Below are 114,232 nucleotides of genomic sequence, written 5' to 3' on the forward strand. Positions count from 1 at the left end.
ACGCCCTGGGTCCGCGCGAATTCCTGTTCGGCCCATGTCGCGCTCATCTGCGCGGCACCGCGCCGGTACGCGAGCGTGACGTGTTCCGCGCCGAGCTTGCGGCTTTGCACGGCGGCGTCGATGGCCGTGTTGCCGCCGCCGATCACCACGACGCGGCGGCCCACGGGCAGCGCCGCGAGATCGCGCGACTCGCGCAGATCGGCGATGAAATCCACTGCGTCGCGCACGCCGTCGAGCCCTTCGCCTTCGATCTTCAGCGCCTGCGTGCCGCCCAGCCCGATGCCGACGAACACGGCGTCGAAGTCCGCGCGCAGCGTATCGAGCGCGATCTCGCGGCCCAGACGCTGCCCTTGCTTCAACTCGATGCCGCCGATCGAGAGCAGCCACTCGACTTCACGCTGCGCGAAATCGTCGACGGTCTTATAGGCGGCGATGCCGTATTCGTTGAGGCCGCCAGGCTTCTCGCGCGCATCGAACACGCTCACCGTGTGACCCGCGAGCGCGAGCGTATGGGCGCACGCAAGCCCCGCCGGACCCGCGCCGATCACGGCCACCTTGCGGCCCGTTCCGGTCGTGCGCTTGAAGAGCGGCGGTGCGCCTTCGCGTTCGCGCGCCATCTGGAAGTCGGTGGCGTGGCGTTGCAGCGCGCCGATGCTGACGGGTTCGCCGTCCTGATGATTTCGCACGCACGCGCCTTCGCACAGAATCTCGGTCGGGCAGACGCGCGAACACATGCCGCCGAGCGGATTGGCGCTCAGGATGTCGCGCGCGGCGCCCTTGAGATTGCCGTTGCCGATCTTGCGGATAAAGCTGGGAATGTCGATGCCGGTGGGGCAGGCCGTGACGCAGGGCGCGTCGTAGCAGTAGTGGCAGCGGTCGGCGGCGACGATGGCCGCATTGGCGGAAAGCGGCGGCGCGACATCGGCGAACTGGCAGCCGAGTTCCGCTGCGCTGAGTCGTCCTGCGGCGATGCCGGGCGTGGCACGCACGTTGTTCTTCGTGGTGTGGGACATCCGGATGCTCCTTGCGAGGCAAAACACGGGTCCGCCGGCCGCGTGCGCGAGGCAGCGCGGCCGGTACGTGGGGACAAAGCGGAATCACTGTGCGGCTCTGTGGCCGCTGGCATTCAGTCGACGATCAAGCTATGAACAAGCGATGTTCAAGCGCGAGCGGCTAGCCCGGCTCGTTCGCGCGTTCGAGCATCGCGTGCAGCAACACGTTCGCGCCGGCCTCGATCCACTCGGGCGTCGCGTCCTCGATTTCGTTATGGCTGATGCCGTCGATGCACGGCACGAACACCATCGACGTGGGCGCGACGGTCGCGAGATAGCACGCGTCGTGGCCCGCGCCCGAGACGATGTCGCGATTCGAATAGCCGAAACGCTCGGCCGCCGCGCGCACCGACTTCACGCAGGCCGCGTCGAACGGCACCGGCGCGTAGTAGAAAATCTGCTCGACTTCGGCTTCGAGCTTGCCTTGTTCCGCGATCTTCGCGATGCCTTCGCGCAGCTCGGCGTCCATCTTCGCGAGCACGGCGTCTTCAGGGTGACGGAAGTCGATCGTGAAGAACACGCGGCCCGGAATCACGTTGCGCGAGTTCGGATGCACCTGCATCATGCCGACCGTCGCGCACGCGAGCGGCGCATGACGCAGGCCGATCTCGTTGACGAGCTGCACCACGCGCGACGCGCCGAGCAACGCATCGCGGCGGCGCGGCATCGGCGTGGGGCCGGCGTGCGCTTCCTGGCCCGTGAGCACGACTTCGTACCAGCGCTGACCTTGCGCGTCGGTCACCACGCCGATGGTTTTCTCCTCCGCTTCGAGAATCGGCCCTTGTTCGATGTGCAATTCGAACGCCGCGTGAATCTTGCGTCCGCCCACCGGCAGGTCGCCCGCGTAACCGATGCGCGCGAGTTCCTCGCCGATCGTCTTGCCGTCGACATCCTTGCGCGAGAGGCCGTAGTCGAGCGTGAACACGCCCGCGAACACGCCCGAGGCCACCATCGCAGGCGCGAAGCGCGAGCCTTCCTCGTTGGTCCAGATCACCGTTTCGATCGGATGCTCGGTCTCGATGCCGTGGTCGTTGAGCGCGCGAATCACTTCGAGTCCGCCGAGCACGCCGTAGATGCCGTCGAAGCGGCCGCCGGTCGGCTGCGAGTCGGCGTGCGAGCCGGTCATCACGGGCGGCAGATCGTTGTTGCGGCCCGCGCGGCGCATGAAGACGTTGCCCATGCGGTCGACGCTGATCGTGCAGCCCGCTTCCTTCGCCCACTTCACGATCAGATCGCGGCCCTGCTTGTCGAGGTCGGTGAGCGCGAGGCGGCACACCCCGCCCTTCGCGGTCGCGCCGATCTTCGCCATCTCCATCAGGCTGTCCCAGAGGCGCTGGCCGTTCACGTGAATGGCGGTGGTCAGCGCGGCGTCGCTTACGGTGTTCATGCGGGGCTCTCCTTATCATGGGGCGGTGCGGCGCGCTCGCGTCGTTTGCATCGCTTTCGTCATGCGAATCGCGCGATGCGTGCGCGCCGGTCGTGCATTCGTGCCATCGTCTGGGGCGCGTTGCGCAACGGCGGTGCATGCGCGCGACGTCCATTCGACCCGGCGATTCCTCGCTTGCCGAATCCTGTCCGATTGGACAGGTTGTAGACGATAAACTTTGCGAATTCAATGCGGTGTTGCGAGCGAAAAGCGTGCCATCCATGTTGCAGTGCGCGAAAACGCATGCATTTGCGCAGGCGAAAGCGAGCGGCATGTGAGTGTTTATCCTGGGTGCGCGCGGTGGACGCGATGCAGTGCTACGCGTCGTTCACGCGCGCTGACTACAATGAAGCCGGCATCGTGCAGTATCACGCTGCAGTGGGCCTTTGAGCGCCTGCTGCTGCGAGGCGATGCCTTTCTCACTCGACCGGACCGATCACCATGCGCGACGACGACACGACCACGCCAGCCGCGAATCTCGCGATGCGTCAGGCAGGCGCCGACGCTGATGCAGCGCACAAGCCGCGACGCAAGGCATCGATTCGCGCATCGAACGAAACGCACCTGCTTGCCTGCGCGGAAGCCGTGTTCGCCGAGCGCGGTTTCGAGGGCGCGAGCACGGCGCAGATCGCCGAGCGCGCCGGCCTGCCGAAGGCGAATCTGCATTACTACTTCCCGACCAAGCTCGCGCTCTACTGGCGCGTGCTCGACGACGTGTTCGAGGAATGGAACGCCGCCGCCGACACCTTCGACGCGAGCGACGACCCTGTCGAAGCCATCGGCGGCTACGTGCGCGCGAAGATGGCGCTGTCGCGGCGCAGGCCGCTCGGCTCGAAGGTGTGGGCGAACGAGATCATCAGCGGCGCGACGCATATGCAGGACATTCTGCTCAAGCGCGTGAAGCCGTGGATGGAGTCGCGCGTGACGCTGATCGAGCGCTGGATCGCGGAAGGCGTGCTCGCGCCGGTGGAGCCGCGCACGCTGCTCTACATGATCTGGGCGACCACGCAGCATTACGCGGATTTCGAAGCGCAGATTCGCGCGCTCTCGGGCAAGCGCGCGCTGAGCGCCGCGAGTTTCGACGCGACCACGGACGAAGTCGTGCGGATGATTCTGCGCGCGAGCGGCGCACGTTCGCCGGATTCACGCGATCGGTCCGCGTGAATTTCGTCAATTGATACGGATGCCGAGCTAATTGGCGGAGGCGTGCATCACACCTGCATCGACGCCACGTCTTTCATGCAGCGCAGCGCGAACATCGAGCGGCTGTGACGGATGCTCGAAATGCGATAGAGCTTTTCGCGCAGGAAGCGCTCGTAGCCCGCCGTGCCGTCCACGGCCACCTTGATCCAGTAGTCGTATTCGCCCGACACCAGATACGCCTCCAGCACTTCGGGCAGTGCGGCCAGCTCCGCGCCGAAGCGCGCGAGCGCGTCGTCTTCGTGGCGGTCGAGCGTGACTTCGAGAATCACGATATCGGCGAAACCGAGCTTGCGCTGGTTCACGAGCGCCACGTAACCGTCGATATAGCCGTCGGTTTCCAGCTGGCGCGTGCGGTTCCAGCACGCCGTGGTCGACATGCCGACCTGTTCGGCGAGTTCGGCGTTCGAGAGGCGCGCGTTCTGCTGGAGCGCGCGCAGGATCTTCAGATCCTGGTTGTCGAGCGTTTTGGGCGGGCGTTCGCGAGCGATCATGGCAGAAAAGAATCTTGTACAGGGAAATTCGATTTTAGCGGAAGGAGATTCCGGTCGCAGGCGGTATTTGCCGGAAAACAGGAAGCCTATCCTGCGGCTTCGGCGGGATAATTTACCCATGCCTTCTTGACCGGCACGACTCACGCGGCCACCTCCCCGCGTCGAGGCGCGCCGCCGCAGCCACAAGCTACGGTGGACCGTCAGGGCCGATTCTCCGTTGCACCCTGCGGCGGCCAACCGGACGTTACGTGCGTTTATCGCGCAGCAGCGACGTCCGATCGGGCAAGAAGGCTAATAAAAACCGCGCACGATCTGCGCGGTTTTTTGTTGCCCGGGCGTTGCGCTTATCCGCGCGCCGCCCCCGTCGCTCACCCCTTCTCGCCGTCGAATTTCGCAACATGTCGCTTCAGCTGTATCTATCGTTTCTGGCCGCCGCGCTCGTCCTCGTCTACACGCCCGGCCCCGTCAACGTGCTCACGATGAGCCAGGCCATTCACGCGGGATGGCGGCGCGCGCTGCCCTGCGTCTGGGGCGGCACGCTCGCCGTGCTGCTGCAACTCGTGCTGACGGCGTTTTGCCTGAATTCGCTGCTGCTCATCAGTGAGCATTCACTTACGGTGCTGCGCTGGGTCGGCGCGGCGTATCTCGTCTGGCTGGGCTGCAAGCAGTGGCGCAGCCGCTCGCTCGGCGGTGCGCAGCCGCAGGCGCTGGATCAAGCGCAGACGGCGGATCAAGCGCAGACGGCGGAGCCGGCGCTCGTTTCACATCGCGATCTGTTCTGGCGCGGGTTTGCGACGTCGGGGCTCAATCCGAAGACCTTGCTGTTCTTTCCGTCGTTTTTTCCGCAGTTCATCAGCGCCGATGCGGCGTGGAGCGCCAATCGCCAGTATCTGGTGCTGGCCGCGACATTCGCGCTGCTGTTCGCGGGCGGCGTGGCGTCGATGGCGCTGTTTTCGCACCGTCTGCGAAACGTGCTGCAACGGCCGCGCCGACTCCGCGCGGTGAACCGGCTGATGGGCGGCCTGCTGGTGGGAATGGGGGCGATGATGGCCGGGCTGCGCTAGGCGCGCGGTCGGCCCGATGCGGAAACCGGCGGGCGTTGCGCGCCGCCGGTCTTGTGAACCGCGCTCAGGGCGCGGAGCTGACGGCGACGCCGGATGCGCCCGATGTGCCTTGCGCGCCGTTGCCCGCCGTGGCGAACGCGGCGATGGCGTCGATCGCGCCGTTCTGCGACGCCGTCGTGGCGTCCAGCGACGAATGGTTCGAGCTGCCGTTGTTGTTCGGCGACGATGCCGCCGTGGGCGCAGCCGGCGCGCTCGCGGCGGAAGCGGCCGCTGCCGCAGCCGTTGCAGCCCCGCTGGCCGCCGACGCGCCGCTCGCGACCTTGGCCGTCGATGCCGTCGCGCTTGCAGCCGCTGTTGCCGCCGACGCAGCCGCAGGCGCCACCGGCGCCAGCAGCGTTTGCGCCGCCGCCGTCGTGGCAGCCGTGGCGCCCGGCACAGGCGCGGTATTCGTGACGACACCGGCCGCCGCCGCCGCATTCGCCGCGGCGTTGGCCGTCGCGCCGGCCACTGCGGCCTTCGGGCCCAGCACCGGCGTCGCGGGCAGCGCGGCGCTGTGCAGCGCCGCCGCACCGGTCGCCGCCGCCGCGACGGCTGCCGCGGGCGCGGCGGAACCGGCCGGAGCGGTTTCGCTCGTCGCCGCCGTCGCAGTGGTCGGCAGGATCTCGGGCGGCAGCGGCGTGACCTGGATCGCGCCGCTGGCCGGAATCGGCTCGCTCTTGGCGACCGTGCTCAGGTAATGGCTGACCAGATCGAAGAAGCGCGTGTAGAACGTGCCCGACTGGATGGTTTCGCTCGAAATCTTGACCATCTCGTCGCTGTTCGAGCGGATCGGCAGCGAAACCGACCCCAGAATCGACAGCCCGACGCTCGCCGACGTATCGCTCTTTTTCAGCGCATAGCCGTTCTGCACGGCGTTCACGTAGACCATGCTCGAATTGCTGGCGTCGCCGGAGGTGCAGACCACGTGCACTTCCACGACGATGTGCTGGTCGCTCGTCGGCTGGAAATTCTTGGTCGCGTCGACGGTGTCGCTCTTGGCCATCGTCGTCATGTAGCCCTGGCTCAGCAGGGCGCGGCGCGACGCCTCGCAGGCGTCGGCGCTGCCGTAGGCGAAGTTGCGCGAGAACGGGCTGGGGGCGCTGCTCCACAGCTGGTCGTCCTGGAATTTAGGCTTCGCGGACGAGCACGCGCCCAGCGCGGCGGCTAGCGGAATCAGCAGAAACGGGGCAACTCGGGAAAAACGGGACATATTCGAGGGAAGCGAGACGGCAGACGTCGGACGGCAATTGTAGTTCGGTTCGGGTTTCTACGACCGAACGGTCGTATCGGGGGCGCGATCGGCAAGGCCGAAAACGGGCGAAAACGCGCGCTGGCGCCCGCCTCGACCGAGACAAAATCACGCACAAACCGAAAGTGAGCACCTACTCACTCTGCCATTCTGCGCCATCCGGACGGCAAGCGCGTGGCGAAAAAAATGGCCAAAAAAAACGGGCTTCCGCGCGTGGCGAAAGCCCGTGTCAACCCGACGCGCGTCCCGGCAGACGGAGAAGTGTGATCCGCCGCTGGCGCGCCGCAGCCGGGTACCGCCGGCTGTTCCCCTGGACCGTGCGACGCCGGGCCGCCCCGAGGAGCGGCGCGAGGTCGCGCGCAACGATGCGTTACTTCGTGCCGACCGTGGTGAGCGGTTGCCACTGACCGTTCACGACCTTGTAGACGGTCACGCCGCCGTACTTCAGGTCGCCGTACTGGTCGTAGGCGAGTTCGTTGGTCGTCACGCCCTTCATGCTGGTCGCCTTGAGCGCGGCGAGGAACACGTGCGGATCGGTCGAGTTGGCCTTCTTCATCGCGGCGATCACGGCGCGCGTGCCGTCGTAGGCGTACGGCGAGTACAGTTCGACCGGCTTGTTGAAGCGCTTCGTGTAGCGCTCGACATAGTCCTTGCCGCCCGGCATCTGTTCGAGCGGGCTGCCGCCCGACGAGGCCAGCGCGCCTTCGGCCGCCGGACCGGCGATCTTGATCAGCTCGGCCGAGTGGACCATGTCGGGCCCGATCAGCGTGGCCTTCATGGCGAGCGACTTCATCTGCTTGAGCATCGGCGCGGCCTGGGTGTCGGCGCCGCCGTAGAAGATCGCGTCGACGTCGGCCGACTTGATGTGCGTGAGGATCGAGCGGAAGTCGACGGCCTTGTCGTTGGTGAACTCCTGCGCGACCACGGTGCCGCCCGCCGCCTTCACGGCTTTCGCGAATTCCTCGGCCACGCCCTGGCCGTAGGCCGTGCGGTCGTCCACCACGGCGAAGCGCTTGAACTTCAGATCCTTCACGACGTAGGCGCCCAGCACGCTGCCCTGCTGCGCGTCGGACGTCACGAGACGAAAGGTCGTCGGCAGGCCCTGACGCGTGTAGGCGGGCGCCGTCGCCGTGGCGATTTCGGGGATGCCGGCCTTCGCGTAGATCGGCGCGGCCGGGATGCTGGTGCCCGAATTGAAGTGGCCGATGACGGCGGACACGCCGTCGTCGACGAGCTTCTGCGCGACCGTCGTGCCCGTGCGCGGGTCGGCCTGATCGTCGTAGGCGTCGATCACGAAATGCACCGGTTTGCCGCCGATGGTCGGGTTGGTGGCGTTTTCGTCCTCGATCGCCATCTGCACGCCGCTCTTGAAGTCGGCGCCGTAGTGGGCCTGGCCGCCGGTCAGCGGGGCGGCGAAGCCGATCTTGACGTCGGTGGCCTGGGCGAGCGCGCCGGCGCTCCAGAGGCCCGCGAGCGCGGCGATCATGACGGGTGCGCGCAGGCGCAGGCTCGGGGTGGTGTGGCGTGTCATCCTGGTTCTCTCCTCAGCGTTCTACGTTTTCATGGGCGCAGGCGGGCCCGCGCCGCGCACGGGAATGCGCGGCGTGCCGTTCTGCATAGGGGTGAATCGGTCAGCGCCCGAGCCGTCCGCAATCCGTTGCGCTCGCAACGGCTTCGGGGCGGTTCGGCGGATACGCTAAAATTGTTTGTTTTTCAGATGCTTACAACATCCCACAGGGTCTCCGGACAAGGACGCGGCAACGGCAAATCGATGGATTGACGGATACACTTGGCGGATACATTCAGCCTCATAAAGTATCCATCTTTGCTTGGATTGTATCCAATTCTGGCAGGCAAAAAAAACGACGACAACTTTTTTTCGTCGGCCTTCGTTCGGCCGGCGCAAACGCACACGAACACATGACGACAGTGCAGGGCAAGGAAGACCAGCGATCGCTGCCTCAAACCATCCGCGACCAGTTGCGCGATGAGATCCTGCGCGGCGTGCTGCCGCCGGGTGCGCAACTGCGCCAGGAAAGCCTCGCGGAGCGCTTCGGCGCGAGCCGCATTCCGGTGCGCGAGGCGCTGCGCCAGCTCGAGGCCGAAGGGCTCGTGAGCTACCAGCTCAACCGCGGCGCGGTGGTGATGGCGATGTCGACGCGCGAGATCTGCGAGCTGCTCGACATTCGCGCCGCGCTGGAGACGTACGCGGCGAAGCTGGCGGTGCCGAACATGGTGGCCGCCGACATCGACGTGATGAAGCGCATCCTCGCCGCCTACGACGCCTCCACCTCGCCCGCCGACTGGGCCGAGTACAACCGCCAGTTCCACCTCGCGCTGTGCGCGCCGGCGAACAACGCGCGGCTGCGCAAGATGATCGAGGAATACTGTTTGTCGACGACGAATCGCTATCCGCATCTGCGTATGTCGCTCGATACGGAAAAGGGCGACGTGCAGCGCGATCACTACGAGATCGTCGATGCCTGCAAACGGCGCGCCGTCGACGACGTGGTCGAGCTGATCGAGCGGCACATTCTCGATACGAAGCGCGAGGTGATGGCCGCCGCGCGGATGGCGGGCTTGACCGATCAGTGAGCTGATCGAGTGTCATTCGTTGCGAATGCAACGAAAAACGGCGAGCGCCCCTGCGGGCGGCTCGCCGTTTTTTTACTTCAGCGCGTGGGGAACGCGCTGTATTTCGAGGCTTGTTTCGACGCTTAAACCGCCATTTCCGGCGGCGCGCGGCGGAAGCAGCGCGTGATCCAGCCGAGGTAGGCGAGGCCGAGCACGAACCAGATCACGCCGAGCACGATCGCGGTTTTTTCCAGGCTGCAGAGCAGCCAGAGGTCGGTGACCGCGCCGATCAGCGGGAACACCAGGCCGCCGAGCACGCCGAAGCCGCGCGTGCCGGCCGCGCCGCTGAAGTACTGGCGGATCACGCAGAGGTTCACCGACGTGAACGCGAGGAACGCGCCGAAGTTGATGAACGACGTCGACGTGGCCACGTCCAGCTTCAGCGCGATCAGGCCGACGATGCCGGCGATCGCGATGTTGATGGCGGGCGTGCGGAAACGCGGGTGAATGTAGCCGAAGATCGACTTCGGCAGCACTTCGTCGCGGCCCATCGCATAGAGCAGGCGGCCGACGCTCGCCTGCGCCGAGATGCCCGAGGCGAACTGCGCGAGGATCAGGCCGGCGAGGAAGATCGTCACGAAGATGTCGCCGCCGACCTTGCGCGCGATTTCGAACGCGGCCGAGTCCGGGTCCTTGAACACGGCGCCCGGATGCGCGAGCTGCAGCGTGTACGCGGCGATCACGAAGATCGCGCCGCCCACCAGCGCGATCAGCACGATGGCGCGCGGAATGGTCTTCTCGGGCTCGATGGTTTCTTCGGTGAGCGTCGAGACGGCGTCGAAGCCGAGGTACGAATACGCGGCGATCGCGGCGCCGGCCATCGTCGCCGAAAGCGGCACGTGCGGCTGGAAGAACGGCTGCGCGGTCAGCAGTCCGCCCGGACCCGCGGCGGCGGAGGCGTAGTGGCAGCACAGCACGACGAACACGGCGGCGATGCCGAGCTGCACGACCATCAGCACGATGTTGAAGCGCGCGGCTAGTTCGATGCCGAGCACGTTCAGGCCGCTCGTCAGCACGATGAACGCGACGATCCACACCCACGCCGGAATGCTCGGGAACGCCGCGCCCAGATAGGCCGCGCCGATCAGCCAGATCACCATCGGCAGGAAGAAGTAGTCGAGCAGCGTGGCCCAGCCGATCATGAAGCCCAGATGCGCGTTGAAGCTCTTGCGCGTGTACGTGTAGGCGGAGCCCGCGACCGGGAACAGACGGGCGAGCTTGCCGTAGCTGAGCGCCGTAAACACGATCGCGACGAGCGCGATCAGGTACGCGAGCGCGGCCGTGTCCTGGCTTGCGCCGGCGAGCACGCCGTAGGTGCCGTAGACGATCAGCGGCGCCATGTAGGCGAGGCCGAACAGCAGCACCGACGGCAGGCCGAGCGTGCGCTTGAGGTGCGGCTCTCTTGCGCTGTGTGCGCTTTGGGCGGGTGGCGAGGATGGCTTCATGATGCAGGTGTCTCCGAAATGCTGCGGGTGGGTTGCAAGGATCTGCGAGTGAAGTCCAGCCGATCTCTGCGCATGCGTGAGTGAAGCGTCCGGCTTGACGCCGCACGCATTGATTCGGGGTGCGAATCAGTGCGTGTCGCGCGCCTGACGTTGCGATGGCCGGTGTTCGGGCCACGCGTCGTTGCTTTATTTTTGGTGGTCGGCGCGGCGCGCGTGAGAATTACGCAGCCGTGCCGGAAAACGGTTTTCAGCGGTTTTTTACCGCGTCCGCGCGCGGATATTGAGCGAGCGGCGGCCCTGCGCGTCGTTTTCGTCGACGAGATTGAGCGCGATGCGCGCGTCGTGCAGATAGCTGTAGTGCTCGCGGCTTTGTGCGAGCAGCGCGCGATCGACGGTGACCGGCAGCACGGCGTCTTCGTGCTTGAGTTCGGCCAGCACGTCGCCGAACGGGCTGATGAGCGCCGACTCGCCGGGGAATGTGAGGTTGTCGTCGCCGTCGCCGATACGGTTCACGAGCGCCGCGAACATCTGGTTTTCCATCGCGCGCGCCACGATCGCGCGGCGGTGCACGGGCCCGAACGGATCCATGTTGCCGTTGGTGACGACCAGCATTTCGGCGCCGAGCGTGCCGACCGCGCGCGCGGTCTCGGGAAACTCGATGTCGTAGCAGATCAGCAGGCCGACGGTCATGCCCTTGAATTCGCAGACTTCGTAGCGGTCGCCGGGCGTGAACACGCCCACGTCGGTGGCCCACAGATGCGTCTTGCGGTATTGCAGGGCGATCTCGCCGCGCTCGTCGATCAGGACGGTGGTGTTGTAGAAGCGCTCGCCGTCACGTTCGGCGAGGCCCACGGCGACGGCCACATTGGCGTCGCGCGCGGCGTCGCGCACGCGGGTCAGCGACGGGCCGGACAGCGTCTCGGCGATGTCGCGCACGTTCTCGCGCGTGGGAAAACCGGTGAGCGTGGCTTCGGGGAACACCATGAGGTCGGTACCCGCGCGGCGCTTGCCGATGGCGTCCAGCGTGCGTTCGAGGTTGGGCGCGACGGCGCCGTCCACGAGGGGAATCTGCGCGAGTTCGAGTTGCATGTCTGTCTCCAAATTTGCCTCTGACAACGGGCTCGCGAGGCATTGAGCTTATAAAATGGCCGCGCGAACATCAGGAGCGGCTATTATCACCACGTTATTTTTGTCCAGGAATTACCCAGCAGGGGTACCCTGATCGGAGGACTCATGGAACCCGACTGGCAGGACCGCGCGTTCCATCATCACATCGCGACGCTGATCGACGCCCTCGACGGCCCCGATTTCTGGACCCGCGCGACTCGCGTGATCGAGCGCTTCGTCGCCTTCGACAACTGGGTGGCGCTCGTCTTCGTGCGCGATCGCGCGCCGCTCGTCTGCGCCGAGTCGCCGATGCCCGACGGCACCGTGGATCTCTTGTTCCGCGCGTATCTGGAGGGGATGTACCAGCTCGATCCGTTCTATATCAACGCATGCGAAAGGCCGCGCGCGGGGCTGATCACGCTCGCCGAAGTCGCGCCGGACAATTTCCGCATGACGGATTACTACCAGCGCTATTTCAAGAGCAACATCATCGGCGACGAAGTGCAGTTCAACGTGCCGCTCGATGCGCGGCGCACGCTGATTTTTTCGCTGGGTGCAAAGCACCATTACACGGAACGCGATGTGGCGCAGTTCGCGATGTTCGCGCCGTGGGTGATTGCGTTGATGCGCCAGCGCCTCGCGTACGAGCCGGGCGTGGCCGCCGACGAGGCCGCGGGCGCGCCACAATCCGACGCCGTGGCGGAGCGCGCGGCGGCGGAGGTGCTCGAACTCGATTACGCCCGCCGCTTCGAAGCGGTCACGCAACAAAGCGGACGCACGCCGCTGACCGCTCGCGAAGTCGAAGTGGTGCGGCAGAGCCTGTCGGGATTTTCGACGCGCGCGATCGCGGAGCGGCTCGAAATCTCCTTCGAAACCGTGCGGGCGCACAAGAAGCATATTTACGCGAAGCTCGGCGTCAGCTCGCAGTCGGAGCTGTTCGCGCTGTTTTACGAGCCGAACGGGCGCGAGGGCGGGTGAGCGCGCGTCGCTGCGCTGCGTGCGTCCGCGTGCTTGTTCCGACCCGCGCGCGCCCGAGCGCGTTGCGAAACCCCGCGCGCCGATGAGCGCGGGGCGCGTGCGTCAGAACTCGATGAGCGCGAAGTCTTCCTTGCCCACGTCGCAGAGCGGGCAGCGCCAGTCGTCGGGCACGTCGGCCCAGCGCGTGCCGGGCGCGAGGCCGTCGTCGGGCGCGCCGAGCGCTTCGTCGTAGACCCAGCCGCAGATCACGCAGACCCATTGCTTGAAGCCGTCGTCGGCCGCCTGTGCGGCTTTGGGCGCGTTCGTGTCTTGCGCGGCCTCGGCCTGTGCGTCCACACGCGGCGTGTCGAGCGCGACGACGAGCGGCGCCGACGTGCTCTCGCGATTCGCGAGCCGGGTTTGCAGGGTCTCGAGCAATGCGGCGGCTTCTTCAGCCGTGAAGTCGATCCAGTAGGGATCGCCGGCGCCGTCGTTCAGACGGTCGGGGGAGAACTGGATTTCGAGGGCGACGCCTTTCTTGTACATAAGCGAAAACGGATTCCTGGGCGTCCCGTGCGGCGCGCCGCGCTTAGACGAACAGACGGACCAGAAGCGAGCCGGCGATGCCGCCAAAGGCGATCAGCGCGAGCATCTGCAGCAGAGAAATGGTCTTGCGCGGCGAAGCGTTCGGGGCGGGATGACGGGTCGTGGTGTTCATGGATGTGCGATGGTCGTGCGACGCGCGCAGCCGGTTGGCGACGCGGCGCGAAAGGTGACGAAATCAGTGTCGAATCTCATGCGCCCGCATTGGCGCGGCCCGGAGTTTCGCACGATTTCGCGTTCGCGGGGGCAATTGCACAGCGACCGCGCGCAGCGGCCGCACGGGCGTTGACGTCGGCGCAGGCCCATCGGCACGACGCTGCTGATTATCGCCGCTAATCGGCTGAGGATTGAGCAGCGAACGGAGATGCATTATTTCGCGAGGGTTGAGAGCGCGGGCGGATTCTTTCTTTGAGCCCCGCTTTTTCGCCTCGGCTTCGTCTGCCTTGCATGCCTTCAAACATGCAGCCACTTGCGCTCCACGAGCGAAAACACCCAGCAGACCGGCACCGCGCAGGCCATGCCGATGGCCACTTCCGCGACCCGGAACAGCGCCACGTCCCACACGGGGCCGTGCGTGGGGACCAGCAGCACGATGGTGGTGGTGATTGCGCCAAGGCGCGCCGCCGTGCTCACCCGCAGACACCAGCACGCGATGATGACCACGGCCACCGCCACGAGATACGCGGTGAGGTTTTCCGGTCCGAGCGTGGCCGCCGCGAAGCCCACCACGCCGCCCGCGATGGCGCCGATGAACTGGTCGCGCGACTGCGCGAGCGTGTCCGCATAGTCATGCTGGGTGACGGCGATGGCCGTGATCGCGGCCCAAAACGCCTGTTCGGTGTGCAGCGCATGGCCGATGGCGTACGCGAGCCCCGCGCCGCAGACGGCGCGCAATGCCATCAGCGTGCCTTGCGCCGCGCGGCTCTTGAGCGGCAGACGCTTGAGCGCGCCGAGCGCCGATTGCTGGAGCGACGAGAGATAGGCGAACAGATTGTCTTGCGGGTCGAGCATTGCGTGATGAGAAAGTCGGTCTGAAATCGTTGACAACGGTGAGCGTGAAACGGTGCACGTGAAGCGGCGAGCGCGCAAGCCGGAACGCGCCGCCGCGAGCCGGCGAAGCATAGCAACTCACCCATGCGGCCGCCTTACGCCGCGCAGAGTTCCCCAAGGCAGGCGTCGAAGGCCGCGAGCAGACGATCGACGTCGGCTGCCGTCGTCTCCGGACACACCAGCATCATGTTGTGGAACGGCGTAATCAGCACGCCGCGATTGAGCAGATAGAGATGGATCACGTGTTCGAGTTCGTCGTCCATGGCGGCGCGCGCTTCGCTGCCATTGCGCGGCGGCGTCGCGCAGAACTGGAATTCGCTGCGTGCGCCCACGCGCGTCACGCACCACGGCAGCGCGTGTTTGTCGATGAGCGCGGCGAGTCCCGCAGCGAGCCGTTCCGAGAGCGCGAACATCAGCGCATAGGCGGCTTCGGTCATCACTTCGTCGAGCGTTGCGCGCATCGCGCTCATGGAGAGCGCGTTGGCCGTGAGCGTCGTGCCGATGCCCGAGTGGCCCGGCGGCGCGTCGAGTTTGGCTTTTTGCGCGCGGCCTGCGAGATCGGCGCTGAAGCCGTACACCGCGCAGGGCACGCCGCCGCCCACCGGTTTGCCGAGCACGAACAGGTCGGGCTCGATGCCGTGTTCGCGTGCATAACCGCGCGGGCCGCTGCTGATGGTGTGGGTTTCGTCGATCAGCAGCAGCGCGCCGTGACGCCGGATGAGCGCCTGCGCTTCGCGCCAGAAGCCAGGCTCGGGGAGCACCATGCCGACGTTGGTCATCGCCGGTTCGGCGAGCACGCACGCGACGTCGTTGCCCGCGAGCGCCTGTTCGAGCGCCGCGAGGTCGTTGAATTCGACCACGCGCGTATGCGGCAGCAGGTCGTGCACCTGGCCGAGCAGGCTGGCGCGCTGGGTGGGCGCGCCGTCGATCAGGTCGACGAAGACGTCGTCGACGGTGCCGTGATAGCAGCCGTTGAACACCACGATGGCCTGGCGGCCCGTGGCCGCGCGCGCCCAGCGCAGCGCGAAGCGGTTGGCGTCGCTCGCGGTCATGGCGAACTGCCAGTAAGGCAGCCCGAAGCGTTCGGCAAGCGCCGCGCCGACGGCCACCGCGTCGGCGCCCGGCAGCATGGTCGTGAAGCCGCGTTCGGCCTGCTGCGCGAGCGCGCGCGCCACGGCGGGCGGCGCGTGGCCGAACATCGCGCCCGTGTCGCCGAGGCAGAAGTCCACATAGCGATGGCCGTCCACGTCGCTGAAGGCCGCGCCGCGCGCGGCGTCCACGTAGAGCGAGAACGGCGTGGACCAGTCGTTCATCCAGTGCAGCGGCACGCCGAACAGCAGATGCTGCGCCGCTTGCGCCGACAACGCCTGCGATGCCGGACGCGCGGCGACAAACGCGTCGCGCTCGCGTGCCAGCACGCGCCGCGCGCGTTCCCGGTTCACGCCGTGATTCTGCGAGGTTGGCCTGTCCTGCATGGGCGCTCCTGAGTCCTGTTGGGTTCGGAGCCATCCTCGCATGGCCGGCGTACGTTCGACAATTCGGTCAAACAGCCTATGCCGTCCGGCCGATGGGCACGCTCCGCGAAGCGCGCCGCACAATGAAAAACGCGCTGCGTCGCAAGTGTCTTGCGTCGCAGCGCGTTGTTTTCTGCCTTCTTGCCTTAAGCCGCGCGGGGCGGCTCCCCGGCGTCTTACTGGCGATCGATCGAGAACTTGCCCGGACCGGCCACGGCGAGGGCCAGCAGACCGCCCGCGATGCTCACGTTCTTGTAGAAGTTGATCATGTTGGCCATCTGGTCGGCGCCCGTCATGTTCCAGAAGTGATGGCCGATGATCGCGGTCGCCACGGTGTAGAGCGCGAGCAGCACGGCGAGCGGACGCGTATAGAAGCCCACGACGATCAGAATGCCCACCACGAATTCCATGACGACGGCGATCACCGCCGAGAGCATCGGCGCCGGCGCGCCCACGTGCGCCATATAGTCGACCGTGCCGGAGAATCCGGTGATCTTGGACCAGCCGAACAGCACGAACAGGGCGGCCAGCAGGATACGTGAGACCAGCAGGACGGCATCGTTGCCTTGCCCGAACAGGTTATGTCGCATGGTGTTCTCTCCGAAGAACTTGATTGAGGCGTGAATGTTATTGACTTGCTTGTGCGCACTCGCCGGGCGGCGGCCTGTGTTCACAGGCCGCCTGACTCCGGTCCGCGCGCCTTGAGTACGACGATGGCGTGCGGTGCTTACGACCAGAGTTCCGACACTTCGATATTACGCAGATCGAAGACCAGGACTTCGGCATCGTGTCCGTCGGTGAAGGTCAGTTCGCGTTCCGAGCGGATCCGCGCGCCGTCGCCTTCGCCCATTTCCACGCCGTTGAGCTTCACGCTGCCGCGCGCCACGTGGACATAGGCGTGGCGTTCGGCGCCGATCTCGACCTTCGCGCTCTCCGCGCCGTCGAGCCGGCCGGCGTAGACGCGGGCGTCCTGGCGCAGCAGCAGCGAATCGTCGGCGCCGTCCGGCGAGAGGATCAGGCGGAACTTGCCGCGCTTTTCTTCATCGGCGATGTTCTTCTGCTGATAGCGCGGTTGCGCGCCCTTCTCGTTCGGCGCAATCCAGATCTGCAGGAAGTGCACCGGCTGATCGGCCGAATGGTTGAACTCGCTGTGCGCGACGCCCGTGCCGGCGCTCATCAGCTGCACGTCGCCGGGGACGATCACCGAGCCCGTGCCCATCGAATCCTTATGTTCGAGCGCGCCTTCCAGCACGTACGAAAAGATTTCCATGTCGCGGTGCGGGTGCTTGCCGAAGCCGCGCGCCGGAGCGACGCGGTCGTCGTTGATCACCAGCAGGTCCGAGAAACCGGTTTGCTTCGGGTCGTAGTAATTGGCGAACGAAAAGGTGTGACGCGAGCTGAGCCAGCCATGTTCACCGCGGCCACGTTGGTCTGCTTTGCGAAGTTCGATCATGTTCTCTCTCCAGTTCGGTGGGGCCGTTTCGGCCCGGAATGTTGTGCTGCGATGGAAGAGAGTTTAGGTCAATCAAAGCGATGTAAATCGCCGTAAAATAGTACTCACTGTCACATTTAAGTGGACAATCGCAATGCAACTCGACGACATGCGGATCTTCGTAAATACCGTGGATGCGGGCAATTTCACGGCGGCGGGCCACCGGCTGCGGCTTTCCAAGCAGTTCGTGAGCCGCCGCGTGGCCGCGCTGGAGGCCGATCTGGGCGCGCGGCTGCTGGTGCGCAACACGCGCAAGCTGGCGGTCACCGATCTCGGCCAGGACTTCTACGAGCGCGCGAAACGCATCCTCGCCGACGTGAACGAGGCCGAGCAGGCCATGTCGGCGCGGCGCTCGGAGCCGCGCGGGCTGCTCAAGGTCAGTGCGCCGATGTCGTTCGGCATGGCGCATCTGTCGCCGCTGGTCGCGGAATTCCTGCGCGAGCATCCGGACGTGCGCTTCGACATGGATCTGAGCGACCGCAGCGTGGACGTGATCGGCGAGGGCTTCGACATGGCGCTGCGCATCGGGCGGCTCGCCGATTCCACGCTGGTGGCGCAAAAGCTCATCGACGTGCGCATGATCGCGTGTTGCAGCCCCGGCTACCGCCGCCGACGCCGCGCGCCGCAAACGCCCGAGGATCTCGCGCAGCACGACTGTCTGCCCTACGGCCAGCAGGGGCGCGCGCCGTGGGAATTCATGGTCGGCGGCGTGCGTACGCCGTTCGAGGTGCATGGGCCGCTGCGCGCCAACAATGGCGAGGTGATCCGCGACGCGGCCATCGCGGGGCTCGGCATCTGTTATCTGCCGGACTTCATCGTGGCGGGATCGGTGGACGCGGGCGTGCTCGTCGAAGTGCTGGAAGACTACATGCCGCCGCCGAACGCGCTGCACGCGCTTTATCCGCAGCACCGCGAGGCGTCGGTGACGATCCGCGCCTTTACGCAATATCTGCGCGAACGGCTGGCCGCGCGGGCGGCCACGGCGCGCGGCGGCGCGCTTTGATGCAAGGCGCATGCGTGTTGTGCGTCAGACTGCGCCGGGCCTTGAGGAATAGCAGTTGCGCCTGCATCTGTTGAATACAGCGCGCGCAATAACTGGCGTCAGTTCCCCGGAACCCGGCGCGGGTTTGCGCGATCACAGCGGTTGCGGCTGACGCCCAGTCGCCCGTCGCGTGTCCTCGTTTGTCATCAAGCCAGAGGCAAACTGACGAGAACAGCCGCATGACGGCCGTTCTGCCGCTCTCGGATGCACCAAAGCGGGGCGCAAACGCGGCAGTGAAGTGAGGCGCGATGTCGCAGTTTCGTTGTATGCTCACCGCCCCGACGGTTGCGCGGGCCGCCCCCGGGCGGCGCGGACGCCCGGCTGGCGGGCTTCGGCGGCTCTCATAGGGCTTTTCCGGGGTCCGATAGGCACGGTTTATTCCCGCGATCAAAGCAACCAATTTTTCAAATGGGCGTAGATCCCTTAATCTTCGTCCATACCTTTTCCCAACCCAGAGCGAGGAAACAACGCATGTCTCTCATCAACACGCAGGTCAAGCCGTTCAACGCAACCGCATACCACAACGGCAAGTTCGTTCCGGTCTCTGAAGAAAACCTGAAGGGCAAGTGGTCGGTTGTCGTGTTCTACCCGGCTGACTTCACGTTCGTGTGCCCGACGGAACTCGGCGATCTGGCCGACCAGTACGCAGAATTCCAGAAGCTGGGCGTTGAGATCTACGGTGTGTCGACCGACACGCACTTCACGCACAAGGCATGGCACGACACGTCGGACACCATCGCCAAGATCCAGTACCCGCTGGTCGGCGACCCGACGGGCGCGATCACGCGTAACTTCGACGTCATGATCGAAGAAGAAGGTCTGGCACTGCGCGGCACGTTCGTGATCAACCCGGAAGGCGAGATCAAGCTGTGCGAAATCCACGACAACGGCATCGGCCGTGACGCCAAGGAACTGCTGCGCAAGGTGCAAGCTGCTCAGTACGTGGCATCGCACCCGGGTGAAGTCTGCCCCGCCAAGTGGACGCCGGGCGCAGAAACGCTCAAGCCGTCGCTCGACCTGGTCGGCAAGATCTAAGCGTCGTTTCACCCGCGCGATCGTCATGACCGCGTGACGCTGAAGCTGTACCGCTGTATCTCCGGGCCGCGCCTTCGCGGCAGCGGCCCGGACGCCTGATCCGCCCCTGTGCAGGACGGCGAAATTTGCCAGGCAATACTTAAGAATTCCCCCGCTTCTTCTCTAGCCGGAAAACGCCATGCTCGACGCCAATCTCAAGACCCAACTGAAAAGCTACCTCGAAAAAGTCACGCAGTCGATCGAGATCGTCGCGTATCTGGACGACGGCGAGAAGTCGCAAGAACTGCAGCAACTGCTGCAGGACATCGCACCGCTCTCGGACCGTATTGCGCTCGAAGAACGCCGTGGCGCCGCAGCCGGCGACGCGCGTACCCCTTCGTTCGAGATCAAGCGCGCCAATTCGGACGTGAAGGTCACGTTCGCGGGCATTCCGATGGGCCATGAATTCACGTCGCTCGTGCTGGCGCTGCTCCAGGTGGGCGGCTACCCGGTCAAGCTCGAAGACGAAACGATCGAACAGGTCAAGTCGCTCGACGGCGTGTTCTCGTTCGAAGTCTATATGTCGCTGTCGTGCCAGAACTGCCCGGAAGTCGTGCAGTCGATCAACGCGATGGCGGCGCTCAACCCGAATGTGAAGATCGTCACGATCGACGGCGCGCTGTTCCAGGGCGAAGTCGAGAAGCGCCAGATCATGGCCGTGCCGACCATCTACCTGAACGGCGAAGTGTTCGGCCAGGGCCGCATGGGCGTCGAGGAAATCCTCGCGAAGCTCGATACGGGCGCCTCGGCGCGTGCCGCCGAAAAGCTGAATCAGAAGGACGTGTTCGACATGCTGATCGTCGGCGGCGGCCCCGCCGGCGCGGCAGCCGCGATCTACTCGGCGCGCAAGGGTATCAAGACGGGCGTGCTGGCCGAACGTTTCGGCGGCCAGGTGCTCGACACGATGTCGATCGAAAACTTCGTCTCGGTGAAGGAAACGGAAGGACCGAAGTTCGCGGCGGCGCTCGAACAGCACGTGCGTGCCTATGACGTCGACATCATGAACCTGCAGCGCGCCGAAGCCATCGTGCCGGTCGGCAAGGGTTTCGAAGTGCGCACGCAAAGCGGCGCGACGCTGCGCGCGAAAAGCGTGGTGCTGGCGACCGGTGCGCGCTGGCGCAATGTCGATGTGCCGGGCGAGCAGGAGTACAAGAACAAGGGCGTGGCGTACTGCCCGCACTGCGACGGTCCGCTGTTCAAGGGCAAGCGCGTGGCGGTGATCGGTGGCGGCAACTCGGGCGTCGAGGCGGCGATCGACCTCGCCGGCATCGTGAGCCACGTCACGCTGCTCGAATTCGGCGCGCAACTGCGTGCGGACGAAGTGCTGCAACGCAAGCTGCGCAGCCTGCCGAACGTCACGGTGCACGTGAACGCGCAGACGACCGAAATCGTCGGCGACGGCCAGAAGGTCACGGGCCTTGCGTTCCTCGAACGCACCACGGGCGAGAAGCATCATCTCGAACTCGAAGGCGTGTTCGTGCAGATCGGTCTGGTGCCGAACACCGAGTTCCTGAAGGGCACGGTGGCGCTCTCGAAGCACGGCGAGATCGAAGTGGATGCGAAGGGTCAGACGTCGGTGCCGGGTCTGTTCGCGGCGGGCGACGTCACCACGGTCCCGTTCAAGCAGATCGTGATCGCCGTGGGTGAAGGCGCGAAGGCTTCGCTCGGCGCGTTCGACTACCTGATCCGCTCGTCGGCGGACGACGAGGAAGATGCGAAGGTCGCCGCCGCGGTGGTCTGACGCGCGCCTCACACCGAAAGGTTTTAGCAGTCTCTCTTTGCGCCGGCTTCGTGCCGGCGTTTTTTTTGTCCGCGAATTTGTCTGTGGAATGCGGGCGCGGATACCCCGTGCAAGCGCCTCGCGGACGTGACACACTAAATGCACGGCGCGTTGCCGATCGAGAAGGAGACTGCCGTGGACCGCGAAACCTTTGTTCGCACGCTGGCCGAAGAAGGCTTTCCCGAACCCGTGCTCGTGACGCGCGAGCATGGCGCGATGGACGAGCATACGCATCCGTTCGAAGCGAAAGCGCTGATCGTGATGGGCGAGATCACGATCGGCGCGGATGGCGAGGAGCGGCTATATCGTGTCGGCGACGTGTTTCATCTGGCCGCCGGGCAGCCGCATGTCGAGCGCTATGGGCCGCAGGGCGTGCAGTATCTGGCGGGACGCAAGGATTGAGTCGAAAAAAATGGCTGCCGGAAGGCAGCCATTTTTCCTTGCAGCGATGCGCGAATCCAGGGACGCGTGGACCCGCACGGTCTAACCCCGCGCCGCAATTTCCTTCTTCCACCCTTCGATGATCTTCGCCGCAAGCGCGTTGTAATCGCCGTCGAAATGGTGGCTGCCGTTGGTCTTCACGAGATCGATGCCGGTGTTCGCGAGCGCCGGGCACAGCGTGTCCTTTTCGTCCTCGCCGTACACGCACTGCACGATCGACGGCGGCACTTTCGCGAGTTCCGGGCGCACCTTGAGCGCCTTGTCGCTCGCGGGCATGCCGAGCCAGCCCGTCACGCGGATCTGGAAATCGGCGTCCGGCGCGAAGCCGAGCAGCGACATGTACGACACCTTCGCGCGCAGCGCGTCGGGCAGACGGTTGTAGGCGAACGGCATCACATCCGCGCCGAACGAGTAGCCCACGAGCGCGATGTGCTTCGCGTGCCAGCGCGACGCGTAGGTGTTGAGCACGCGCGCGAGATCGTGGCTCGTCTGTGCAGGCGGCTTCTCGCTCCAGAAATAACGCAGCGCATCCCAGCCGACCACCGAAATACCCTGCTTTTGCAGCGCTTCCGCGATGGTCTTGTCGAGATCGCGCCAGCCGCCGTCGCCGGAAATCACCACCGCGAGCATGTCGGTCGGATGCGCGGCGGGCAGCTCGATCAGCGGCAGATCGGAGACGTCCTCTTCGCTTTCCGTCTGCGCGCGCAGATGCGGTGCGGTCAAAGTCGCGAGCTTGTCGGCATCGGAAAGATTCGCGGCGAACACGCGTGGCGCGGCGCCGTTCGATGCGGGCGCAACTTTCTCGCCGTTCGCCTGCGAGGCGGTCACGCCTTGCTCGAAGAAGCCGGGCAGACCCTTGCCGCGCGAAAGCGTCGGATCGGCGGGGCAGGGCGCGAAGCGCGCGTCGAGCGGTTTCGTCGACGGATCGAGCGACACCGCGCCCGCCATCGTGTTCGCGGGCGACTGCGAGAGCATGCGTTGCGCGATGAGCGCGCCGGTGCCGCTGCCGATCGCGATCGGCGCGAAATACTCGTTCGATCCCTGCTGGCGTTCGAGCTGATGGCTCAGCGCTTCGGCATCGCTGTAGAGCTTGTGGCAGGTCTCGTTCCTGATGGCGCCGAGGTTCGACGCGTAGCGCGCCGTGTCCACGCCCACGACCAGCGCGCCGTGCTGCGCGAGCGCGTCGGCGCGCGTCTGGTCGGCGGCGTTCCAGTGTTCGCCCGCCGAGAACAGCACCGCGAAGCCGCGAATCGTGCCATCGGGTCTGGTCATCGCCACTTCGCCGTAGCGGCCGCCCGAGACGTGTTCGATGGCGTTTTTTTCAGCGTTTTTTTCAGCGCTTTTTTCAGCACTATTGGCGGCTTTGGCCGTCGACGTGGAAAGCGTGGAAGCCGTGGAAGCGAACGCGCCATGCGACGCGCCGGCGACGAGCAGGACGGCGCCCGCCGCCGCGCGAAGCGTGCGCGGCAGCGTGGAAAAACAATGCATCATGAACGCCAGCCTCCTGCCAGCAGCGATAGATCCGCAAGGGTGATGAACACGCTGATCGAGCCCGAAGCGGCCAGATAGCGCGGTTCCCAGCGCGGCGCGAACTTGTTCTTGAAGCCGCGCAGCCCACGGAAGTTGTAGAACTTGCCGCCGAAGTGCCAGATCAGCCCGGCAAGGCGATGCCACGACGACGCGAGCGGCGTCGGGCCCATGCCGGAAAGCGGCGCCATGCCGAGCGAGAGCGACTGAAACCCGGCGGCCTTGAGATGCAGCGCGAGCTGCGTGAAGAGATATTCCATCGCGTAGGGCGACGCGCCCGGCAGATGGCGCATGACGCCGACCGTCGCGTCGGTGTTCAGGTCGGTCGTCATGAAGGTGACGAAGGCGAGCGGCTCGCCGTTCTGACGCACCAGCAGCACGTGCTGGGCGGCGAGGTAATCGTCGTCGAATGCGGCCACCGAGAAGCTCTTTTCACGCGCTTCGCGGTCTTCGAGCCACGCGTCGGAAATCGCGCGCAGCGTCGGCAGCGTGTCGGGCATCTGCGACGGATCGATGTGATCGAAGGTGAAGCCGTCGCGCTCGCCGCGCTTGAGCGCGTAGCGCAGATGCGCGCGCTGCGGGCCCTTGAGGTCGAATTCCTGCAGCATCACGCGCGCTTCCTCGCCGAGCTTCATCAGCGTGAGGCCGGCGTCGAGGTAGAGCGGCAGGGCGTCGGCGCGCACCTGATAGAACGCGGCGCGGCCGCCGTGCGCGTGCGCGAGCGAGACGAATTCGCGGATCAGCGCGGGCCATTCGTCGCGCGGTCCGACCGGATCGTGCAGCGCGGCCCACGTGCGGCCGCGCTTGGCGTACATGAGGAACGCGCTGCGCGACTGCGAGAACAGGAAGCTCTTGTCGCCCATCAGCGCGAGGCCGGCGTCGCTGCGTTCCTGCGCGCGCACGATGCGCGCGGCTTCGATCAGGTCTTCGCTCGCGGGCATCACGAAACGCCCGGCCGCCGGACGCAGCAATTGCCACGACGCCAGCGCGGCGGCGAACACGCCCGCGCCGAGCGTGGCGCGCAGCGCACGCGGCGCGCGTTCGTCGAAAGCGAATTGCCACCAGAGATGCTGCGAATAATCGACGTCGCGGAAGGCGAACAGCAGCACCCACACGGCCAGCGCGATCACGCAGCCGACCGAGGCGAGCCACGCGGGCGTGAAGCGCTCGGTGAACAGCGACGAATGGCGATTGAAGCGGCGGCGCGTGGCGAGCAGCAGCGCGATCAGCACGCACAGCACGCCCGCTTCGACGAACGCGAGGCCCTTCATGAGCGAAAGCGCGAGGTTGGCGACGGCCAGCATGAGCGCGAGCCACCACGCGGCGTCGAGGCGGCGCAGCAGGCCGCGCGCGACGAACAGCAGCAGCACGCCGAACAGGCTGCCGAGCATCTGCGAGCTTTCGAGCACCCAGAGCGGCAGCACGGTTTGCAGCAGCGCGATGCGCTTGGCGAACGCGGGCGTCGCGCCGGAGATCACGAGCATGCTGCCCGTGACGAAGGTGACGATGGCGAGGAACAGCGGGGCGAGTTGCGAGACGCCGTCCGCGCCGCGTTTCGCGATCGTCGTGCTGAGCGGGTTCGTGAGCGCGCGGCCTTCGAACACGGCGAGCAGCGCGGCCGAAAGCGCGAGCGGCGCGCCGAAATAGATCGCGCGGTAGGCGAGCAGCGCGGCGAAGACCTTCGAGCCGGGCACGCTGGAACCGAGCGCGAATACCATCGCGGCCTCGAATACGCCGATGCCGCCGGGCGTATGGCCGATCAGGCCGAGCAGCATCGCGGCGGTGTAGACGGTCAGGAAGTCGGCGAAATCGATGTGCGCGTGCGGCATCACCGACCAGAGCGCGAGACCGGCGCCCACCACGTCGAGCGCGGCGAGCAGCAGTTGCGCGACGAGGTCGCGGCGCGCGGGCACCGAGAAGCGCGCCCAGTCACGCTTGAGCGGATTGATTTCGCGCGCCGTGGCGGGGCAGGCCGCGATCATCGCGGCGCCGAGCGCGAGGACCGCGCCGCCGATGCCGCGCAGCGCGTCGGGCGAGAGATGGAGCAGGCCGGAGAGCGTCGGCGCCGCGCAGACCATGCCGAGCGCGGCCATCAGCGCGAGGGCGAGCGCGAGCGTGACGCTCGTGAACACGGTCATGCGGCCGATCTGCGCCGGCGTGACGCCCGAGCCGCCGTAGACGCGGCAGCGCACCGCGCCGCCCGTGAGCGCGCCGAAGCCGGTCACGTTGCCGAGCGCCGAGCCGGCGATCGCGCCGACCCAGAGCGGGCCGCGCGGCACCTTCATGCCGAGATAGCGCAGGCCGATGGCGTCGCGTCCGACGAGCGCGACGAAACTCAGCGCGGTCGCGCCCAGCGCGCCGATCCACTGGAATGCGCTCAACTGCCAGAGCTGGCGGATCACCGAGCGGTAATCGACGGATCGCGACAGATGCTGGAACACGACCAGCAGCAGCGCGCAGATGCCAAGCGCGAGCGCCGGCGCGACGAAGCGCTGCAGGCGCAGGGCGCGAGCGCGGCGGCGCATCGCCACGAGGGCGGCGCGCGCGATGCGCGAAGGGGGTGATTGAAGCATGGATCGGTCTGGCGAGTCTGCGATGGCGCCAATGCGCCGTGGGCGGCGTCCCCGGGGACGGCATCGCGTTCTGGTCGTCACGTTCTTCCGGTGCCGGCGCCGCTCGATCGCGTCACGCAGTAATCAGAGCCGGGACGGCGAGCCAAAACGTAAACGTTCGGTAAATGACTGGTAATCCAGAAAACGCGCTGGGCGGGCTGACGGTTGACTAAGTGGATAAAGAATCCCGGAAAGTGAACGATCGGGCAGCTGATCGGCGGGCGTCCGAAACCGCATTTTCGGCGCCTTCGGCGGTTAAATGGGCCGTTAAACGTTTGTTAATGACCGGCGCGCCGGATTGCGGATTTCGCAAAAGCGGGGCATGAGACGACAGCATCGATTCAAAGCGGAACACGGCGGAAAAAACCTCGTTTAACCCGACAGGACGAACACGCCGACAGCCCTGCTGCGCAAGGCATCGGCGAAAATGGGGTGCGCCATTGTTTCATCGCGCGACAGAATGATTTACGGCAGCACGCGACCTTTTCTGAATCCGCTGTGACCCCGCTGTGACCAATTGGATACACGCTTTTTAAATCTTTTACTTCCCCTCGCCGTGGAGTTAGTCTGAATACCTCGGGCGACGTATGACTGCGATTTGACCGTGCGAGGAGAATGACGTGAACAGACTAGCCTTGACTTCGCTTTCGCTCGCCGCGCTCGGTGCAGCCGGCATCGCGCAGGCTCAGACCAGTGTCACGCTGTACGGCACCATCGACACGTCGATCACCTACGTCAACCACGCCAACGGCAGCAACAGTCTCTGGTCGCTCGGCAACAGCAGCTTCGGCAATCTGTCGGGCTCGCGCTGGGGCCTGAAGGGCGCCGAAGATCTGGGCGGCGGCCTCAAGGCGATCTTCCAGTTGGAAAACGGATTCAATCCGTCGACCGGTCAGTCGGGGCAGGGCGGCCGCATGTTTGGACGCCAGGCGTACGTGGGCCTGACCGCCGAGCAATACGGTTCGCTCACGCTCGGGCGTCAGTACGATCCGCTCATCGACCTCGTGCAGGGCATCACGGCCGACAACTACTTCGGCTCGGCCTTCGCCACGCCCGGCGATGTCGACAATTACGACAACAGCTTCCGCGTCAACAACGCCGTCAAATACACCACGCCGGTGTGGAACGGCTTGCAGGCCGCCGCGATGTATTCGTTCGGCGGCATCGCCGGATCGACCGGTTCCGAGCAGTCGTATTCGGCGGCGGTCGCCTACAACAACGGCCCGATCGCCGTCGCCGGCGGCTACTTCTACGCGGCCAACAGCCAGGCCGGACTGGGCATCCGCACCGACGGCTGGACCAGTACCTCGGACGGCACCTTCGACGGGCCGGTCAATTCCGGGTATGTGAGCGCACACTCACTTTCTATCGCGCGGGCGGCGGCGCAGTATTCGGCGGGTCTCTTCACGTTCGGGCTCGGCTACAGCAACGCGCAGTACGCGTCGGATGCGAGTTCGGTGTTTCGCGACACGGAGAAGTACAACACCGGCCAGGGTTTCGTGAATTACCAGCTCAACCCGGCGCTGCTGCTCGGGCTCGGCTACACCTATACGCACGCGAGCGGCGACACGAACGCGAACTACCATCAGGTGTCGATCGGCGCGGATTACAGCCTGTCGAAGCGCACCGATCTCTATATGACCGCGGCCTGGCAGCACGCGAGCGGCGAGCAGGGCGATGGTTCGGGCGGCTCGATGCCGGCGGAAGCGTCGATCGGCTCGTATGGCTACAACGGCACGTCGTCGCAGACGATGGTGAACTTTGGCTTGCGGCACAAGTTCTGAGGCAAGCACTTTTTAGCGCGTTTCGAGACCTGCGCCGGGCGTCCGTTTTCATGGACGCCCGGCGTTTTGCTTTTTCTCTTGTATGTTGTCGGCCACGCCTGCCGGCTTTCACGTCGCGCCGCTAACGCGCGCGCCGCAAGAGCCGCAAGACCCGCAAGTCGAGCCACGCCGCGAGACGTTCGACGGCCACGCTGGCAAAACTCGGTTGCCGCCAGGCGCTCGTGAGCGTCACGCGCGCGAGTGGGCGGCGCGTGGCGGCGTCGGGCGTGTGGTCGGTGTCGTTGATGTCATCGGCGCTCAGCCACAGACGTTCGCCGCGATGCACGCGCAGCATGTCGCCGGGATTCAGCCAATGATCGTAGGGAGAGCGTGCGCGCGTGAGCCAGATGCGCGCGCCGTAGACGCGCAACGTGCCGTCGGCGCTGACGCGCCAGGTGAGCGTGGTCGCACGCGGTACGGCGAAGTGAATCGACAGCGCGGGCAAGGCGACATCGTGTGCGGCAAAGTCTGCACCGAAATCCGCGCCAAAAGCGGGAACGGCGCTGCACACGCCGGGCTGCTGTGAAGCTTCATCCATCGTCATCTCCAGAGTGGGAGCCGACCGACGGGGCGCTTTCTTCTGCCCTTGCTGCTTGTTCGATGCTCACAAAACAAGAAGCCCCGTCGATGCCGGCGGGGCTTTGTGATTTGCGTAAGACGGACTGCCTGTATTACCCGTTCGCACACACTCCCCGTGACTCGCCAGTATTCGGCGTGTGCCACGGATGATTCATCGCGGTCGTGAGGGTGAGGGGACGCATGTGCATGAACCGAGTGTGCGGGGGCGAGCCGTGTGGTGTCAACAGAATTCGCTGCGAGGCGAGGCGCCGGACGTGAGCGCTGACTGCGCTGAATACGCTTGTTTGCGCTCGCTTACGCTCGACCGATCTGGCGAGGGAGACAACGGCGAGCGGAGGCGAGATCCGTTTCATCTGCCCCCTTGCCGCTGACGGGCATTTCCTCCAGGATGGGTTGTTTTCTCATCGGAACTACCGGAATTACCGGGACTACTAGCGGGACCATTGGGGCCATCGGGACCCGCCGCGCGAATGGGCCGCCTTGCCGGGCGGACGATTCGCCAACGTGCCACCGTCGCCGTTGCAGAAAGGTCACATTAGAACAGATCCTCTCTGATATACCACATACAGAATATTGCTTTTTGTCGCGACGCAGCATATGATTCAGTCATTCGATGACTCAATCTTGCGGAGCTTCAAATGGATCTCGTCTCTCTTGCACTCTTTGCGACGGCAGTTGTGGCCTTGGGTGCCGCCGCTACGGTTATGATCGCGAAATGGCTGCCGCAATCGGCCATCGAGCAGGCCGCACAGCACGGCCGCTTCGTCGGTCTGGGCGAGGCGCCGCGCGCGCAGCCCGCACGTTCGGTCCGCCCGCTGGTTCGTCCGCAGGTCGGTAAAGAGGCAATGAATGTCGTCAGAACACACTGAAGCAGTCGCCACCCGGGACGCCGCGCCGCTCACGCTGGCGCTGCAGCCCATCAACGCCACGCTAAGCCTGCGCGATCAGGCTTATGCGATGCTGCGCCAGGCTATCGCCGACGCCGATATCTATCAGACGCGCGAGGAAATCCGCCTCGACGAACGCGTGCTGAGCGAAACGCTCGGCGTCAGCCGCACGCCCGTGCGCGAAGCCATGACGCTGCTCGAACAGGAAGGCTTCCTGCGTATGGTGCCGCGTCGCGGCATCTATATCGTGCGCAAGAGCAAGCGCGAGATCGTCGAGATGATCCAGATGTGGGCCGCGCTCGAGAGCATGGCCGCGCGCCTCGCCACGCTGCACGCCACCGACGAGGAAATCGCGAAGCTGCGCCATATGTTCGACAGCTTCCGCGACAGCACGCCCGCCGAGCACATTGCGGAATATTCGGACGCCAACATCGCCTTCCACCAGGCGATCGTCGAGCTTTCGAAGTCGCAGATCATCCTCGATACGATCAAGAACATCTTCGTGCATGTGCGCGCGATCCGTCGCATGACCATCTCGCAGAGCGATCGCGCGTCGCGCTCGATCGTCGATCATCTGCGCATCATCGAAGCGCTGGAGCAGCGCGATACCGAACTGGCGGAACGGCTCACGCGCCAGCATTCGCTGGATCTCGCCGCTTACGTCGAAAAGCATTGCGACTTTCTCGATTGAGCGCGTGACAGAGCGCGTTATGCGCTGACGGGACACAAAGACGGGAGACCAGCGGGTCTCCCGTTTTCATTTGCACGCAGCGCGCTCACGCGCTCTGTGCTCGGAGCGGATGAGACGGCGCTGGCGGAAACTTTATGCGCATCAAGGCCGGCGGCGGGCGGTGCGAGCCGCCCGAACGCGCTTGCCCAATCGGCAAACTCCAAGCGCAGTAAGCGTTCCACGCACTCGGACGCCTCTCCATTTTCCACACGCGATCTGAAATATTTGCCCGCGTTCGCTCGGGGTTTTCCCGTTCGTGCGCTGCAGCAAACGCGCGCCGATTCCCTCAACGCCTTATTCCACAAGCTTTTCCGCCCACTTTTCGACGCGCTGTGCCGGATAAATCCCCCCTTGCTTCGTTGTGATATATCACATACCGTATTGTTCAAGGACGCAGCTCGCATCGCAATCAGCCAGCGATGAACGCAACATCCGGCGACCGCCCCGGCGCCTTTGCAACCTGACGATTTCGAACTCTCGCCCGGCCACGATTAAACAAGGAGACATGACATGGGCAAGGCACTGGATGGTGTGCGCATTCTCGACTTCACGCATGTGCAGTCGGGCCCGACCTGCACGCAACTGCTCGCCTGGTTTGGCGCCGACGTGATCAAGATCGAGCGCGCTGGCGCCGGCGACATCACGCGTGAACAGTTGCGCGATATCCCCGACGCGGACAGCCTCTATTTCACGATGCTGAACAGCAACAAGCGCTCGCTCACGCTCGACACGAAGAACCCGGAAGGCAAGCGCGTGCTCGAACGGCTGATTCGCGAATGCGACGTGCTCGTCGAGAACTTCGCGCCCGGCGCGCTCGATCGCATGGGCTTTAGCTGGGAGCATATTCAGTCGCTCAATCCGCGCATGATTCTCGCGTCGGTGAAGGGCTTCGGCGCGGGGCCGTACGAGGACTGCAAGGTCTACGAGAACGTGGCGCAGTGCGTCGGCGGCGCGGCCTCGACCACGGGCTTCGACGATGGTCCGCCGGTCGTGTCCGGCGCGCAGATCGGCGATAGCGGTACGGGTCTGCATCTCGCGCTCGGCATCGTCACGGCGCTGTTTCAGCGCACGCACAGCGGACGCGGCCAGAAGGTGCTCGCCGCGATGCAGGACGGCGTGCTCAACCTCTGCCGCGTGAAGCTGCGCGATCAGCAGCGCCTCGATCGCACCGGTGTGATGAAGGAGTATCCGCAATATCCGAACGCCGGTTTCGGCGATGCGGTGCCGCGCGCGGGCAACGCGTCGGGCGGCGGTCAGCCGGGCTGGATTCTGAAGTGCAAGGGCTGGGAAACCGATCCGAACGCGTACATCTATTTCATCGCGCAGGCGCCGGTGTGGGACCGCATCTGCAAGCTGATCGGCCGCGAGGAATGGATCGACGATCCGCGCTACGCCACGCCGAATGCGCGCCTGCCGCATCTGAAGGAGATCTTCGCGGAGATCGAGCACTGGACCATGCATCGCAGCAAGTTCGAAGCGATGGCCGCGCTCAATCGCCACGACATTCCGTGCGGCCCGATTCTCTCGATGAAGGAAATCGCCGCCGACGAATCGCTGCGCGCGAGCGGCACGATCGTCGAGGTCGAGCATCCGGTGCGCGGGACCTATCTCACGGTCGGCAATCCGATCAAGCTCTCGGACAGCCCGACGAACGTGACGCGTTCGCCGCTGCTCGGCGAGCACACCGATGAAGTGCTCGCGGAATTCGGCTACAGCGAAACCGAGATCCACTCGCTGCGCGCGGCAGGCGCGCTCTGAGCGGCCAAGCGTGCACATGCACACATGACACGATGGAGCAAAGCATGGATACATGGATGCGCTTGATGGCCAACGACGGCAGTATCGTGTTTGGCCGCGTCGAAAGCGGTTATCTGCACGAATACGAAGGACTCGATCAACCGGTGCCCACGGGCGCGGTGCTGTCGTTGCGTGCGCTCACGCCGCTCGCGCCTTGCGCGCCAGGCAAGGTCGTCGCACTGTGGAATAACTTTCACGCGCTTGCGTTGAAGCTGGAAAAGCCGGTGCCCGAGCATCCGCTTTTCCTGATCAAGCCGGCGAGTTCGGTGATCGGTTCGGGCGATGCGATTCGCCGTCCTGCTCATTATGCGGGCAAGATCGTGTTCGAAGGCGAACTGGGCATCGTGATCGGCAAGCGTTGTCGCGATGCGAGTCTCGAAGAAGCCGAGGCGTCGATCTTCGGTTACACGATCGTGAACGACGTCACCGCTGCGGGCCTGCTCGCCGAGAATCCGCACTTCCCGCAATGGTGTCGCGCGAAGGGTTTCGATACGTTCTGTTGTTTGGGGCCGGCGATCGTGTCGGGTTTCGACTGGCGCAGCGCGCGCGTGGTGACGCGGCTAGACGGCGTGGAGCGGCAGAATTATCCGCTCGACGACATGGTGTTTTCGCCCGCGCAGCAAGTGAGCCTGATTTCGCAGGATCTCACGCTCGAACCGGGCGACGTGATTGCGTGCGGCACGTCGCTGGGCGTGGGCTCGATCGGTGAGGGCGCAACGGTCGAGGTGACGATCGAAGGGATTGGCGCGCTCGTCAACGCGCTGGGCGTGCCCGTGCGCGATCGGGCCGATGCGGCGCAATCCGCAAGCGAACGCGAGAAACCCGCTGTGGTGTGGTAATAGCGACGACGCGTGCGGCCACGCCGCCGACGCGCGAGGAGGAGACATGCCGGAGCAACTGGCGGGCGAGATGGCGTGGCTGGGCGGCGGCGTGCTGTTCGCCTGGCTCGTCTGTGCACTGGCGCAACTGGCCGCGCTCGCGCCCGCATGGGCGCGGCGCGAGCCTGCGCGCGCGAAGCCGCGATGCCGTCGTGCGCAAGACGAAGTCAGCAAACCTGCGCGTCACGCGGCCTTCGCTATTGCGTTCGCGCTGCTGTTGACGATTCCGCCCGGTGTGCTGGCGGCATCGCTCATGCATGGCGCGGCGGCGGTGGCTGTCGTCGAGGCGGGCGTGATGGCGGGACTGTGGCTCGGCGCGCGCCACGATTTGACGAAGCGCGCGCGCGTGGCCGGCGTGGCGGGATGCTTGCTCGGCGCGAGCGCGATGGTCGCGGCGTTCGCGAGTTGTCTGCAGTGGCCCGCGCAAAACGTTGTCGAACGCGTCACGCTCTATGCGGGCGCGACGTTCGGCGCGCTGCTGTTCGGCGCAGCCGCGTGTGCCTGGTCGCTGAGCGCTCGGGGTAAAGCGATCAGGCGTTGGCGTGCGCGTGCGCCGGCTCGAAACAGCGACGTGATTCTGCACGCCGCGGCGATCGTGCTCTGTGCGGCGCTCGGCTATGGCTTCGCGATTGAGCGGATTGGCGCGTCGGCGGAATTCGGCGCGTCGGTGCTCGTGGGCGCGTGCGTGTTATGCGCCGCGCTGGGCGTGCGTCTGATGGGCGGCGCGCGACGGCGCTCACCGCACGCGCGTCAACACGCGCTGTTCGCGCCACCCGCTCCACCTACACATTACGCGCGGTTCGCAGGCGTCCCCGACGAATGGCTCGTCGCCGCCTTCGACAGCAACGCGAGCGATGCCGCGTATTTCGATACGTGGAGCGCCGACTATGCAACGCCGCCCGAATGGGCGCGCGCCGCGCAGCACGCTTCGCAGCATATGCCGCGTCGGCGGCGTAGTCGTCATCGCGCGCTCAGGCAACGCCAGGGGCCGCATTGATTCAAGCGAGTTGAAGGTGGCGTGCATTCATCGCCATTCTGCTCATTCACGCCTTCGATCACGCGAATCATTCAGCGCAATCAATAGATTCGCGCCGATCTATCTATCCTTACTTATGGAAAGTCGATTCGGAGACGCGTGTAATGTTTTCGATAAGTTGCGCGCCTTCTTCCATCAGGAAGCGTTTGAAGGCCAGCGCGACGGGCGGCAGACGCTTGTTCTTGCGATGCACCACATACCAGTTGAGCATGACCGGAAAGCCCTCCACGTCGAGCACGACGAGGTGGCCGACCTGCAATTCGAGGCTGATCGTATGCGCCGATAGAAACGCGATCCCCATGCCGGCGATCACGGCCTGCTTGATGGTTTCCGTGCTCTGGATTTCCATCGCGATCTTGAGGTTGGTGATCTTGCCCGCGAAGCCTTCTTCCATCGAATTCCATGTATCCGAGCCGCGCTCGCGCACGATGAAGGCCTCGTTGGCGAGCGTGCTGAGCTTGATGCTGCGCTTGTGCGCGAGCGGGTGCGAGGGCGCGGCGACGATCACATAGGGATGCGGCGCGAAGGGCTCGTTGATGGCGTCGGTGGTATGCGGCGGACGCACCATGACCGCGAGATCGGTCTGATTGCTCGAGAGCTGATGCAGCAATTGCTCGCGGTTGTGCACCGAGAGATTGAGCGTGACGCCTTTGTAGCGGCGCGTGAATTCGGCGAGCAGACGCGGAAAGAAGTAGTCGCCCGCGCTGATCACGGCCACGTTGAGCTTGCCGCCGGAGACGCCCTTCAACTGACTCATCGCCTCGTCGACTTCATGGAACTGCTGAATGATCGCGCGGCTGTAGTGCAGCATCTCGGTGCCCGCGGGCGTGAGATAGATCTTCTTGCCGAGCTGCTCGAAGAGCGGCAGACCCGCGTGCTCTTCGAGCTGGCGGACCTGCGTGGAAACGGCCGGCTGCGTGAGATGCAGCTCTTCCGCGGCGCGCGAAAAACTGAGGTGGCGTGCGACGGTTTCGAACACCTTGAGCTGGCGCAGCGTGGCATTTCTCATGGTCATGGCCGATCCATAAAGGATGGTGAATCAACATAATAACAAACTTTAATTGTGACTAATCGAACAATCACCCTAGCATGAGTTGAAAGGAGTCCGAATGCCAATGGAACGGTGTGCGGGTTAACGCGTAAAAACGCGAAAAAGTGCCTTTTAAAGCGGGAAAACCCGTAGTCGGTGGCTTCTGCATCGGCGTATTCAGGCAATTCATGGAATTGTCGAATGAAAGGGAATTCACGAATTTCCATTCGATTTTTCGTGTGCTGTTTCGAATGGAATTCAGAAAGTAAGCAGGGAAGAATTAAAACGATAAGTAAATATCTATGCAGGCCGGCGAAAGTACCGGCATCCATGAATGGATAGCGGAGACAAGCGAGATGAATGCAATCAGTCAGAGGAGCGAGGGCGGTCCGTTCTGGACGAACCGCTGGTTTCAACTGGTGGTGGGCATGCTATGCATGGCACTCGTCGCCAATCTGCAGTACGCGTGGACGTTGTTCGTCGCGCCAATGAATGCGCGTCACCACTGGGGGGAAGCGTCCATTCAGCTGGCGTTCTCCATTTTCATCCTGACTGAAACCTGGCTCGTGCCGATCGAAGGCTGGCTGGTCGACAAGTTCGGCCCGCGTCCGGTCGTGATGGTCGGCGCGGTCTGCGCGGGCCTCGCCTGGGTGCTCAACTCGTACGCGAGCACGCTGCCGATGCTGTATGTCTCCTCGGTGATCGCGGGCATCGGCGCGGGCGGCGTGTACGGCACCTGCGTCGGCAACGCGCTCAAGCTGTTCCCGGATCGCCGCGGTCTCGCGGCGGGCCTGACGGCGGCGGGCTTCGGCGCGGGCGCGGCGGTGACGGTGATTCCGATCGCCAACATGATCACGCGCTCGGGCTACGAGCACACGTTCTTCTTCTTCGGCATCCTGCAGGGCGTATCGATTCTGCTGCTCGCGCTCGTGCTCGTGAAGCCCGTGACGCGCGCCGGCGCCGCGGCGGGCCGACGTCTCGTCACGCGTGTCGACTACACGCCGGGGCAGATGGTCCGGCAGCCGGTGTTCTGGCTCATCTACGTCTCGTTCGTGGCGGTGGCGGCGGGCGGCCTGATGGCCACGGCGCAGATCGGACCGATCGCGAAGGACTGGGGCCTCGCGCGCATTCCGATGACCGTGTTCGGCGCGACGCTGCCGCTGCTCACGCTCACGCTGTCGATCGATAACATCTGCAACGGCTTCACGCGTCCGTTGTGCGGCTTCATCTCCGACAAGATCGGCCGCGAAAACACAATGTTCATCATCTTCACGGGCGAAGGGCTCGCGCTGCTCGGCATGATGCAGTACGGCACGAACCCGTATGCGTTCATGACGTTCGCCGCGCTCATCTTCCTGTTCTGGGGCGAGATCTTCTCGATCTTCCCGGCGATCTGCGCCGACACCTTCGGCAGCAAGTACGCCGCGGCCAATGCGGGCACGCTCTACACCGCGAAGGGCACGGCCGCACTGCTGGTGCCGGTGGCCTCGGTGCTCTCGGCGACGGGCGGCTGGAGCGCGGTATTCATCGCCTCGGCGGTCATCACGATCGCGGCCGGTGTGAGCGCCAAGTTCATCCTCGCGCCGATGCGCCATCGTCTGATCGAGCAGAGCGACGAGCACTCCGCCACGCTCGCGACGAATCCCGCCGGGCTGCAAAGCTGGCCCAACCGCAGCGGCGAATGACGAACGGGCGGCACGATGTCGATGAACGTATCGCTTCAGCAACTCAAGGTGTTCGTCGCCGTGGCGCGCGCGCGCAGCTTCACGCGCGCCGCGCGCGAATTCGGGCTCACGCAGTCGGCGGTCAGCCGCTGCGTGCGCGAGCTCGAAGAAGCGGTCGATCTCAAGCTGTTCGATCGCACCACGCGTCAGGTTGAACTCACGGTCGCCGGCAGCGGGTTCGAGCGGCGCATCGGGCGTCTGCTCGACGAGATCGACATGGCGCTTTCCGAAGGCCGCGACGCGCATCAGGCCCATAGCGGCGTGGTGCTCGTCGCGAGCAATCCCGTGCTTTCCTCGGGCTGGGTGCCCGCCGCGATGGCGCGCTGCGCCGCGGCCTTTCCCGCGCTCACGCTGCAATTGCAGGACCTGCCGCAAGCTGCCGTGTTGCAGGCCGTCGAGCAGGGCGAGGCCGACTTCGGCGTGATCGCCGAATGCGTGCCGTTCGCAAGCGGCAATCTCGACGTGCAGCCGCTCAGCGCGACGCCGTTGTGCGCCGTGCTGCCCGCGCAGCATCCGCTCGCCTTGCAGGGCGCGTTGCGCTGGGACGATCTCGCGCGCGAGCCGCTCGTCACGCTCAATCGCGATGCGGGCTGCCGCGCGGCCGTTATGCGCGCGCTCGAAGGTTTGCGTCCCGAGGGCCGTCCGTTGCAGGAGTTCGCGCATGTGGCGGGCGTGGCGCGCATGGCGCAGCTCGGCATGGGGATCGGCGTGCTGCCGGTGTGCGGCGATGATGGCCGCGATGGACGCGTAACGGGCGATGCCGCGGGACTTTCATCGAGCGCCGCGTGTCACTGGCCCGCGCCGCCGGGACCGCTCGTCACGCGCGTGCTGCATCCGGTCGTGCAGGTGAGCACGATGCTCGTGCGGCGGCGCAATCGTTCGCTGCGTCCGTGCGCGCAGGCCGCGTGGTCGCAGTTCGTGAGCGATGGCCGTACGACGGCATCGGATGTCGTGTCGAATTCAAGCGACGCGCTGGCCGACAATCGCGCCGCTCGCGCGCGCAGCAACGACGCCAGCGAATCCCGGCGGGGTGCCGCGCTGTTCGAAAGCGCATTGCGCGCCTCGCGCGAGCAGGCGCGCGTGGAGTGATCCTCGCTGGCGCTGTCTGCGTCGCTGTCTGAGTTTCGCACCTTCGCACACTTTCCCGCATCGGCAACAAAAAACGGACCGCATCTTCATGCGGTCCGTTCGTTTTAGCGCTTGAAACAGGGTGTTTTCTACGCCGCCAGCTTCGCCATGCGTTCGCGCTGCTTGATGAGTGCGAGCACGGTGTCGATGGCGGGCGTGGGCTCGCCCACGAGCAGGCCCATCTCCTGCACGACGGTCAGCAGCGGATCGATTTCCAGCGGCCGCCCCTGTTCGAGATCGACGAGCATCGAGGTCTTGTGCGCGCCCACCGCGCCCGCGCCGTTGATCCGCCGCTCCAGATCCACGCGGAAGTGCACGCCGAATTGCTCCGCGATGCGCTGGCCTTCGAGCATCATCGTGCGCGCGACGGCGCGCGTGGCCGGATCCTGCGTGATGACGTCGAGCGTCGCGTGCGTGAGCGCGCTGATCGGATTGAAGCAGAGATTGCCCCACAGCTTGAGCCAGATTTCGTCGCGGATATCGTCGCGGATCGGCGCGTCGAAGCCGGCCGCCGTCATCGCTTCATGCAACTGGACGATGCGCGGCGTGCGCTCGCCCGACGGTTCGCCGATCGGAAACTTCTTGCCGTACACATGGCGGATCAGACCCGGCTCGTCGATTTCGGCGGCCGGATAGAGCACGCAGCCGATGGCGCGCTCGGGCCCGAGGCGTGTCCATTGCGAGCCGTCCGGATCGATGCTTTCGAGCCGCGTGCCTTCGAACTTGCCGCCGTGACGATAGAAGTACCAGTACGGAATGCCGTTGGTGCCCGTGACGATGGCCGTGTGCTTGCCGAGCAGCGGCTGCATCGAGTCGATTACGCCCGCCACCGAATGCGCCTTGAGCGTGACGATCACCACGTCCTGCACGCCGAGTTCGCGCGGATCGCTCGTGCAGCGCACTTTGGCGACGTACTCCTCGCCGTCCATCAAGAGGCGCGCGCCGCGCTCGCGCATGGCGGCCAGGTGCGGGCCGCGCGCGACGAAGCTCACGTCGGCGCCCGCGCGTGCGAGCTGCACGCCCATCATGCCGCCGATCGCCCCCGCACCGAAGATGCAGATCTTCATATCGATTCCCCAATGACGTTGAAAACCGCGTGTCCGCTCGATGGCCGCAAGCGTCGTGTGCCGTGCGTTCAATACGCATGCACGCCCGCGCGAGGGACGATGATTCGAGCATAGGGGCTGCCGTCGATTAACGACAGTTAAAGTTTCTCGCCAAAATCATCAGCGAAACGTTATGGATGACGGGTGCGAAAAGCGCCTTGCCGGACGCGTTTTCAGCCGCGCCGGACCAGCAGAAAACTCACGCCGATCGCACCGAGAAACGCGCCGCATGCGCGGTTGAACCAGCGGCGCACGACGCTGCGCGTGAGCCAGCGCGCGAGGTACATGCCGGCGAGCGAGTAAAGCGCGATGGCCACGGTTTCGAGCACGAGAAAGCTCGCGCCCAGCACGCCGAACTGCGCGAGCATCGGCTTCGTCACGTCGACGAATTGCGGCAGAAAGGCCGTGAAAACCAGAATCGCCTTCGGGTTGCCCGCCGCCACAAGACACTCGCGCCAGGCGAGCCGCGCGAGCGTGGCGTCGCTGTCGAGCTTCATGCCGATGGGCGCGTCGTCGCTGCGCCAGAGTTGCACGGCGAGCCACACGAGATAGGCCGCGCCCGCGAGCTTGATCGCGAAGAATACGGCTTCGGAGGCGCGCAGCACGACCGCGAGGCCGGTGGCCGCGAGCGCGATCATCGCCGCGAAGGCCAGCAGCCGGCCGAGGCCGCCCACGAACGCGCGCGCGAAGCCGTGGCGCGCGGCCACGTTGATCGACAGCAGGTTGTTCGGCCCTGGCGCCATGTTCAGCGCGAAGCAGGCGGGCAGGAAAAAGAGCCAGGCGGAGAAGGACATGATCGTGCTCGATGAGGACTCGCGCGAACGCGCATCCGCCGATTCTAACGCGACGCCGCGCGCCGTCTCGTACGCGCAAAAATCACGCGAATTTCACGCGGCGATCACGCGAAAAACGGCAACGCGAGAAACAGCTTGATGACGATGGCGTTGGCGATATCGATGAAGAACGCGGCTACCATCGGCACGACGAGGAAGGCCAGATGCGAGTGGCCGAAGCGCGCGGTCACGGCCTGCATGTTGGCGATGGCGGTGGGCGTCGCGCCGAGGCCGAAGCCGCAATGCCCGGCGGAGAGCACGACGGCGTCGTAGTTGCGGCCCATCACGGGGAAAGTCACGAACAACGCGTAGAGCACCATCATCACGGTCTGCGCGACGAGGATCGAAAACACCGGCAACGCGAGCGCAGCGAGATCCCCGAGGCGCAGCGTCATGAGCGCCATCGCGAGAAAGAGCGCGAGGCTCACGTTGCCGATCAGCGCGACCGCGTGTTCGGCGACGGGGCGGCCCATGAACGCGAGCGCGTTGGCGAGCAGCACCGCGATGAACAGCGTGCAGACGAAACCCGGCAATTCGAACGGCGTGCCTGCGATCCATCCGGCGATCACGTCGCCCGCGGCGAGGCTGATGGCGATCAACGTCAGCGTTTCGATGAAGACGGCGGGCGTGGTCGCCTGTTCGGCTTTGGGTTCCTCGAAGGCGTAGGGCGCGTCGGCGGGGGCGTCGGCATCGGCCGTGTTGTCCGTGTGGCCGATGCGTTTGAGCAGGTGCTGCGCGACCGGGCCGCCGAGTATGCCGCCCATCACGAGGCCGAACGTCGCGCACGCGATGGCCGCTTCGGTCGCCGACTGCAGGCCGTGATGCTCGGTGAAGACCTTGCCCCACGCGGCGCCCGTGCCGTGTCCGCCCGCGAGCGAGACGGAGCCGCCGAGCAGCCCGAACAACGGATCGACACGCATCGCGAGCGCGAGTCCGATGCCCACGACGTTCTGCAACACCAGCAGGCCGATCACCACGGCGAGAAAGCGCACCAGCATCGGGCCGCCGGATTTCAGGCTCGCGAGATTGGCGTTCAGTCCGATGGTCGCGAAGAACGCGAGCATCAGCGGCGCTTGCAGCGAGGCGTCGAAGCGTACGTCCACGTGCACGAACGTATGCAATCCGAACAACACGAGCGCGACGACGAGGCCGCCCGCGACGGGCTCGGGAATCGTCCATTTGCGCAGCAGCGGCAGCGCGGCCAGCAGCCGGTTGCCGAGCAGCAGGACGAGCGACGCGGCGACGAGCGTTCCATAGACACCGATATTCATGCGGGCCTCGTGATGCAACGATGGCGTGGCGCGTCGGCGCGCAGGCCGCGCCGTCCCCGAAAGCTCAATGCGCACGGTACACGAGCGTCGCGCGCGTTGCGCGCACGTTGCGCAGCGCCCTGGCGCGATGCGGACGGGCGGCCGCGGCAACCGTGCCGCGCTTGCGCAAAAGGGGGCCGCACGCTTAAATATGGCTGGCGCGGCGCGCCTTTGCGGACACGCCGATGCGGCGCGCATCACGGGTCGTCACTCTCATCCGGAACGGGAGCCGTTCATGAATGGAAAGACCGTTGCAGAACGCGAAGCGGCCGGGCGCGCCGCGCGCGAGCGGGCGAAGCGTTCGAGCCACAAGCAGACCGGCGAGCTGCATCGCGATCCGCTCAAGCTGCTGGAAGCGAGCAGCGAGGGCCGCGTGCCGAACCTCGTGCCGCTGCGTTATGGTCGCATGATCGTGTCGCCCTTCACGTTCTTTCGCGGCAGCGCGATCCTCCAGGCGCACGATCTCGCCCAGGTGCCGAACACCGGCATGGTCATGCAGATCTGCGGCGACGGCCATCTGCTCAACTTCGGCGGCTTCGCCACGCCCGAGCGACAACTCGTGTTCGATCTCAACGACTTCGACGAAGTCGCGCCCGGTCCGTGGGAATGGGACCTCAAGCGCCTCGTCGCGAGCTTCGTGGTGGCGGCGCGGCACATGCGCTACTCGCGCGGCGTGGCCGAGGATCTCGTGATGACGGTGGTGAACACCTATCGCGACCGCATGCGCCAGTACGCCGACTACGGCGCACTCGAACTCTGGTACGACAAGATCACGTTCGACCGCATGGTGGAGACGGCGCTCACGCCCGAGGGCCGCCGTCTGATCCGGCGCGGCATGGAGAAGGCGGCCGGGCGCACGCACGAAAGCATGCTCGAAAAGCTCGCGCATCGCGACGACGCGTCGGGCCACTGGATCGTGCGCGACGCGCCGCCCGCGCTTTTTCACGTGCACGGCCCGAACTCGCTCTACGAAGCCGAGGACAACTGGCTCACCTTCGACGACTGGCGCACACTCATCACGCCCACTTACGAAGCCTATCTGAAGACGCTCGCGCCCGACCGCCGCGAACTGCTCGAACACTTCGCGTTGCAGGATCTCGTCTTCAAAGTCGTGGGCGTGGGCAGCGTGGGCACGCGCTGCCTCGTGATCCTGCTCGTCGATCATCACGGCAAGCCGCTGTTCCTTCAGGTCAAGGAGGCGCGCCGCTCAGTGATCTCGCAGTTTTTCAAGTCGCCGCCGTTCAAGCACGAAGCCGCGCGCGTCGTGCAGGGGCAGCGCCTGCTGCAGGCCGCGAGCGATATCTTTCTCGGCTGGTCGACGGGGCCGTCGGGGCGGCACTTCTACTTCCGCCAGTTGCGCGACATGAAGCTTTCCGTCGATCTCGAACTGCTCGACAGCACGCTGCTCGCGGGCTACGGACGCCTGTGCGGCTGGGCGATGGCGCGCGCGCATGCGAAGTCGGGCAACGCGGCGATCGAGATCGCTTCGTATATCGGACGCAGCGATCAGTTCGCCGAAGCGCTCGTGGGTTATGGCTTCGCCTACGCCGATCAGGTCGAGAAGGATTACGACCTGTTTGTGAAGGCTGCGCGCAGCGGCAAGATCCGCGCGCGCAGCGACGAGGACATGGCCGCCGATTTCCGCGTGTGAGGGTGCGTCGATCGGTGCGGAACGCGGAGTACGCCGGGCGCTCGACTGGCACGTCGTCGGCGCTCGCATTCGCGTGTGCGCGCTGATCCACGCTGATCCGCACGCGCGAACGCGCTATCCTTGCGCTTTTGTTCAGCCGCACGCGGACCGTGCGGCCCGCGCCTCATGCGTCTACGCCACATCGAAGTCTTCCACGCGATCATGCGCACGGGCTCGCTGTCGAAAGCCGCCGAGCTGCTGTGCGTGTCGCAGCCCGCCGTGAGCAAGGTGCTCGCGCATGCCGAGCGCAGCGCGGGCCTCAAGCTGTTCGCGCGCGCGCACGGCCGGCTCCAGCCGACACGCGAAGCCGAACTGCTGTTCGCCGAAACCCAGAAGCTGCAAACGAGCCTCGACAGCATCCGCGACCTCGCGCGCAATCTCGCGCTGCAACCGCAGGGGCTGCTGCGCATCGGCTGTCTGCCGAGTCTGGGTTTGAGCCTGATTCCGCAGGCCGTGCAGGCGTTTCGCGCCAGCTATCCGGAAGTCTCGCTGCAGATCCAGACGCGCCACACCAACGAGCTGTTCAACGCGCTGCTCACGCGCGAACTCGACGTGGGCGTGGCGATCAATCCGCCCGCGCGGCCCGGCATCGCCTCGCTCGAACTCGGGCGCACGGCCGTGGTCTGCGTCGCGCCGCCCGACGAACCCACGCCCGCCGATGCACCGCTCGCGCTGCAGGACGTCGTCGCGAGCGACTGGATCAGCATCGGCAATGTCGATCCGCTGGGCGAGACCATCGGGCATCTGCTCGAAACGCAGGGCGTCGAAGGGCGGCTCGCGGTGGTTGAGGCGCAGACCTGGTATGTGGCGCGTTCGCTCGCGGCGCGCGGCGTGGGGCGCGTGTTGCTCGACGAAATCACCGCGAAGAGTGCGGGCGAACCGGTCGCGATCCGTCGCGTGGAACCGGCATTGAGCGTGGGCGTGTTCGCGCTGTGGCGCGACGGCGGCATGGATTCGCAGGCGGGCAACGCGTTCGTCGACGTGTTGCGCGCGGGTTTCGCGCAGGCTTGAAGGTCAACAACATCGAAGCAAACGAGGCGGGAACGATGACAGAGTCAACGCAGGAAATCACCCAGGACCGTGGACAAAACACCGCTCGCAAGGTGGCGATCGTGACGGGCGCGGGCAGCGGCATCGGCCGCGCGTGCGCGCGCAAGCTGCTCGCGAACGGCTACGCGGTCGTGCTCACGGGCCGCCGCGCCGAGCCGCTCGACGCGCTCGCCGCCGACGCGCGCGCGGCGGGCCAGGAAGCGCTGGCCGTGCCGTGCGACGTCAGCGACGCGGCCGCGGTCGAAGCGCTGTTCGACACGGTGCGCCAACGTTATGGCCGCCTCGATCTGCTGTTCAACAACGCGGGACGTAACGCGAAGGCGGTCGATATCGACGAGTTGTCGGTGGAAGACTGGCGCGCCGTGGTCGATACGAATCTGACCGGCGTGTTCCTCTGCACGCGCGCGGCGTTCGCCTTGATGAAGCGGCAGAACCCGCAAGGCGGCCGCATCATCAACAACGGTTCGATTTCGGCCCACGCGCCGCGTCCGTTCAGCATTGCGTACACGGCGACCAAGCACGCCATCACCGGGCTGACGAAGTCGGTGTCGCTCGACGGACGGCGCTACGACATCGCCTGTGGGCAGATCGACATCGGCAATGCGGGCACCGAGATGGCCGAGCGCATGGCGCGCGGCGTGCCGCAGGCCAATGGCGAGATCGCCGTGGAGCCGCTGATGGATGTGGAACTCGTCGCCGATGCGGTGCTGCACATGGCGCAGTTGCCGCTGGCCGCGAACGTCCAGTTCATGACGATCATGGCCACGAAGATGCCGTTCGTTGGGCGAGGATGAGTGCGCGTAGCGATGCGTAGACCGATTTAGCCGTTGGCGGGCAAGGCGTGCGGCCGGTGGGGCGCCCGCACGCGCAAACGCGCGCTCCCGTATACTGGACGCCGAATCATTACGACGTTCGCCCCATGTCTTTGCCTTTGCATCCCGAGGACGACCCGCGCCCGGAACCGCCCGAGCGGCCCAACGACGGCGACTGCTGCCAGAGCGGCTGCAGTCCCTGCATCTTCGATCTCTACGCCGAAGAGGTGCAGCGCTGGCGCGAAGCGCTCGCGGCGTGGGAAGCGCGCCACGCGGCAGAGGCCGTCGAGGCCGAACCGCCGCGCTGAGCGGCGCGCCCCACACTACGCCGAGCCGTCATGTCCGAATCCCTCGATCTTCCCGCCGCCGCCTCTGTCGTCACCTCTGCCGTCAAGCCCGCTGATGCACTCACGGCGCTCGATGCGCTCGATGCGCTCCAGGCGTTCGCCGAGCGCCACCCGCGCCTGTTCGTGCTGACCGGCGCGGGTATCAGCACGGATTCGGGCATCCCCGGTTATCGCGACGAAAACGGCGCGTGGAAGCGTTCGCCGCCCATCACGCTGCAGGAGTTTCTCGGCTCGGACAGCGCGCGCCGCCGCTACTGGGCGCGCAGCATGCTGGGCTGGCCGACCGTCGGGCTCGCGCAGCCCAACGGCGCGCATCGCGCGCTCGCGCGGCTCGAAACGGCGCGGCGCGTCGGCACGCTCGTCACGCAGAACGTCGACGGCCTGCATCAGCGCGCGGGCAGTCATGGCGTGATCGAGCTGCACGGCAGCATCGGCCACGTGCATTGCCTCGCCTGCGGCGCGCAGTACTCGCGCGCCTCGATCCAGCCGCAACTGGAGGCGCGCAATCCGGCGCTCGCGGGCGCGTTCGCGGAACCGGCCGCCGACGGCGACGCCCATCTCGACTTCGACGGCGAACACGCCTTCGACATTCCCGCATGCGACGCTTGCGGCGGCATGCTCAAGCCGTCGGTGGTGTTTTTCGGCGAGAACGTGCCGCGCGAGCGCGTGGCGGCGGCGTCGGCGGCGCTCGACGAGGCCGACGCGGTGCTCGTGGTCGGTTCGTCGCTGATGGTGTATTCGGGCTATCGCTTCTGCGCGTGGGCGCAGCAGCGCGGCAAGCCCGTGGCCGCCATCAACCTCGGCAAGACGCGCGCCGACCCGCTGCTCGCGCTGAAAGTCGAAGCGCCGTGCGCCGCGACGCTCGACGCGCTCGCCGCGCGGCTCGGCGCCTGAATCGCGCCGTTTTTCATCGCCGATCACGGGTGCTTATTGGCGTTCATCGGCGTTCATTGGCATTCTTGCGCCGCAAGCCGCCAGGAAATCGAGAGGACCCCGACCGATGCTGACCACGACCGACGAACTCGAAGCGCACTACGGCACGCCGCACGAGCGCGCGCTGCGCAAGGAAATCGACCACGTGAACGCGGATTACCGCCGCTTCATCGAGCTGTCGCCGTTCGTCGTGCTCGCGACGGGCGGCCCGGACGGCCTCGACTGCTCGCCGCGCGGCGACGCGCCGGGCTTCGTGCGCGTGCTCGACGAGCGCACGCTCGCGCTGCCCGACCGGCCCGGCAATAATCGCGTCGACAGTCTGCGCAACGTGGTGGCCGCGCCGCAGGTCGGCCTGCTGTTCATGGTGCCGGGCGTGGGCGAGATGCTGCGCGTGAACGGCCGCGCGCGCGTGAGCGTTGATGCCGGGCTGCTCGACCATTTCGCCGTCGACGGCAAGCCGCCGCGCTCGGTGTTGCTGATCGACATCGAGAGCGCCTATTTCCACTGCGCGAAGGCGATCGCGCGCTCGCATCTCTGGGACGCGTCGCGCCACGTCGAGCGTTCGCAGTTGCCGAGCGCGGGCGACATGTTGCGCCGCGTGAACGACGAGCAATACGGCGAGTCATTCGACGTCGAGCGTTACGAGGCCGATCTCGCCGAGCGCATGAAGAAAACGCTTTATTGAGCGCTTGCGGTGTCGTCTCCACTTTCGTCTGCATGTTCGCCCGCGTATTCGCCTGCATGTTCGTCCGCAATCAGCGCCACTCTTTTTTCCCGCTTCAGATGACCGATTCCGTTTCAAGCTCCGCTTCCACGCCGCGCCCCGAGCGCCTGCACGCGCCCGCCGCCGAGCGCAACGCCGCGCCGATCCTCGACGTGCTGCGCAGCGCCTTGCCCGCGCGCGGCACCGTGCTTGAAATCGCGAGCGGCACCGGCCAGCATGCGGTGCATTTCGCGTCGGCGCTGCCCGGCGTCGACTGGCAGCCGAGCGACGCCGATCCGCGCGCCCGCGCTTCGGTGTCCGCGTGGCGCGCACACACCGGGCTCGCCAATCTGCGCGAGCCGCTCGATCTCGACGTGCGCCGCGAACCCTGGCCGATCGGCGAGGTCGATGCCATCGTCTGCATCAACATGATTCATATCGCGCCGTGGGAGGCCGCTGTTGCGTTGCTGAAAGGCGCGGGCGCGCGGCTTGCGGTCGGCGGCGCGCTGGTGCTGTACGGTCCGTACCGGCGCGGCGGCGCGCATACGGCGCCGAGCAACGCGGCCTTCGACGCCGATCTGCGCGCGCGCGACCCGTCCTGGGGCGTGCGCGACATGGAGGCCGTCGAGGCGCTCGCGGCCGCCGAAAGGCTCGTCTGCGAGGCCGTGGTGGCGATGCCGGCGAACAATTTCAGCCTCGTTTTCCGCAGGCAGGCGGCGGCGGGCCGCGAGTAGGCGATAATCGCGGCCCTCGGGCGGGATGCCGTGCGCGCCATCGCGCAGCGCACGGGCGTTTCCCTTATGCTTGCACGATCGACGCGCTGCGCGATGCCGCGCGTGCGTCACCCCAATTGATTGAAGTGGAGAGTCAACATGAGCAAACAGGCAATCGGCGTGGTGGGTCTGGCCGTGATGGGACGCAATCTTGCGCTCAACATCGAAAGCCGCGGCCATGCGGTGTCGGTGTTCAACCGCAGCCGCGAGAAAACCGATGAGCTGATCGCTGAATTCCCCGAGCGCAAACTCGTGCCGGCCTACACGCTCGAAGAGTTCGTGGCGTCGCTCGAAAAGCCGCGCCGCATTCTGCTGATGGTCAAGGCAGGCGAACCGACCGACGCCACCATCGCCGCACTCAAGCCGCTGCTGGAGAAGGGCGACATCCTGATCGACGGCGGCAACACACATTTCACCGACACGATCCGCCGCAACCAGGAACTCGCGAAGGCGGGCCTGCATTTCATCGGCACGGGCGTGTCGGGCGGCGAGGAAGGCGCGCTCAAGGGCCCGTCGATCATGCCGGGCGGCCAGCGCGACGCTTACGATCTGGTTGCACCGATCCTCACCGAAATCGCGGCGAAGGCGCCGGCGGACGGCGAGCCGTGCGTGGCCTACATGGGTCCGGACGGCGCGGGCCACTACGTGAAGATGGTCCATAACGGCATCGAATACGGCGACATGCAGTTGATCGCCGAAAGCTACGCCGTGCTCAAGCAGGTGCTCGGCCTCTCGAACGAGGAACTGGGCGAGGTCTACACGGAGTGGAACGCGGGCGAGCTGGACAGCTACCTGATCGAAATCACCTCGAAGATCTTCCAGAAGAAGGACGACGAAACCGGCCAGTATCTCGTCGACGTGATCCTCGATCGCGCGGCGCAAAAGGGCACCGGCAAGTGGACGAGCCAGAACGCGCTCGACCTCGGCGCGCCGCTGCCGCTGATCACGGAAGCCGTGTTCGCGCGCGTGCTCTCGTCGCTGAAGACGCAGCGCGTGGCGGCGAGCAAGGTGCTCGCGGGCCCGGACGCGAAGCCGTTCGCGGGCGACCGCAAGGCGTTCATCGAGTCGGTGCGCCGTGCGCTGTATTTCTCGAAGGTGATCTCGTACGCGCAGGGTTTCGCGCAGCTGCGCGCCGCTTCGGACGAGTACAAGTGGGATCTGCAATACGGCACGATCGCCAAGATCTTCCGTGCGGGCTGCATTATCCGCGCGCGCTTCCTGCAGAAGATCACCGACGCCTACGCGAAGAACGCGCAGCTCGACAATCTGCTGCTCGATCCCTATTTCAGCGATATCGCCGCCAACTATCAGGCCGCGTTGCGCGACGTGGTGGTCGAAGCGGTGAAGGTCGGCGTGCCGGTGCCGGCGTTCTCGTCGGCGGTCGCGTACTTCGACGCGTATCGCTCGGAGCGCGTGCCCGCGAATCTGGTGCAGGCGCAGCGCGACTTCTTCGGCGCGCACACGTTCGAGCGCATCGACAAGCCGGGCAGCTTCCACGCCGACTGGTCCTGATCGCCCGCTGCGTGCGCCTGTCAGCGGGCGTTGCGTCGGCGGACTGAGGGGCTATCGGCCCGATAGTTTTTGCGGGCTTTTGTCTGAATAAAAGGGGAGCCTTCCGGGTTCCCCTTTTTTGTTAACGATTTTGCAACGGTGTTTTTTGTTATTAGGGTTTTCCCTAGATCAAAGAAAGGCCTAGACTTTCATCAAGCGCTGAGGAAAACAGAGCCCAAAGCGCAAAAAAACAGATGGAGGTTAGATCATGCACAAGCTTATTCCCGCCGTTGTCGTTGCAGCAGCACTGGCCATCCCGGCGATCTCGTTCGCCCAGTCGAGCCAGCAAGGTCTGACCCGCGCACAGGTCCGCGCGGAGCTCGTCGAACTCGAGCAGGCCGGTTACAACCCGTCCGCCGATCATGTGAATTACCCCGAAAACATCCAGGCCGCTCAGGCCCGCGTGAACCAGGAAAAGCTGGCGAACGGTGAAACCAGCGGTTACGGCGCGCCGGCAGTCGGTACGTCGCAGTCGGGCGCCCCGGTGCAGCCCGCGCATGTCGCCCCGTCGCAAGCCGTGTATTTCGGCCACTAAGTTCGGGTGTGAAGTATCGGTGAGATCGCCCGGTGCGGTCTCACTATCCAGGCAGTGAAGCCAGGCAGTGAAGCAGTCGAAGTTGTTGTGAGTTGCGAGCAGAGAGCAGTTGTTGTTTGTTGTGGATGTAGAAGTTGCAGGTGCAGGACCTCAGTACGTAGTTGCAGTATGTAGTTGCAGCAGGCAATAGAAGTAGCAGTGCGTAGTTGCAGGTCGATGTAAGCAGCAAGAGGTTGCAGTTTGCAGTGAGCAGTTGCTGTAGAAGTTGCAGGTCGAAGTAAGCACACAGAGGTGCAGTACGCAGTAGAGGTTGCAGCAGGCAGTTGAAGTTGCAGTGCGCAGTAGAGGTTGCAGCAGGCAGTTGAAGTAGCCGTACGCAGTAGAGGTTGCAGCAGGCAGTTGAAGTAGCCGTACGCAGTAGAGGTTGCAGTACGCAGTCGAAGTCGAAGTAAGCAGTAGAGGTCGCTTTAAGCAGTAGAAGCACGCAGTAAGCAGTAGATGTTGAAGTCCGTAGTCAGCAAAGAGGTTGAAGTTGGCAGTTGCAGTGCGTAGTGAGCAGTAGCAGGAGTCGCTGTATGCAGCAGAAGTCCGCAGCAAGCAGTAGAAGTGAAAGTGCAGTACGCAGTAGCAGCAGTCCAGCGCGGCCCGGTCGAGAACCGGCCCGCGCTTTTCTTTTTGGCGCTCGCGTTGAGTGGCGCGTTTCGTGGCGCGTCAGATTGCGCGCGACGTGAAAAGCCCGGCGGCGTCGCGCCGCCTCAGCGTCCGTGCAGATGCGGCACGCCTTCGCTGCTCGTCACGCTCAACTGGTGGATCGTGCGGTGCGCCTTGTTCAGTTGCGCCTGCGCGGCGATGCGTTGCGCCTCCATCTGCGCCACGTCCTTGCGCACCTGATGCTGGCGCGCGCTCACGCGGTGCTCCTGCTCGGCGTGCCGTTGCAGATCCACGCGCAGCCGTTCGGCCTGCGCTTCCGAATCCTCGATTTGCCTCGCCAGCAGCACGTTTTGCGCGCTGAGCTGGGCGATGCGCGTTTCGCCATCGGCGAGGCGCGTCGCTTGCTCCTGCAGATGATGAAACACCGCGCCGGCCGAATCGATGTCAGCGGCCCGGAACGCATGCCAGAGCGCGCCATCCTGATGCAGCGCCACGAAATAGCCGAGCGTCTCGCCATGAAAGAGCAGCGTCACCGTGTAATCGAAGCTGCGAAACGAGCGGAACGTGGTCATCGCGTGGGTCGCGACGAGCGCTTCGAACGACGCGCCATCGGCGATCTGCACCGGGCGGCCGCTCAGATGCGCGGGCATTGCGGGCACCGCGTGCAGCGTCGAAACCGGACGCGGCGCGCCGCCCGAGTGGATCGGCATGCGGGCGGTCGTTGCGGCGTCGGCGTGGTAATCGAGCGTGTCGGCGCCGTCGTGGTCGTTGCTATGGTCGTTGCTCTGTTGATGAGCGGTTTCGGCTTCGTGATGCGGGCCGGGTTCGCCGGCGGGGCGATGCGTGTCAACGCTCCCGGCGGGGTGGGCGAGGTCGGCGGAAGAACTGTCGCGCGCGACCGCGACGAGATGCGACGGGCCGCCCGGTTCTGCGGCACGACGGCGGTTCAGGAATGATTTCACGGCGTTTCCCCCAGAAGATCACGCCGCTCGTCCACGGCGCGCGCGGGGCGGCCAAGGCGGCATGTCGGCAAGACGGGACAGGCGCGCGCCGGCGGGCGCGGTCCGCTCCGGGCGGTCCTGCGGCGCCTCAGTGCAGGAGGCGCGAGCGGCGTGCGATGTCGTCGAAGAGTGCACGGCCGGGTTCGAGCGCGAACAGCCAGGTTTCGTCGTAGCCGCTCAGGGTTTCGAGCGCGTCGCGCAGACGCTCGATCACCACGGCCGGAATCTGCACGGTCGGTTCGGCGTCCCCGGAAAGACCGGCGACGCTGGCGTGCTGGACCAGTTCGTCGGCGGCTTCGGCGACGTCGGCGGCAAAAACGAGATGGTTGTTGAGCAGTTCGACCAGCCCCGGAGACGCCGCGACGTCTTCGACATTGAGCTGGACGGACAGGAAAGTGGCTTTGTTCATGCTCGAAATCCTCACGGGACGTGGGGCCGCGGCGAGAGGCGCATCGTCTCTTTCGTCTGATTATCTGATGAGCAGCTTGAGGCAGTATAGGCGAGGGGGCGAACAGTGGAGTCGTGTTTGTCCTTGCAAACTGTAGGGTAGTTCTGACAAGCGTCGTATGCTGGTTGAAAACCGGGGCGCGTGCGCCTTGAAAGGGGTCACGCGTCCGGAAAGATATAATGGGGGCCGTTCGCCATAATCAGCGGAGGGTCTCGCGGGCGAACGCCGGCGGCCCCACGCGCATCCAGATATACGTATCCCCGACGTACGTAGCGAGGAACAAGCGAGGTATAGCAAGATGAATCGACAACGGCGAAACCCGGGCGCGTACGCGGCACTGGCCGCGCTCACGCTCGTCTGCAGCGCCTGTACGCTCACCCCGTGGGAGGGCCAGCCGAGTTCGGCGCCCACCGCATCGACCACGGGCGTCCCGGCCGGTTATTACCGCGTCAATCCTGGCGATACGCTCACGCGCATCGCCGCCGCCTACGGCCAGCGGCCGCAGGACCTCGCGAGCTGGAACCAGTTGCCGCCGAATGCGCAGGTGCTGCCCGGCCAGGTGTTGCGCGTCGCGCCGCCCGCGAGCTATGCGGGCGCCGTGCCCCAGCAGCCCGCGTTCGGCGCGCCCAGCTCCGCGCCGGCCGCCGCCGGCGTGGCCGTGCCCGCGCCCGTCGCGCCCCAGCTCACGCTCGCGTGGCCTGCGCGCGGTCCGATCCTGCAGCGCTTCGTGCCGGGCAAGTCCACCGGCATCGTGATCGGCGGCCAGCCGGGCGCACAGGTCCGCGCCGCCGCGGCCGGGCGCGTGGTCTACGCCGGCACGGGCATCGAGGCCTATGGCCCGCTCGTCATCATCAAGCACAACGATCAGACCGTCACGGCCTACGGCCATAACGGCAAACTGCTCGTGAAGGAAGACGACGCCGTCTCGCAAGGCCAGCCGATCGCCGAAATGGGCGTCGACAACAACGGCGTCGCGGGCGTGCAGTTCGAAGTGCGCAGCGACGGCAAGCCCGTCGACCCGTTGCCGCTGCTTTCGCGCTAGGCGCGTCTTCTCCCCGTCGAACGGATGCGCGGCGCTCGGGCGCCGCGCTTTCTCCTCCCCGCTTTTCCCTCCGCGTTCCCTGCCGATTTTTCGCGCGGTTGCCTCGCCGCGCCGTTTGAAAATACACTCGATGATTCCACGCCGCGCGGCCTGAGCGCGGCCACCACGAGGACTTCGAGGACTTCATCGCATGATCGATCTGCGCAGCGACACCGTCACCCGCCCGGGCCCCGCCATGCTTGCCGCCATGACCCGCGCCGAAACCGGCGACGACGTCTGGGGCGACGACCCCACCGTGCTGCGCCTCCAGGCGCGCGTGGCAGAGCAGGCGGGCAAGGAAGCGGGCCTGTTCTTCCCGAGCGGCACGCAGAGCAACCTCGCCGCGCTGATGGCGCATTGCGGACGCGGCGACGAATACATCGTCGGCCAGCTCGCGCACACCTATAAGTACGAAGGCGGCGGCGCGGCGGTGCTCGGCAGCATCCAGCCGCAGCCGCTCGATAACGCCGCCGACGGCTCGCTGCCGCTCGAGCGCATCGCCGCCGCGATCAAGCCGATCGACGACCACTTCGCGCGCACGCGTCTGCTGGCGCTCGAAAACACCATCGGCGGCAAGATTCTGCCGCCGGCCTATGTCGCCGAGGCCACGCAGTTCGCGCACGACCGCGGACTCGCGACGCACCTCGATGGCGCGCGCGTGTTCAACGCGGCGGTCGGCTCGAATCAGCCGTTGCAGGCGCTCACGGCGGACTTCGACTCGGTGTCGATCTGCTTTTCGAAAGGGCTGGGCGCGCCGGTCGGCTCGGTGCTGGTGGGCAGCCGCGCGCTGATCGAGTCGGCGCATCGCTGGCGCAAAGTGCTGGGCGGCGGCATGCGCCAGTCGGGCGTGCTGGCGGCGGCGTGTCTCTACGCGCTCGATCATCACGTCGAGCGTCTCGCCGACGATCACGCGAACGCCGCGCGCCTCGCGGCTGGGCTCGCGCAGATCGATGAAGTGAAGGTGATGTCGCACGCCACCAACATGGTGTTCGCGCAGTTTCCGCAGGCCGACTGCGCGCCGCTCGAAGCGTGGCTCAAGGAGCGCGGCATCCTCACGCAGATGCTCTACGCGTCGCGCTTCGTCACGCATCTGGACGTGAGCGCCGCCGATATCGACACCTTCGTCGACGCCGTGAAGGCGTACTTCACGCGCTGATCCAGCCGGGCGCGGGTTGCGCAACCCATCGCGCAACCCGTCTCGCAACCTTCCACGCGCGCGCCGCGTCAGCGCTTCACCGGCCCCGCGCTAATGCCCCGCGCGGTGCGACGGCGCGAACAGGCGCAAGCCGCTCACGATGCTCGCCGCCGCCGAGAACGCCGCGCCCAGACCGAGCGCGAGCGTCGGGCCGCGCGAACCCACGATTCCGAAACACAGCGCCACGAGCGCCGCGCCCGTGGTCTGCCCGAGCAGACGCGAGACGGCGATGGTGCCGCTCGCGCCGCCGCTGCGCTCGGGCGGCGCGGCGGCCATGATGGCGCGCAGGTTCGGCGACTGGAAGAAACCGAAGCCCGCGCCGCAGATCGCCATGCGGATCACGATGTCGGGCACGCTCGGATGCACGGGCAGCATCGCCAGCGACGCCATGCCCGCCGCGAGGATCGCCAGGCCGATCGCACCGAGCAGGCCCGGCGGATAGCGGTCCGACAGCCGCCCGGCGATCGGCGCGGCGGCGGCCACCACGACCGGCCAGGGCGTCATCAGGAAGCCGGTTTCGACCTGGCTGCGCATCAGCACGGTTTCGAAATAGAACGGCAGCGAAACGAACGCGAGGCCTTGTGCCGCGAACGAGCAGACCGCGGTCAGCGAAGACAGCGCGAACACGGGCCGCTTGAACAGATCGACGGGCAGCATCGGCGCGGGATGGCCGGCTTCGCGGCGGATCAGCAGCAGGCCGAACACCAGCGCGATCACGGCGGCGATGCCGACTTCGCGCAGCGGCGCGCGCTGCGCCGCCTCGCCGAGCGCGAAGATCAGCGCGGCGAAGGTGACGAGATTGAGCAGCGCCGCGAGCGGATCGAAGCTGTGCTTGCCGCGCGCGGTGTGCGGCAGCGCGGGCATCGCGAAGACGAGCGCGAGCGCGCCGAGCGGCACGTTGATCGCGAACAGCCACGGCCACGTGCCCGCCGAGAGAATCAGCGACGCGACGGTCGGGCCCACGGCGAACGACACGCCGACGATCAGCGCGTTCATGCCGAGACCGCGTCCGAGCCGGTGCGTCGGATAGAGGAAGCGGATCAGCGCCGTGTTGACGCTCATGATCGCGCTCGCGCCGAGGCCCTGCAGCACGCGCGCCGCCGCGAGCGCACCGAGCGTGGGCGAGACCGCGCAGGCGAGCGAGGCGACCGTGAAGATCGCCAGCCCCGCAATATAGATGCGCCGATGCCCGAGGATGTCGCCGAGCGCCGCGAGCGGCAGCAGCGTGGCGACCATCGCGAGCTGATACGCGTTGATGATCCAGACCGAAGCGGCGGGCGCCGCGTGCAGATCGGTGGCGATGGCGGGCAGCGCCGTGTTGGCGATCGCGGTGTCGAGCGTCGCGAGCGCGACGGCGAGCATGATCGCGGCCATCGCACGGCGGTTTTTCGCCGACATGGGCTCGTCGGCGCGCGGCGTGGTGTCGGGCTGCGCGGTGTGGGTATCGGACAAGGCGGCGGTCTCGGGCGAATCGAAGGGCAAGCGCAAGGCAGGCGCGCGCGACGCGCGCTGGTGCAATTGTTACAGACGCGGCGCGTTCGTGCAGCGCCTGCTTCAAAGCGTGAGGTGCTTGTAAGGCGGCGCGGTGTGCATTTTTGGCGTCGGGATTTTTGCGCCTCGAATGTCGTCGTCCGGCTGATGGAACGCAACTAACAGCCAAACTGGCCGCGTCCGCCCGAGTCGCCCGTCTCGCGTGCCGTGAGCGCTCGTGCAACGAGGCGAACCAGGCGCGTTTGCGATGGCGCGCCGCCGCACGCGATCTCAAAATGTCCTAATCTGCAAACTGATCTGCGCCCGCGGGCCAAGGTGAGGATGCGGCGCGAGGCGAGTCACGCAGGCTCGCGTGCGCCTCGCCCTGCATCGGTCCGCGTACCCGGCGTGCACCCGAACGGTGCTCGCGCGCAGCCCCTGAACGAACGCGCGCCGCCGCATCGACATGCAACGCGGCGCGTCGCTTTTCCGGGAGGCATTCGATGACAGCAGTCGGTCTTGAGTTCGACCAGTTGAAGAGCAGCGCCGATGCGCTGCGCCGTTCCATCTCCAATCGCCTGATGTACGGCGTCGGCAAGGACGCCGTCACGGCGGCGCCGCAGGACTGGCTGCACGCCGCCGCGCTCGCGGTGCGCGACCGCCTCGTCGAGCGCTGGATGATCACCACGCGCCGCCAGTACGACCAGGACGTCAAACGCGTCTATTACCTGTCGATGGAATTCCTGATCGGCCGCACGTTCTCGAACGCGCTGCTCGCGCTGGGCATCCATGATCAGATGAAAGAGGCGCTCGCCGACGTCGGCGTGGATCTCGATTCCGTGATCGACCTCGAACCCGACGCCGCGCTCGGCAACGGCGGTCTCGGCCGTCTCGCGGCGTGCTTCCTCGACTCGATGGCGACGCTCGGCATTCCGGGCTTCGGCTACGGCATCCGCTACGACTACGGCATGTTTCGCCAGCAGATCATCAACGGCGAGCAGGTCGAAGCGCCCGACTACTGGCTGCGCTCGGGCAATCCGTGGGAATTTCCGCGCCCCGAGGTGCAGTATCCCGTGCACTTCGGCGGGCGCACCGTGCAGCGCGACGGCCACGTCGAGTGGATCGACACGCAGCACGTCAACGCGATGGCCTACGACACCGTGATTCCCGGCTACGCCACGAGCGCGACCAACACGCTGCGCTTGTGGTCTGCGCGCGCCGACGAGGAACTCGACCTTTCGGCGTTCAACAAGGGCGATTATCAGCGCGCGGTGGAAGCGAGAAATATTTCGGAGAACGTATCGCGTCTGCTCTATCCCGACGACTCGACGATGGCGGGTCGCGAGCTGCGTCTGCGTCAGGAATACTTCTTCGTGTCGGCGACGATGCAGGATCTGATCCGTCGTTATCTGCGCACGCACAGCACGTTCGGGCGCTTCTCCGACAAGGTCGCGGTCCATCTGAACGACACGCATCCGGTGCTGGCGATTCCCGAGTTGATCCGCCTGCTCGTCGATATCCATCACATGCCGTGGGACGAGGCGATGGGGCACATCAAGCGCGTGTTCTCGTACACGAATCACACGCTGATGCCTGAAGCGCTGGAAACCTGGGACGTCGAACTATTGGCGCGCCTGCTGCCGCGTCACCTCGAAATCATTTTCGATATCAACGCCGCGTTTCTGCGCGAAGCGAGCGAGAAAGGCACGCACGATCTCGACTTCATCCGCCGCATTTCGCTCGTCGACGAATACGGCCAGCGGCGCGTGCGCATGGCGTATCTGGCGATCGTCGCGAGTCACAAGGTGAATGGCGTCTCGAAGCTCCATTCGCAACTGATGACGCGCGATATTTTCGGCGACTTCGCGCGGCTCTATCCCGAGCGCTTCACCAACGTCACGAACGGCATCACGCCACGCCGCTGGCTCGCGCAGGCGAGTCCGCCGCTGGCCGCACTCGTCGACGAAACCATCGGCACGCGCTGGCGCACCGATCTGTTCGAGTTGGGCGCGCTGCGCAAGCTCGCGGGCGACGCGGCGTTCGAAACCGCGTTTCGCGCGGCCAAGCGCGAGAACAAGGTGCGCCTGATCCGCCGGCTCACGGCGCGCACGGGGCTGTCGTTCAATCCCGATGCGCTGTTCGACATGCAGGTCAAGCGCATCCACGAATACAAGCGGCAGTTGCTGAACGTGCTGCATGTGATCACGCGCTACAACCGCATTCTCGCGGAGCCCGAGCGCGACTGGGTGCCGCGCGTGGTGGTGTTCGCGGGCAAGGCGGCGTCGGCGTATCGCATGGCGAAGATGATCATCCGCCTCATCAACGACGTGGCCGAGAAGATCAATCACGATCCCGTGGTGGGCGACCGGCTCAAGGTGACGTTCGTGCCGAACTACGGCGTGAGCGTGGCCGAAGTACTGATTCCGGCCGCCGATCTCTCCGAGCAGATTTCGACGGCGGGCACCGAGGCGTCCGGCACCGGCAACATGAAGCTCGCGCTCAACGGCGCGCTGACGATGGGCACGCTCGACGGCGCGAACATCGAGATCCGCGACGCGGTGGGGCCGGAGAATATCTTCATCTTCGGGCACACGTCCGATCAGGTCGATGCGCTGCGCTGCTCGGGTTATCGCTCCCGTCAGGTCTACGAAGAAAACGCCGAGCTGCGCACCGTGCTCGACCAGATCCGCACGGGCTTCTTCTCGCCGGGCGATCCGGCGCGCTACACGGATATCTTCCACACGCTCGTGGATTGGGGCGATCACTACCTCGTGCTGGCCGACTATGCCGCGTTCGTCGAGGCGCAGGAGGCCGCCGACCGCCGCTTCGTCGACGTGCCGGGCTGGACCGCGAGCGCGATCGAGAATGTCGCGGGCATGGGGACGTTTTCGTCGGATCGGGCGATTGCCGAATATGCGCGCGACATCTGGCACACGCGGCCGATCGATCTGGAGTGACGACGCGGGCGTGGCCGGAAAACGGGTAGCTGGCGGGAGAAGCTGGCTGGGTGCGCGGGCCGCTTATTGTTGCCAGGGGCCGCGCGGTGTGCGGATCGGGTGACTGCTCAGGCGCCGCCGCTCAGGCTGCCGGCGCGGCGCCGGGTGCAGTGGGTGCGGCGGGCGCTGCTGGGGCGTCGGCCTTCGCGGCGCGCACGGCCTGTTCGACGCGTTCGAGGAAGGCGCGGTCGCCGCTCGTGACGGCTTCGCGCGGCGCGCCGCCCACCACCACGATCAGGCGGTGCGAGACTTCTTGCCAGATCCACGCGAGCCAGCCGACCACGATCAGCATCACGCCGCAGCCGAGCGCCGCGCCCGCGCCCCAGACGCCGCCGGCCGCGGCGATGGCCACGCCGATCAGCGAGATCACAATGGGCACCACGCGGCTGCGCTCAACGGTGACGATGCGGGTGTCTTCGATGTCGCGCATCGCGATGACCTGACCGGCGGCGGACAGCGAGGTGCGAGTGACCGTCACGGCCGCTTCGTTGAAAGGAAGTTCCATCGATTCGAATGCTGCGAGTGGAAAGGCCGCAGCGTACCAGAAGCGCGCGCGCGGCGGCAGGTCCTGTGCTGCCGCAGACCGCGTGCGGAGCGCGAGAAGCGGCTGTACAAAAGAGAAAGGGCGTCCCGAGGGACGCCCTTTTTTCGCGCGCGCACCACGCCCGCAAGGCGGGCGCGGCGTCGTGCGTGCTTAGAACTTGTGGCGGATGCCGACGCGAACGGCGAGCTGGTTCTGCGAACCCGAGCCCGACGGCGCGAAGATGCTCGACGACGAATCGCCGATCTGCGCCTGCACCGGCGTGCCCTTGTACGAGCCCGACGCGTCTTCGAAAGCGACCAGGCCGTAGACGTCCGTGCGCTTGCTCAGCGCGTAGTCGACCGAACCGTTGACCTGGTTCCAGTGCGCCGTGAAGAGGCCCGAAGCGCGCGAGTACGTGTAGCCGACCGCGCCCGTCAGGGCCGGCGTGAAGGCGTACTTCACGCCTGCTTCGTACGCGTTGTACAGCGTCGACGAACCCGTGATCGGCTCGAAGCGCGTGTTCGTCCACAGCAGCCATGCCGTTGCCGGGCCGAACACGTAGCGGCCGCCGAAGCCGAACGAGCGCAGGTCGCGGATCGCGCTGACGGCCGTGCTGACGTTGGCGAGCGAGGTCGAGAACGTCGTTGGCGATGCGGCTGCCGGGTACGTGATGTCGGCGTATGCGCCGCCGATGCTGAACGGACCGTACGCGTAGTTCGCGCCGAAGCTGTAAGCGCGCGACGAAGCCGTCGTGCTGCCCGACGGTGCGCCGGCGAACGACGTCGTGTTCGAGAAGCCATACAGGCCGCCGAACGTGAAGCCCGAGAAGTTCACGCTCTGGAACTTGACCGCGTTGCTGATACGGCTCGACGTGAGCTGGTCGACGTCGTTGACGTGATACGCCCAGTTGCCCGACACCGTGTTGCCGCCGGTCGAGTACAGCGAACCGAGGATGTCCGTGTTGAACGAGTATTGACGACCGAACGTCAGCGAGCCGATGTTGTTTTGCGTCAGACCGACGTAGGCTTGACGGCCGAACATCGAGCTACCCTGGCCAGCCGTGCCGTTGCCGCTGTTGAAGCCGTTTTCGAGCACGAAGATTGCCTTGAGGCCGCCGCCCAGGTCTTCCGAGCCGCGCAGGCCCCAACGGCTGCCTTGCGCCACGCCGTCACCGTACTGGAATGCCTTCGAGCTGCCCTTCGTCGCGTTTTGCGTGTGATTGATGTAGCTCACGCCTGCGTCGATCAGGCCATACAGGGTCACGCTGCTTTGAGCGTGGGCCGCGCCCGCGATGGTTGCAAGGATAGCGGTGGTCAGAATTTTCTTTTTCAACTGTTGCTCCGGATGAAGGAAAAGTATGTGCCGGCCTCTTTTGGGCCGGTCTGTGCGACGCGCTGCAATTTAAGGGTCGAGGACGAAAGGATTGTGACAGTAAGGAAATGCCACATGAATGTCGCTACTCTGTGGCGTAAATGCGACAGCGGGCTTGCCGACGGGAGCAAACGGCGCAAATCGAGCGCTGGCGCGGCTCGCGAGGCGATAGGAAAGAAAATCCGGGCAAAAAAAGCGCGATTTAGCGCGTTATAAAATTTTCTGCTTTCAACGATTGGATTTCGTATATGGATCGCTTTTTATGGTGGTTTTATTGGCGAATCCATTCGATTTATCGACGCAGGGAATGAGTCGCGCGTGGCGTGTTTTATCGACTTCATGAAGTTGGGATTGCGAAATAATCCGTAAAACGATCTGCCCGGCAATGGAGATGGACGTGTGCAGTCATGGCTCATCGGTGCGATGAGCCATGACAAAACGGCGAGGGGAGTTACAGCGAGAGCAGCGAGCCCGTGCGGATCGGCGTGTCGCCGGCGATGCGCGCGACTTCCATGCCGGCCGTCGCAAAACGCGCGCTGTGACGCGCGTACATCACGCCGCTCACGCTGGTGTGCAGCGTGACCAGCTCGTCGGTGAGCGGATCGACGATATCGGCGACCGGCGCGCCCGCTTCGAGCCATGCGCCGCATTCGGCGCGGAACACGATCACGCCGCTTGCCGGCGCGACGATCGGCTCCGTACCCGCGAGCGGCGTGGCCGGATGCGCGAGCGGCGGCAGCGGGGCGGCCGCGCCGGCAATCACGCCGCGCGCGGTCAGATACTCGACGATCGCCTGGGCGTCGTGCTCGGCGAACTCGTGCGAGACGTCGCGCTGGCTGCGCAGTTCCACTGTCACCGAAATCGAGCCGTGCGGAATCGGGAAACGCTCGCCGAAGCGCTCGCGCAGCTCGCTCCAGCAAAAGCTGTGAATCTCGTCGAACGGATTGCCGATCGAATTCAGCGCCAGCAGCGACGCCTTGGCGTCCAGATAGCGCGCGAGCGGCTCGACTTCCGGCCACAGCTCCGGGTTCGTGTAGATGTGCATCGCGGCTTCCCAGTCGCAATGCAGGTCCAGCACGATGTCGGCGTCGTAAGACAGGCGTTGCAGCGCGAGGCGTTGCGAATCGAGTTCGGTCCTCGGCTGCTGCGCCGCGAGCGCCTCGCCCATCGCGTGGCGGATGGTCTTGAGGTTCGTGGCGGCGTCCGTGCCCAGGCGCGCCTCGATGTGCGGCAGCACGAGCGCCGTGAGGTCGTGGAAATTGCGGTTGAAGTTCTGCGCGGTGTTCGATTCGAAGCGGCCCACGAGATGACCGAGCCAGTGCTGGTTCAGGCCGATAGGATTCGCCACCGGCACGATCACGATCTCGCCGCGCAGGCGTCCGGCGGCTTCGAGCGCGGCGAGCTTGCGGCGCAGCGTCCACGAGACGAGCATGCCGGGCAGTTCGTCGGCGTGCAGCGACGACTGGATGTAGACCTTCGGCGCGCCGGTCTGGCCTGCGGACGGATCAGCCGCCGGGCCGTAGTGGAAGCTCGCGATCTGTCGCGCGGTACCGAGCGCGGGTGCGATCAGCGGATGGTTGCGGGTTTGCATGATGAGTGCGTGCGACGCGGTTGAGCGCGAGGCGCGTTCGGAGTGGCAGTAGGTTTGGTCCGCGGGCGGACCGGTGCCCATGATCTTAGCCGATATGCGCGGTGGGCTGAATCGGGGTGCGGCGTCGCGTGTGGACTGGCCGATGCGTGGCCTTTGCCGGATCTTCGCATCGCTGCGCGCGCCGCAAAGCAAAAAGCCCAGACCGAGGTCTGGGCTTTTTCCATCTTGCGGACCGCACGGCGGCGGTCGCAAGAAGGGAACGGCGATGCTTAGTTGCCGTACACGTCGAAGTCGAAGTACTTGGCTTCGATCTTCTTGTACGTGCCGTCCTTGATCATGTCGGCGATGGCCTTGTCGATCTTCGCCTTCAGGTCGGTGTCTTCCTTGCGCAGGCCGATGGCGGCAGCGCCCGTCGGGATTTCCTTGCCCGCGAACTGGAAGCCCGCGCCGCGCGGGGTCTTCAGGAAGCCGAGGTCGGCTTGCACTTCGTCTTGCAGCGCGGCGTCCAGACGGCCCGAGATCAGGTCGGCGTAGACCTGGTCCTGGTTCTGGTAAGGCACCACGTTCACGCCCTTCGGCGCCCAGTTTTCCTTGGCGTAGGTTTCCTGGATCGTGCCTTGCTCGACGCCCACCGACTTGCCCTTGAGCGAGTCAGCCGTCGGCTGGAAGCTCGTGCCCTTCTTGGCGACGAGGCGCGTCGGCGTGTTGAACAGCTTCGCCGAGAACGCGATCTGTTCCTGGCGCTGCGGGGTGATGGTCATCGACGAGAGCACGCCGTCGAACTTCTTCGCCTTCAGGCCCGGAATCATGCCGTCGAAATCCTGCTCGACCCACACGCACTTCGCGTTCATGCGCTTGCAGATTTCGTTGCCGAGGTCGATGTCGAAGCCGACCAGCTTGCCATCGGGTGCTTTCGATTCGAACGGCGCGTAGCTCGCGTCGACGCCGAAGCGCACGGTGGTCCAGTCCTTGGCTTGGGCGGCACCGGCCGAGACGGCCAGCAGGGCAACCGACAGGGCGGCAAGCAGTTTCTTCACTATGTGTACTCCTCGTATGGTTCAGGGCGCGCGGCGTGCGGTCGTGCCGCCGCCGTGCTGTGTTCCGGCGCGGCTCGCGCTGGAACTGTGGTGGCCTCGCACTTCACGTTTGAGCGTGTTGCGAGCGGCGCCGCAAAGCTTACCCGGTCAAAATTGCTGCGTCGCTAGTGAAATACCGGATGGCGGGCGAGCCAACGCTCTAACGGTCGCCGGCGAATCGATGACGCTGGCCGCAAAGCCTTGCTGGACAAGGCGCGCGGCGTATCGGCGCAAGACCGCGGCGCGCGTGCGGGAGCGCGATTGCGATGCTCTGCCGCAACAGTCGGATGATTGCGCGAGCACCGATACGGCGCAAGGCGCGGTACCTGAAGGGAAGTTGAAATCGAAACGACGGCGCGCCGTTGGCTTGATCGACAGCCTCAGCGCGCCGTTACTGCAACGCAGCAATCTTGCGGCTTCTACTTCAATGCATGCTTAAAGCGTGCTCACCACGCGCTCACACCACGCGCTGCCCCGCGCGCCACGTCGCGCGCGGCACCGGCAGCGCATCGAGCATGGTCACGCGCACGAAGTCGGCGCGCAGGCCTGGTTCGATCGCGCCGCGGTCGTGCAGACCCGCCTTGCGCGCGGGCTCCCACGACACCGTGGCGACGGCGCGCGGCAGCGTCCAGTCGGCCTTGGTCACCAGGTCGAACGCGGCGGTCAGCAGGCTCGACGGCACGTAGTCCGACGAGAGGATGTCGAGCAGATCCGCCTGCGCCAGTTCGAGCGCCGAGACGTTGCCCGAATGCGAGCCGCCGCGCACCACGTTCGGCGCGCCCATGATGGTGGCGATGCCGCGCTGCTTCGAGGCTTCGGCGGCGAGGCGCGTGGTCGGGAATTCGGCCAGCACGATGCCTTCTTCCGCGGCCTGCTCGACGTGCTCGATCAGCGTGTCGTCGTGGCTCGCGAGCGGAATGTTGCGCGCGCGGCAGCGCCCGACGATCTCGCGGCGGTGCGCATCGGCGTAACGCTCCTGCTCGGTTGCCATTTCGGCGAGCAGGTTGTCGGCGTGCTCGTCGGTCCATTTGCCGTGGCGCTCCTGAAAGCGGCGCCACTGCGCGCGGTCGTGCCATTGGCGCTGGCCGGGCGTGTGGTCCATCACCGAGGCGAGCCGCAGCAGCGGATGCGCGCTGAGCGTATCGAACAGCTCGATCACGTCTTCGGTGGCGATCTCGCAGCGCAGATGCAGGAAGTGATCGGCGCGCAGCAGCTTGCGTTCGGTGAAACGCGACAGCGCGGCGGCGCTCGCAAGCTGCACGTCGCGGCCGCGCACGCCCACGGAAAGACGCGTGCCGATGGCGAGCGCGTCGAACACCGTGGTGATGCCCGCGGCGGCGATCTGCGCGTCGTGGATCACGAACGCGGCGTCGATGTTCCACTGCACGCCGGGACGCGGCGCGAGGTGTTTTTCGAGGTTGTCGGTATGCAGTTCGACGAGGCCGGGCAGCAGGAAATCGCCTTCCCAGTCTTCGGCTTCGGGCGCGGCGCTCGTGCCGCGCGACAGCTCGCGGATCATGCCGTCTTCCACGCGCAGCGTGCCGGTGAATACGTCGTCTCGCGTCACGATGCGAGCGTTGGTGATCAACATCGTCGGGCTCCGGAAATCAGGTCGTCATCAGGTTGGGACGCGTGCGGCGCACAGGCTTCAGTGTGCGCGCGGCGCGTGACACAGTGCAGTTTCTTCGCGTCGTTTTTCAGGCGACGGCGTGGGTTTCCATCCCGGCTTGCAGGCCGATCGGCGCGCGCGGCGCGGCGAGCGTCAGCACGCGCGTGGCGACGCGCTCGCGCGTGTCCTCGTCATGGAACACGCCGACGATCGCCGCGCCGCGCTCGCGCGCCTCGACGATCAGTTGCGCGACGACGGCGCGGTTTTCCGCATCGAGCGACGCCGTGGGTTCGTCGAGCAGCAGCACGCGATGCTGCGCGATCAGTCCGCGCGCGATATTCACGCGTTGCTGCTCGCCGCCCGAGAACGTGGCGGGCGCGAGCGGCCACAAACGCTGCGGCACGTTCAGGCGCGCGAGCAGCTGCGCGGCCTGTTCGCGCGCTTCGTCTTCGTCGACGCCGCGTGCAACCAGCGGCGCGGCCACGATATCGAGCGTGCTCACACGCGGAATCACGCGCAGGAACTGGCTGACGTAGCCCACCACGTTGCGGCGCAGACGCAGCACGTCGTGAGGTTCGGCGCCCGTGATCGCCAGATGCTGTTGCGGCAGCGCGTCGTCGCGGATCGCGATGGTGCCGCCGCTCGCGAGATAGTTGCCGTAGAGACAGCGCAAAAAAGTGCTCTTGCCCGCGCCCGACGGGCCGACCAGCACGACGCATTCGCCGCGTTCGACATCGAGCGACACGCCCGCGAGCGCCTCGATGCCGATGCCGCCCTGGCCGTGCAGCGTGAAGGTCTTGCGCACGTCTTCGGCGCGCAGCATGAGCGCGGGGCGCTCGGCGAACGCGCGCGCGGATGAGGGATTGAGTGTCATCGTGTTCACCATCCTAGACCGGCAGCACCGAGGCCACCAGCGTCTGCGTATAGGGATGCTGCGGGTCGTCGAGCACCTGATCGGTCAGGCCCGATTCCACCACCGTGCCGCCTTGCATCACCATCAGACGATGCGCGAGCAAACGCGCCACGCCGATGTCGTGCGTGACGATCAGCACCGAAAGATGCAGCGTGGTCGTGAGCGTGCGCAGCAGGTCGAGCAGGCGCGCCTGCACGGAGACGTCGAGGCCCGCGGTGGGCTCGTCCATGAACACGAGGCGCGGACCGGTAACGAGATTGCGCGCGATCTGCAGACGCTGCTGCATGCCGCCCGAAAACGCCGACGGTAGTTCGTCGATGCGCGTGGCGTCGAGTTCGACGCGCGACATCCATTGCTGCGCGGTATGGCGGATCTGTCCGTAATGACGCGCGCCCACGGCCATCAGCGGCTCGCCGATATTGGCGCCCGCCGAAACGCCCGCGCGCAGTCCGTCGCGCGGATTCTGCTGCACGAAGCCCCATTCGGTGCGCGCGAGCAGACGGCGCCGCGGCTCGGAGAGCGTTCGCAGATCGAGCGTCTCGCCGTTCACGTTCAGGTAGTTCAGCGCGCCGGAATCGGCGGCCGTGCGCAGCGCGAGCGTGTTGAGCAGCGTCGTTTTTCCCGAGCCCGATTCGCCGACGATGCAGAGCACCTCGCCGGGATACAGGTCGAAGCTCACGTCGCGGCAGCCGTTCTTGCCGCCGAACTGTTTCGTGAGCCGGCGGGCGCTGAGAAGCGGCGTCATGCGTGTTCTCCCGGTTGAACCGCTTTCTCGTCCAGTGAAGACGATTCGGCATCCTGATGTTCGCGTCGATCGTGGCAATAGTCGCTGTCCGAGCAGACGAACATGCGCTTGCCCGCATCGTCGACGATCATTTCATCGAGAAAACTTTCGCGCGAGCCGCACAGCGCGCACGCGTGCTCCCAGCGCTGCACCTCGAACGGGTGATCGTCGAAATCGAGCGATTTCACCGGCGTATAAGGCGGAATCGCGTAGATGCGGCGCTCGCGGCCCGCGCCGAACAATTGCAGCGCGGCATTCATGTGCAGCTTCGGATTGTCGAACTTCGGGATCGGCGAAGGCGAGGTCAGATAGCGGCCGTTCACCATCACGGGATAGTCGTAGGTGGTCGCGATGCTGCCGTGCTGCACGATGTCCTCGTAGAGCTTCACGCTGATGAGTCCGTAATCGGCGAGCGCGTGCAGCTTCTTGCACTCGGCCACGCGCGGCTCCAGGCGGTACAGCGGCTCAGGCATCGGCACCTGATAGACGAGAATCTGCTTCTCGGTGAGCGGCGTTTCGGGAATGCGGTGGCGCGTCTGCACGATGGTCGCTTCGCGCGTGCGGCGCGTGGTGGCCACGCCCGTCGTGCGCGCGAAAAAGCGGCGGATGTTCACGGCGTTGGTCGTATCGTCGGAACCCTGGTCGATGACCTTGAGCGTGTCGTTCGCGCCGATGATCGCCGCCGTCACCTGAATGCCGCCCGTGCCCCAGCCATACGGCAGCGGCATTTCGCGCGAGGCGAACGGCACCTGGTAGCCGGGCACCGCCACCGCTTTGAGCAGCGCGCGGCGGATCATGCGCTTGGTCTGCTCGTCGAGATAGGCGAAGTTGTAGCCGTCGGCGGCCTGGGTTTCGTGCGAGGCGAGCGCCGTGTCGAACGTATCGGGAGCGTTCATGCGGCTTCTCCTTCGTGCTGCGCGCGCAGGCGGCGCACGAGTTCGAGTTCGGACTGGAAATCCACGTAATGCGGCAGTTTCAGATGCTGCACGAAACCCGAGGCCTCCACGTTGTCGCTGTGCGAGAGCATGAATTCGATGTCCTGGGTGGGCGAGGCGAGCGTCTCGCCGAGTTCTTCCGCACGCAGCGCGCGATCGACCAGCGCCATCGCCATCGCCTTGCGTTCCGCGTGGCCGAACGTGAGGCCGTAACCTTGCGTGAAGGCGGGCGGCACGTCCTTGCTGCCTGCGAACTGGTTGATCATCTGGCACTCGGTCAAATCGATTTCGCCGATCTCGACCGCTTCGCCCAGTTCGTCGAGCACCATTTCCACGGCCACCGAACCGAAGCGGATCTCGCCCGCAAACGGATGCGAATGTGCGTAGCCGCGCTGCGTGGCGTAGCCCATCGCGAGCAGAAAGCCTTCGTCGCCGCGCGCGAGGTTTTGCAGACGCACCGAGCGGTCGGCGGGAAACGACAGCGGTTCGCGCGACAGATCGCCGGGTTCGGCGGCGTCGGGCGAGGCCGTTTCCTGTTCGATCAGCCCTTCCTTGTCGAGCAGCGTGACGACGCGCGGCATCGGCTCCGATTCCTGCTGTGGCTGTGCTGGCGAAATTGATTCGGTATCCGTATTATTATCGTCTTCCGCGAGCAGCGCGAAGTCAAGCAGACGCTGCGTGTAATCGTAAGTCGCGCCCAGCACCTGGCCGCCGGGCACGTCCTTGAAGGTCGCGGAAATGCGGCGCGCCACCGCCATGTTTTCCGTTTCCACCGGCAGCGTATAGCCGAAACGCGGCAGCGTCGTGCGATACGCACGCAGCAGGAAGATCGCTTCGACGAGATCGCCCGCGGCCTGCTTGATCGCGAGCGCGGCGAGTTCCTCGTCGTAGACCGAGCCTTCGGCCATCACGCGCGCCACGGCGAGGCGCATCTGTTCGCGGATCTGCGCGACGCTCAACTCGGGCACGGTCGTGTCGCCACGGCGTGCCTTGTCGAGCAGACGCCATGATGCTTCGATCGCGCGCTCTCCTCCTTTGACGGCGACGTACATCAGTTCACCTCCACGCGGGTCGTGCGCGGCAGGCCCATGAGGCGGTTGTCGCAGACGAAATAGAAGTCGATGCCGCACGGAAAGCGCGACGCGAGCGCGGCGCGTTCCTGCCAGAAACGCGCGGGCAGTCCGGCGGGCGCGATGGTGTGCGTCGATGCGATGCCGGGGCCGCGCAGCGTGAGCGGCGCGCCTTCGGTCAGCGAGTCGACGCGCACGAACACGGTGGCCGATTGCTCCGGCGACTCGGGCGTGCCGCTCGCGAACGCGTCGAGCGGCGGCAGTGCGGCGGCGTCGTGCACGTAGGCGAACGCGGCTTCGCGCGCCGTGTCGGCGAGCGGCGCGTCGGCGTGAAAGCGCAGCGCGGCGGCGAGCGCGGCGTCCGGCTGCGCGAGCCAGACCGGCGTGGCGTAATCGGCGAGCGTGAGCAGGGCCGCGAAGGCGGCGAGGCCCGCGCGGTCGTGCGGTTGCGGCTGCGATTGCGTCGATTGCGTCGATTGCGCCGATATCGCGGAAGCGGCGGCGGGCAGCGGCGTGTCGATCACGCCAATCGTGCCGGGACGCGCGAGCGCGTCGAGCAGCGTGCGGAACACCGTTTGCGTGTCGTGGACCGGATCGGCGAAACCGGGCGCGAGCGCTTCCAGCATCGCGTGGGAGTGCGTGTGTGTCAGAGCGTCGTTCATGCGTCGCCTCGAACCATCGTGAAGAACTCGACCTTGGTGCTGGCCGCTTCGTCGCGGCGCTCGGCGCGCTGCGCCGCGAGGCGTTGCGCGAGCGGCGCGATCAACTCGGCATGGAGTTGCGCGTGGCGAGCGGGCTGTTGCAGGAGCGCGTCGGCGAGCGCGGCCAGTTCGGCGCGGCGCTTGTCGCGGCCCAGATGGCAGGCGACGCCGATCGTGGCCGCCTCGCCGTCATGCGCCCGCAGCCGCAGCGTGGCGCGCGTGACCGTGGCCTCGCCGAGATTGAAGGCATTGCCGGTGCCGCCGACACGTCCACGCACCATCGCGAGACCTGTCTGGGGCGGCCGCAGCCAGTCGTAGGCAGGCGCCGGAGCGCCGCCGAGGGCGCGGGCGAGCGCCGTTTCGAGCTCGGCGCGCGAGGTGCGCGCGAGCACCGCCATCCAGGCGCGCCGGGCGGGGGAGCCGGCGGCGGAGGGCGGGGCGGAAGATGCGTTCATCGGAGTTCCTGTGTCGAGAACGGGAGGATCATTTCAGACCACGACGGATGACTGCGCGAATCACTGCGACTGCGGGAAATCTGGCGCCACTTTCTTGCCGGATCGAGGCTAGACATTTGAGCATCTATTCATCTAAACGTCTAGACGTTTGGTCGTACAGTCGACCCGATCCGGCGTACGGGGCGTTTTCATATTTCCATCACGCCTTGCGCACTACAATGCGCAAAACGGTATTGGAAACCAGAGGAATGACAGCACCATGACATCGAACGACGAGGCGGCGCACAGCACGCTCGAACGCGGCGCGGGCGTGGCGGTGTGGCGGCAGATCGAGCAGATTCTCGCGGCGGAGATCGCGGCGAAGGGTTTCGGAGAGGACGGCCGCCTGCCGAGCGAAGGCGAACTGGCGCGGCGTTTCGACGTGAATCGCCACACGGTGCGGCGCGCGATGCTGGGCCTCGCGGCGCTCGGGCTCGTGAGCGTCGAGCAGGGGCGCGGCACCTTCGTGCAGCCCGGCGCGATCGACTACAGCATCGGCAAGCGCACGCGCTTTACGGAGAATCTGCAGCGTCATCAGCATTCGGCGGTGGGGCGGCTGCTCGCCTCGTCGCGCGTGAAAGCCGATCCCACGGCGGCGAAGGCGCTCGGGCTGCGTGCGGGCGCGCTGGTCTATCGGCTGGAAACGCTGCACGAGTCGGACGGCGTGCCGCTCACCTACGCGCGCAGCTGGTATCCGGCCGCGCGTTTCGCCGATCTGCCCGCCGTCATGGAGCGCGTGGACAGCACCTCGAAGGCGCTCGCCGAATTCGGCGTGACCGACTATCTGCGCAAGTGGAGCCGTATCGGCAGCGTGCTGCCCGAGCCGGAAGTGGCGCGGCGGCTGAACATCAATCGCCAGCAGCCGGTGCTGTGGGTGGAAAACGTCGACGTCGATCTCGACGGCACGCCGATCAAATACGGCATCACGCACTTCGCGGCCGATCGCGTGCAACTGATGGTGGAGCACGACCTATGAGTTCGCTCCAGGCGTTGCGGGCCGCGACGCTCGCGGAGGAAAGCTGGACCGGGTCCACGCGTTTCGCGCTCTATTACGCGCCGCCGCGCGAATCGGCCTGGTGGCGCGCGGGCTGTGCGTGGCTCGGACGCGATCCGGAAAGCGGCGAGACGCTGACGCCGCCGCTGATCGACGGACTGGCGAGGCCGCTCGATGCGCTCACTGCCGCGCCGCGCCGCTACGGCTGGCACGGGACGCTGGTGCCGCCGTTTCGTCTGGCCGCGGGCGTGACGCCCGAAGCGCTGTGCGCCGCGGTGCAGGCGTGGGCCGCCCGGCGCGCGGCGTTCGAGGTGGCGGCGGAAGCGGCCACGCTGGGCCGCTTCGTCGCGCTGCGCGCCGCCGACGAACGCGGCGCGGACGCCTTGCGCGAACTCGCCGCCGACGCGCTGCGCACGCTCGCTCCGTTACGCGCCACGCAGACGGCCGCCGAACTCGCGAAACGGCTCGACGCGCCGCTTACGCAACGTCAGCGCGAGTACGTCGAGCACTGGGGCTATCCGTATGTGTTCGACGAATTCCGCTTTCACATGACGCTCTCCGATTCGCTTCCCGATTCGCTCGACGACAGCGACACGCGCACGCAACTCACGCAGGCCTGGAACGCGCGGATGCGTGACGCGGGCGCGCTGCCCGTGCATGGCGTGGCGCTTTATGTGGAGCCGCGACCGGGCGCGCCGTTCGCGTTGTGGCGGCGCGCGGCCTTCGCGCCGGGAGGACGCGCATGACCATTCCGACGACACCACTCGCGGCCACACGCCTGATCTATGTGATGGGCCCGTCGGGCGCGGGCAAGGACACGCTGCTCGGCTATGCGCGCGCGCGTCTCGCGAGCGAAGGCGTGGTGTTCGCGCATCGCTACATCACGCGCGAGGACGGCGGGCCCGAGAACCACATCGCGCTGACCGATGCCGAATTCGAATCGCGTTCGAAGCGCGGCCTGTTCGCGCTGCAATGGCGCAGCCATGCGCTGCGTTACGGCATCGGCGTGGAAATCGACCAGTGGCTGGCGCTCGGCTGCACGGTGGTCCTGAACGGCTCGCGTGCCTACGTGGCCGAGGCGCTCGCGCGTTATCCGCGCATGACGCTCGTGCATGTGGAGGCCGCGCCGCACGTGCTCGCCGCGCGCCTCGCTTCGCGCGCGAGAGAGACGCCCGAGCAGGTCGCCGCGCGGCTGGCGCGGCGCGCGCCGTTCGACGTGCCCGAGAGCGCGTCGCTCACGCGCATCGACAACTCGGGCCGTCTCGACGAGGCGGGCGCCGCCTTCGTGCGCGCCGTGCAGCGGGTGGCGCTGGACTAGCGCTCGACTAGCGCGGCATCGTGCGGGCCTTGAACGGCGGGTGGCGTGCGTTGCGGTGCGCGTTATTTTTGGCCGCCCCAGAATGGCGTGAGAAGATGCAGGCGACCCCGCGAATCAAGCGCAAACCCCAACGAGAACGCCCTTGGACCGTTTCCAGGAGATGCAGATCTTTACGCGCATCGTCGACCGCCGCAGCTTCACGCAGGCGGCCGAGGATCTGAACCTGCCGCGCGCCACCGTCACCAATTCGATCAAGCGCCTCGAGACCCGTCTCGGCGTGCGTCTGCTCGAACGCACCACGCGCCACGTGAAGCCCACGCACGACGGCGACGCCTACTATCAACGCTGCACGCGCCTGCTCGCCGACCTAGAGGAAACCGAGGAAGCGTTCCGCGAGACCGACCCGCAAGGCCGTCTGCGCGTGAACATGCAGGAGACGCTCGCGCGCTACTTCGTGATGCCGCGTCTCGGGCAGTTTCTCGCGCGTTATCCGCGCGTGGAGCTGTTCATCGGCTCGGGCGATCATTTCGTGGATCTGGTGCGCGAGGGCATCGACTGTGTGCTGCGTGCGGGCGAGCTGGCCGATTCGTCGATGGTCGCGCGGCGCGTGGCGCTGCTCGAACAGGTGACGTGCGCGAGTCCCGCGTATCTGGAACGTCACGGCGATCCGGCGTCGATCGATGCGCTGCTCGACGGCCATCAGGCCGTCAACTATCTCTCGCCGGCCTCGGGGCGCGCGCATCCGCTCGAATTCGCGTTGCCCGACGGCGTGCGCAACATCACGCTGCCCGGACCGGTGGCGGTGAACGGCGCGGAGTTGTACACGGCGGGCGCGGTCGCGGGACTGGGGCTCGTGCAGGTGCCGCGCTATCGCGTGCGCGAGCAACTGGCCAACGGCGAGCTGTGCGTCGTGCTGGCGGATCAGCCGCCGCCGCCGATGCCGGTGTCGGTGCTGTATCCGCAAAGTCGGCAACTGGCGCTGCGCGTGCGCGCGTTCGCCGACTGGCTCGTGCAGGCGTTCGCCGACGCGGGTTGAGGTCGAGGCGGCTTGACGCCGAAGCGCGTTGAAGTCGAAGCGGCGCCGCCGTGGCGATTCAGGTGCGCCGCGAAACCATGCCGGAGACGCGCTGCGCGGCTTGCTGAAGCGGATCGAGGAAGGTCTTGACCATCTGCTTCGCGCTCGTGCGCTGGGCGTTGCCACTGATGTTCATCGCGGCGATCACGCGGCCCTGGCGGTTGCGGATCGGCGCGGAAATCGAAATCAGCCCGCCTTCCAGTTCCTGATCGACGATCGCCCAGCCCTGCGCGCGCACCTGCGCGATGATCTTCTTGAGCTCGTCCTTGTCGGTGACGGTGCGCGGCGTGTGCGCATAGAGCGGCGAGGCGCCGAGCGTGGCGTCGAGCGCGTCGTCGTCGAGCGCGGCCAGCAGCACGCGGCCCATCGACGTGCAATAGGCGGGCAGGCGGCTGCCGATCGAGAGGTTGATCGTCATGATCTTGTGCGTGGGCACGCGCAGCACGTAGACGATTTCGGTGCGGTCGAGCACCGCCGCCGAGCAGCTTTCGTGGACCGTGGCCGAGAGTTCTTCCATGACCGGCTCGGCCAGATTCCAGAACGGCATCGAAGTGAGGTACGCGAAGCCGAGGTCGAGAATCTTGGGCGTGAGCCGGAACAGCCGGCCTTCGGCCTCGACGTAGCCGAGCGTCTGCAGCGTGAGCAGGATGCGGCGCGCGCCCGCGCGCGTGAGGCCGGTGGCGGCGGCGACGTCGGTGAGCGTCTGCTCGGGGTGCGCGGCGTTGAACGCCCGGATCACGGAGAGTCCGCGCGCGAACGACTGCACGTAGGAGTCGCCCGGCTTTTCGGGCGTGTCCGGCTGCTCGTCGGAACGGTCGGGCGAGGCGCTGGTGGCGGAAGTCATGGCGTCGTGGCGTCGGATCAAGGGCGGGAGGCGGCGCGTGGGTAACCCATCACGATAGCGCAAGCGCATTGTTTCGCCAACAGACATAGGGAAAAGCTGCGGCGGCTTGACGCGAGCATGCGGCACGTCCACGCATTTTATCCGTAGATTTGATTTAGCTCAATTTTTGAGCCGAATAAGCACATTGACGATATTTTCTCCGCGCGATATTGCGAAGTTTTTATCGGATAAATGAATTGCCGGCGTGATTAACTCGGCTAATTAAATCGACGCCGGTAATCGGGCGTTTTTTCCGAATTCAGGGCGAACCGAATGGGTCGCATTCAGGCCGCGCCGGGTGGGCATCCGGCTCGCGTCGGGTGATTGCCTGGATGGCGTCGAGCGCCGTCTTTGCGCCCAGGCAGGCGGGCGCAGCCCCGCGCCCGCGCCGCCTTCAAGGCAAGAAAGCAAATTGAAAGATATTTGCGTCTTTCCGTCGCGCCTGGCCGGGCGAGATTTGTCGCATTTGATAAACCTTGGCGAGGATCAAATTTTCGAATAGTTCCTTTCCGTAGAATTTCGCCAAATACGATACGGGTGCATTTTGCATAGCGGTTTTATCGCGAAGCGAATGTGTGAAGCGTCGAAAGTGGTTCAACGGAAAATCAGGCAATTATGAAGAGAAAGGCCTTCAAAAGGTGGTTAATCCCCCTCGGCAGCGGGCTGCTCGTCTCCCTCGCGGGATGTAGCGGCAACATGGTTCTGCTCGATCCCAAGGGCAGCGTGGGCGTGGCCGAAAAAGAACTCATCGCCACGGCAACATGGGCCATGCTGCTCGTCGTGGTGCCCGTCATCCTGCTGACGCTCTACTTCGCCTGGCGCTATCGAGCGTCGAACCGCGACGCCACCTACGCACCCAAGTGGGCGCACTCCACCGCGATCGAAGTGGTGGTCTGGACCATTCCGGCCATCATCATCCTGTTCCTCGCCATCCTCACGTGGAAGACCACGCACGAGCTCGACCCCTACAAGCCGCTCGAGTCGAACACGAAGCCCATCAACGTCGAAGTCGTCGCGCTCGACTGGAAATGGCTGTTCATCTACCCGGACCTCGGCATCGCGTCGGTCAACCAGCTCGCCGTGCCGGTGGGTACGCCGGTGAACTTCCGCATCACGTCGGATTCGGTGATGAACTCGTTCTTCATCCCGCAACTGGGCACCCAGGTCTACGCGATGGCGGGCATGCAAACGCGCCTGCACCTGATCGCCGACCATGCGGGCGACTACGCGGGCATCTCGTCCAACTATAGCGGCCGGGGCTTCTCCGACATGAAGTTCCGCACGATCGCCACGAGCCAGCAGGACTTCGACGCGTGGGTCCAGAAGGTCAAGGCGTCGCGCGCCGACCTCACGATGGACCAGTACGCGAGCGTCGCGCAGCCGCAGGAAAAGGCGCCGGTGGCGTACTTCTCGACGGTCGACCCGAAGCTCTTCAACAACATCATCGCGAAGTACAACAACGGCCACGTCACGAATTTCAGTGACCCGTCGTGCGCGACCAAGGGGTAAGCAGGCATGTTCGGCAAACTTACATTAGAGGCGATTCCATTCGATCAGCCGATCATCATGGGCGCGGCCGCGTTCATGGCGCTGATCGTGCTCGCGGTGTTCGGCCTCGTCACCGTGACGGGCAAGTGGAAGTATCTGTGGAACGAGTGGTTCACGAGCGTGGACCACAAGCGCATCGGCGTGATGTACATGATCGTCGCCGTGCTCATGCTCGTGCGCGGCTTCGCCGACGCGGTCATGATGCGTATCCAGCAGGCGCTGGCGTTCGATGCGCCGGGCTATCTGCCGCCGCACCATTACGACCAGATCTTCACGGCGCACGGCGTCATCATGATCTTCTTCATGGCGATGGCGCTCATGGTCGGGCTGTTCAACATCGTGGTGCCGCTGCAGATCGGCGCGCGCGACGTGGCGTTCCCGTTCCTGAACTCGCTGTCGTTCTGGATGACGGCGATCGCCGCGATCCTCATGAACCTGTCGCTCGTGATCGGCGAGTTCGCGCAGGTGGGCTGGCTCGCGTATCCGCCGCTGTCTGAGTTGCAATACAGTCCAGGCGTCGGGGTCGACTATTACATCTGGGCGTTGCAGCTCTCGGGCGTCGGCACGCTGATCACGGCGATCAACTTCTTCGTCACGATCATCAAGATGCGCGCGCCGGGCATGAGCCTGATGAAGATGCCGGTGTTCACGTGGACCGCGCTGTGCTCGAACGTGCTGATCATGGCAACGTTCCCGATCCTCACGATCGCGCTCGCGCTGCTCGGCCTCGACCGCTACGTCGGCACGCACTTCTTCACGAATGACGGCGGCGGCAACCCGATGGTGTATCTGAACCTGATCTGGGCGTGGGGCCACCCCGAGGTGTACATCCTCGTGCTGCCCGCGTTCGGTATCTATTCGGAAGTCATGGCCACGTTCTCGAAGAAGCCGCTGTTCGGCTACAAGACGATGGTCTACGCCTCGTGCGTCATCATGATTCTCGCGTTCCTCGTGTGGGCGCACCACTTCTTCACGATGGGCTCGGGCGCCGACGTCAACGCGTTCTTCGGCATCATGACCATGATCATCGCGATCCCAACGGGCGTGAAGATCTTCAACTGGCTGTTCACGATGTATCGCGGCCGCATCGAATTCACCGCACCCGTGCTGTGGACCATCGGCTTCATGGTCACCTTCTCGATCGGCGGCATGACCGGCGTGATGATGGCCATCCCGGGCGCGGACTTCGTGCTGCACAACTCGCTGTTCCTCGTGGCTCACTTCCACAACGCCATCATCGGCGGCGTGGTGTTCGGCTACCTCGCGGGCCTGCACTACTGGTTCCCGAAGGTGTTCGGCATCAAGCCCAACGAGAAGCTCGGCAAGGCGTCGTTCTGGTGCTGGTTCGTGGGTTTCTACGTGGCCTTCGTGCCGCTGTACGTGCTCGGCTTCATGGGCGCCACGCGCCGTCTGAACCACTACGACAATCCGGCATGGCATCCGCTGTTCATCGTGGCGGCCGTCGGCGTGGCGATCATCGCGCTGGGCGTGGTGTTCCAGGTGCTGCAATGGGTGATGGCGTTCGTGAACCGCAACAAGGCGGAATGCCAGGACGTCGATGGCGATCCGTGGGGCGCGCGCACGCTCGAATGGTCGATTTCGTCGCCGCCGCCGGTCTACAACTTCGCGGTCATCCCGCAGGTGCATGACATCGACGCCTTCACGCACATGAAGGAAACGGGTCGTGGCCTCGGTCTCGCGGCGAAGTACCAGGACATCCATATGCCGTCGAACACGGCGTCGGGTTTCCTGATCGGCATGTTCAGTCTGGTGCTGGGCTTCGCGGGCATCTGGCACATCACGTGGCTCGCCGTGCTCGCGCTCGTCGCCATCGTCGTGACGGTTGCGGTGCATAGCTTCGGCAAGCACGACGGCTACTACATTCCGGCCGCCAAGGTCCGCGAGATCGAAGAGAAGCGCCATCGCGCGGCGGTTGCCGCCGAGCGCGAAATGGAAGCGCTGGAGGCTTAAACAATGTTACAGAAAACTCATACGGCAACGCTCGCCGATCTCGATCACGACGATCATCCGCCTTCGAACTCGGTGTTCGGCTTCTGGGTGTACCTGATGACCGACTGCATTCTGTTCGCGTCGCTGTTCGCCACGTTCGGCGTGCTCGGCCATCAGTTTGCGGGCGGCCCCACGGGCAAGGACCTGTTCAAGATCGGCGATGTCGCGGTCGAAACGGCGGCACTGCTGCTGTCGAGCATCACCTACGGTTTCGCGATGCTGGCCGCGCACCGCCGCAAGAGCGGCGCGGTGCTCGGCTGGCTGGCGGTGACCTTCGTGCTCGGCCTGGCGTTCCTCGGGCTCGAACTCAACGAGTTCTCGCACCTGATCGCCGAAGGCGCGGGTCCGCAACGCAGCGCGTTCCTCTCGTCGTTCTTCGCGCTGGTGAGCACGCACGGTCTGCACGTGTTCTTCGGCCTCGTCTGGATGGTCGTGTTGATGGTGCAGGTGATGCGCCGTCCGCAACTCGACGATCAGGCGATCCGCCGTCTCACGTGCCTCAGCCTCTTCTGGCACTTTCTGGACGTGGTCTGGATCTGCGTGTTTTCTTTTGTCTACCTCGGGAGCGTGCTCTAAATGGCTCATCCTCAAGCAGAAGCCCATGGCAGCCTCAGCAGCTATGCAACCGGCTTCATTCTCTCGGTGCTGCTGACCGCCGGCGCGTTCGGCATCGTGCTGCACGGTTCGCTGGACGCCAGCACCGCCCTGATCGCAATCGCCGTGCTGGCCTTCGTGCAGGTCGTCGTCCACCTCGTGTTCTTCCTGCATCTGAACTCGTCGGGGCAGGGCTGGAACGTGTTGTCGCTCGCCTATACTGTGCTGGCCGCTGCGTTCCTGATCTTCGGCACGATCTGGGTCATGCATAACGTCAGCATGAACATGATGTCGCGCTAAGCGTCATCGCGCGCGCCCCGTCCGGCGCGCAGGCACTTCCCGCAACGGCCGCACAGTTCTTTGATCTGTGCGGCCGTTGCCGTTTTGTCTGCGCTTTATGGACCGGATGCGCGCTTGACACCCGCGCGCCGCGACGCCTATCATGGGCGCCAAATGTTCGATTATCGACCATGAGTTCGCATATCGAACATCACGCACGAGGACGTGCGCGTTCGATCCCTCCTTTTCGCCCGCGCAGTCCGTCTATCTCAATCAGCTTGACATGAGATTCGGGTCGAGCCGCCACGCTCGCGCCGGGATCGACAGGAGACTTCAATGACGGAAGCTTTCATCTGCGACGCGATTCGCACGCCGATCGGCCGCTATGCGGGCGCGCTTTCCCCGGTTCGTGCCGACGACCTCGGCGCCGTGCCCCTCAAGGCGCTCATGGAGCGCAACAAGGAAGTGGACTGGGCCGCGATCGACGACGTGATCTACGGCTGCGCGAACCAGGCCGGCGAGGACAACCGCAACGTCGCGCGTATGTCGTCGCTGCTGGCGGGCCTGCCGCAGGCCGTGCCGGGCTCGACCGTCAATCGTCTCTGTGGTTCGGGCATGGACGCCGTCGGCATCGCCGCGCGCGCGCTCAAGTCGGGCGAAGCGGGCCTGATGATCGCGGGCGGCGTGGAAAGCATGAGCCGCGCGCCGTTCGTCATGGGCAAGGCCGCGACCGCGTTCGCGCGCGACGCCGCCATCTACGACACGACCATCGGCTGGCGCTTCGTCAACAAGCTGATGAAGCAGCAATACGGCGTCGACTCGATGCCGGAAACGGCTGAAAACGTCGCGGTCGACTACAACATCAGCCGCGCCGATCAAGACGCCTTCGCGCTGCGCAGCCAGTTGAAGGCCGCGCGCGCCATCGCCGACGGCACGCTCGCGCAGGAAATCGTCTCGGTCTCGATCGCGCAGAAGAAGGGCGATCCGCTCGTGGTGTCGCGCGACGAGCATCCGCGTGAAACCACGCTCGAAGCGCTCGCGAAGCTCAAGGGCGTCGTGGGCCAGGACGGCTCGGTCACGGCCGGCAACGCCTCGGGCGTGAACGACGGCGCCTGCGCGCTGCTGCTCGCGAACGAAGAAAACGCCAGGCGCTTCGGCCTCACGCCGCGCGCACGCGTGCTCGGCATCGCCACCGCGGGCGTCGCGCCGCGCGTAATGGGCATCGGCCCGGCACCGGCCACGCAAAAGCTGCTCGCGCGTCTGAACATGACGATCGATCAGTTCGACGTGATCGAGCTCAATGAAGCGTTCGCTTCGCAAGGCCTCGCGGTGCTGCGCATGCTCGGCGTGGCCGACGACGACGCGCGCGTCAACCCGAACGGCGGCGCAATCGCGCTGGGCCATCCGCTTGGCATGAGCGGTGCGCGCCTCGTGACCACGGCGATGTATCAGCTGCATCGCACCAATGGCCGTTTCGCGCTGTGCACGATGTGTATCGGCGTCGGGCAGGGCATCGCCATCGCCATCGAGCGCATCTAAGCCGGCGGCTTCACGCGGCGATGTTTTAAAACAAGCCGCGCCGCACCAATTGCGCCAAACCGCGAACCTTCGGGTTCGCGGTTTTTTTTCGTCCCGATTGTCCGCTGATTTGCGCGAAGTCCAATTCCTGGCGCTTGCCGGTCGTAGTCCTGCATCCAACACGAATACCCTGATACCGGACGCGGACAGTTACGACGCTCGTTCAGAAAGCCGCGCGTAAAATTGCCTCCACATCGGCGCGAGATCGCCGGTCGTAAGTTGGTCGCGGATAGATCGCATTCCCGTTGCATCGTGATTCAAACCCCGTCTTTCAAGGAGACCGCGGATGATGAAGGCAGCGACTTTGGCAGCAGCAATGGTGATGGGCGTGGCCGCCGGCCAGGCGGCGTGGGCGCAAAACGAGCAACCCGCGCAGCCCGATCAGGCGGGCGGACAAACGGCGCTGGCGGGCGCGGCGCAGGCGATCATCGCCAATGTGCCGCCGGTGCATCTGAAGGCGAAGATCGTCGGGATCGACCGTGCCGCGCGCGTGGTCACGCTGCGCGGTCCGCGCGGCAACGACGTGGATATCGCGCTCAGCCCGCAGGTCGGCAATTTCGATCAACTGAACGTGGGCGATACCGTCGACGTGCTCTACAAGAACGCGCTGCTCGTGACGGCGAATAAGGTGACCGGCAGCGACAAGGGCATCCGCAAGCGCGTGGATACCAACGTCTATCTGCCCGCTTCGTCGGGATACGACGCCGCGCGCCAGGTCGAGGTGCGGGCGACGGTGCAGCACATCAATGTGAAGAAGCGTGAGGTGACGCTGCGCGGCGCGTATCAGACGGTCACGCTCGAAGCGCCGTCGGATATCGATCTCAAGAGCCTGAAAGTGGGCGACATGGTGCACGCCGTGTTCGTGTCCGCGTACGCGACGCAGGTGACGCCGGTGGGCGCGTCCGAATAAGCGCGCGCATCGTCCGGCTTCGCAAAAGACAACGCCGGCGCACCGCGAGTGATCGCGATGCGCCGGCGTTTTTTACATCGGCGGGAGCGTCGCGTCGAGCGGTGTCGACGCGACGCGCAGGCGGATTACATGCCCGCCATGCACAGATACTTGATGACGACGTAATCGTCCACGCCGTAGTGCGAGCCTTCGCGGCCGAGGCCCGATTGCTTCACGCCGCCGAACGGTGCGACTTCGTTCGAGATCAGGCCGGTGTTGATGCCGACCATGCCGTATTCGAGCGCTTCGGCCACGCGCCAGACGCGGCCGATGTCACGGCTGTAGAAGTAGGCGGCGAGGCCGAACTCGGTGTCGTTCGCCATCTTGATCACTTCCTCGTCCGACGAGAAGCGGAACAGCGGCGCGAGCGGGCCGAAGGTTTCGTCGCGCGCGACCTTCATCGCGGGCGTGACGCCCGTCAGGATGGTCGGCTCGAAGAAGCCGTGGCCGAGCGCGTGGCGCTTGCCGCCCGTCAGCACCTGCGCGCCCTTGCCGAGCGCGTCCTCGATATGCGATTCCACCTTCAGCACGGCCGCTTCGTTGATCAGCGGGCCTTGCGTCACGCCGTTCTCGGTGCCGAGGCCGACCTTGAGCTTTTCGACCGCGTCCTTGAGCTTCGCGGCGAACGTGTCGTACACGGCGTCGTGCACGTAGAAGCGGTTCGTGCAGACGCAGGTCTGGCCGCTGTTGCGGTACTTCGAGGCGATCGCGCCCGCGACGGCGGCGTCGATGTCGGCATCGTCGAACACGATGAACGGCGCGTTGCCGCCGAGTTCGAGCGAGACCTTCTTGACCGTCGAGGCGCACTGGCTCATCAGCAGGCGGCCGACCGGCGTCGAGCCCGTGAACGACAGCTTGCGCACGGTCGGGTTGCTCGTCAGTTCGCCGCCGATGGCCTTCGGGTCGCCCGTGACGACGCTGAAGATGCCCGCGGGCACGCCCGCGCGTTCGGCCAGCACGGCCAGCGCGAGCGCCGAGAACGGCGTCGCTTCGGCGGGCTTGAGGACGATCGGGCAGCCGGCGGCGAGCGCGGGGCCGACCTTGCGCGTGATCATCGCGGCGGGGAAATTCCACGGCGTGATCGCGGCGCAGACGCCAATCGCTTCCTTCGTCACGACGAGGCGCTTGTCGTTGGCGACGGTCGGGATCGTATCGCCGTAAATGCGCTTGCCTTCTTCCGCGAACCATTCGAGGAACGAAGCGGCGTAGCCGATTTCGCCCTTCGCTTCGGCGAGCGGCTTGCCTTGTTCGGTCGTGAGGATCAGCGCGAGATCGTCGGCGTTTTCCATCATCAGGTCATGCCACTTGCGCAGGATGACGCTGCGCTCCTTCGCGGTCTTCGCGCGCCACTTCGGCCACGCGGCGTTCGCGGCGGCGATCGCGCGGCGCGTTTCGGCGGTGCCCATGCGCGGCACCGTGCCGATCAGCGCGCCGGTGGCGGGGTTGGTCACGTCGAGCGTGGAGCCGTCTTCGGCGCCTTGCCATTCGCCGTTGATATAGGCCAGATTCTTCAGCAGCGATGCGTCTTTCAGGTTCATTCTGGAACTCCCGACAGGCTTCGATTCGTTTCGGGTTGACGTGGCTGGCGCGCGCGCGACGAATGCGCGCGGCGCACAACGACGAACGGCACAGCGGCAAGCGCCGGTGTGCCGTCAGGGGATGGCCCGCGCGCGGCGGGCCGGTGTTGCGATGTGAGGCGCGAGGTGCGAGGTGCGGGGCTTACGCCGGCACGCCCACGGCTTCCTTGATCGACTCTTCGAGGATCGCGAGCGCTTCGTCGAACACGTTGTCCTGGATCGTCAGCGGGAACAGGAAGCGCACGACGTTCGAGTACACGCCGCAAACCAGCAGCAGCAGGCCGCGGTTCAGCGCGGCGGTCTGCACGCGCTTCGTGAAGTCGGCGTCGGCGTCGCTCGTGCCCGGCTTGCAGAATTCGACGGCGTTCATCGCGCCCGGGCCGCGCACGTCGGCGATTTGCGGCACTTCCGCCTTCATCGCGTTGAGCTTGGCCTTGAGCTTGTCGCCGAGCTTCGTGGCGCGCTCGCAGAGCTTTTCTTCTTCGATGATCTCGATCACCGCGTGCGCCGACGCCACGGCCAGCGGGTTGCCCGCGTACGTGCCGCCGAGGCCGCCGGGCGCTGCCGCGTCCATGACTTCCGCGCGGCCGACCACGCCCGACAGCGGCATGCCGCCGGCCAGGCTCTTGGCGATCGTCATGAGGTCAGGCGTGACGTCGTAGTGTTCCATCGCGAACAGCTTGCCGGTGCGCGCGAAGCCCGTTTGCACTTCGTCGGCGATCAGCAGGATGCCGTGCGTGTCGCAGATCTTGCGCAGGCCGCGCACGAAGTCCGCCGGCGCCTGGTAGAAGCCGCCTTCGCCCTGAACCGGTTCGAAGATGATCGCGGCGACGCGCTTCGGATCGATGTCGGCCTTGAACAGCATCTCGATGTGCTTGAGCGAGTCGGCCGTGCTGATGCCGTGGACCGCGTTGGGGTACGGCGCGTGGTAGACGTCGGACGGGAACGGACCGAAGTTCAGCTTGTACGGCGCGACCTTGCCGGTGAGCGCCATGCCCATCATCGTGCGGCCGTGGAAACCGCCCGCGAAGGCGATCACGCCCGGACGGCCGGTCGAGGCGCGCGCGATCTTGACGGCGTTTTCGACGGCTTCCGCGCCGGTCGTGAAGAACGCGGCCTTCTTCGCGAAGCTGCCCGGTGCGCGCGCGGCGACCTTTTCGGCCAGCGAAACGTACGACTCGTACGGCACGATCTGGTAGGCGGTGTGCGTGAAGCGGTCGAGCTGCGCCTTGATGGCGGCGACGATCTTCGGATGGCGGTGGCCCGTGTTGCACACGGCGATGCCGGCGGCGAAGTCGATGACGCGGCGGCCTTCGACGTCCCACAGTTCCGCGTTTTCAGCGCGCTCGGCGTAGAAGTTGCACATGACGCCCACGCCGCGCGGCGTGATGGCGTCCTTGCGGCTCTGCAGATCGGCGTTCTTGCTCACGTTCATCTCCTTCACAAACTTCGGTTTTCGGATTGGTTGGTGGACCGGCAAGCAGTCCATGGCGCGACTATACTCACGTTTGGCTCTAAATTTCAGAGCCATTCAAATAAATTCATAGGAGCCAATTTCGATGCGTGCGAGTGTCTTGTCCGACTGGCTGGCCCAGCGGATCGAGCGCGGCAGCGGACAGCCCGTCTATCGCCAGTTGCACCGGCTGTTGCAGCAGGCGATCCTGTCGCGCGAGCTGCCCGCGGGCGCGCGCGTGCCGTCCTCGCGGCTGCTGGCGGCGGAATTGGGGATCGCGCGCAATACCGTGACGCAGGTCTACGAACAATTGGTGCTCGAAGGCTATGTGACCTCGGCGACCGGACGCGGCACCTTCGTCGCCGATACGTCCCCGGACGAGATCGTCGGCGCGGCGGAAATTGGCTCTGTCGATGGGCGGAAAAATGCGTCCCAGTCAGGAGCCGCGCGGATTGGCGGCGGGATTGCAACTAACAGCCCCGACGGGCGGCGTGCGGCGGGGTTGGCCGGAGCGGGGAGCGAGGCGGATCGGCTGGCGGATCGCGGCGCGGCGGGTTCGGCAGGTTCGGCGGGTTCGGCAGGTTCGGCAGGTTCGGCGGGTGCGGCGGGTGCGGCGGGTGCGGCAGGCCGAGGCGGTTCGATTGGCTCGGGCCACGCGCCGCTCGCCTCCGCGACGATTTCCGCAACCCACGTCGCAACCCACGCCGCAACGTCCCCCGAAACCTCATCGCCCATCCTGCCCGCGACCGCGCCTTTCCATCGTCCCGCCGCGCGCGCCTTGTCCACGCGCGGCGCGCGCCTGATCGCGGGCGCGGGCGTTTCGAAGCGCCAGGGCGGCGCGTTCATGCCCGGCGTCCCCGACGTCTCGCGCTTTCCCGCGCGCGTCTGGACGCGTCTGCACAACAAATACTGGCGCAGCCTGCGCCCCGATCTGCTGACCTACGCGCCGGGCGGCGGTCTCGCGCTGCTGCGTCACGTGCTCGCCGACTATCTGCGCACCTCGCGTTCGGTGCGCTGCTCGCCCGAGCAGATCATCATCACGACCGGCATCCACCAGTCGATCGACCTCGCGGTGCGGCTGCTGTCCGATCCCGGCGACACCATCTGGACCGAAGACCCCTGTTACTGGGGCGTGCGCAGCGTGCTGCACGTCTCGGGGCTGAAGGCGCGTCCGGTCGCCGTCGACAGCGAGGGTCTCAACCCGTCCGCCGCCGATTTCGCCGCGCCGCCGCCGAAGCTCATCCTTGTCACGCCGTCGCATCAATATCCGCTCGGCATGGTAATGAGCCTCGCGCGCCGCCGCATGTTGCTCGAGTACGCGCGCCAGCATCAATGCTGGATCATCGAGGACGATTACGACAGCGAATTCCGCTACGGCAGCCGGCCGCTCGCATCGCTGCAAGGGCTCGATACGGCGGGTCAGGTGATCTACGTGGGCAGCTTCGGCAAGACGCTGTTTCCGGGCTTGCGCGTCGGCTATCTGGTTGCGCCCGAACCGCTCGCCGAAAGCTTCGCCACCGCGAGCGCGGAGCTGTATCGCGAAGGGCAGTTGCTGCAGCAGGCCGTGCTGGCGGAGTTCATCGCCGAGGGGCATTTCACGTCGCATATCCGCAAGATGCGCGCGCTTTACGGCCAGCGGCGCCAGGCGCTGCTCGACGCCGCCACGCGCCGTTACGGCGACGCGCTGCCAGCGTTGGGCGGCGATGCGGGGCTGCACGTCGTCATGCAGTTGCCCGAAGGCAGCGACGACCGCGCCGTGGCCGAGGCCGCGCTCGCGCGCAACATCGTCGTGCGGCCCTTGTCGGGGTATTACTCGGCGCGCGAGCGTGCGGCGTCGGGCTTGCTGATCGGCTATGCGTGCGTGCCCGACGAGGACATCGCGCCCGCGTTCGACACGCTCGCCGAAGCCATCGACGCAACCTTGCCGACGTTCGCCTGAGCGCCGGGCGCGCGGGCGCCTTGCGGGTTGAAGGCGCGTTCAGAGCCGGATCAGCACCGCGCCGCAGGTGACGAGCGCGCACGCGATCATGCGGCGCGCCGTGAGCTGCTCCTTCATGAAGAGCCAGCCGATCAGCACCGCGAAGATCGACGACAGTTCGCGCAGCGCGGAGACCATCGCGATCGGCAGGAAGCGGAACGCCTCGATCACGAAGCAGTACGCGACGAGCGCGAGCACGCCCGCGAGCATGCCGCGCGCGACGGCGGCTTTCGACGTGAACATCTGCGCCGCGCCGCCGCGGAGCTTGCAGACGATCAGAAACTGCGGCACGTTCCAGAGCAGATACACCCACATGATGTAGCTGAGCGCGTTGCCGGCGGCGCGCGCGCCGAGTCCGTCGACGATCGAATAGACCGCGATGAACAGGCCCGTGAGCAGTGCGTACGGCACGCTTTCGCCCGAGAAGCGCATGCCGCGCCGGAACGCCAGCGACATGATGCCGAGCGACACCAGCACCACGCCCGTCGCGGCCACCGCGTGCAGTGCCTCGTGCGCGAACACCAGCGCGCCCGCTGAAATCAGCAAGGGCGAGAGTCCGCGCGCGATCGGGTAAATCTGGCCGAAGTCGCCGCTGCGATACGCGCGCACGAGCGTGAAGCAGTACGCGAGTTCGAGCACGGCGGACGCGGCAATATAGGGCCAGCTCGCGGCGTCGGGCAGCGGCAGCACGCACACCCCGATTGCGCTCACGATCACATACGGCACCGAGAACATCCCGAGCAGCCAGACGCGGTCGTTCGAGAGATGAAGGAAGGCATTCCAGCTCGCGTGCATGAGCGCCGAGAGCAAAACCAGCAGGACGACGAAACTGGCCATCGAGAGTGATCGCGGGTGAGGCGTTGGAAGGGAGCGCACGGAGAGGCAAAGTGCGACACGCTGTGACGAATGCCACAATTTGCCACAAAGCGATGCAAATCGCCGCAAGCCTCCCATTATTCCAGTGAATGCCGGGCGATGCCAGTGAATTGAAAGTGGCGTGTGGCGTGTGGCGAGGGGCCGGAAAGCGCGACGCGAGCCGCGGAACGGGGGCTCGCGTCGAGAAGCGAGAAGGGATTTCAGCGCCCGGAAGCGCGCCGCTCAGATCACCCGCGCGCGCAGCCGCGCCGACACCAGATCGATGATCGTCACCACGGCCACGACCATGATCAGCACCGCGGAAGTCTGCTGATAGTCGAACGAGCGGATTTCCTCGTAGAGCACGACGCCGATGCCGCCCGCGCCGACCATCCCCACCACCATCGCCGAGCGCACGTTCGACTCGAAACGGTAGAGCGCGTAGGAGATCCACAGCGGCATGACTTGCGGCAGCACGCCGTAGATGATTTCGTCGAGCGGCGTGGCGCCGGTCGCGCGCACGCCTTCGGCGGGACGCGGATCGATGGCTTCGACGGCTTCCGCGAACAGCTTCGCGAGCACGCCGGTCGTGTGCACCCACAGCGCGAGCACGCCCGCGAACGGCCCGAGCCCGACGGCCACGATGAAGAGCATCGCGAACACCATCTCGTTGATGGCGCGGCACGCGTCCATCAGCCGGCGCACCGGATGCAGCACCCAGGCCGGCGCGAGATTGTGCGCCGACATCAGCCCGCACGGCACGGCGCAGACGATCGCGAGCGCCGTGCCCCAGAGCGCGACCGCGATGGTCACCCACATCTCGTGCACGTAGGTGCGCCACTCGTGGAAGTCGGGCGGAAAGAAGCCTTCCGCGAAGGTGCCCATGTTGGCCGAATCGGAGAGCAGGTCGAGCGGGCGCATGTCCGCGCCGCGCCACGCCGCGCCGAGCAGCATCAGCACCAGCGCCCACAGCACGAGCGAGGACCAGCTGCGCTTGCTGGCGGCGGCTTGCATGCGCGCTTTCGTATCAGCGTTCTGCACGTTCTGGGCGTTCTGCGCAGCAAGCGGCGAGGCGTCGAAGTCCATCGCGCACATCACGGTTTCGCCGGGGCGTTGAGCGCGCCGATCTTCGCGTCGATGGCCGCGATCTGGCTCTTGCGGTCGTCGTCGGAGAGATGGGTGTCGGCGGCGATCTTCTGCTTCTGCTGGAACAGCGCGATCTGGCGGATCGGCAGCAGTTGCTCGTCGCTCGACGGCGCGAAGCCCGCGTAGCCCGTGATATCGGCCATGATTTTCTTCTCGCGCGGATCGGTCTTCGCGTAGTGATAGAAGAAGTCGCGCAGCTTCTGTCTGGTCGCTTCGGGCAGATCCTTGCGCATCACGAGCGGATCGGACGGAATCAGCGGCGAGGTCCACAGCACGCGTACTTCCTTGAAGCGATCCGGATGCTTGCGCGCCAGCGTGGCCAGTTCCATCGTGTTGTTGGTGGCGATATCGACCTTGTTGTTCACCACGGCGAGCAGGTTCGCTTCATGGCTCGACGGCAGCACGGTCTTGAACGTGGTCGCGTTCACGGGCAGATTGCGCTGCGCGAACAGGTAATAGCCCGGCACCAGCGAGCCCGACGTGGAATTCGGATCGCCCCAGCCCAGCGTGAGATCCTTAGGATTCTTGAATACGTCGTCGAGCGTCTTCACGCGACTGTTCACGTTGGTGATCAGCACCGATTTGTAGCCGGTGTCGCCGTTCGCGTAGAGCACCTTCGCGAACACTTCGCCGTTCGAGCGGTCCACGGCTTCCATCGCCGAGGCATTGCCGAAATAGCCGATCTGCACCTTGTTGAAGCGCATCGCTTCGATAATGCCCGAATAGTCGGTGGCGAAGAACGCATTCACGTGCAGGCCCGTCTGACGATTCAGATCGTCGATGAACGGTTGCCAGCGCTGCTTGAGGACTGCTGACGAATCGGTCGAAATAATGCCGAAGCTCAGGTCGTCGGCGCGAGCAGCCGATGCGCCGAGCGCGGCGAAGGCCACGGCGCCGGCGGCGCAGCAGGAAAGCAGGGCACGGATCAGTTTCATGTGAGAGGCGGTCCGGTTCGTTGGGGAAGAGACAACGTTTGCGTGCGATGCGGTGAAGCAGGCTAGGCCGCCGTCGGCTGCGCGCCGAAATGCTGCGTGTGCGCTTGCATCAGTGATTGTTCGAGCGGCTGTTCCAGCGACTGATCGTGCGCGCCATCCGCGTCGCGCAATTCGCGCGCCGCGCTGCCATAGAGCTTTTGCAGCAACTCGGGCGTGAGCGCGGCGGACGGCCCGTCGTAGACCACGCGGCCGTCGCGCAGCGCGACCGTGCGCGGGCAATACTGCATGGCGATATCCACCTGATGCAGCGACACGACCACCGTAAGCCCGTGATTGCGATTGAGCATGCGCAGCATGTCCATCACGCGGCGCGACGATTCGGGGTCGAGCGAGGCGATCGGTTCGTCGGCGAGGATCAGGCGCGCGCGCTGCACCAGCGCACGCGCGAGCGCGGCGCGCTGCTGCTGGCCGCCCGAGAGATTCGCGGCACGCTCGTACGCTTTATCTGCGATGCCCACTTCCGCAAGCGCCGCAATCGACAGTTCGCGTTCGCTGCGCGGAAAGCGGCCCGTGAGACGCCGCCACAGCGGCAGGCGCGCGAGCGCGCCGATCAGCACGTTGGTCTCGACGGTCAAACGATGCACGAGATTGAATTGCTGAAACACAAAGCCGACGTCGCGGCGAATGCGGCGCACTTCGCGCACGATGCGTCCGTCCTGCTGGATCGGGCGGCCGAGAATCTCGATGCGCGAAGGCTGCGCATCGGCGGCGACGAAGCCCGCGATATGGCGCAGCAAAGTCGATTTGCCCGATCCCGACGCGCCGATCAGCGCGACCATTTCTCCCGTGCCCACGCGCAGGTTGATTTCGTCGAGCGCCTTGCGCTGCGGTCCAAAAGTCTTCGACAGTCGTTCGATTCGAATTGCGTCCATTTGCGCGCTCATGTCAGCGTCCTGCCTGATTCATCCGACGAGTGGGAGACGTACGCGTCCCGTGCTCGAGTCGGGGACATTCTAGGAAGCGACTATGACGGCTGAGTGAAGGCATCGCGACGTCTAGACGACTACACAACTGAAAACGCGTCGAATGAAGCCAGCAAGTCGAAGTGATGACATCTGTGTGACGTCTCGCACATGTCACGCGATCTGCCGCATGAAAAGGCTATATTGTTGGCAAACGCATGTGCTGTCCCCGGTTTTCGAATGCCGCGCTGTTTCCCTTGAACCGAACGAGCGACGACTTGCGCCGCCATGCAGGCACTGAGCTTCCTTCCTGACAGCTTCGCCGAATACGAGGACCTGAAAACGCTCCTCGACGCGGGCTCGCCCTGGTTCGACATCCGCAGCGCGGGCGAGGTCGAGGTGCGCGGGCGGCCGTTTTCGCTCTACGTGGCGGCCGTGGGCTCGCGCGATCCGCACGCGCCGGCGATCGGTTTTTTCGGCGGCATTCACGGGCTCGAGCGCATCGGCTCGCAGCTCGTGCTCGATTACATGCGCGCGCTCGTGGGCCGTCTCGCGTGGGACGAATTGCTGATGCGCCAGCTCGAATCGGTGCGGCTCGTGATGATGCCCATCGTCAACCCCGGCGGCATGTGGCTCGCCACGCGCGCCAATCCGAACGGCGTCGATCTGATGCGCAACGCGCCGCAGGACGCCGACGAGCGCGTGCCTTTTCTCGCCGGCGGCCAGCGCGTGGGATCGTGGCTGCCGTGGTATCGCGGACGGCGCGGCGCGATGATGGAAACCGAAGCCTCGGCGCTGCTCAAGGTCGTCGACGAGGAACTGACGAACCGGCCGCTCGCGTTCGCGCTCGATTGTCATTCGGGTTACGGCTGGAGCGACAGCATCTGGTTTCCGTACGCGCGCACGCGCCAGCTCATGCGTCATCTGCCTGAAATGTACGTGCTGAAAACCCTGTTCGAACGCGCGCATCCGCATCACGGTTACACGTTCGAGCCGCAGAGCCATCAATATCTGCTGCACGGCGATCTGTGGGATTGCGCGTACGATCGCGCGCCCGCCGAGAATGTGTTTCTGCCGCTCACGCTCGAACTCGGTTCGTGGCTGTGGATCAAGAAAAATCCGCGCCAGATTTTTTCGCGCCAGGGCATGTTCAATCCGGTGATGCAGCATCGCACCGCGCGCGTGCTGCGGCGTCACGCCAATCTGTTCGATTTCCTCACGCGCGCCGCGTATTCGTCCGAGCGCTGGCTGCCCGAAGGCGTCGCGCGGCAGCAGGTGCTGCAAAGCGCGATCGGACACTGGTATCAGCGGCCCGGCGTATGAGCGCGCACTCGAATCCGGACCCGAACCCGAACGCGAATCCGTCGCCGTGGATTTTGCTGCGCGGCCTTACGCGCGAATCGCGTCATTGGGGCGCGTTCGCGTCGCTGCTCGAAGCGCGTTGCGGCGCCGTGCTGCCCGTCGATCTGCCCGGCAACGGCACGCGTCATCACGCGATCTCGCCGCTCGAAGTGAGCGAATACGTCGACGCCGTGCGCCGCGAGCTTCAGCGCGCGCTCGGGCAGGGCGACGGCGCGCCGCCGTACCGCGTGCTGGCGATGTCGCTCGGCGGCATGGTCGCGACGGCGTGGGCGCTGCGCTATCCGGCCGAGATCGTGCGACTCGTGCTGGTGAACACGAGCATGCGGCCGTTTAGCCGCTTCGACGAACGACTGCGGCCCGCCGCGTGGCCCGCGCTGCTGCACGCGGCGCAGCACTGGCGCGGGCGCGACCGCATCGGCGTGGCCGAGACGCGCATTCATGCCGCGACGTGCGCGCGCCGCGATACGCTCGCGGCCGACCTCGACACCTGGCGCGCGATCCGCGCGAGCGCGCCGGTGAGCCGCGCGAACGCGCTGCGCCAGCTGTGGGCCGCCGCGCGGTTTTCGGCGCACGGCGTGCCGCGTTGCGAGGTGCTGGTGGCGTCGTCGCGTGCGGATCGACTGGTGAATCCCGTGTGTTCGGCGCGGCTCGCGCAGGCGTGGGACGCGCGCCATCTCGAGCATCCGTGGGCGGGCCACGATCTGCCGCACGACGACCCGCACTGGCTCATCGATGCGATCTGCGCGAGCGAACCGGCGAGCGAACCCGCGAGCGCCGCGACCGATGCGCCAGCGCACGTCGATACGCGAGCCGATACGCGAACCGACGCGGCCGCCGATCCGCAGCCCGATCCGCAGCCCGATCCGCGAACCGATCCGGCCGCCGCCCCGGACGGCCCAGCATCGCCGGCGTGACGATTGCCCCATAATAGGGACGTTTCGTCAGCATATTCAGGAAGACTCCCCGCCATGAACGACACCGTCCGCACTTCATCGGGCAGCGCCGCGCCGCGTCTCACGAGCCTTTCGCACGGCGGCGGCTGCGGCTGCAAGATCGCGCCGGGCGTGCTCTCCGCGCTGCTCGCGCGCAGCACGCCGCTCACGGCTGCGTTTCCCAATCTGCTCGTCGGCACCGAGACGGCCGACGACGCCGCCGTCTACAAGCTCAACGACGAGCAGGCCATCGTCGCGACCACCGACTTCTTCATGCCGATCGTCGACGATCCGTACGACTTCGGCCGCATCGCCGCGACCAATGCGCTGTCCGACGTCTACGCGATGGGCGGCAAGCCGATCCTCGCGCTCGCGCTGGTCGGCATGCCGATCAACGTGTTGCCGCACGACGTCATCGCGCAGGTGCTGCGCGGCGGCGAGGACGTCTGCGCGGCGGCGGGCATTCCCGTCGCGGGCGGGCATTCGATCGATTCCGTCGAGCCGATTTACGGGCTCGCGGCGCTCGGCGTCGTGCATCCGTCGCGCGTGAAGCGCAACGCCTCGGCGCGCGCGGGCGACGTGCTCGTGCTCGGCAAGCCGCTCGGCGTGGGCGTGCTCTCGGCGGCGCTCAAGAAGGACCTGCTCGACGCGACCGGTTATCAGGCGATGGTCGCCGCCGCCACGATGCTCAACCGGCCGGGCGCGGCGCTCGCCGAACTCGACGACGTCCACGCGATGACCGACGTGACCGGCTTCGGCTTGCTCGGCCACACGCTCGAAATCGCGCGCGGCGCGAGTCTCACGGCGCGCGTGCGTTACGCCGATCTGCCGTGGCTGCCGGGCGTCGAGGCGTTTGTCGATCAGGGCGTCTTCACGGGCGCGTCGGGCCGCAACTGGGCGTCGTACGGCGAGGGCGTGACGCTCGCGCCGAGCCTGCCGGAAAGCGCGCGCACGCTGCTCACCGATCCGCAAACCTCGGGCGGTCTGCTGGTCGCCTGCGCGCCCGAGCGCGTGGACGACGTGCTCGCGCTGTTCCACCAGGACGGTTTCGCGGATGCCCGCGTGATCGGCGAACTGGACGAAGGCCCTGCTCGCGTCGAGGTCGTATGAGCGCGGAGTCGCCGAAAGCCATTTTCTACGCGCTCGCCGCGAACGCGGGCATCGCCGTCTGCAAGTACGCGGCGGCGGCGTTCACGGGCTCCGGCTCGATGTTCGCCGAAGCGATTCACTCGACCGCCGACTGCGGCAATCAACTGTTGCTGCTGTTCGGCCTGCGCCAGTCGCGCGAACCACCTTCGCCGCTGCATCCGATGGGCTCGGGCCGCGCGATCAACTTCTATTCGCTGCTGGTCGCGCTGCTGCTGTTCTTCGTGGGCGGCGCGTTTTCCGTGTATGAGGGCGTGCACCGGCTGTTCACGCGCGAGCCGCTGCAATACGTGTATGTGGCGCTCGCGGTGCTCGGCGTGTCGGTCGTGCTGGAGGCGCTCTCGCTGTATGGCGCGATGCGCGAGATTCGCGCGGGCAATCCGGGCAAGCCGCTGTGGCGATGGTTCCGCGAAACGCGCGATTCGGACCTGCTGGTCGTGGCGGGCGAGGACGTCGCCGCGCTCGCGGGTCTCGCGATTGCGTTCGTCGCGGTGCTGCTGACGGTGATCACCGGCAATCCCGTGTGGGACGCGTGCGGCTCGATCTGCATCGGCTTTCTGCTGATGACGATCGCGTGGCTCGTCGCGCGCGAAGTGAAGTCGATGATCGTGGGCGAGTCGGCGAGTCCGGAAATGCGGCGCGACATCGAAACGTTTCTGCGCGCGCGGCCCGAGATTCGCCACATCATGAACGTCATCACCCTGCAATGGGGCAAGGAGATCGTCGTGGCCGTGCAGGCCGAGATGATCGACTACGAACACAGCCGCACGATGGTCGAAGCGATCAACGAGATCGAAGCGGATTTGCAGGCGCGTTTCCCGCAGGTGCGCTGGGTGTTCTTCGAGCCGGACTTCGTGAATCGTTAAATCGTGATCGGTCGTCAGCCGACAAGCTGACGATCCGGCAATCCCCGAACGGGCCGCCGCTCCTGGAGCGCGGCCCGTTTTTCTTGTCGATGCGCGGATGAGGCGCGCTGTCGCGTGCGTCGTCGATTTAAGAATCGTCCTATTTTGCGTTGTCCTACGTCGCTATAGGATTTCCTTTCGGTTGACTTGCATGAATTGCAAAATTTTGTCGCATGTCGCGCGCCTGTTCACGGCAGGACGCGCGATGTGCCGCCGCACTGTCGCAGCGGCGCGATGCGCGACATGGGCGTTCGATCCGGACGCCCTGCAACGCTGAATCGCGAAGCGCACCGGAGACGCCATCCTGTTCGTGATCTTTTGCTTCGCGAAAGTGCTTGCAATGATCAGGATGACGAATGAACAAGATTTATCGCACGATCTGGAACGCCGCATCGGGACGCTGGATCGCTGTGCAGGAAAACGCGCGCGCACGCGGCGCGAAGGGTGGGAGCGGTGCGCGTTCGCGTAGCCGGCTCGCATGCGGCGCGCTTGCCGTGGCGGCGGCGTGGGGCGGCGGCGTTCGCGCGGGCACGGTGCTGGACACGGACGGCGCGACCGTCATAGCGGCGGACATCTGCACGGGTACGACGATCGGCGGCTCCGGCCTCAACTATCTGGCGATGGGCTGCAATGCCAGTGCGTCGGATACCGATTCGATCGCCATCGGCACGTCGTCGGTGGCGAACGGCGCCTCGGCGCTCGCGCTGGGCGATCACACCTACGCGATCGCGAACGGCGCGACAGCGCTCGGCGGCGGCGCGACGGCGAGCGGCGTGCAATCGGTCGCGCTGGGCGGCGACAAGGTGGACGCCCTTCAAGACGCCGCCGCCAAGGCCACGGGCGAGCGCGCGGTGGCGGTGGGCGCGGCGACGCGGGCGATGGGCAACAACTCGGTCGCGCTCGGCAGCACCGTGACGGCCGCCGCCGACAACGCCGTGGCAATCGGCTCGGGCGCCGCGGTGAGCGGCGCGGGATCGGTCGCGCTGGGCGTGAAGGCGAGCGGCGTCGGCGCGAATGCGGCCGCGATCGGCGCCGGTTCGGCGGCGTCCGGCGACGCGTCCACGGCGATCGGCAATCTTGCCATGGCAAGCGGCAAGAATGCGTTCGCGCTGGGCTCATCCGCGAGCGCGTCGGCGGACAATGCGATCGCGATGGGCCTGAGTGCGAAAGGCACCGTGAGCGGCGCGATTGCGATTGGTCAGGCCGCCGCCGCGCAAGGCGCGAACAGCATCGCGCTGGGCTACAACGCCAACACCGGCGCCGCGTCGACGGCGGACGGCAATATGGCGATCGGCGCGAACGCAGGCATTGCGAACAAGGGCGCGGGCATCATCGTGATCGGCCGCAACGCGAAGCTCAGAAACGACGGCGGCACGCCGGCCATCACGGGCGATGGATCGATCGTGATCGGTGACGGCGCCAGCATCTTCGGCAGCAATAGCACCGCGCTCGGCGCGAATACGTATTCGCTGTACTCGGGCGCGACGCTCGTCGGCGCGGGCGCGCGCTCGACGGTGTTGGGCGGCGGCACCGCGCTCGGCCAGGGCGCGTCAGTCACGGCGGACAATGCCGTCGCGCTGGGCGCCAATTCGATCGCCGACCGGTCCAATGCGGTCTCGGTCGGCACCGCGACCGCGGCGCGGCAGATCGTCCACGTGGCGGCCGGCGCGGTGAGCGGTACGAGCACCGACGCGATCAACGGCTCGCAACTCAACACGACGAATACGCAGGTGACGGCGAACGCAAGCGCCATTACCGCGTTGCAGGACTTGACCGACAACGCCGTGATGTATGACTCGACGACGCATGACCTGGTGACGCTGGGCGGCGTGGGCTCGAACGTGAAATTGACCAACGTCGCGGCGGCCACGCTGACCGGCACGAGCACGGATGCGGTGAACGGCGCGCAACTTTACTCCACGAACAGCAATGTGACGGCCATTTCGAACACGGTGAACAAGATCGTGAGCGGTGATGGCATCAAGTATTTCCACACCGGCTCGGCGCTGGCCGATTCGGTTGCGAACGGCACGAACTCGACGGCGATTGGTCCGGCGGCCGTCGCTTCGTATGCCGACGATATCGCGATTGGTGACGGCGCTGCGGCAAGCCGCCCGGCCATCACCCAGCAAAGCGGCAACATCGCACTGGGTGCGAGCGCATCGGCGCAAGGCTATCGTTCGATTGCGATCGGCTATGGCGCGCAAACGAATACCGGCTCGCTCTATGTGAACTCATCCGATATCGCAATCGGGCAGTCTGCTTTTGCTGAAGGTTATAACTCGGTCGCGCTCGGCAACAATGCGAATGTCGGTACGGCAGGCGGCGACGGCAATAACGTCGCCGTAGGCTCGAATACGTACGCGAAGGCAACGGGCGCCGTGGCGTTCGGCGGATCGTCGACCGCGGCGGCTTCGAATGCCACGGCGATTGGCGCGGCCGCTTACGCAGGCGGAAGCGGCTCGACGGCATTGGGCGAAGCATCGACGGCGAGCGCGGCGAACGCGATCGCGATCGGTAACGGTGCGAATGCGTCGGTTTCCAACTCGCTGGCGCTGGGTAACGGCGCGACCACGGCGGCTGCTGTCGGCACGGCGAATGGCGTGATCGGTGGTCAGACGTTCACGTATGCCGGTGCAACGCCGACCGGCGTGGTGAGCGTGGGCGCGGCGGGTGCCGAGCGCCAGGTGACGAACGTCGCGGCCGGTCGTGTGACGGCAGCGAGCACGGACGCCGTGAACGGCTCGCAGCTCTACGCGACAAACACGCAGGTCACTACGAACACCGGCGCAATCAGCACACTGCAAGCGCTAAGCGCTGGCGCGGTGATGTACGACTCGTCGTCGCACGATTCGGTGACGCTCGGCGGCGCGGGTGCGAGCACGCCGGTCGCACTGCACAACGTGGCGGGAGGCGCAGTGAGCGATGCGAGCAACGATGCGGTGAACGGCTCGCAGCTTTTCAAGCTCGCGAGCAGCACGGCAAGCGGTCTGGGCGGCGGCTCGACGGTGAACAGCGACGGTTCGATCACGACGCCGACCTACAGCGTCGGCGGCGCGACGTTCCACAACGCAGGCGAAGCCTTCACGAATATCGACGGCCGCACGACCGCGAACACGGACGCGCTCAGCACGCTGCAAGGCCAAACCGCTGACGCGGTGATGTACGACTCGTCGTCGCACGATTCGGTGACGCTCGGCGGCGCAGATTCGAGCACGCCGGTCGCACTGCACAACGTGGCGGCAGGCGCAGTGAGCGATGCGAGTAACGATGCGGTGAACGGCTCGCAGCTCTACAAACTCGCCAACAGTACGGCAAGCGGTCTGGGCGGCGGCTCGACGGTAAACAGCGACGGTTCGATCACGACGCCGACTTACACCATCGGCGGCGCGACGTTCCACAACGCAGGCGAAGCCTTCACGAATATCGACGGCCGCACGACCGCGAACGCCGACGCAATCAGCAACCTTCAAGGCCAAACCGCCGACGCCGTCATGTACGACTCGACTGCGCACGATTCGGTCACGCTCGGCGGCACGAGTGCGACCGCGCCGATCGCGCTCCATAACGTCGCGAATGGCGCAGTCGACGCATCGAGTTTCGATGCCATCAACGGCTCGCAACTCTTCGGCGTATCGAGCGCGCTCGTCAATGCACTCGGCGGCGGCGCAAGCGTGTCTGCCGACGGCTCGATCACGCTGCCGACGTATCGCATCGGCAACACGACCTTCCACAACGTGGGCGGCGCGCTCACGAATCTCGACGGCCGCGTAACGGATCTCTCCGATGCGGTGAGCAGCGGCACCATCGGCCTCGTGCAGCAGGATGCCACGACGCACGCCATCACGGTCGGCAAGGACGTGTCTGGCCGCGAGGTCGATTTCGCCGGCACGAACGGTGTGCGTCTGCTGACGGGCGTGGCGGCAGGCAATGTCGATGCGAGCAGCGTCGACGCCGTGAACGGCTCGCAACTCTTCGCCATCGGCAACGCCACGGCGAACGCGCTGGGCGGCGGTGCGACGATGAACGCGAACGGCACCATGAGCGGCCCGAACTACGCTATCGGCGGCAACACGTACAACAACGTGGGCGGCGCGCTGACCGATCTCGACGGCCGCGTTGCGCAGAACGCGCAGGACATCAGCGATATCAAGGGCGATGTGGCGAATGCGGTGGCCTACGACTCATCGGCGCACGACTCGGTCACGCTTGGCGACGGCGGCACACCGGTGAGTCTGCACAACGTCGCGGCCGGCACGGCGGACACCGACGCGGTCAATCTCGGCCAGATGAACGACGCGATCGCATCGGTCCAGCAGGCGGCGGATGCGGCGGTCAATCCGTTCGTCGCGGCGCAGGGCAATCGCGACACGGAAGGCGCGATTGCCAGCGGCACACACGCAACGGCCGCCGGTGCGAACGCCGTCGCGAGCGGCGCGAACGCCGTGGCGCTCGGCGCGAACACGCAGGCGACTGGCGCGAATTCGGTGGCGCTCGGCGCGGATTCGGTGGCCGATCGCGACAACGCGGTGTCGGTCGGCTCGGCGGGCAACGAGCGGCAGATCACCAACGTCGCGCCCGGCACAGCCGGCACCGACGCGGCCAACATGAACCAGCTCAACGCGATGGCCGCGCAGGGCCAGGGTTACGTCGATCAGCGCATCGCGGGCGTGCAGAACCAGATCAGCGACGTGCGTCGGGACGCATTCGGCGCGGCCGCGGCGGCGATGGCGGTCGCCGGTCTGCCGCAACCGACCGAGCCGGGCAGGACAATGGTGGCCGCCGCCGGTTCGCGCATCGGCGGACAGACCGGCATGGCGCTCGGCGTGTCCTACGTGACGCGCAACAACCGCTGGGTCGCAAAGGCGTCGGCGAGTTCGAGCAGCCAGGGCAACACGGGCGTGACACTCGGCGCCGGGTATCAGTGGTAAGTCTCGTACGGCAAAGCCCGATGGTCGACAAACCATCGGGCTTTTTTATTGCGCTTTCAATGACGGAACGGCGTCCACACCGGTGCGGTGTTGTTCCAGGTGTCCAGCTCGGAAGGCGTAGTCGTATTCATGATCAGTCATCCTGATTAATGATGAAGTTCGCGATGCAGGTCGACGCGTCGCGTGTTATTCGCTCACGCGCGCCACGCGTTGCGCGTCGTTCGCGCGGCCTTCCTGAATCGCGAGACGTTCTGCCTGCGTGCGGCCCACGAGACTCTGATTCGGATAGCTCGTCTTGTTCAGCGCGGGCAACGTGCCGTCGCGATACGCGGCGACGATTTCGGCCTTCACTTCTTCACGCGTCTTGGGACCGTTGTTCACCGATTGCGCGAACACCGATGCGCTGGCGGCAAGCGAAACAACGAGCGTTGCGCCGAGGGCGGTTGCGAGAGTGCGTTTCATGATCTGCTCCTGTTTTAAGGGCGCCGCAAATCGATGAAAACAACAACCGGTGCGGCGACAGGTGCAAATGTAGGTGTCCGCGCGTCGGCGATAAACAGTCTGAAAACGAAAGGAATTGTCGAGATTCCGGAACAATCGGTCGCACGCGTAGGCAATGCAAACGCTCAAAAGCAAGACGGGCGGGCGTTCGAAGCCCGCCCGTCTGGGCGCGAATATGCACGGTATCGCGCAATATCGCGCCTGAGAATCCGCGAAAAATTACGCAGCCCACTCCGAAATGACCGGCGTTTCGAGGCTCGGCGCCGACTCGCGCTCTTCGAGCGTGCGCAGCGTGCAGGCCTTGTCGAGCGAGCCGCGGCCGCTCAGCAGCGGGCAGCGGTCGAACACTTCGGCGATCCAGTCGACGAACACGCGCACCTTCGGCGACAGATGGCGGCTATGCGGATACACCGCCGAAATCGGCATCGGCAGCGGTTTGAAATCGGGCAGCACTTCCACGAGCTGGCCCGATTTCAGCAGCGGCAGCACCATGTAGCGCGGCGCCTGAATCAGCCCGAAACCTTCCACGCCGCAGGTCACGTACGCATCGGCGTCGTTCACCGACACCATGCTCTTGAGCTTGACCTCGACTTCCTTGTTGTCGACGAGGAAGGCCCAGTCGATCACGCGCCCCGTGCGGCTCGAAAAATAATTCACGGCGCGATGCTCCTGCAGATCGTCGAGCGTTCGCGGCATGCCGTGGCTTTCGAGGTACGAGGGCGCCGCGCACGACACGCCTTCGAACAGCCCGATGCGCCGCGCGACCAGCGACGAATCCTGCAACGCGCCCACGCGCACCACGCAATCGACGCCTTCCTGTAGCAGATCGACGGGGCGATCGCTCAGGCCGAGCTGCAGATCGATGTCCGGATAACGCGTGTGGAATTCGCACAGCGACGGAATCACGATCAGCCGCCCGATGGAGCCGGGCATGTCGATGCGCAATTTGCCGTGCGGCTTGCGATTGCGATCCTGGAACGTCTGTTCGGTTTCCTCGACATCGGCGAGGATGCGCACGCAGCGCTCGTAATACGCGGCGCCGTCCGGCGTGAGCGAAAGGCGGCGCGTGGTGCGATGCATGAGACGCACGCCGAGAAACGCTTCGAGATTCTGAATGATCGTCGTGACCGAGGCGCGCGGCATGTCGAGCGTTTCGGCTGCGCGCGTAAAGCTGTTCGTGTCGACGACGCGGGTGAACACCTGCATGGCCTGAAGGCGGTCCATTGCCATTCTCCGAAAGTCATCGGACGCACGCCGCGCGGTGTTCGAAATAAACACTCGCGCGTAAAGAGGAGACAGATTGTTCAGGTGCGCCGAATTGTGTTGCCGGATTATAGGCATTTATTTAGAAGTCTGCCGAACCCACAATTCGCTCCATTCGAATCTACTCTCGCGCATTGCGCCGTTTCGACATGGATGCCTTTAAACGTTCGACGCCGTGGATTTCAGCCGCCGCTCAAGTTGCTAACGCTGCTAACGCGTCGGCCGATGCACCTTATGCGCCCGACGCGGCCAACGAGCCCGCCCAGCCGGCGCGCGTCGCGCCTGCCTCGCCCGTTGCGGGCAAGGCGCGCGGCCGGACGACCGCGATCGACGTCAGCGAAGTGACGATCGAAGGCCACGTGAAGGACATCGTGCTGCGTCTGTATCGTCCGCAGGGCGCGAACAATCTGCCCGTTCTGCTGTATTTCCACGGCGGCGGATTCGTGCGCGGCACGCTCGACGACGCCGACGTGCAAAGCCGCTTTTTCGCAGAACGCTTACCCGCGCTGGTGGTGTCGGTCGATTATTCGCTCGCGCCCGAATTCCCGTTTCCGGCCGCGCCCGAAGACGCCCATCGCGCGGCGCTGTGGGTGCTCACGCGCGCCCGCGCATTCGGCGGCAGCACGAAGCGCGTGATCGCCGCCGGTCACGACGCGGGCGGCCAGATCGCCAACGTGCTCGCGTTTATCGGCCGCGATCGCGGCGACGTGAAGCTCGCGGCGCAGGCCTTGTTCGCGCCGATGCTCGACCCGAGCCTCACGCGTCTGGGCGACGAGCGCCGCCTCGGTTCCGACATCACCGCGAGCGAATGCGCGCAGTGCTATCGCGCTTATCTGCCCGACGCCACGCAGCGCATGCATCCGTACGCGGCGCCGCTCGAATCGTCGCGGCTCGGCGGTTTGCCGCCCACGCTGATCGTCACCGCGCAGAACGACGTGCTGCATATCGAGGCGGAAAAGTACGCGAGCCGCCTGATCGACTCCGGCGTGCGCACACATGTGGTGCGTTATCCGAGCGTTTCGCACGCGCAGATCGGCGCGCACGAGGAAGCGCTCGCGGAAGCCGTGCGCTTTTTCAAATGCTGCTTCGAGGCCGACGCGAATCGCGATGCAAGCCGCGATGCAAGCCGTGACTCGCCGCGTTCGCCGCGCAATCCATAAACAACAACCACACACCCATCTGGAGCCCGCCAAATGTCACTCTTTTCGCAATCCCCATCACGCATCGCGCTAGCGGTCGTGGCCGTGCTCGTCGTCGCGGGGCTCGGCACGCTCGGCGCGATGCGCTTCGATGCGCATCCGGCCGTGGCCGCCGAAGCGCCGCCCGCGCCGGAAGTCGATGTCGCCGCCGTCGCGCAGCGCACGATCACCGACTGGCAGTCTTACTCCGGCCGCCTGGCCGCGGTCGAAAAAGTCGATATCCGTCCGCAGGTATCCGGCACGATCGTTTCGGTGAACTTCCGTGACGGCGCGCTCGTGAAGAAGGGCGACACGCTGTTCGTGATCGATCCGCGTCCGTATCAGGCCGCCGTCGATCAGGCCGCCGCGCAACTCGCCGCCGCGCAGGCGCGCACAGGTTACGCGCAGAGCGACTGGGAGCGCGCGCAACGCCTGATCGGCGACAATGCCATCGCCAAACGCGATTACGACGAGAAGCAGAACGCCGCGCGCGAAGCCAGCGCGAACCTGAAGGCCGCGCAGGCCGCGCTCGAAGCCGCGCAGATCAATCTCGGCTATACGCGCATCGTCGCGCCGGTCGCGGGCCGCGTGTCGCGCGCGGAGATCACGGTCGGCAACGTGGTGAGCGCCGGCGCAAGCGCCGCGCCGCTCACGACGCTGGTGTCCGTGTCGCCGATCTACGCCGAATTCGACGCCGACGAGCAGACCTATCTCGACTACATCAGCCGCATGAAGGATGGCTCGAAGGTGCCGGTCGAACTGGGGCTTGCGAACGAAACCGGCTACTCGCGCTCGGGCACGATCGAGTCCGTCGATAACCGGCTCGATACCTCGTCGGGCACGATTCGCGTGCGTGCGCGTTTCGACAACGCCGATGGCGCGCTCGTGCCGGGCCTCTACGCGCGCATCAAGGTGAGCGGTTCCGCGCCGCATCCGGCGCTGCTCGTGGACGAAGCCGCCATCGGCACCGACCAGGACAAGAAGTACGTCTACGTGGTCGACGGCACGGGCAAGGTCGCCTATCGCACGGTGCAGATCGCCGGGCAGCAGGGCAATCTGCGCGTGATCGTCGATGGCCTGAAGGCGGGCGAGCATGTGGTGGTGAACGGCACGCAGCGCGTGCGTCCGGGCGAGGCGGTGCGCTCGCATATGGTGCCGATGAACGGCGATCCCGACGCCGACGCGGCTGCCGTCGCCACGCAACCGGCCACGAAAGACAGCAAGGACGCAAAGACTTCCTGACGCGCAGCGTCTCGCACACGGCGCGTGTCGCCGTGTGTGTCAGCCTCGCAGTTAGTTAGTGATACGAATGAATTAAGAGCGACCCATGAACATATCGAAATTCTTCATCGACCGGCCGATCTTCGCGGGCGTACTGTCCGTGCTGATCCTGCTGGCCGGGGTGATCGCACTGTTCCAGTTGCCGATCTCCGAATATCCCGAGGTCGTGCCGCCTTCGGTCGTCGTGCACGCGCAGTATCCGGGCGCGAATCCGAAAGTGATCGCCGAAGCCGTGGCCGCGCCGCTCGAAGAGCAGATCAACGGCGTCGAGAACATGCTGTACATGCAGTCGCAAGCCAATAGCGACGGCAATCTCACGCTCACGGTCACGTTCCGTCTCGGCACCGATCCGGACAAGGCCACGCAGCTCGTGCAGAACCGCGTGAATCAGGCGCTGCCGCGTCTGCCCGAAGATGTGCAGCGTCTGGGCATCACGACCATCAAGAGCTCGCCGACGCTCACGATGGTGGTGCACCTGATCTCGCCGAACAATCAGTACGACATGACGTACCTGCGCAACTACGCGCTGCTCAACGTCAAGGATCGCCTCTCGAACATTCAGGGCGTGGGCGAAGTGCAGCTGTGGGGCGCGGGCGATTACGCCATGCGCGTCTGGCTCGATCCGCAGAAAGTGGCGCAGCGCAATCTCACCGCGCAGGACGTGGTCAACGCGATTCGCGAGCAGAACGTGCAGGTGGCGGCCGGCGTGATCGGCGCGTCGCCGAGCGTGCCCGGCACGCCGTTGCAGCTGAACGTGAACGCGCGCGGCCGTCTGCGTACGGAAAGCGAATTCGGCGACATCATCGTCAAGACCAATCCCGACGGCGGCGTGACGTATCTGCGTGACATCGCGCGTATCGAACTCGCGGCGTCGGAATACGGCCTGCGTTCGCTGCTCGACAACAAGCCCGCCGTCGCGCTCGCGATCAACCAGGCGCCGGGTGCGAATTCGCTCGCGATTTCCGAACAGGTGCGCGCGGCGATGAAGGATCTCAAGCAGGACATGCCCGCGGGCGTGGACTACAAGATCGTCTATGACCCGACGCAGTTCGTGCGTTCGAGTATCGAAGCAGTGATTCACACGCTGCTCGAAGCGATCGCGCTGGTCGTGATCGTGGTGATCGTGTTCCTGCAAACGTGGCGCGCGTCGATCATTCCGCTGATCGCCGTGCCGGTGTCGATCGTGGGGACGTTCTCGCTCCTGCTGGCGTTCGGTTTCTCGATCAACGCGCTGTCGCTGTTCGGGATGGTGCTCGCGATCGGCATCGTGGTGGACGATGCGATCGTGGTGGTGGAGAACGTCGAGCGCAACATCGCAAGTGGATTATCCGCGCGCGACGCCACCTATAAAGCGATGCAGGAAGTGAGCGGGCCGATTATCGCCATCGCGCTCACGCTGGTCGCGGTGTTTGTGCCGCTCGCGTTCATGAGCGGTCTCACGGGCCAGTTCTACAAGCAGTTCGCGATGACCATCGCCATTTCGACGGTGATCTCGGCGTTCAACTCGCTCACGCTGTCGCCTGCATTGTCGGCGCTGCTGCTGCGCGGCCACGATGCGAAGGAAGACTGGCTCACGCGCGGCATGAACCGCGTGCTCGGCGGCTTCTTCACGCGCTTCAACAAGGTGTTCCATCGCGGTTCGGAAAGCTATGGCCGCGGCGTGAACGGCGTGCTGCGCCGCAAGGGCGCGATGCTCGTGGTCTATGTGGTGCTGCTCGGCGCGACCGTGCTGATGAGCCGCGTCGTGCCGGGCGGCTTCGTGCCCGCGCAGGACAAGGAGTATCTGATCGCGTTCGCGCAGCTGCCGAACGGCGCATCGCTCGACCGCACGGAAAGTGTGATCCGCGAGATGAGCGCGATCGCGCTCAAGCAGCCTGGCGTGGAAAGCGCGGTGGCGTTCCCGGGTCTCTCGGTGAACGGCTTCACGAACAGTTCGAGCGCGGGCATCGTGTTCGTCACGCTCAAGCCGTTCAAGGAGCGCAAGGGCAAGGCGCTGGCCGCGGGTGCGATCGCGGGTGCGCTGAACCAGCAGTACGCGAGCATCAAGGACTCGTTTATCGCCGTGTTCCCGCCGCCGCCGGTGCTCGGTCTCGGTACGCTCGGCGGCTTCAAGATGCAGCTGGAAGATCACGGCGCGCTCGGTTACGAAGCACTCAATCGCGCGACGCAGGACTTCGTGAAGCGCGCGGCGCAGACGCCCGAACTCGGCCCGACCTTCACGAACTATCAGATCAACGTGCCGCAACTGAACGTCGATCTGGACCGCACGAAGGCGAAGCAGCTCGGCGTGCCGGTGACGGACGTGTTCGACACGATGCAGATCTATCTGGGCTCGCTGTATGTGAACGACTTCAACCGCTTCGGACGCGTGTATCAGGTGCGTGTGCAAGCCGATGCGCCGTTCCGCCAGAAGGCCGACGACATCCTGCAACTGAAGACGCGCAACGCCGCGGGCGACATGGTGCCGCTCTCGTCGCTCGTCACGGTGTCGCCGACGTATGGTCCGGAAATGGTGGTGCGTTACAACGGCTATACCGCCGCCGACATCAACGGCGGACCGGCGCCTGGTTACTCGTCGGGGCAGGCGCAGGCGGCAGCCGAACGAATCGCGGCCGAAGTGCTGCCGCGCGGCGTGAAGTTCGAATGGACCGACCTCACGTATCAGCAGGTGCTGGCCGGCAACGCGGGCATCTGGGTGTTCCCGATCAGCGTGCTGCTCGTGTTCCTCGTGCTGGCCGCGCTCTACGAGAGTTTGACGCTGCCGCTCGCGGTGATCCTGATCGTGCCGATGAGCGTGCTCTGCGCGCTGACCGGCGTGTGGCTCACGCAGGGCGACAACAACATCTTCACGCAGATCGGCTTGATGGTGCTGGTGGGGCTGGCGTCGAAGAACGCGATTCTGATCGTGGAATTCGCCCGCGAACTGGAGCACGACGGACACACGCCGCTGTCGGCGGCGATCGAAGCGAGCCGTCTGCGTCTGCGCCCGATTCTGATGACGTCGATCGCGTTCATCATGGGTGTGGTGCCGCTCGTGCTCTCCAGCGGCGCGGGTTCGGAAATGCGTCACGCGATGGGGATCGCGGTGTTCTTCGGCATGCTGGGCGTGACCGCATTCGGTCTGCTGCTCACGCCGGTGTTCTACGTGGTGCTGCGCACGCTCGCGGGCGGCAAGATTCACGTCGCGCAGAAGGACAATGCGCACGCGCCGAAGCATACGGTGGACGCGTAAAGAAGGATGATCAAGATGACTAACTATGCTTTCTCGCAGGAACACCCGGCGCACGCGGGCGCGTTCTGGCGCCGCACGCGGCTCGCGCTGGGCGTGGCGCTGTTCGCCTGGCTCGCGGCGTGCTCGGTCGAGCCGACCTACAAGGTGCCCGATTCGGGCGTGCCGAACGCCTACAAGGAAGCGCCGCAACAGACGCAAGGCGCGCAATCCGCACAAGCCGCGAATCCGCACGACGTGGGTTCGTGGACGGCGGCCCAGCCCGCCGACGCCATGCATCGCGGGGAATGGTGGAAAGTGTTCGGCGACCCGACGCTCGACCAGCTCGAAGATCAGGCGCTGGCCGCGAATCAGGACCTGAAGGCGGCGGCCGCGCGCGTGCAGCAGGCGCGTGCGCTGACGCAGGCGGCGCGCGCTTCGTGGTTCCCGTCGTTCGACGCGGGCTTCGGTCCGACTTACGAGCGCGCTTCGCCCGCTTCGCAGTATCTGCCGCAGAACACGCCGGTGGCGACGCAAACGCTCTGGCGCGCGCAGGCCACGGCGAGCTACGAAGCCGATCTGTTCGGCCGCGTCAGCTCGAACGTGAACGCGGCGCGCGCGGACGCGCAGCAAAGCGAGGCGCTGTTCCTCTCGGTGCAACTCGCGTTGCAGGCCGACGTCGCGCAGAACTACTTCCAGCTGCGCCAGTTCGATTCGGACGTCGATCTGTATCGGCGCACCGTGACGCTGCGCGCCGACGCGCTCAAGCTCGTCGAGCGCCGCTTCAAGGAAGGCGATATCAGCGAGCTCGACGTGGCGCAGGCGCGCAACGAACTCGCGAGCGCGCGTGCGGATGCGGTCGGCGTGGCGCGTCAGCGCGCGGCGTCCGAGCACAGTCTCGCGATTCTGCTCGGCAAGGCGCCCGCCGATTTCACGTTCCCCGAAACGCCGCTGCAAAGCGTGAACGTGAGCGTGCCGCCGGGCTTGCCGTCGACGCTGCTCGAACGCCGTCCGGATATCGCCGCCGCCGAGCGCGCGATGGCCGCCGCGAACGCGCGCGTCGGGCTCGCGAAGTCGGCGTTCTTTCCGAAGCTCGATATCACGGGCGCGTTCGGCTACGAATCCGCTTCACTTGGCGATCTGTTCATGTGGTCGAGCCGCGCGTTCCTGCTCGGGCCGCTCGCGGGCACGGCGCTCACGGTGCCGCTGTTCGACGGCGGCCGCCGCAAGGCCAATCTCGCCCAGGCGCGCGGCAAGTACGACGAGGACGTCGCGCAGTATCGCCAGCAGGTGCTCGTGGCGTTCCGCGAGGTCGAGGACAATCTCTCTGATCTGCGTCTGCTCGACGACCAGATTCGCCAGCAGGATGAGGCGGTGAACGCCTCCGAGCGCTCGGCGCATCTTTCGCGCACGCAGTACGAGGAAGGCGAGGTCAGCTATCTGAACGTGATCGACAGCGAGCGCACGGTGCTGGTGTCGCAGTTGCAGGCGAGCCATCTGCAGGGCTCGCAGGCGGTCGCGGCCGTCAACCTGATCCGCGCGCTCGGCGGCGGCTGGGGCGACGCGAAGCCGCAGACGCCCGCGCAACCCGACGGCACCGCGCCGCCGCCCGCGCCGCTCGCCGCGCGTTAAGCGACGCGCCAATTGCCGCACCTTCGGTGCAGGCGCTTCGCGGCTGGCCCGTATGCACGTGCATATCGCCAGCCGCGATTTCATTTGCGTAAACGGTTCGTAGACCGTGCCGGCGCCTGCCACTATCATCGTTTGATTGAAGCTGGAGCGGACGCGCGCCGTCCGCCGGTTAGCTCGTTCGCGAGCGTCACTCATTCGGGAACCCAGGCATGAACGATCCACGACCGCCGCGCACGGCGGAGCACGCTACGTCTTTCTCGACCCGGCTCGCGACGCTCGCCGCAACCCTGCGCGAAAGCGCGGCGCGCCGCGACCTCGCGGGCGGTCACGCCGCCGCCGAAAAGCAGTTGATCGCCGATGCCGGTCTGCTCGCGCTCGCGGTGCCGCGCGAGTTTGGCGGCGCGTTCGACGACGCGTTTGACGACGTACCCCGCGCGCAAAACGGCGCGCGCTGGCCTGAAATCTACAGAACGATTCGCACGCTCGCGCGCGCGGACAGCGCACTCGCGCATCTGCTCGGCTTCCAGTTTCTGCAGATCGTGAGCGTCGATCTGTGGGGCAGCGCCGCGCAACGCGCGGACTGGCTGCGCGGCACGGTCGAGCATCGCTGGTGGTGGGGCAACGCGGTCAATCCGCTCGACACGCGGCTCGTCGCGCAGGCGGACGGCGAGGGCGGCTGGCGTCTGCACGGCAAAAAGGGCTTCTGCTCCGGCACTTACGGTTCGCAGATGATGACCGTGAGCGCGCACGATCCGGCGACCGGCCAGCCCGTGTTCGCGGTGGTGCCGACCACGCGCGCGGGCATCACCGTGCACGACGACTGGGACCCGATCGGCCAGCGTCAGACCGACAGCGGCACGGTGTCGTTCGACGCGGTCGAAGTGCGCGCGCATGAAGTGCTCAAGCGTCCCGACACGCCGCGCGCCTCGCTGCGCACGCTGGTCTCGCAACTCGTGCTGACGAACCTGTTCGTCGGCATCGCGGAAGGCGCGCTCGAAGAGGCGCGCGAGTACGTGCTGGCGAACGGCCGTCCGTGGGTGAATTCGGGCGTGCAGCGTGCCGCCGACGATCCCTATCTCCAGCAGCGTTTCGGCGAGATGCGCATTCAGGCGCTCTCGGCGTCGCTGCTCGCGGACCGCGCGGCGTCGCTGCTCGACGCCGCCTGGGCGCAAGGCGACGCGCTCGGCGCGGACACGCGCGCCGAAGTCTCGCTCGCGGTTTCCGAAGCGAAGATCGTTGCGCATCGCGCCGCGCTCGCTGCGGGCGAGCAACTGTTCGACGCCTGCGGCGCGCGCGCCACGGCCGCCGCGCTCGCATTCGATCGCTTCTGGCGCAACGCGCGCGTGCATACGCTGCACGATCCGCTCGACTATCGCGTACGCGATGTTGGCCGCCACGCGCTCACGCGCGAATTGCCGGAGCCGACGCTGTACACTTGAGGGACCGATCGCGTGCCCCTCGTTTTGCGGGCCGCGAAAAAATCCACCCTCGAGGATCGCACCGTTGGAGTTCAAATTACCCACAACGGCGACGGCGCCGTTTTGCCCATCGGAAGTGCAGGGCAGCGTGGCGGTATCGCCGGCTGCGCCGTTCTGGAAAAAGTTTCTCCAGTTCGCGGGCCCAGGCCTGCTGATCTCGATCGGTTACATGGATCCGGGCAACTGGGCCACCGACATCGAGGCCGGTTCGCGCTACGGTTACAACCTGCTGTTCGTGGTCGTGCTGTCGAGCATCGCCGCAATGGCGCTGCAATGTCTCGCGATGCGGCTCGGCATCGTCACGGGCCGCGATCTCGCCGAACTCTCGCGCACGCGCTATTCGAAACCGGTCGCGATCGGCCAGTGGGTGCTCGCCGAACTCTCGATCATCGCCTGCGATCTCGCCGAAGTGCTCGGCGGCGCGCTCGCGTTCCATCTGCTGCTCGGCTGCTCGCTGATGTGGGGCGTGGTGCTCACCGCGTTCGACACGGTCATCGTGCTCGGCCTGAAGGGCAAGAACTTCCGCACGCTCGAAGCGATCATGGCGGGGCTGATCGCCACCATCGGCATCGGTTACGTGATCGAACTCGCGCTCGTGAAGCCGCACTGGCCGTCGGTGTTCGCGGGCGCGGTGCCGTCGTGGCACGCGATCGCCAGCCAGGAGCCGCTCTATCTCGCGATCGGCATTCTGGGCGCGACCGTGATGCCGCATAACCTTTACCTGCATTCGTCGATCGTGCAGACGCGCGCCGTGAAGCGCGACGAAGCGAGCATCGGTCAGGCGATCGGTCTGTCGCGGCTCGACACCATCGTCTCGCTGGTGCTCGCGCTGCTGATCAACGCGGCCATTCTGATTCTCGCGGCCGCGGCGTTTCACGCGACGGGCCACAACCAGGTCACCGAAATCGAGGACGCCTACAAGCTGCTCGCGCCTATCGTCGGCAGCGGCGCGGCGGCCGTGCTGTTCGCGATCACGCTGCTGGCGTCGGGGCAAAGCTCGACCTTCACCGGCACCGTGGCGGGCCAGGTGATCATGGAAGGCTTTTTGCGGATGAAGATTCCGTGCTACCAGCGGCGGCTCATCACGCGCGTGCTCGCGCTGATTCCGGCGTTCGCGGGCGTGTGGCTGCTGGGCAACGGCGCGGTGGGCAAACTGCTGGTCGCAAGCCAGGTGGTGCTGAGCCTGCAGTTGCCGTTCGCGCTCTGGCCGCTCATCCGCATGACGAACGATCGTTCACTGATGGGCGTGTTCGTGAACCGGCTGCCCACGCGCATGATCGCGTGGCTGCTGTTTGCCATCATCACGGCGGCGAACCTGTGGCTGGTCTGGCAGACCTTCGTGGGGAATTAAGGGAACTGAGGGGATTTGAGGCGAAGCAATGCGCTTCGCCGTCCGGCGCCGCGTGGGGCACCGGACGGTTTCGCGTCTAGTCGTGCTGCTGCGTCCGGTTGACCGGATCTTGGCTCTCCTACGCTTATGCAGCCTCGGCAATGCCATCCGGCGTTTCCACCGGAAGGTCGCTCTCGGTCTGCTCTGCGCCCCGTCGCGCTGCAGCCGCCTTCTTCGTCTTGCCAGCGCGCGAAGGCGGCTGGCATGCGCCACACACGACGTTGTGCTGCAAGTCGTGGCGGTGCGCGACGAACTTACCGCCACAACGGCAGCAAGGCGTCATCTGCAGAATATCGGCATCGAAAAAACGCACCAGAGTCCACGCACGCGTGAGGTCGAGCACCGGCTCGGTCTCGCTGTGGCGGCAGTGTTCCAGATACAGCCGGAACCCTTTGGTGAGCGCGTCGAGATGCGAACAACGCGCTTCGTTCTTGAGGAACAGGTACGTGTTGTAGAACAGCGAAGCATGAATGTTCGCCAGCCACGTCATGTACCAGTCCGCCGAGAACGGCAACATACCCTTGGGCGGCGATACGCCGCGGATCTCACGATACAGGCGAATCATGCGGTCCCGCGAGAGCGACAGCTCGCTCTCCAGAACCTGCATGCGCGCGCCCAGTTCGATCAGCGCGATCGCGCGAAACACTTCCTGGGCATCTTCGGTGAGGCTGCGGCGGTTCGTCATGTCCGTTCCCCTCAGGCGAATTGCCCGGCGGGCTGTCCCGCAAGCAGGATAGCCGCATGAGTCGCCGCTACGTTGGCATGCCGCGAAGTCTGCGTCAGAGCGGACAACATGGCATGGTCATCGAAGCGGAAAAGGCAAAGAAGCTGGTCGGAAGCAGCCAGCTTGACGATCTGTGCCAAAGACAGATTGGAAAGCAGATCGGCCAGTTCCGACGACAGACCCAGTCGGAACATCCCGACCGGTTTGTCCTCGCGCAGCATGCGCTGTGCGAGCATCAGATACGACAAATTAATTTCGCGGATAGATTCCAGCGTCTCGCTGCTACGGTCCATTTCTCTCTTTTCCGAAGCCCCGATTAAACCCCCCGGCATTTGCTGCCGTTGTAACTTTTCTGGTCGTCGTCGGCCCGCTCTTTGTCGGCCCTGACTCTTTGATACAACGTGTTACAACTCGTAACACGTTGAAGCGAATTGTATGAGGACTAATCTCAGAAATCAATCCCTGTTCAAAAAAATAATTCGGCTGTTACAAATATTTTCGGTAAGTCTTTCTGGTGTCCGAAACAACGGCCTCCAGGAACCCCGAGCGCACGCGAAGCAGTCTGAAATCTCTCGTAAACCCAAGTGGTATAAGGGATTCCTCGAAGGCACCGCTGCATGCGCAACGAATCGTAAATCGCGGACGGACGCTTGTCATCCGAATAAACGGTTTGAAAGGATTTGCGTTGACAGGTAAGAAATGCGCAGTCAGCGATTAATACGTATGAGGATAAATCTGTAACAAGTGTTTCGACCCTGTGTAACGAGGCTTGTCAAGATGTGACAAGCCGCAGGCATGCGCGTCGCGTTGACGCGCTTTGTAACAGTGCTGGTTTACACGAATATGTAAATCGCATGGAAATGCGGAATTGAACGCATGGCGGCGCATGCGTGCCGGCGCGCAACGGACGATCTGGCGCCGGCTATGGATGCCGTGCCGATTCAGACGGCACGGTCGCCGAGAATCGGGGTGCGCTTGACCTCGGAAACATAGAGCAGGATCAGCGAGACCCAGACGACGCCGTAAAGCAGCATGAAGCAGCTCGAGCGGATCTTGAGCAGGTCGAGCAGCGCGCCGAACAGGATCGGCAGCAGAAAGCCGCCCAGCCCGCCCGCCAGTCCGACGATGCCGGTCACGACGCCCATGTTGGACGGAAAATCGTCGGCGACATATTTGAAGGTGGACGCCATGCCGAACGCGAACACCGCGCCGAGCACGAAGGTGAGCGCCACGAAACCCGCGAGCGGCATGCTGATATGGAGCGTGGCGGTGCCGTCGATGGTGTGGATCACGAAGTCGGTGGCCGGGTACGAGAGGATGAAGAGACAGATCCACGCGACCCACAAGCCCCACCAGGTGACGTTGTGCGCGCCGAGTTTGTCGGCAAGCAGGCCGCCGACCGCGCGCAGCACCGAGCCCGGCAGCGAGAAACCCGCCGCGAACGCCGACGCCATCACGAGCGACATGCCGTATTCGGCCTTCAGATACTGCGGAATCCACAGCGAGAGCGCGGTGAAGCCGCCGAACGTGATCGAGTAGTACTGGCACAGGCGCCAGACGCGCGGATCGGCGAGCACCTTGAACGAGTCGAGCAGCGAGCCGTTCGACTTGCCCGCGCCCGGATCGCGCGCCGAGGCGAACCAGAAGATCGCGGCGGTCACGAGCAGCGCGACGGCGTAGATGCGCGGCACGAAGCGCCATCCGTACAGCGACTGCAAGGTGGGCGTGACGAACAGGTTGACGGCCGCGCCCGCCGTGCCCGCGCCGAAGAAGCCCATCGCGAAGCCGCGTTTCTGGGGCGGGAAGAAGCGCGCGACATACGGCGTGCCGACCGCGAACGACGCGCCCACGCAGCCGAGAAAGAGGCCGATGAACAGAAACTGCCAGAGCTGGCTCGCATAACTGACGATATAGACCGGCACCGCGCAGACCACGAGCAGGATCGTCATGACGATGCGCCCGCCGTAGCGGTCGGTCCACGCGCCCAGCGGCAGACGCATGATCGCGCCGGTCAGCACGGGCGTGGACGTGAGCAGGCCGAACTCGGTGCTGTTGAGCTTGAGCTCTTCGCGCAGCGGCACGCCGAGCACGCCGAACATCATCCACACGACGAAGCAGACCAGAAAGGCGAGCGTGCTCGCGAACAGAACGGACCATGCCTGCCCGCTCACGCGTGGGGGAGTGGCGGCGGTCGGGGGCGGTTCGGTGCGCAGATTCATGATGTTTTTCCTGGTCGCGCGTGGTGCGGGTGGGGCATGGGCGGGTTACTGCACGAGCGGACTCGTCGCCGCCTCGACGGCGGCGTGTTCGAGCGTCGCCGCCGATGCGAGGATCGAGACGTATTGCTGAATCGCCTTGTGACGCACGCGTTCGGTGAGAAAGCGTGCGATGTCGTCGGCGGCGGTTTCGAATGCGACCGGCTCGCCGGGCACGCGCCGGTCGATACGCACGAGGTGGAAGCCGAAGCGCGTGCGCACGAGGCGCGGCAGCAAACCGAGTTCGGGACTGTTGAACAGCGCCTGCTCGAATTCGGGCACGGTGTCGCCGCGCGTGAGCTGGCCGAGGCTGCCGCCCACGGCACCCGACGGGCAGTTCGACAGTTCGCCCGCGCGCGCCTCGAACGCGTGCGGTTCGCGCAGCAACGCGTTGAGCGCGTCTTCGGCCTGATGGCGCAGCAGCGCGAGCGGCACGCGCTCCGTCACGGCGAACAGAATATGGCTCGCGTAGACGATCTCGTTGCGCACGAACTGCGCGGCGTGCTGCGCGTAATAGCGGCGGCAATCGTCGGGCGTCGGCTCGGGCACGCGCAGTTCGCGTGCGAGCAGCGTGTCGAGTGTGGTGTCGTCGAGGGCGGCGTCGGCGTCGATCAGCGCGAGTTCGACGGCGCGCTGGCGCAGCAGTTCGCGCACGACCAGCGCGCGGCGCGCCGCCAGCGGCGGGTCCGGGTCGTCGGCGTGATGGCGGCTTTCCTCTTCGATCGCCGCGGCGGCGATTTCCACGTGATTCACGCGCGCGGCCTGCGCGTGGTCGAGCGTGTGCGGATCGGCGTTCATGGTCTCGCCTCCTGGCGTTCGCGGGGTATCGGCTCAGCGCTTGCGCACGAGTTGATACGGACGCAGCAGATAGGCCACCGAGGCCAGCCCGCTCCAGATATGCACCATCCGCGTGAACGGCGAGACGAGGAAGATCGTGAAGCCGAGC

Annotated in this window: 100 protein-coding genes (2 of these 100 running past the window's edge); 51 read left to right on the top strand and 49 right to left on the bottom strand. The window is 65.8% G+C overall.

Going from position 1 to position 114,232, the window contains the following annotated elements; genetic code table 11:
- Together BMY06_RS01515 and BMY06_RS01520 are read right to left on the bottom strand one after the other, a co-directional pair.
- Window positions 1-1,013, bottom strand: the 5' portion of a protein-coding gene (locus tag BMY06_RS01515; RefSeq protein ID WP_074981213.1) for an NAD(P)-dependent oxidoreductase. It extends 382 nt beyond the left edge of the window; only the first 1,013 of its 1,395 coding nucleotides appear in the window; its start codon is at window positions 1,011-1,013; its stop codon lies off the left edge, out of view.
- Window positions 1,014-1,173: 160 nt separating this feature from the next.
- Entirely contained in the window at window positions 1,174-2,439 is a 1,266-nt protein-coding gene (locus BMY06_RS01520) for a Zn-dependent hydrolase (protein ID WP_074981215.1), read from the bottom strand.
- 480 nt (window positions 2,440-2,919) lie between these two features.
- Between BMY06_RS01520 and BMY06_RS01525 the strand changes: the two genes are divergently transcribed.
- On the top strand, window positions 2,920-3,642 hold the full coding sequence (locus BMY06_RS01525; RefSeq protein ID WP_065057579.1) for a TetR/AcrR family transcriptional regulator: 723 nt from the start codon (window positions 2,920-2,922) through the stop codon (window positions 3,640-3,642).
- A gap of 47 nt (window positions 3,643-3,689) precedes the next feature.
- Here the strand turns inward: BMY06_RS01525 and BMY06_RS01530 are convergent, their stop codons facing one another.
- A complete protein-coding gene (locus BMY06_RS01530; protein ID WP_065057580.1) occupies window positions 3,690-4,172 on the bottom strand; it encodes an Lrp/AsnC family transcriptional regulator in 483 nt (160 codons plus the stop codon).
- Window positions 4,173-4,570: 398 nt separating this feature from the next.
- Between BMY06_RS01530 and BMY06_RS01535 the strand changes: the two genes are divergently transcribed.
- Complete coding sequence (locus tag BMY06_RS01535; protein ID WP_074981217.1) at window positions 4,571-5,236, top strand: LysE family translocator; 666 nt, start codon at window positions 4,571-4,573, stop codon at window positions 5,234-5,236.
- 64 nt (window positions 5,237-5,300) lie between these two features.
- On the opposite strand, the gene BMY06_RS01540 is transcribed toward BMY06_RS01535, so the two are convergent.
- Both BMY06_RS01540 and BMY06_RS01545 read right to left on the bottom strand, forming a co-directional pair.
- Complete coding sequence (locus tag BMY06_RS01540; protein WP_074981219.1) at window positions 5,301-6,485, bottom strand: DUF2242 domain-containing protein; 1,185 nt, start codon at window positions 6,483-6,485, stop codon at window positions 5,301-5,303.
- A 409-nt stretch (window positions 6,486-6,894) separates the two neighbouring features.
- Window positions 6,895-8,055, bottom strand: a complete 1,161-nt coding sequence (locus BMY06_RS01545) for a branched-chain amino acid ABC transporter substrate-binding protein (RefSeq protein WP_080180826.1) — start codon at window positions 8,053-8,055, stop codon at window positions 6,895-6,897.
- Window positions 8,056-8,444: 389 nt separating this feature from the next.
- Here BMY06_RS01545 and BMY06_RS01550 point away from each other — a divergent pair, with 389 nt between their 5' ends.
- Window positions 8,445-9,119 (top strand): GntR family transcriptional regulator, encoded by a 675-nt coding sequence (locus BMY06_RS01550; protein WP_065057584.1) that lies wholly within the window; start codon window positions 8,445-8,447, stop codon window positions 9,117-9,119.
- Between the two features lie 122 nt (window positions 9,120-9,241).
- On the opposite strand, the gene BMY06_RS01555 is transcribed toward BMY06_RS01550, so the two are convergent.
- Window positions 9,242-10,603, bottom strand: coding sequence for an APC family permease (locus BMY06_RS01555; RefSeq protein ID WP_074981220.1), 1,362 nt, complete (start codon window positions 10,601-10,603; stop codon window positions 9,242-9,244).
- 258 nt (window positions 10,604-10,861) lie between these two features.
- The gene (locus tag BMY06_RS01560) at window positions 10,862-11,692 is read right to left on the bottom strand and encodes a carbon-nitrogen hydrolase family protein (RefSeq protein ID WP_065057586.1); all 831 of its coding nucleotides are present in this window, start codon (window positions 11,690-11,692) and stop codon (window positions 10,862-10,864) included.
- A gap of 144 nt (window positions 11,693-11,836) precedes the next feature.
- Here BMY06_RS01560 and BMY06_RS01565 point away from each other — a divergent pair, with 144 nt between their 5' ends.
- On the top strand, window positions 11,837-12,688 hold the full coding sequence (locus tag BMY06_RS01565) for a helix-turn-helix transcriptional regulator (RefSeq protein WP_065057587.1): 852 nt from the start codon (window positions 11,837-11,839) through the stop codon (window positions 12,686-12,688).
- Window positions 12,689-12,790: 102 nt separating this feature from the next.
- Here the strand turns inward: BMY06_RS01565 and BMY06_RS01570 are convergent, their stop codons facing one another.
- The 6 genes from BMY06_RS01570 to BMY06_RS01590 form a co-directional block, all read right to left on the bottom strand.
- Complete coding sequence (locus BMY06_RS01570) at window positions 12,791-13,213, bottom strand: rubredoxin (RefSeq protein WP_074981222.1); 423 nt, start codon at window positions 13,211-13,213, stop codon at window positions 12,791-12,793.
- Window positions 13,214-13,256: 43 nt separating this feature from the next.
- A complete protein-coding gene (locus BMY06_RS40435; RefSeq protein ID WP_258365463.1) occupies window positions 13,257-13,385 on the bottom strand; it encodes a hypothetical protein in 129 nt (42 codons plus the stop codon).
- Between the two features lie 338 nt (window positions 13,386-13,723).
- A complete protein-coding gene (locus BMY06_RS01575; protein ID WP_065057588.1) occupies window positions 13,724-14,281 on the bottom strand; it encodes an FUSC family protein in 558 nt (185 codons plus the stop codon).
- 134 nt (window positions 14,282-14,415) lie between these two features.
- Window positions 14,416-15,795 carry an aspartate aminotransferase family protein gene (locus BMY06_RS01580; RefSeq protein WP_074981225.1) on the bottom strand — a complete coding sequence of 460 codons (1,380 nt, stop codon included), beginning with the start codon at window positions 15,793-15,795 and terminating at the stop codon, window positions 14,416-14,418.
- 215 nt (window positions 15,796-16,010) lie between these two features.
- The gene (locus tag BMY06_RS01585; protein WP_065057590.1) at window positions 16,011-16,424 is read right to left on the bottom strand and encodes a DoxX family protein; all 414 of its coding nucleotides are present in this window, start codon (window positions 16,422-16,424) and stop codon (window positions 16,011-16,013) included.
- Between the two features lie 137 nt (window positions 16,425-16,561).
- Window positions 16,562-17,287, bottom strand: coding sequence for a pirin family protein (locus tag BMY06_RS01590; protein WP_065057591.1), 726 nt, complete (start codon window positions 17,285-17,287; stop codon window positions 16,562-16,564).
- Between the two features lie 133 nt (window positions 17,288-17,420).
- Between BMY06_RS01590 and BMY06_RS01595 the strand changes: the two genes are divergently transcribed.
- The 4 genes from BMY06_RS01595 to BMY06_RS01610 all read left to right on the top strand — a co-directional run bounded on the left by BMY06_RS01595 (window position 17,421) and on the right by BMY06_RS01610 (window position 21,624).
- Window positions 17,421-18,329 carry a LysR family transcriptional regulator gene (locus BMY06_RS01595; RefSeq protein WP_074981227.1) on the top strand — a complete coding sequence of 303 codons (909 nt, stop codon included), beginning with the start codon at window positions 17,421-17,423 and terminating at the stop codon, window positions 18,327-18,329.
- A gap of 510 nt (window positions 18,330-18,839) precedes the next feature.
- Window positions 18,840-19,403 (top strand): alkyl hydroperoxide reductase subunit C, encoded by a 564-nt coding sequence (ahpC, locus tag BMY06_RS01600; RefSeq protein ID WP_065057593.1) that lies wholly within the window; start codon window positions 18,840-18,842, stop codon window positions 19,401-19,403.
- 178 nt (window positions 19,404-19,581) lie between these two features.
- A complete protein-coding gene (gene ahpF, locus BMY06_RS01605; RefSeq protein WP_065057594.1) occupies window positions 19,582-21,183 on the top strand; it encodes an alkyl hydroperoxide reductase subunit F in 1,602 nt (533 codons plus the stop codon).
- Between the two features lie 174 nt (window positions 21,184-21,357).
- On the top strand, window positions 21,358-21,624 hold the full coding sequence (locus tag BMY06_RS01610) for a cupin domain-containing protein (RefSeq protein ID WP_065057717.1): 267 nt from the start codon (window positions 21,358-21,360) through the stop codon (window positions 21,622-21,624).
- Between the two features lie 81 nt (window positions 21,625-21,705).
- Here BMY06_RS01610 and BMY06_RS01615 read toward each other — a convergent pair whose 3' ends face one another.
- Together BMY06_RS01615 and mprF are read right to left on the bottom strand one after the other, a co-directional pair.
- Entirely contained in the window at window positions 21,706-23,154 is a 1,449-nt protein-coding gene (locus BMY06_RS01615; protein WP_244144339.1) for a virulence factor family protein, read from the bottom strand.
- Window positions 23,151-25,715, bottom strand: a complete 2,565-nt coding sequence (gene mprF / locus BMY06_RS01620) for a bifunctional lysylphosphatidylglycerol flippase/synthetase MprF (protein WP_124263093.1) — start codon at window positions 25,713-25,715, stop codon at window positions 23,151-23,153. The genes BMY06_RS01615 and mprF overlap by 4 nt, the downstream gene beginning before the upstream one ends.
- Before the next feature lie 707 nt (window positions 25,716-26,422).
- Here mprF and BMY06_RS01625 point away from each other — a divergent pair.
- Entirely contained in the window at window positions 26,423-27,586 is a 1,164-nt protein-coding gene (locus tag BMY06_RS01625; protein WP_065057596.1) for a porin, read from the top strand.
- Between the two features lie 121 nt (window positions 27,587-27,707).
- Here the strand turns inward: BMY06_RS01625 and BMY06_RS01630 are convergent, their stop codons facing one another.
- Complete coding sequence (locus tag BMY06_RS01630) at window positions 27,708-28,163, bottom strand: DUF2917 domain-containing protein (RefSeq protein ID WP_074981231.1); 456 nt, start codon at window positions 28,161-28,163, stop codon at window positions 27,708-27,710.
- Between the two features lie 679 nt (window positions 28,164-28,842).
- Between BMY06_RS01630 and BMY06_RS01635 the strand changes: the two genes are divergently transcribed.
- The 5 genes from BMY06_RS01635 to BMY06_RS01655 all read left to right on the top strand — a co-directional run bounded on the left by BMY06_RS01635 (window position 28,843) and on the right by BMY06_RS01655 (window position 33,493).
- Window positions 28,843-29,073 (top strand): hypothetical protein, encoded by a 231-nt coding sequence (locus tag BMY06_RS01635; RefSeq protein ID WP_065057598.1) that lies wholly within the window; start codon window positions 28,843-28,845, stop codon window positions 29,071-29,073.
- Window positions 29,054-29,782: a GntR family transcriptional regulator gene (locus BMY06_RS01640; protein WP_065057599.1), complete on the top strand. Its 729-nt coding sequence runs from the start codon at window positions 29,054-29,056 to the stop codon at window positions 29,780-29,782. The genes BMY06_RS01635 and BMY06_RS01640 overlap by 20 nt, the downstream gene beginning before the upstream one ends.
- A 549-nt stretch (window positions 29,783-30,331) precedes the next feature.
- Entirely contained in the window at window positions 30,332-31,579 is a 1,248-nt protein-coding gene (frc, locus tag BMY06_RS01645; RefSeq protein WP_065057600.1) for a formyl-CoA transferase, read from the top strand.
- A gap of 44 nt (window positions 31,580-31,623) precedes the next feature.
- Window positions 31,624-32,457, top strand: coding sequence for a fumarylacetoacetate hydrolase family protein (locus BMY06_RS01650; RefSeq protein WP_074981233.1), 834 nt, complete (start codon window positions 31,624-31,626; stop codon window positions 32,455-32,457).
- 46 nt (window positions 32,458-32,503) lie between these two features.
- Complete coding sequence (locus tag BMY06_RS01655; protein WP_074981235.1) at window positions 32,504-33,493, top strand: hypothetical protein; 990 nt, start codon at window positions 32,504-32,506, stop codon at window positions 33,491-33,493.
- A gap of 109 nt (window positions 33,494-33,602) precedes the next feature.
- On the opposite strand, the gene BMY06_RS01660 is transcribed toward BMY06_RS01655, so the two are convergent.
- Window positions 33,603-34,547 carry a LysR family transcriptional regulator gene (locus BMY06_RS01660; protein ID WP_065057602.1) on the bottom strand — a complete coding sequence of 315 codons (945 nt, stop codon included), beginning with the start codon at window positions 34,545-34,547 and terminating at the stop codon, window positions 33,603-33,605.
- Window positions 34,544-34,894, bottom strand: coding sequence for a hypothetical protein (locus BMY06_RS38355; RefSeq protein ID WP_124263087.1), 351 nt, complete (start codon window positions 34,892-34,894; stop codon window positions 34,544-34,546). Before BMY06_RS38355 ends, BMY06_RS01660 begins: the two co-directional genes overlap by 4 nt.
- A 24-nt stretch (window positions 34,895-34,918) precedes the next feature.
- On the opposite strand from BMY06_RS38355, the gene oxlT reads away from it, so the two are divergent.
- Window positions 34,919-36,247, top strand: coding sequence for an oxalate/formate MFS antiporter (gene oxlT, locus BMY06_RS01665; protein ID WP_065057603.1), 1,329 nt, complete (start codon window positions 34,919-34,921; stop codon window positions 36,245-36,247).
- Window positions 36,248-36,268: 21 nt separating this feature from the next.
- The gene (locus BMY06_RS01670) at window positions 36,269-37,375 is read left to right on the top strand and encodes a LysR family transcriptional regulator (protein WP_065057720.1); all 1,107 of its coding nucleotides are present in this window, start codon (window positions 36,269-36,271) and stop codon (window positions 37,373-37,375) included.
- Window positions 37,376-37,503: 128 nt separating this feature from the next.
- On the opposite strand, the gene BMY06_RS01675 is transcribed toward BMY06_RS01670, so the two are convergent.
- From BMY06_RS01675 to gltS, 3 genes are all read right to left on the bottom strand, one after another.
- Window positions 37,504-38,481 (bottom strand): 2-dehydropantoate 2-reductase, encoded by a 978-nt coding sequence (locus BMY06_RS01675; protein WP_065057604.1) that lies wholly within the window; start codon window positions 38,479-38,481, stop codon window positions 37,504-37,506.
- A 212-nt stretch (window positions 38,482-38,693) separates the two neighbouring features.
- Window positions 38,694-39,314: a LysE family translocator gene (locus BMY06_RS01680; RefSeq protein WP_065057605.1), complete on the bottom strand. Its 621-nt coding sequence runs from the start codon at window positions 39,312-39,314 to the stop codon at window positions 38,694-38,696.
- 104 nt (window positions 39,315-39,418) lie between these two features.
- Window positions 39,419-40,624 carry a sodium/glutamate symporter gene (gene gltS, locus BMY06_RS01685; protein ID WP_074981237.1) on the bottom strand — a complete coding sequence of 402 codons (1,206 nt, stop codon included), beginning with the start codon at window positions 40,622-40,624 and terminating at the stop codon, window positions 39,419-39,421.
- Between the two features lie 274 nt (window positions 40,625-40,898).
- Between gltS and BMY06_RS01690 the strand changes: the two genes are divergently transcribed.
- From BMY06_RS01690 to BMY06_RS01730, 9 genes are all read left to right on the top strand, one after another.
- Window positions 40,899-42,314 carry a DUF2252 domain-containing protein gene (locus BMY06_RS01690; RefSeq protein ID WP_074981239.1) on the top strand — a complete coding sequence of 472 codons (1,416 nt, stop codon included), beginning with the start codon at window positions 40,899-40,901 and terminating at the stop codon, window positions 42,312-42,314.
- 165 nt (window positions 42,315-42,479) lie between these two features.
- Window positions 42,480-43,364: a LysR family transcriptional regulator gene (locus BMY06_RS01695; RefSeq protein WP_065057608.1), complete on the top strand. Its 885-nt coding sequence runs from the start codon at window positions 42,480-42,482 to the stop codon at window positions 43,362-43,364.
- Window positions 43,365-43,399: 35 nt separating this feature from the next.
- Window positions 43,400-44,197: an SDR family oxidoreductase gene (locus tag BMY06_RS01700; protein ID WP_065057721.1), complete on the top strand. Its 798-nt coding sequence runs from the start codon at window positions 43,400-43,402 to the stop codon at window positions 44,195-44,197.
- 125 nt (window positions 44,198-44,322) lie between these two features.
- Window positions 44,323-44,523 (top strand): oxidoreductase-like domain-containing protein, encoded by a 201-nt coding sequence (locus BMY06_RS01705; RefSeq protein ID WP_074981241.1) that lies wholly within the window; start codon window positions 44,323-44,325, stop codon window positions 44,521-44,523.
- Between the two features lie 30 nt (window positions 44,524-44,553).
- Entirely contained in the window at window positions 44,554-45,456 is a 903-nt protein-coding gene (locus BMY06_RS01710; RefSeq protein WP_074981243.1) for an NAD-dependent protein deacetylase, read from the top strand.
- Between the two features lie 106 nt (window positions 45,457-45,562).
- Window positions 45,563-46,180: a pyridoxamine 5'-phosphate oxidase family protein gene (locus BMY06_RS01715; RefSeq protein WP_074981245.1), complete on the top strand. Its 618-nt coding sequence runs from the start codon at window positions 45,563-45,565 to the stop codon at window positions 46,178-46,180.
- A 98-nt stretch (window positions 46,181-46,278) separates the two neighbouring features.
- Entirely contained in the window at window positions 46,279-46,932 is a 654-nt protein-coding gene (locus BMY06_RS01720) for a DUF938 domain-containing protein (RefSeq protein WP_074981390.1), read from the top strand.
- A 138-nt stretch (window positions 46,933-47,070) separates the two neighbouring features.
- Window positions 47,071-48,483: an NADP-dependent phosphogluconate dehydrogenase gene (gene gndA, locus BMY06_RS01725; RefSeq protein WP_065057612.1), complete on the top strand. Its 1,413-nt coding sequence runs from the start codon at window positions 47,071-47,073 to the stop codon at window positions 48,481-48,483.
- 247 nt (window positions 48,484-48,730) lie between these two features.
- Window positions 48,731-49,057, top strand: a complete 327-nt coding sequence (locus BMY06_RS01730) for a DUF4148 domain-containing protein (RefSeq protein ID WP_074981247.1) — start codon at window positions 48,731-48,733, stop codon at window positions 49,055-49,057.
- 755 nt (window positions 49,058-49,812) lie between these two features.
- Here the strand turns inward: BMY06_RS01730 and BMY06_RS01735 are convergent.
- Window positions 49,813-50,670, bottom strand: a complete 858-nt coding sequence (locus tag BMY06_RS01735; protein WP_074981248.1) for a DUF2968 domain-containing protein — start codon at window positions 50,668-50,670, stop codon at window positions 49,813-49,815.
- A 127-nt stretch (window positions 50,671-50,797) separates the two neighbouring features.
- Window positions 50,798-51,118: a hypothetical protein gene (locus tag BMY06_RS01740; protein ID WP_065057615.1), complete on the bottom strand. Its 321-nt coding sequence runs from the start codon at window positions 51,116-51,118 to the stop codon at window positions 50,798-50,800.
- A gap of 337 nt (window positions 51,119-51,455) precedes the next feature.
- Here BMY06_RS01740 and BMY06_RS01745 point away from each other — a divergent pair, with 337 nt between their 5' ends.
- Both BMY06_RS01745 and ltaE read left to right on the top strand, forming a co-directional pair.
- Entirely contained in the window at window positions 51,456-52,199 is a 744-nt protein-coding gene (locus BMY06_RS01745; protein ID WP_065057616.1) for a peptidoglycan DD-metalloendopeptidase family protein, read from the top strand.
- Window positions 52,200-52,389: 190 nt separating this feature from the next.
- On the top strand, window positions 52,390-53,394 hold the full coding sequence (ltaE, locus tag BMY06_RS01750) for a low-specificity L-threonine aldolase (protein ID WP_065057617.1): 1,005 nt from the start codon (window positions 52,390-52,392) through the stop codon (window positions 53,392-53,394).
- 90 nt (window positions 53,395-53,484) lie between these two features.
- Here the strand turns inward: ltaE and BMY06_RS01755 are convergent, their stop codons facing one another.
- Window positions 53,485-54,831, bottom strand: coding sequence for an MFS transporter (locus tag BMY06_RS01755; protein ID WP_080180825.1), 1,347 nt, complete (start codon window positions 54,829-54,831; stop codon window positions 53,485-53,487).
- A 575-nt stretch (window positions 54,832-55,406) separates the two neighbouring features.
- Here BMY06_RS01755 and BMY06_RS01765 point away from each other — a divergent pair.
- Entirely contained in the window at window positions 55,407-57,860 is a 2,454-nt protein-coding gene (locus tag BMY06_RS01765; RefSeq protein ID WP_065057618.1) for a glycogen/starch/alpha-glucan phosphorylase, read from the top strand.
- A 121-nt stretch (window positions 57,861-57,981) separates the two neighbouring features.
- Here BMY06_RS01765 and BMY06_RS01770 read toward each other — a convergent pair whose 3' ends face one another.
- The 4 genes from BMY06_RS01770 to BMY06_RS01785 form a co-directional block, all read right to left on the bottom strand.
- Complete coding sequence (locus BMY06_RS01770; RefSeq protein ID WP_074981252.1) at window positions 57,982-58,404, bottom strand: DUF6232 family protein; 423 nt, start codon at window positions 58,402-58,404, stop codon at window positions 57,982-57,984.
- A gap of 189 nt (window positions 58,405-58,593) precedes the next feature.
- The gene (locus tag BMY06_RS01775) at window positions 58,594-59,754 is read right to left on the bottom strand and encodes a porin (RefSeq protein WP_065057620.1); all 1,161 of its coding nucleotides are present in this window, start codon (window positions 59,752-59,754) and stop codon (window positions 58,594-58,596) included.
- A 490-nt stretch (window positions 59,755-60,244) separates the two neighbouring features.
- Window positions 60,245-61,384: a succinylglutamate desuccinylase/aspartoacylase family protein gene (locus BMY06_RS01780; RefSeq protein ID WP_074981392.1), complete on the bottom strand. Its 1,140-nt coding sequence runs from the start codon at window positions 61,382-61,384 to the stop codon at window positions 60,245-60,247.
- A gap of 269 nt (window positions 61,385-61,653) precedes the next feature.
- Window positions 61,654-62,421 carry an ABC transporter substrate-binding protein gene (locus tag BMY06_RS01785; protein ID WP_065057622.1) on the bottom strand — a complete coding sequence of 256 codons (768 nt, stop codon included), beginning with the start codon at window positions 62,419-62,421 and terminating at the stop codon, window positions 61,654-61,656.
- A 220-nt stretch (window positions 62,422-62,641) separates the two neighbouring features.
- Here BMY06_RS01785 and BMY06_RS38360 point away from each other — a divergent pair, with 220 nt between their 5' ends.
- Window positions 62,642-62,899, top strand: coding sequence for a hypothetical protein (locus tag BMY06_RS38360; RefSeq protein WP_124263086.1), 258 nt, complete (start codon window positions 62,642-62,644; stop codon window positions 62,897-62,899).
- An 18-nt stretch (window positions 62,900-62,917) separates the two neighbouring features.
- Here BMY06_RS38360 and BMY06_RS01790 read toward each other — a convergent pair whose 3' ends face one another.
- From BMY06_RS01790 to phnG, 7 genes are all read right to left on the bottom strand, one after another.
- Entirely contained in the window at window positions 62,918-64,051 is a 1,134-nt protein-coding gene (locus tag BMY06_RS01790; protein ID WP_065057623.1) for an alpha-D-ribose 1-methylphosphonate 5-triphosphate diphosphatase, read from the bottom strand.
- Between the two features lie 106 nt (window positions 64,052-64,157).
- Complete coding sequence (gene phnL / locus BMY06_RS01795; RefSeq protein ID WP_110326034.1) at window positions 64,158-64,943, bottom strand: phosphonate C-P lyase system protein PhnL; 786 nt, start codon at window positions 64,941-64,943, stop codon at window positions 64,158-64,160.
- A gap of 13 nt (window positions 64,944-64,956) precedes the next feature.
- Window positions 64,957-65,727: a phosphonate C-P lyase system protein PhnK gene (gene phnK, locus BMY06_RS01800; protein WP_074981256.1), complete on the bottom strand. Its 771-nt coding sequence runs from the start codon at window positions 65,725-65,727 to the stop codon at window positions 64,957-64,959.
- Window positions 65,724-66,662: an alpha-D-ribose 1-methylphosphonate 5-phosphate C-P-lyase PhnJ gene (locus tag BMY06_RS01805; RefSeq protein ID WP_074981258.1), complete on the bottom strand. Its 939-nt coding sequence runs from the start codon at window positions 66,660-66,662 to the stop codon at window positions 65,724-65,726. Before BMY06_RS01805 ends, phnK begins: the two co-directional genes overlap by 4 nt.
- On the bottom strand, window positions 66,659-67,753 hold the full coding sequence (locus BMY06_RS01810; RefSeq protein WP_074981260.1) for a carbon-phosphorus lyase complex subunit: 1,095 nt from the start codon (window positions 67,751-67,753) through the stop codon (window positions 66,659-66,661). Before BMY06_RS01810 ends, BMY06_RS01805 begins: the two co-directional genes overlap by 4 nt.
- Window positions 67,753-68,433, bottom strand: a complete 681-nt coding sequence (gene phnH / locus BMY06_RS01815; RefSeq protein WP_244144338.1) for a phosphonate C-P lyase system protein PhnH — start codon at window positions 68,431-68,433, stop codon at window positions 67,753-67,755. Before phnH ends, BMY06_RS01810 begins: the two co-directional genes overlap by 1 nt.
- Window positions 68,430-68,927 carry a phosphonate C-P lyase system protein PhnG gene (phnG, locus tag BMY06_RS01820; RefSeq protein WP_074981263.1) on the bottom strand — a complete coding sequence of 166 codons (498 nt, stop codon included), beginning with the start codon at window positions 68,925-68,927 and terminating at the stop codon, window positions 68,430-68,432. Before phnG ends, phnH begins: the two co-directional genes overlap by 4 nt.
- Before the next feature lie 259 nt (window positions 68,928-69,186).
- Between phnG and phnF the strand changes: the two genes are divergently transcribed.
- From phnF to BMY06_RS01840, 4 genes are all read left to right on the top strand, one after another.
- Window positions 69,187-69,942, top strand: coding sequence for a phosphonate metabolism transcriptional regulator PhnF (gene phnF, locus BMY06_RS01825; protein ID WP_065057629.1), 756 nt, complete (start codon window positions 69,187-69,189; stop codon window positions 69,940-69,942).
- Window positions 69,939-70,706, top strand: a complete 768-nt coding sequence (locus BMY06_RS01830; RefSeq protein ID WP_074981265.1) for a DUF1045 domain-containing protein — start codon at window positions 69,939-69,941, stop codon at window positions 70,704-70,706. The genes phnF and BMY06_RS01830 overlap by 4 nt, the downstream gene beginning before the upstream one ends.
- Complete coding sequence (gene phnN, locus BMY06_RS01835) at window positions 70,703-71,278, top strand: phosphonate metabolism protein/1,5-bisphosphokinase (PRPP-forming) PhnN (RefSeq protein WP_074981267.1); 576 nt, start codon at window positions 70,703-70,705, stop codon at window positions 71,276-71,278. Before BMY06_RS01830 ends, phnN begins: the two co-directional genes overlap by 4 nt.
- Before the next feature lie 142 nt (window positions 71,279-71,420).
- Window positions 71,421-72,314: a LysR family transcriptional regulator gene (locus BMY06_RS01840; RefSeq protein WP_065057632.1), complete on the top strand. Its 894-nt coding sequence runs from the start codon at window positions 71,421-71,423 to the stop codon at window positions 72,312-72,314.
- A gap of 58 nt (window positions 72,315-72,372) precedes the next feature.
- Here the strand turns inward: BMY06_RS01840 and BMY06_RS01845 are convergent, their stop codons facing one another.
- On the bottom strand, window positions 72,373-73,197 hold the full coding sequence (locus tag BMY06_RS01845) for an IclR family transcriptional regulator (protein ID WP_074981269.1): 825 nt from the start codon (window positions 73,195-73,197) through the stop codon (window positions 72,373-72,375).
- Window positions 73,198-73,851: 654 nt separating this feature from the next.
- Between BMY06_RS01845 and cyoA the strand changes: the two genes are divergently transcribed.
- The 6 genes from cyoA (at window position 73,852) to BMY06_RS01875 (ending at window position 80,155) form a co-directional block, all read left to right on the top strand.
- The gene (cyoA, locus tag BMY06_RS01850) at window positions 73,852-74,745 is read left to right on the top strand and encodes a ubiquinol oxidase subunit II (RefSeq protein ID WP_065057633.1); all 894 of its coding nucleotides are present in this window, start codon (window positions 73,852-73,854) and stop codon (window positions 74,743-74,745) included.
- A 6-nt stretch (window positions 74,746-74,751) separates the two neighbouring features.
- Window positions 74,752-76,755: a cytochrome o ubiquinol oxidase subunit I gene (gene cyoB, locus BMY06_RS01855; protein WP_065057634.1), complete on the top strand. Its 2,004-nt coding sequence runs from the start codon at window positions 74,752-74,754 to the stop codon at window positions 76,753-76,755.
- Between the two features lie 3 nt (window positions 76,756-76,758).
- Entirely contained in the window at window positions 76,759-77,370 is a 612-nt protein-coding gene (cyoC, locus tag BMY06_RS01860; RefSeq protein ID WP_065057635.1) for a cytochrome o ubiquinol oxidase subunit III, read from the top strand.
- Complete coding sequence (gene cyoD, locus BMY06_RS01865; RefSeq protein ID WP_065057636.1) at window positions 77,371-77,688, top strand: cytochrome o ubiquinol oxidase subunit IV; 318 nt, start codon at window positions 77,371-77,373, stop codon at window positions 77,686-77,688.
- A 315-nt stretch (window positions 77,689-78,003) separates the two neighbouring features.
- Window positions 78,004-79,206 carry a 3-oxoadipyl-CoA thiolase gene (gene pcaF, locus BMY06_RS01870; RefSeq protein ID WP_065057637.1) on the top strand — a complete coding sequence of 401 codons (1,203 nt, stop codon included), beginning with the start codon at window positions 78,004-78,006 and terminating at the stop codon, window positions 79,204-79,206.
- Between the two features lie 328 nt (window positions 79,207-79,534).
- Window positions 79,535-80,155 carry a hypothetical protein gene (locus BMY06_RS01875; protein WP_074981394.1) on the top strand — a complete coding sequence of 207 codons (621 nt, stop codon included), beginning with the start codon at window positions 79,535-79,537 and terminating at the stop codon, window positions 80,153-80,155.
- A 125-nt stretch (window positions 80,156-80,280) separates the two neighbouring features.
- Here the strand turns inward: BMY06_RS01875 and gabD are convergent, their stop codons facing one another.
- The gene (gabD, locus tag BMY06_RS01880) at window positions 80,281-81,732 is read right to left on the bottom strand and encodes an NADP-dependent succinate-semialdehyde dehydrogenase (RefSeq protein WP_074981270.1); all 1,452 of its coding nucleotides are present in this window, start codon (window positions 81,730-81,732) and stop codon (window positions 80,281-80,283) included.
- 181 nt (window positions 81,733-81,913) lie between these two features.
- On the bottom strand, window positions 81,914-83,206 hold the full coding sequence (gene gabT, locus BMY06_RS01885; protein ID WP_065057639.1) for a 4-aminobutyrate--2-oxoglutarate transaminase: 1,293 nt from the start codon (window positions 83,204-83,206) through the stop codon (window positions 81,914-81,916).
- 124 nt (window positions 83,207-83,330) lie between these two features.
- Between gabT and pdxR the strand changes: the two genes are divergently transcribed.
- Window positions 83,331-85,163, top strand: coding sequence for a MocR-like pyridoxine biosynthesis transcription factor PdxR (gene pdxR, locus BMY06_RS40050; protein ID WP_080180823.1), 1,833 nt, complete (start codon window positions 83,331-83,333; stop codon window positions 85,161-85,163).
- A gap of 39 nt (window positions 85,164-85,202) precedes the next feature.
- Here the strand turns inward: pdxR and BMY06_RS01900 are convergent, their stop codons facing one another.
- From BMY06_RS01900 to phnC, 4 genes are all read right to left on the bottom strand, one after another.
- Complete coding sequence (locus BMY06_RS01900) at window positions 85,203-86,039, bottom strand: EamA family transporter (RefSeq protein WP_074981272.1); 837 nt, start codon at window positions 86,037-86,039, stop codon at window positions 85,203-85,205.
- Between the two features lie 261 nt (window positions 86,040-86,300).
- Entirely contained in the window at window positions 86,301-87,071 is a 771-nt protein-coding gene (gene phnE / locus BMY06_RS01905; protein ID WP_065057728.1) for a phosphonate ABC transporter, permease protein PhnE, read from the bottom strand.
- 80 nt (window positions 87,072-87,151) lie between these two features.
- Window positions 87,152-88,138, bottom strand: coding sequence for a phosphonate ABC transporter substrate-binding protein (phnD, locus tag BMY06_RS01910; protein ID WP_074981273.1), 987 nt, complete (start codon window positions 88,136-88,138; stop codon window positions 87,152-87,154).
- A 62-nt stretch (window positions 88,139-88,200) separates the two neighbouring features.
- Window positions 88,201-89,082 (bottom strand): phosphonate ABC transporter ATP-binding protein, encoded by an 882-nt coding sequence (gene phnC, locus BMY06_RS01915; protein ID WP_173816920.1) that lies wholly within the window; start codon window positions 89,080-89,082, stop codon window positions 88,201-88,203.
- Window positions 89,083-89,388: 306 nt separating this feature from the next.
- Here phnC and BMY06_RS01920 point away from each other — a divergent pair, with 306 nt between their 5' ends.
- The 5 genes from BMY06_RS01920 (at window position 89,389) to BMY06_RS01940 (ending at window position 98,376) form a co-directional block, all read left to right on the top strand.
- Window positions 89,389-90,423, top strand: a complete 1,035-nt coding sequence (locus tag BMY06_RS01920) for a M14 family zinc carboxypeptidase (RefSeq protein WP_065057642.1) — start codon at window positions 89,389-89,391, stop codon at window positions 90,421-90,423.
- Window positions 90,420-91,376, top strand: coding sequence for an alpha/beta fold hydrolase (locus tag BMY06_RS01925; RefSeq protein WP_074981275.1), 957 nt, complete (start codon window positions 90,420-90,422; stop codon window positions 91,374-91,376). The genes BMY06_RS01920 and BMY06_RS01925 overlap by 4 nt, the downstream gene beginning before the upstream one ends.
- Window positions 91,377-91,430: 54 nt before the next feature.
- Window positions 91,431-92,504, top strand: coding sequence for a selenide, water dikinase SelD (selD, locus tag BMY06_RS01930; protein ID WP_074981276.1), 1,074 nt, complete (start codon window positions 91,431-91,433; stop codon window positions 92,502-92,504).
- On the top strand, window positions 92,501-93,406 hold the full coding sequence (locus tag BMY06_RS01935; RefSeq protein ID WP_065057645.1) for a cation diffusion facilitator family transporter: 906 nt from the start codon (window positions 92,501-92,503) through the stop codon (window positions 93,404-93,406). Before selD ends, BMY06_RS01935 begins: the two co-directional genes overlap by 4 nt.
- 395 nt (window positions 93,407-93,801) lie before the next feature.
- Complete coding sequence (locus tag BMY06_RS01940) at window positions 93,802-98,376, top strand: YadA-like family protein (RefSeq protein WP_074981278.1); 4,575 nt, start codon at window positions 93,802-93,804, stop codon at window positions 98,374-98,376.
- 186 nt (window positions 98,377-98,562) lie between these two features.
- On the opposite strand, the gene BMY06_RS01945 is transcribed toward BMY06_RS01940, so the two are convergent.
- Together BMY06_RS01945 and BMY06_RS01950 are read right to left on the bottom strand one after the other, a co-directional pair.
- Window positions 98,563-98,838, bottom strand: a complete 276-nt coding sequence (locus BMY06_RS01945; protein ID WP_074981280.1) for a DUF4148 domain-containing protein — start codon at window positions 98,836-98,838, stop codon at window positions 98,563-98,565.
- 258 nt (window positions 98,839-99,096) lie between these two features.
- Window positions 99,097-100,101 (bottom strand): LysR family transcriptional regulator, encoded by a 1,005-nt coding sequence (locus BMY06_RS01950; protein WP_065057648.1) that lies wholly within the window; start codon window positions 100,099-100,101, stop codon window positions 99,097-99,099.
- 188 nt (window positions 100,102-100,289) lie between these two features.
- Here BMY06_RS01950 and BMY06_RS01955 point away from each other — a divergent pair, with 188 nt between their 5' ends.
- The 6 genes from BMY06_RS01955 to BMY06_RS01980 all read left to right on the top strand — a co-directional run bounded on the left by BMY06_RS01955 (window position 100,290) and on the right by BMY06_RS01980 (window position 110,268).
- Window positions 100,290-101,300: an alpha/beta hydrolase gene (locus BMY06_RS01955; protein ID WP_080180821.1), complete on the top strand. Its 1,011-nt coding sequence runs from the start codon at window positions 100,290-100,292 to the stop codon at window positions 101,298-101,300.
- A 33-nt stretch (window positions 101,301-101,333) separates the two neighbouring features.
- The gene (locus BMY06_RS01960) at window positions 101,334-102,560 is read left to right on the top strand and encodes an efflux RND transporter periplasmic adaptor subunit (protein WP_065057649.1); all 1,227 of its coding nucleotides are present in this window, start codon (window positions 101,334-101,336) and stop codon (window positions 102,558-102,560) included.
- Window positions 102,561-102,645: 85 nt separating this feature from the next.
- Entirely contained in the window at window positions 102,646-105,831 is a 3,186-nt protein-coding gene (locus BMY06_RS01965) for an efflux RND transporter permease subunit (protein ID WP_074981282.1), read from the top strand.
- A 15-nt stretch (window positions 105,832-105,846) separates the two neighbouring features.
- Window positions 105,847-107,439 carry an efflux transporter outer membrane subunit gene (locus tag BMY06_RS01970; protein WP_080180855.1) on the top strand — a complete coding sequence of 531 codons (1,593 nt, stop codon included), beginning with the start codon at window positions 105,847-105,849 and terminating at the stop codon, window positions 107,437-107,439.
- Between the two features lie 209 nt (window positions 107,440-107,648).
- Window positions 107,649-108,878 (top strand): acyl-CoA dehydrogenase family protein, encoded by a 1,230-nt coding sequence (locus BMY06_RS01975; protein ID WP_074981284.1) that lies wholly within the window; start codon window positions 107,649-107,651, stop codon window positions 108,876-108,878.
- 64 nt (window positions 108,879-108,942) lie between these two features.
- A complete protein-coding gene (locus tag BMY06_RS01980; protein ID WP_074981285.1) occupies window positions 108,943-110,268 on the top strand; it encodes an Nramp family divalent metal transporter in 1,326 nt (441 codons plus the stop codon).
- A gap of 124 nt (window positions 110,269-110,392) precedes the next feature.
- Here BMY06_RS01980 and flhC read toward each other — a convergent pair whose 3' ends face one another.
- The 5 genes from flhC to narI all read right to left on the bottom strand — a co-directional run.
- Complete coding sequence (gene flhC, locus BMY06_RS01985) at window positions 110,393-110,992, bottom strand: flagellar transcriptional regulator FlhC (protein ID WP_065057653.1); 600 nt, start codon at window positions 110,990-110,992, stop codon at window positions 110,393-110,395.
- An 11-nt stretch (window positions 110,993-111,003) separates the two neighbouring features.
- Complete coding sequence (flhD, locus tag BMY06_RS01990; protein ID WP_065057654.1) at window positions 111,004-111,324, bottom strand: flagellar transcriptional regulator FlhD; 321 nt, start codon at window positions 111,322-111,324, stop codon at window positions 111,004-111,006.
- A gap of 648 nt (window positions 111,325-111,972) precedes the next feature.
- Window positions 111,973-113,250 carry an MFS transporter gene (locus BMY06_RS01995; RefSeq protein WP_074981287.1) on the bottom strand — a complete coding sequence of 426 codons (1,278 nt, stop codon included), beginning with the start codon at window positions 113,248-113,250 and terminating at the stop codon, window positions 111,973-111,975.
- A 45-nt stretch (window positions 113,251-113,295) separates the two neighbouring features.
- Window positions 113,296-114,084, bottom strand: coding sequence for a peptidylprolyl isomerase (locus tag BMY06_RS02000; RefSeq protein ID WP_065057656.1), 789 nt, complete (start codon window positions 114,082-114,084; stop codon window positions 113,296-113,298).
- A 33-nt stretch (window positions 114,085-114,117) separates the two neighbouring features.
- Window positions 114,118-114,232, bottom strand: partial view of a respiratory nitrate reductase subunit gamma gene (gene narI, locus BMY06_RS02005; protein ID WP_065057657.1) — the final stretch only. Its footprint extends 569 nt past the window's final position; 115 of the gene's 684 nt are visible here — the last part of the coding sequence; its start codon lies beyond the right edge, outside the window; the stop codon is at window positions 114,118-114,120.

Source organism: Paraburkholderia tropica (assembly GCF_900109265.1).
Classification (GTDB): Bacteria; Pseudomonadota; Gammaproteobacteria; order Burkholderiales; family Burkholderiaceae; genus Paraburkholderia; species Paraburkholderia tropica.

Excerpts from the sequence above, each read along its gene's own strand:
- BMY06_RS01940 (WP_074981278.1), top strand. The coding sequence starts at position 93,802 with ATGAACAAGATTTATCGCACGATCTGGAACGCCGCATCGGGACGCTGG.
- BMY06_RS01680 (WP_065057605.1), bottom strand. The coding sequence starts at position 39,314 with ATGTCCTTCTCCGCCTGGCTCTTTTTCCTGCCCGCCTGCTTCGCGCTG.
- BMY06_RS01810 (WP_074981260.1), bottom strand. The coding sequence starts at position 67,753 with ATGTACGTCGCCGTCAAAGGAGGAGAGCGCGCGATCGAAGCATCATGG.
- BMY06_RS01525 (WP_065057579.1), top strand. The coding sequence starts at position 2,920 with ATGCGCGACGACGACACGACCACGCCAGCCGCGAATCTCGCGATGCGT.
- BMY06_RS01530 (WP_065057580.1), bottom strand. The coding sequence starts at position 4,172 with ATGATCGCTCGCGAACGCCCGCCCAAAACGCTCGACAACCAGGATCTG.
- BMY06_RS01745 (WP_065057616.1), top strand. The coding sequence starts at position 51,456 with ATGAATCGACAACGGCGAAACCCGGGCGCGTACGCGGCACTGGCCGCG.
- BMY06_RS01650 (WP_074981233.1), top strand. The coding sequence starts at position 31,624 with ATGGATACATGGATGCGCTTGATGGCCAACGACGGCAGTATCGTGTTT.
- phnC (WP_173816920.1), bottom strand. The coding sequence starts at position 89,082 with ATGAGCGCGCAAATGGACGCAATTCGAATCGAACGACTGTCGAAGACT.
- gabD (WP_074981270.1), bottom strand. The coding sequence starts at position 81,732 with ATGAACCTGAAAGACGCATCGCTGCTGAAGAATCTGGCCTATATCAAC.
- BMY06_RS01555 (WP_074981220.1), bottom strand. The coding sequence starts at position 10,603 with ATGAAGCCATCCTCGCCACCCGCCCAAAGCGCACACAGCGCAAGAGAG.
- phnD (WP_074981273.1), bottom strand. The coding sequence starts at position 88,138 with ATGAAACTGATCCGTGCCCTGCTTTCCTGCTGCGCCGCCGGCGCCGTG.
- BMY06_RS01575 (WP_065057588.1), bottom strand. The coding sequence starts at position 14,281 with ATGCTCGACCCGCAAGACAATCTGTTCGCCTATCTCTCGTCGCTCCAG.
- BMY06_RS01635 (WP_065057598.1), top strand. The coding sequence starts at position 28,843 with ATGGATCTCGTCTCTCTTGCACTCTTTGCGACGGCAGTTGTGGCCTTG.
- BMY06_RS01570 (WP_074981222.1), bottom strand. The coding sequence starts at position 13,213 with ATGTACAAGAAAGGCGTCGCCCTCGAAATCCAGTTCTCCCCCGACCGT.
- BMY06_RS01950 (WP_065057648.1), bottom strand. The coding sequence starts at position 100,101 with ATGGACCGCCTTCAGGCCATGCAGGTGTTCACCCGCGTCGTCGACACG.
- BMY06_RS01535 (WP_074981217.1), top strand. The coding sequence starts at position 4,571 with ATGTCGCTTCAGCTGTATCTATCGTTTCTGGCCGCCGCGCTCGTCCTC.
- BMY06_RS01550 (WP_065057584.1), top strand. The coding sequence starts at position 8,445 with ATGACGACAGTGCAGGGCAAGGAAGACCAGCGATCGCTGCCTCAAACC.
- oxlT (WP_065057603.1), top strand. The coding sequence starts at position 34,919 with ATGAATGCAATCAGTCAGAGGAGCGAGGGCGGTCCGTTCTGGACGAAC.
- BMY06_RS01640 (WP_065057599.1), top strand. The coding sequence starts at position 29,054 with ATGTCGTCAGAACACACTGAAGCAGTCGCCACCCGGGACGCCGCGCCG.
- BMY06_RS01710 (WP_074981243.1), top strand. The coding sequence starts at position 44,554 with ATGTCCGAATCCCTCGATCTTCCCGCCGCCGCCTCTGTCGTCACCTCT.
- BMY06_RS01875 (WP_074981394.1), top strand. The coding sequence starts at position 79,535 with ATGAAGGCAGCGACTTTGGCAGCAGCAATGGTGATGGGCGTGGCCGCC.
- BMY06_RS01670 (WP_065057720.1), top strand. The coding sequence starts at position 36,269 with ATGAACGTATCGCTTCAGCAACTCAAGGTGTTCGTCGCCGTGGCGCGC.
- phnN (WP_074981267.1), top strand. The coding sequence starts at position 70,703 with ATGACCATTCCGACGACACCACTCGCGGCCACACGCCTGATCTATGTG.
- BMY06_RS01945 (WP_074981280.1), bottom strand. The coding sequence starts at position 98,838 with ATGAAACGCACTCTCGCAACCGCCCTCGGCGCAACGCTCGTTGTTTCG.
- phnL (WP_110326034.1), bottom strand. The coding sequence starts at position 64,943 with ATGACACTCAATCCCTCATCCGCGCGCGCGTTCGCCGAGCGCCCCGCG.
- pcaF (WP_065057637.1), top strand. The coding sequence starts at position 78,004 with ATGACGGAAGCTTTCATCTGCGACGCGATTCGCACGCCGATCGGCCGC.
- BMY06_RS01520 (WP_074981215.1), bottom strand. The coding sequence starts at position 2,439 with ATGAACACCGTAAGCGACGCCGCGCTGACCACCGCCATTCACGTGAAC.
- phnF (WP_065057629.1), top strand. The coding sequence starts at position 69,187 with ATGACATCGAACGACGAGGCGGCGCACAGCACGCTCGAACGCGGCGCG.
- cyoA (WP_065057633.1), top strand. The coding sequence starts at position 73,852 with ATGAAGAGAAAGGCCTTCAAAAGGTGGTTAATCCCCCTCGGCAGCGGG.
- BMY06_RS01925 (WP_074981275.1), top strand. The coding sequence starts at position 90,420 with ATGAGCGCGCACTCGAATCCGGACCCGAACCCGAACGCGAATCCGTCG.
- BMY06_RS01805 (WP_074981258.1), bottom strand. The coding sequence starts at position 66,662 with ATGAACGCTCCCGATACGTTCGACACGGCGCTCGCCTCGCACGAAACC.
- BMY06_RS01655 (WP_074981235.1), top strand. The coding sequence starts at position 32,504 with ATGCCGGAGCAACTGGCGGGCGAGATGGCGTGGCTGGGCGGCGGCGTG.
- BMY06_RS01595 (WP_074981227.1), top strand. The coding sequence starts at position 17,421 with ATGCAACTCGACGACATGCGGATCTTCGTAAATACCGTGGATGCGGGC.
- cyoB (WP_065057634.1), top strand. The coding sequence starts at position 74,752 with ATGTTCGGCAAACTTACATTAGAGGCGATTCCATTCGATCAGCCGATC.
- phnE (WP_065057728.1), bottom strand. The coding sequence starts at position 87,071 with ATGCAAGCCGCCGCCAGCAAGCGCAGCTGGTCCTCGCTCGTGCTGTGG.
- BMY06_RS01715 (WP_074981245.1), top strand. The coding sequence starts at position 45,563 with ATGCTGACCACGACCGACGAACTCGAAGCGCACTACGGCACGCCGCAC.
- BMY06_RS01960 (WP_065057649.1), top strand. The coding sequence starts at position 101,334 with ATGTCACTCTTTTCGCAATCCCCATCACGCATCGCGCTAGCGGTCGTG.
- BMY06_RS01780 (WP_074981392.1), bottom strand. The coding sequence starts at position 61,384 with ATGCAAACCCGCAACCATCCGCTGATCGCACCCGCGCTCGGTACCGCG.
- phnG (WP_074981263.1), bottom strand. The coding sequence starts at position 68,927 with ATGAACGCATCTTCCGCCCCGCCCTCCGCCGCCGGCTCCCCCGCCCGG.
- ahpF (WP_065057594.1), top strand. The coding sequence starts at position 19,582 with ATGCTCGACGCCAATCTCAAGACCCAACTGAAAAGCTACCTCGAAAAA.
- flhC (WP_065057653.1), bottom strand. The coding sequence starts at position 110,992 with ATGACGAACCGCCGCAGCCTCACCGAAGATGCCCAGGAAGTGTTTCGC.
- BMY06_RS01770 (WP_074981252.1), bottom strand. The coding sequence starts at position 58,404 with ATGGAACTTCCTTTCAACGAAGCGGCCGTGACGGTCACTCGCACCTCG.
- frc (WP_065057600.1), top strand. The coding sequence starts at position 30,332 with ATGGGCAAGGCACTGGATGGTGTGCGCATTCTCGACTTCACGCATGTG.
- BMY06_RS01765 (WP_065057618.1), top strand. The coding sequence starts at position 55,407 with ATGACAGCAGTCGGTCTTGAGTTCGACCAGTTGAAGAGCAGCGCCGAT.
- BMY06_RS01695 (WP_065057608.1), top strand. The coding sequence starts at position 42,480 with ATGCGTCTACGCCACATCGAAGTCTTCCACGCGATCATGCGCACGGGC.
- BMY06_RS01935 (WP_065057645.1), top strand. The coding sequence starts at position 92,501 with ATGAGCGCGGAGTCGCCGAAAGCCATTTTCTACGCGCTCGCCGCGAAC.
- BMY06_RS38360 (WP_124263086.1), top strand. The coding sequence starts at position 62,642 with ATGACGCTGGCCGCAAAGCCTTGCTGGACAAGGCGCGCGGCGTATCGG.
- BMY06_RS01900 (WP_074981272.1), bottom strand. The coding sequence starts at position 86,039 with ATGGCCAGTTTCGTCGTCCTGCTGGTTTTGCTCTCGGCGCTCATGCAC.
- BMY06_RS01975 (WP_074981284.1), top strand. The coding sequence starts at position 107,649 with ATGAACGATCCACGACCGCCGCGCACGGCGGAGCACGCTACGTCTTTC.
- BMY06_RS01720 (WP_074981390.1), top strand. The coding sequence starts at position 46,279 with ATGACCGATTCCGTTTCAAGCTCCGCTTCCACGCCGCGCCCCGAGCGC.
- BMY06_RS01955 (WP_080180821.1), top strand. The coding sequence starts at position 100,290 with ATGGATGCCTTTAAACGTTCGACGCCGTGGATTTCAGCCGCCGCTCAA.
- BMY06_RS40435 (WP_258365463.1), bottom strand. The coding sequence starts at position 13,385 with ATGAACACCACGACCCGTCATCCCGCCCCGAACGCTTCGCCGCGCAAG.
- selD (WP_074981276.1), top strand. The coding sequence starts at position 91,431 with ATGAACGACACCGTCCGCACTTCATCGGGCAGCGCCGCGCCGCGTCTC.
- phnH (WP_244144338.1), bottom strand. The coding sequence starts at position 68,433 with ATGAACGACGCTCTGACACACACGCACTCCCACGCGATGCTGGAAGCG.
- BMY06_RS01565 (WP_065057587.1), top strand. The coding sequence starts at position 11,837 with ATGGAACCCGACTGGCAGGACCGCGCGTTCCATCATCACATCGCGACG.
- BMY06_RS01790 (WP_065057623.1), bottom strand. The coding sequence starts at position 64,051 with ATGTTGATCACCAACGCTCGCATCGTGACGCGAGACGACGTATTCACC.
- BMY06_RS01965 (WP_074981282.1), top strand. The coding sequence starts at position 102,646 with ATGAACATATCGAAATTCTTCATCGACCGGCCGATCTTCGCGGGCGTA.
- BMY06_RS01995 (WP_074981287.1), bottom strand. The coding sequence starts at position 113,250 with ATGAATCTGCGCACCGAACCGCCCCCGACCGCCGCCACTCCCCCACGC.
- ahpC (WP_065057593.1), top strand. The coding sequence starts at position 18,840 with ATGTCTCTCATCAACACGCAGGTCAAGCCGTTCAACGCAACCGCATAC.
- BMY06_RS01970 (WP_080180855.1), top strand. The coding sequence starts at position 105,847 with ATGACTAACTATGCTTTCTCGCAGGAACACCCGGCGCACGCGGGCGCG.
- ltaE (WP_065057617.1), top strand. The coding sequence starts at position 52,390 with ATGATCGATCTGCGCAGCGACACCGTCACCCGCCCGGGCCCCGCCATG.
- gndA (WP_065057612.1), top strand. The coding sequence starts at position 47,071 with ATGAGCAAACAGGCAATCGGCGTGGTGGGTCTGGCCGTGATGGGACGC.
- BMY06_RS01580 (WP_074981225.1), bottom strand. The coding sequence starts at position 15,795 with ATGCAGGACAGGCCAACCTCGCAGAATCACGGCGTGAACCGGGAACGC.
- BMY06_RS01675 (WP_065057604.1), bottom strand. The coding sequence starts at position 38,481 with ATGAAGATCTGCATCTTCGGTGCGGGGGCGATCGGCGGCATGATGGGC.
- BMY06_RS01700 (WP_065057721.1), top strand. The coding sequence starts at position 43,400 with ATGACAGAGTCAACGCAGGAAATCACCCAGGACCGTGGACAAAACACC.
- gltS (WP_074981237.1), bottom strand. The coding sequence starts at position 40,624 with ATGAATATCGGTGTCTATGGAACGCTCGTCGCCGCGTCGCTCGTCCTG.
- cyoC (WP_065057635.1), top strand. The coding sequence starts at position 76,759 with ATGTTACAGAAAACTCATACGGCAACGCTCGCCGATCTCGATCACGAC.
- flhD (WP_065057654.1), bottom strand. The coding sequence starts at position 111,324 with ATGGACCGTAGCAGCGAGACGCTGGAATCTATCCGCGAAATTAATTTG.
- gabT (WP_065057639.1), bottom strand. The coding sequence starts at position 83,206 with ATGAACGTGAGCAAGAACGCCGATCTGCAGAGCCGCAAGGACGCCATC.
- BMY06_RS01590 (WP_065057591.1), bottom strand. The coding sequence starts at position 17,287 with ATGATCGAACTTCGCAAAGCAGACCAACGTGGCCGCGGTGAACATGGC.
- BMY06_RS38355 (WP_124263087.1), bottom strand. The coding sequence starts at position 34,894 with ATGGATGCCGGTACTTTCGCCGGCCTGCATAGATATTTACTTATCGTT.
- BMY06_RS01730 (WP_074981247.1), top strand. The coding sequence starts at position 48,731 with ATGCACAAGCTTATTCCCGCCGTTGTCGTTGCAGCAGCACTGGCCATC.
- BMY06_RS01755 (WP_080180825.1), bottom strand. The coding sequence starts at position 54,831 with ATGTCGGCGAAAAACCGCCGTGCGATGGCCGCGATCATGCTCGCCGTC.
- BMY06_RS01740 (WP_065057615.1), bottom strand. The coding sequence starts at position 51,118 with ATGAACAAAGCCACTTTCCTGTCCGTCCAGCTCAATGTCGAAGACGTC.
- BMY06_RS01690 (WP_074981239.1), top strand. The coding sequence starts at position 40,899 with ATGAATGGAAAGACCGTTGCAGAACGCGAAGCGGCCGGGCGCGCCGCG.
- BMY06_RS01545 (WP_080180826.1), bottom strand. The coding sequence starts at position 8,055 with ATGACACGCCACACCACCCCGAGCCTGCGCCTGCGCGCACCCGTCATG.
- BMY06_RS01705 (WP_074981241.1), top strand. The coding sequence starts at position 44,323 with ATGTCTTTGCCTTTGCATCCCGAGGACGACCCGCGCCCGGAACCGCCC.
- cyoD (WP_065057636.1), top strand. The coding sequence starts at position 77,371 with ATGGCTCATCCTCAAGCAGAAGCCCATGGCAGCCTCAGCAGCTATGCA.
- BMY06_RS01920 (WP_065057642.1), top strand. The coding sequence starts at position 89,389 with ATGCAGGCACTGAGCTTCCTTCCTGACAGCTTCGCCGAATACGAGGAC.
- BMY06_RS01540 (WP_074981219.1), bottom strand. The coding sequence starts at position 6,485 with ATGTCCCGTTTTTCCCGAGTTGCCCCGTTTCTGCTGATTCCGCTAGCC.
- BMY06_RS01585 (WP_065057590.1), bottom strand. The coding sequence starts at position 16,424 with ATGCGACATAACCTGTTCGGGCAAGGCAACGATGCCGTCCTGCTGGTC.
- phnK (WP_074981256.1), bottom strand. The coding sequence starts at position 65,727 with ATGACGCCGCTTCTCAGCGCCCGCCGGCTCACGAAACAGTTCGGCGGC.
- pdxR (WP_080180823.1), top strand. The coding sequence starts at position 83,331 with ATGCGTGCGAGTGTCTTGTCCGACTGGCTGGCCCAGCGGATCGAGCGC.
- mprF (WP_124263093.1), bottom strand. The coding sequence starts at position 25,715 with ATGCGCCGCCGCGCTCGCGCCCTGCGCCTGCAGCGCTTCGTCGCGCCG.
- BMY06_RS01830 (WP_074981265.1), top strand. The coding sequence starts at position 69,939 with ATGAGTTCGCTCCAGGCGTTGCGGGCCGCGACGCTCGCGGAGGAAAGC.
- BMY06_RS01845 (WP_074981269.1), bottom strand. The coding sequence starts at position 73,197 with ATGACTTCCGCCACCAGCGCCTCGCCCGACCGTTCCGACGAGCAGCCG.
- BMY06_RS02000 (WP_065057656.1), bottom strand. The coding sequence starts at position 114,084 with ATGAACGCCGATCCGCACACGCTCGACCACGCGCAGGCCGCGCGCGTG.
- BMY06_RS01630 (WP_074981231.1), bottom strand. The coding sequence starts at position 28,163 with ATGGATGAAGCTTCACAGCAGCCCGGCGTGTGCAGCGCCGTTCCCGCT.
- BMY06_RS01660 (WP_065057602.1), bottom strand. The coding sequence starts at position 34,547 with ATGACCATGAGAAATGCCACGCTGCGCCAGCTCAAGGTGTTCGAAACC.
- BMY06_RS01560 (WP_065057586.1), bottom strand. The coding sequence starts at position 11,692 with ATGCAACTCGAACTCGCGCAGATTCCCCTCGTGGACGGCGCCGTCGCG.
- BMY06_RS01615 (WP_244144339.1), bottom strand. The coding sequence starts at position 23,154 with ATGATGCATTGTTTTTCCACGCTGCCGCGCACGCTTCGCGCGGCGGCG.